This window comes from Nocardia sp. NPDC049737 (genome assembly GCF_040674755.1).
Classification (GTDB): Bacteria; Actinomycetota; Actinomycetes; order Mycobacteriales; family Mycobacteriaceae; genus Nocardia.
In genome coordinates, this window is sequence record NZ_JBFANH010000004.1 from 1 (window position 1) to 115343 (window position 115343).

The window sequence follows — 115343 nt, forward strand, 5'->3', positions numbered from 1 at the left end:
CGGCGCCAACGCCGTCAAAGTATCCGGATCCAACAACCCGCCACCATGATCAGCGGCTGAATCATCCGTGGTCCGAGACGTATTCGGCGCCACCGTACCCGCAGGCGCAGGCGCCGCCTGCGCCGGAGCCGCCTGCGCAGCAGCCCCCTCAGCAGGCGCACTCGGCGCCGGAGCCGCCTGCGCCCCCGCAGCTCCCGGCGCACCCGCTGGCGGCACCACACCCTTACCCGAACCACCCTGTCCCGGCGCCACCGCGCCCTGTCCGGAACCATCCCCCGAAGACTGACCAGGCAGAGCAGGATTATTCTCGGAGTCCGAACCCTCCTGCGATGCTTGCGAATTCCCACCCGAACCCGCCCCCGGGCTCAAACCGCCCGCTCCCGGGCTCGCTCCCTGCCGAGGCTTGCGCGTCCACGGCGTCACCACCCCCGCTAGCGCACCTTCACCCGAATCCCCCTCCGCATCCAGATCATCGACAGCTGGCTCAACCCCCGCATCCCACACCAATGGACTCGTCATGAATCCCCCTTCAACACCCGCTTGACCCGAACGTCACCTCCGGTCGGCAGCACTTGTTCGACTACCTGCCCCGAATCCGGATCAACAGTGACAATCTGGGTAGAACCGACAGCAATGCCGACTCGGGTGGGGGCGTTGGACCGGTAATCCCAAAAGACCAGATCCCCCGGCGAGATGGCTTCGGTATCGACCCGCTGACCGCAAACACCTTGGGCGGCAATGGCACTCGGCAGCACGACAGAGGAGCGAGCGGTAGTCGTCGAACTCGATGGCCGCCCGCACGCAACCTGCGTCGACTCGGTGCGCGGCATGGTCGCACCCGATGACGAGCCAACCGTGCCGGTACCGGCGCCCGCCGCCGCGAGACATTGCCCCGTCATTGCCGCGTCCGATGCCGCATCGATGACGCTCTTGGTCAATGTCGCGGCATCTGCGGTGCCCGGCGAGCCATTGCGGCCGGGCTCGAGCGTCGCCGGGTTACGGACCACCGCCAGCGCGAACTGCCGCGCGCACTCCACAGCGAGCCCGGTATTGACCGTCTGCAACGGCGGCAGCTGCCAGGATGCGGATCGCATCGCGGACGCGCAGGAGCGCTGCCAGGTCGAGGCATCGGTGTCATCCGGCGCGATGGTCCACTCGGCATACGGGTTCGTGGTCGGCGCCTCGGATTCGGGAATGGTGTCGGCTGCCCGGCGCGAAGTGGTAGCGCTCGATGTCGTTGTCGTGACGGCCGGATCCGGACCGACGGCACTATCGCACTGGTAGTGCAGATCCGCAGCGGCCGATGTTGAGGTGTTCCCCGCCAGCGTCATAAGCATCCCCCCGACGCCGCACAGCCCGACTACAGGAATGAGCAGCACCCACACCCAAGTCGGGATCATCGCGAGGATCATCAGGCGCCCCATCATCGAATACCCTCTCTGTGCAGGCCGAGCGACTTCACCTTCGCGCGGGCGTATATCTAGTTCCCCAGCAGCCTGTCGACTTGTCCCAATGTCTGTACCCAGCGCGGATGGGCGTCATTTTGTCCGCGTGGTGTCACTGTATTGGACAAATCCGTGGTTCGACCCGAGCCCAAATGTTCTGATCGGACGGCGTCGTAGACCGTATCCCGGAGATTTCGGATTGCTTCCGGATCAGCTACATTACGAACGAGCGCTTCTGTGGCATTCTGCGCGTTCCTGGCATGCTCGTTCATAATCCATTGCTTCATACGCTCCGCCTCCCGCACACCGACATTAGCGCTCTGCAATCTACGGTCGTTGGCGGTCATGCCAGTCGTAGGCACAGTCCCGTTTATCACATTATTCAACGCCCTCATCTTCGCTGCCGCTTCATCCGGATTATCACGAATGTCACCAAAAATACCTCGACTGTGGTCACCAGCATATTCTCGGACGAAATCCACCTGCGGATGACCCAATGGGTTGTCTTCGTCCAGGGCGACACCGCCCGCCCTGACCCTGCGGAATTCCCGGGCCGCCTGCTGCAGAGTACCGAAATTGGCCGCGACCTCGTCGGCACTGCCATCGCCTCTGATCAGCAGGCGTGCTGAATTCTGGGTATGCCGCAAAGCAGCAGCCAAGAACGCAAGGTCGCGGTCCTGGAGCGGTTCGTTACCAGCGGCTTGGGCGATAGTTGCCCGCGAGCGCGACGCAAGCCGCGCCCTTTTCTCGTCTCTCGCACCGGCGCCGATCATGGCTCCGAATGAATCGGCCGCAGTGCCGCCGACATCGAGAACGCCTTGCACGGCTGCGGCATTGCCCAAGACCGAGTCCAGACCGCCATATTCGACAGCTTCCAGTCCGGCGTTGGACGCAAAGAGTTCCCGGTTCATATACGACTGCGCATACCAGCCGTACCGCCCACCGAACCGATCGTCCCCGACCCACACGCCTCCCTGCGCCTCCGTCATTGCCCTCTTCAGCCTGGATTGCGGATGGAACGATCCGGGCAGCCCCATCATCATCCATTCCGTCAGTGGTGAGTTGGCAATCGTGCTCGCACCACCCATCAGCGCCATCATCCCCATACCACCCATCTTGTGGCGCGCGCCGATCTGTCCCATACCGAGCGCATACCCACCACCGCCTCCAGAACCCGCACCCGCGCGCGTCCCTCCATTCTGGACCGCGATCGCGAAGCGGTTGGCAATCCATTCATTGCCGCGGTCGAGGTTACCGGTGAAGCGCTTGGCCTGAAGGAATGCGACGATCATTATCACCGCGGTGAAGAACAAGACCGCGATTTCCCGACCTTTCGCCTGTTTCAGCATCTCGTTCTCGATCAAAGCTATGACAGCGACAAAAGCAATTTCCGCAGCCATCCGGAAGAAAGAAAAGAAGCCATGGACGACACTGCGGATCGTGAATGTCTGCGTAGGACCGTACACATAGCCACCGGCGGCGAAGCCGAAAAGGCCCATGAATGCCCAATAGATCGCGTCGAGCCCGGACCACACAATCCTGATGGACATATACCCGAAGAAGGGTACGATCCCCAGCAACATCAATATCAGCACCAACAGACCGGCACCGATCTGACCCATGCTGGGATTGTCTGCGGCAGTGGCCGCGACGGAATCGCCACAGGCCTTCAAACCCTTCTTGACCTGGCTATCATTGCCGGCCGATATGCCGGATGACCACGCAGAGGCACACGCCGGCCGCTCGTCGACAACGTGGCCGAAATTCCACACCTGTAGCGGATGCCGCACAAAATTGTCGACCATACTCTGCTGCATGGTCTGTGCGAGCGCCGCGGGATTCGGGCTGCTGTCACCATTCACGCCGGCCGCCACCGAAAGGCCGACATCGCGGCCCTGAGCCAGCATGCCGTGCGAGGACAATATCTCGGCGAGCGGATCCCTGAGGAACAGCGCACTCACGATTGCCATCACCAGCATGGTCGCAATCTGAAACGATGCCTTGGCAAAAAATCCGCGTGCCACGAAATAAGCGACGAAGAACGCGCCCAGCGTAACGAAGAAGAAGAACACCGCCGCCGTCGCGATCTGAGCGGTGACACCTTCGGCAGCCCCGGTCAAGGGTGCGCGGAGCCAATCGAGCCAACCCAGGCGGACCGCCGAGTCGTACCCCCAGATCGGCAGAACCACAGCAATAAGGAAGAATTCGCACATAAGGCCGAGGATCGCCGCCATCACGGTCGTGATCGGATGGAATAGGCTTCCGTCGCTTGTGATGTAGGTATACCGCGACACCGGGACCCCATATGAATCCCGCATATTCGTGAAACCGAGCGCACCGTTACCGCTGGACTGCACGGTCTCGGTGTCGGTTTGCGCGCCGGCAACCGCGCTGAGCGCAGCCGGCAATACAAATAGCATGAAGAATGCGACGAGCCCCCAGAAGATCCAACGTCGACGCCGGGTCGCGGTGATCCACAGCCAACATCGGTGCCCGAGCACCCTCGGCTGCCATTTTTCCGGATCCCAGAACTCCAGTTCGCGTCGCAGATCGGAGCCGTGCCACGCGCGCGACCAAGTGGGCACGGTGGACGGGAGTCTCATGCGATTTCCTGACGCTGTGGCAATGCCGATCGAGTGGCGCCCTTCCCCGAGGGCGTACTGCTGATCGCCTCGGCGCGATCGGCGCGTGCGGGACCGAGCACCTTGCCACGTCCGATCCGGTTCAGCGCGTCCCGCATAAACATCTCGCCGCGCCGTTCCTCCGGCACCTGCCGGCCTTGGCCGACCGGCGGCGAGGTCTCTTCGCGCAGGATCTGCAGCAGGAACGACGCCTCTTCCAGATCGACGCCGAGCCATTCCAGGCTGTTGCGGGCCAACGTTTCATCACGCTGCCGGAAGACGAACCGGTTGGGAATCAGATTGTGCGCCGCGCCCTGGAAGTCCGTCGCGGGATCGTGGGACGCCAATCCGATTGCGGCCAAATGCTTTCGACCGTCCCGGCTGAAATCGGAGGTCACCGCGGAACCGACCTGGGTCTGCGTGAAATGGTGTGCCTCGTCGCCGACCAGCAGTCCGAATCTGCCGTTGTCGGTGAGGAACGCTTCCCTGGCGGCAACGCCGACCAGTTCGTAAAGCGCGGTGCCCAGGCGCTTTGTCAGCGGCAACCGGTTGTACAAGTGCGGAGTGGTGAGTTCCTCCGCTGTCGGCAATGCCAGATTGTGGCTGCGGACCACCGTAGCCGCGGCATCGAGCCGCAGCGGCCGCAGCTTCGGATCGAACAGCACCGGAACCCGGTCGACCACGGTCCCGAGCCGCGCCGCCAAATCGGCGTAGTCCTCACCCAACCCGGGTGTGTCCCGCAGCCGCCGCACGACCTGCAGGAAGTCCAGCAGACTGCGGATGCTGTGCTCGGCAATTCCCCTCGGTGACAGCAGATTGCTGGCGGCGGCGCCCGCACCCGATGTCGGCGACAGATCCAGCAGCGGCAGGATCGAATCCAGCGCCCGTTCCCCCGCGATCCGTGGATCGAAGAGGCGCAGCGGATCCAAGGACACCGTCGGATTGGCCAGATCGATGACGACCGCATTATCGATCGAGGAAGCGAAATGCTCCCATTCACCGACCTGACTGCGATCGATGGCCAGGAATTGGCCGCCCATATCGTGGACCAGCACGGCCATGAGCTTCAAGAAATAGGATTTACCCGATCCGAGCTCACCGGTGACCGCGAACGATGCGGACAGGTCGTGCAGCGCCGCTTCCATGATCCCGAAATGGATCGGCTCGAAATTTCCGGACAACAGGTTGACCCCGATCACCGGACCGCTGTCATCGCCGATCTGGCTGGTGGTGAAGGGAACGAAGCCCGCCCACATATCGGAGGGCACAATATGCGCGAAATCGTCGTACGCCCGCCGCGCCGGACTGCCGGGAATGAGCATCGACCACAGATCAACCTGCGCGCCGACCGGCGCGGTCATCTCCACATTGAAGCGCCGGTACCGACGTTTGAGCGTGTTCACCGCATCGGTCGTCGCATCGCGTGACGCTCCACCTATAGCGATCACGGTCGTAAAGGACACCTCGGATTCACCGCCGTTGACCTCGAAATGCTGGTTGTACTCGCCCAACATCTGCGCCTTCGACATCAAGGTGTTCTGTGCGAAGGAAACCTCCTGATCCCGCTGGTCCATCTGCTCACCGAGGCGTCGAAGGCTCAGCTCATTATTCTTGAGCACCTGCTCGGCGGGCTTCGTCGATATCCGCATGCCCCAGTCGACCGTGACGTCCTGCATGCCCTCGAGCACGCTGAGGAATTCACTGCCGCCGGGAAAGGACATGCCCGCGTACGGGAATGACCGCGGGGTCAGCACCGCCTGGTAGGAGGGTTGGAAAACCAGATCCGGCTGTACCACCTTGATCACCGGCACGAAGGAGGGGCGAATGCGTCGATTGCTGTCGGCCTGTGCTCCCTCGTCCAGGGCGGCCGAGCGGAAGACGGCCGATGTCGCGTCGTCCAACACACCGGCGCGGGTCGGCGCAACTGGATCGCCGACCGCGCCGCGGCTCAGATAGTGCTCCCACAGCCATTGGAACAGGGCGGCAGGCACCGGAACCGGGTCGAAATCGCCACCGATGCGCGAGAGGATCTCGTTGGCCTTCTCGTCATAGGCGTCCAGGTCGGCTCGAGACAGGGCGGCGGCGTCGATGGTCGTGGTGGTGCCACGCCACATTCGCGACAATGCCGAAATACCCGAATTGCTGGCCCCGACCGGGATCGACAGCAAATATATCCGGGTCTGCGGCAGGATCGCGCGGACCCGCTCGAACGAGGCCACCACCTCGGTGGCGTAATCCTCGCACTCGTCCAGATCCACGCCCTCGACCATTTTGCTCAGCACGTCGAGGGTATTGAGACGAGCCTGGATACCCAGCAGCAGTGAACCATTCGGCAGATTATTGATCAGTGAATGATGGGCCGCCTTGACATCGAACTTGTCACTGGCCTTGCGCAACCCGTAGCCCAGCGGGTTGATGAAATAGTTGGCAGTCACCAGACCGCCGTGCGTGAATTGCAGATGCCCGCGAATAGCGGCGGTCGGCTGCAGGTCTCGTTCGAACGCCATCAGTTCCGCCCTCCGGGTAACGCGCCATTGCCCTTGTCTTCCACCTTTGGCAATGTCTTGCTCCATCTTTCGAGAATGTTGAGCGGACGCTCGCTAGCCATTACGGCTACCGCCGGGCGGTCATCGTCCGCGGCGACCTTACGATCAGGCAGCAGAATCACGATGCTCTCCTCGACGAACAGCGTGTGTCGCCCGGACTCCTCGCCGACCGGCATGCCCGAGGCGGAAACCGGCCTGCGGATGACGATCAATCGGCCGATCCACAGGATCCGCGATGTCAACCGCACACCCGTATACGGCACCAAACCCAGTGCGAAAACAGTGACGACGGAGATGACCGCACCCACCACGAAGGTGATGGCGGGATTCGTGGGCAGCGACATGGCCAGCACCGCCGTGATGACGATGAGCACGCCGCCGCCGATCATCTGCGGCAAGGTGTACGGCCCGAACGGGAGCTTCTGCCCGTTCTGCGCCTTGCCGATCAGGGTGGGAACCCGTTTGATCGGCGTGAACACCTTGACGACTTGGGTCACTAGCGGTACGTCCCGCCGATGGGCTGGTCTTGGACGATCCGGCTATTGGAGTCGACGCGCGCGTAGTTGAGCAGGGTGGGCAGCGTCCAGAACAGGATCCCCGCCATCAATGCCGAGAGGGTGACGCCGATGAGCTTGCCCGGTGACAGCTTCGACTTCACCCCTTCGGAAATGAGCAGAACCATGCCGCAACCGGCGATGACGATCATCCCCGCCCAACGGATGAAGATCAGCCCGTTGTACAGGATGATGCTCATTTGACTACCCATGATGATGCCTTTCTGTTCAGTTCTGTGTTGCCGGTGGAATCGACACTGCGGAACTGGGTGCTGTGGTCGCCGTGCTGGTTGGGGCGCCGCCGGACCCTTCGTTGGCGGCGACTACCGTCATGGGTTCGCGCAGTTCGGGCATCGAATCCAGGTACTCGACCTGCCACTGCCCTGCGGTCTGGATCATCGTCAGTGGGTAGGCAAGGGTCGGCGCGGCGCCGCTGCCGGTCTTCGGGTTGATCGTGACCAGCACGCGGGCGTTCGTACCGCCGACACCGCAGCCGCCGTCATCGGATGCCACCGTTGTGGTCTCCACGGAGGTGAACGGTGCTGGCCGCAGTGCGGCTATCCCGGAGTTCGGTATGGTGTAGCGCGCGATATCACCCGAGCCGGTGAGATACGTCGACAGGAATCCGGAGGCCACCTGCGCCAGTGGCGATTCCGCGCCACACGGATTCTGATATCCCAGCACCAGATCGATGCCGCGCCCCGGCGATTCGACCGCCGCGGGCACCGCCAGCGCGCGGCGCCTGCCGTCCGCCGCCACCGATACCGAGACTCGGTAGTACTCGCGATTGCCGCTGGCTCCGCCAGCTGCCTTGGCCACCCGGACCGACACCGTGACCGACCAGACGTCGAATGCCTCGGTGCTCAGATTGCGTGAGGTGAACACGACGATCGGATCGGACACCTGTCGCCCGGTCGCGGGCAGATTGATCTGCTGTCCGCCGCCGACGTACTCACCGAGGCGCTCCTGCTGTCCGGATGAGGCGCTGAGGTAGGTGACCACGAACTCCTCGGCGAAGGACTCCGCCAACTGGGCATGGCCGATGATCGAGGTCGACATGGAATCCGGCGACTTGGCGACCGGCTTATCGGCGAACCAGCCGAGGATGGTGCGCCCACCGCCGAGCACCGCGAGCACGGCGATGACGGCAACAATGGCATTGTCGCGGCGGCGGCGTGCGGCCATCCGGCGAAGTAATTCCTCGCCCGAATCTGCCTGCCTGCCAGCCGTTGTCCGCACTCTCGAAATGGTAGAGAGCCGAACCGCTCCCAATTGCCCGCCTGTTCCCGTGGCTGGGAATAAGGACAATCAGTAGGCAGGGCTGCGTTTCATGCGATCGACCAGCCAATGACGCAGCTGATCGTCGTAACCGACCGGCGTGCTCGGCTCGACCGGCCGGTGCGGTTCCAGGACGGGCACGTCATCGGCGACCCTGACCAACTGCGCGATGGCCAACGGCCGAGTCGAATATCCGGGGTACGGATACAGCAGCAATGACGTCGGCGTATAACCGCCGCCGTAGTTGAGGGCACGCATCGTGACTCCGGCGGTTTCCCCCGCCCGCAGTCGGTCACCGAGCTCGATCAACCGGATCCGATCGTCCGGATGAAATACGTCGACCGGCTGGAACAGATAATCCCAGCGCACCCATGGCGCGGGATCGGTGAGCCAATGCGAAATGCTGGTGTACTCGAGTTGCACAACCGCCAAGTGGGTGCCCGCGCGACGGTGCGCCTCACGCAGCCCAACTCGTTCCAGCGTGGCCCACGAGGCGGGCTGATCGTCGGAGGAGATGTCCTCGATCAGCCACCATGCCCCTCGGGTCCGCTCGTCGTCACGGGCCCGGATCGTGATGCGCCAACGCCCGGCTCGGCCGGAACTGTGCGGCACCGTGACATCGAACTGCAGCTTGTCCCCCGGCTTGGGGTCGTAGAGCAGATCGAGCATCTCGGCATGCCGATCGAACGCCGACATCCGGTAAAAGAGCTCCGCGATCGACATCCTCGGCACGTATTCCTCTGGCGCACTGCCGGAGAGTCGAGTAACGCCGATAGGCTGCTGAATGGTCTGCGAATTCAGATCCCAGATCATACCCACTGCCGCACGCAATTCCGGCGCCTGCGCAGCCGATGGCCCGAGCCAGAGCCGGATCGCGTGCACATCGCCCGCCGGCCCGAATACCGGCCGGATCTTCAGCTCGTGCACACCCGAACGAGTCGGGATCCGCAGATCCACATCTTCGGCCTGATCACGCGCCGCCTGCATGGCCGCGGCCAACCGCGCGGTCGTCAGACTGTCATATACCGCAGGCATTTTCGCGAGCAGCCGCTGGAGAACTCGCGGCCACCCCGCGAAGTCACGCGGTGCTTCCCCCACCGACGCCACCGACATCATGTCCGGTGTCAACGTTTCGATGGTCACCCATGGGATTACTGCGTCGCTCCGCATCTCGCTTGCCCGTACCAGCCGTTCCTCCGGATTCATGACTCAGATGAGCCACGATCGTGACACGTTCAATGTACCGTTGTTCAGCGGTCCAATCAACACGTCAGGAACAAGTTCACCTGTTCGAAGTCTTGTGATTCATACCGGATGGAGCAAACCGAATGCTGGTTTCTTAACCTAGTCCTAAGACAAGATGAACGGCGGCACAGGCAATCTCCCGCCGCAACCGCGCGTCACCGCACCTGCTGAACCCTCGGCGACCTGCGTCGATTCCGATGCATGACAATGCTCGGACAGGAAGGAAACCAGACGCCGCGGAAACCGGTGACGGCACGCGAACAAACGCACCGCCACGGGCCGACACCATCAGCCGTGCCCATAGCTGACGGTTTTCCAGCCGACCTCAGGAACGGCCGATTACTCGCTCGGGGCCGAGGCTGCCTCCGCCGCCATCAGAGCGAGCAGACCGGCACCCGCCAGGATGCCGACGTTCTCCAACTCCGACGGAATCACGCGCAGCGCGGTCAGAAAACCGAGTCGGGCGTGCGTCGCCACGGCCGCGGTGAGCGGCTTCCACAGCGCCGGACCGGATCTCGCCACGCTGCCGCCGAGCACGACCAGATCGATATCCAGTAACGGCGCTACCGAGGCGATCGACCGACCGAGCGCCGTTCCGGCGCGATTCAGCGCGGCAACCGCGATCTCGTCACCAGCTCGCGCGGCTTCGGCCAGGTCGTCGACAGAGCTTCCGTTCCATCCGTTGCCACGTGCCCACCGCAGTATCGACGCGCCACTCGCGACCGCCTCCAGGCAACCACGCCCACCGCATTCACAGAGGTCGTCGAAACCCGGGACCAGGACATGGCCGAAATGCCCGGCATTTCCGGTACGCCCGACCACGACGAAGCCACCGACCATGAGTCCAGCGCTGATCCGAGACGAGACCGATACCGAAAGCGAGTCCATGACCTGGCTGGCCGCTCCGAAGTTCCGCTCGGCCAAGCCGAGACACACGCCATCGAGAGCGAGTTGCACCAGGGCAGTCGGAAAGGTCTTCTGCACGGCCTCCGTCAGTGCGAAACCGGTTCGCCACTCTGGGATGTCGGCCGGTGCCACGACCCCGGCCGCCATGTCGACCGGCCCTGACGAGGCGATGCCGACGGCGGTGACCTCTTGATTCTGCGCCACCTCCAGCAACAGATCCCGGCAGGTGGGCCATGCCGCACCGGAAGGTATCGGAGCCCTCCGGACATCCTCGGCCTCGGCATCGTCGGCCACGCGGGTCACCGCGAAGCCCTCAGGACCGATCTCCAGAGCCAACACCGTCATAGGTCACCCACCGCCACAAGAGTTTTCACGTACCGTCCGCCGCCCACAGTTCTACAGGCCGCTCGAACCGGCAGATCGCAGCCGGTGCCCGAGCACGATACGCCGTCGTGGGGTCGCAGGCACAAGATCAGCGCATACCGGGCGGGTGCTGTTGCGAATAATGCGCAGTGGCCGCTTGTGATCGATCGGGGCGGTGCGGTGCCGATCGAGGTTCTCCACCACCCGGCCCGCGCTGTCGTATGCCACGCCGGCCCAGATCATCGCTCGTGGGCCGTCACCTCGCGCGGTGAGCGTCTGCGCAAGCTGCCCACACTTGGCGAATAAGGGGCAGTGTTGGCAAGTCTGGATGGCAGCTCGCCAGGATTCCGGGGTGCCGACATCGAGGTCCCAATCGTCTGGACCATCCGCGCAGGGCGGGCGGTGCGCGGCCTTGGCCGCAGTGGGGATCGCCGAAATCTGTGTCGCCGTTTGCGATCCGATCGCTGGGCGACGCGCCTGAATGATGCTCATAGCCGTCTCCGAGACTGCCGAGGGCACACGCCACGCAAGACGTGTCCCATTGTCGGGCGGGCATCAGGGCTGCTCAACAGTCCCCGGAAACCGGCAGTGAACTGCCGTATGACGCACGTTAACTTACGATCCGTTACCCGGCAACCATTTCCGCCGCTATGTAACGGCACATTGACCAAGTAGTGATCTCGACGTATCGTTGATTAACGGCACGTTCATCCACGGGCCGCGTTCTACGGGGTAAGTTGTGGTTTCCTGTGAGGTATGGCTGTGCAGTCGGAATACACGATCGATGAATTGGCCCGGGTAGCCGACACCACGGTGCGCAGCGTGCGCGTCTACCACGAGCGTGGTCTCCTGCCCTCCCCCGAGGTGCGGGGTCGGATCGGTTACTACCGCTCCGACCATTTGGAGCGCCTGCAGACCATCAGTCGACTGCTCAGCCGCGGCATGAAGCTGAACGGGATCCGAGAACTGCTCGAGGCCTGGGACCGTGGGGACGGCCTGGCCGATGTCCTCGGTGTCGCACCCGACCAGTCGACCGCCGAGCCGCCTACCACCCCCCAGAACGCGGGCCGCGCCGCTCGGGAAGAACACTCGGCCGAACTGCCGGAATATGTGAAGCAAGCTCTCGCCTCGAGTGACGATCCACTGGAGGCCTACCGCCTGACCAATCCACGCTGCTGCGATCTGGCCTCCCGGCTCGTCGATGTCGGCCTCCCGGCATCGGCCGCCTTCGAATTGGTCGAGCGGCTGCGCGCCGACTGCGATCGGATCGCCGATCGCTATGCCACCGAGCTGTTCTACAGCCTGGCCGGGCGCGGTTACGAACAATCCGAGCGCACCCCCAAGGACCGCACGAAACTCGAGACCGATCTGGCCATCGCGCGGCTGATCGTGACTCGTGCAACATCGGAGCTGATCGATCAGGCCTTCGCCAGGCACTCCGAAATCCCGCCTACCGCATAAAATTTCATCCTGTCCGGAGCGCGGAAATATTTCGCGCCGCGAACTCGTATCGAGTTTCGGCGGATGATCAGATTTCAGCCATGCACTACATGAATTCATGTGTCGTCGGTAACAGTCGTCGAATTCTATACGTATCACATACGAATCATCGTGAGCCCAAAGGGTTTTCGATGTTCGACCAGCCATTATATTCGTATGCGTGTTCGGGCGATCGGATAATCTCATTGGCACGCGACTCGGGTCGGGCAGGATAGACCGTCCAAATACGTTGTCGGACTCGGAGTTCTGGGATACAGCGCGGTGGCGGCCGCGCGCAGTCATCCGTCGGTGCGGGCACTGGATCGGCGCGACTCGACTGCGCCGAATAACCGCTCGGCTACTGCTCGGCACATTTGTGCTGTTCGTTGTTCCGATGTCGATCGGCGCGGTGGCCACGGCGCAGACGGGCACCGCTACCGCCGGGTCATCGACAATCGATGCGGTCGGTTGGATGAATGTCCGGGATTCGCACGGAGTTCCGCTGGCCAATTATGTCTTCGCCACGAATCACGGCAGTATTCTGCACCCCGGGAATGCGGCATTGTCGACCGCACTCGATCTGGAATTCGCGGGGTTCATGGCCACCGAGGTCACCGGCATATGGGTGATCGACTACGCGGTGAGCTTCCGCTGGCTCGACCTTGTCGCCGAGCCATTGAGCCGCGTCGCCGACACCCTGGCCGGACAAGTCGGGACGCCCCTCATCTTTGTGTTCGCGGTAACCATCGGCGGGATACCGGTGGCCTGGTTCGTTGTGCGCGGGTACTTCTCCAAGGCCACCCTGCAGGTGATGACGATGATCGGGGTCGCGATGTTCAGCGTCCCCTATCTGGCGCATCCGCTGGCCGATGTGTTGTCCTCGGACGGGCTGCTCGCCCAGGGACGTGACGTCGGTGTGGCGGTAGCCGCGGGCCTCAACGGCGAATCGAATCCGAGCCCGAATGCGATCGTCGACTCGATAGAGAGCACACTCGCCGACAACTTCGTGCGTTATCCACTACAGGTGTGGAACTTCGGCCACGTGGTGGACGATTCGCCGGCCTGCCGCGCCGCCTGGTCGGAAGGTGTGCTGGCCGGTAGCGATGACAAGGTCACCAGCGGCATGAAACGTTGCGGCGACGCCGCAGCGTACACCAAGGCCCAGAATCCCAATGCGGGCCAGATCTGCACCGGCCTGCTGTTACTGATCTTCGCCGCGGTCCTGCTCATGTTCGGCGTGTACTTGTCCGGCAAGATCGTGGTGGCCGCGGCGGAGTCGATCTATCACGCCTTTATGGCGATATTCGGCTTCGCCGCAGGCGGATACGTCTACGGACCGAGCCAGACCTTCCTGGTGCGCAATCTCGTCGATGCCTTCGTGTCGTCCGGGAAAATGGTCGCGTTCACGGTCTATCTCGGCGTCTACGCCTTGGTGCTCGGCGATGTGTTCAAACAGGCGCAGGGCCACGGCATCGCGGTCATCTTCATCGGCGGATCGTTCATGATCGTCGGAATCGTATTGCTGCGCCGGATGAGCCACAGCCTCGCCGCCGGAACCGGGCGGATCGCCAACCAGATCGGTGGAGTGCTCGCGAGCGGACATGCCAGCCAGCCCGGTGGCGGCGGAGGCTCCATGGCGGGAGCGGGCGGCAGTATGTCCGGAACACAGCGGCTCGTTACCGGACTCGCGGCACTCAACACGATGAACGCCTCGCCGGTTACCGAATACCTGATGGGCCGCAGGCGATCCCCGTTGAGTTCCCGCTCCGGAATGCGACAGCAAGCGGAGCTGGCGAATATGCGGATGGCGGTCGAGGCGGATCGGTTCGGCTGGATTCGGAATTACTATCGCACGCGCGAGCAGATCATCGACTCTGCCAGGTCCGCCGCGGCGACGTATGGTCACACGCCGATGGGCGCCGCTGTCGCGATCGATCGAGTGATCGACCGCGGCGCAAGCCTGGGCGATGCCGAGGCAGCGATGTTCAGTGCTGGATTCACCGATAAGGAAATGCGAACCAACGCGATCAAGGCCTACAACTACCGGACGAGTTGGGGCCCGAATATGTGGGACGGCGACAAACATGTCGGGCAGGCCATCGCCTCGCTCGGTGTGCTCAAATTGGGCGAGACTCCGGCCAATGTCGCACTGTTCAAGCGGACCGCGCATCGACTGGCGGAACGTCGCTTCGCCGACCCCCATCTGCAGTTCAGCAGCTTCACCGCGCCCGAACAGCAGTTCCTGCGCGACTACTTCGACAACCCGACCGAACCGGTCATCCACGCCATTCGAGATGCCGTGTCGGGCACCGGGAATTCGTTGCCCAACTTGACCGGCACCGTTTCCCGGGAGCGGGCCGCGCTTATGAATAGATTCATCAATGTGCACCTGAGTCGACAATACTTGGCAGCCGCCGAATCCGAAAACTTCGCGGCGGCAGCGGGAATCCTACAGAAGATGGCACTACCCGAGTACTGGACCGGCAGCAGCACTCTGACCCCATCGAAGGCGATACCGACCTTCTAGGTCCGCGCAACGAAAAAGCCGTAGCGGCAGTTCTGCGGGCGGCTGTGCCTGCAGTTGCGTCCTGTCCTGAAGGTCACCGATCTGCGCGACCTTATACCCGAATCCGTGGCTATATGGCGATGTGGCCAGGGGGAGTCGCGTCCTGCCCGAGTTCCACTCGACGTGTCTCGAGGTCAGGATGGCGAAGAAGCTTGTGTAGCAGTCCGACAGGCCCGCCGACGCAGATCCAGTCGTCGTCGAACAACCGCGACACCAGCCAGCGGCGGTCGGTCGGAAAAATTAGGTCGGGCAGGCTACGGCGTTGACGCCAGGTCAGCTTGCGCCAGGTGAGCGCCTGCTCCGGCCCCGCCTCGACCAGCACGTATTGCCAATCGGCATACAAGGTCACCCGAGGAGTTTCGGGGAAGACGATGTCGTCGGCGCCGTTATCGAGGTATCCCAACCACCAACGCTGGTTCGCCGACTCAGCGCGCAGGACCGATACCAGCGCTCGGTCCAGCGCTTCCCAGGCCACGTCGTCATCTTCCGGCACGACGATCGTGGCGTACCTGTCGAAAACCGGCGGGATCGCGGAGACGATGGTCAGGCCGACCGACGTACCGTCCGCAATCCATGAACTCTCCGCGTCGGTTCCGATTCGCCAGGGACTGCCGTCCGGTGTGGTGATATCCACCCACCAATCATCGCTGGCTCCCCCCAGAAGCGCCAACGAATTCGAGTGGGTCGGTCAGGCGCGTGCAGGCTCCAGGGAGCGGCTTTGTTGGAAGTAACTTCGCGACTCGGAACCCAATTCGCGACCTCTCAGCGGCAGGGTTCGCGCGCGGCACGGAAAGGTGCGCGGAACAAAGACTCGGCGCGCAGACCAGGAGTACACGGCGGAAACGACGTGCTGTTTCAGCCGATCTCGAACAGCTGCGCCGCCATGCGGCGGCTGGGCTTTCCGTTCGGCAATTGAGGTAGTCGACTCACGATGCGGAGCTGGCCCGGAATCTGGTGTTCGGCCAAGTGGGAGTGGCAGTGGCGCATGATGTCGCGTTTGGTGGTCTGTGAACCCTCACGCAAATGGACGACGGCCGCGACGTCGTCGCCGAGATGCGGATTCGGCACCCGGGTCGCGAGCGATGAGACGACGTCCGGATGTTCGTCCAGCGCGGCCTCCACGTCGACCGGTGCCACCGCATGATCGCCGCGGTGCGCGATCTCGCTGAGCCGCCCCAGGATTCGCAGGCGGCCGTCGTTTTCCCGGCGCGCCACGTCGCGGGTGCGTAGCCAGCCGTCCGCGGTGAACGCCGCCGCGGTGGCCGCGGGATTGCCGACATATCTGCTGAACAGTGCGGTGCCGCGGACCTCCAGTTCGCGGCCGCCCGCGATTTCGTCACCGGCCAAGCGGAATTCGACACCGGTCGGGGTGCCGACCGTGCCGGGCACCCGCTCCCACGACGGCGGATCGGCCGCCGCCTGGTGGCTGGTTTCGGCGAGTTCCAGTGCCTCCACCACCGGGCAGTCGAGCAGCCGTTCCGCGCGCTCGGCCGCGAGACGGGATAGCGGGGCCGAGGCGGTGCGCAGGAAACGCATGCCGCGCGCCCGCTTTCGCGATGCCACCAGTCCCGCGGTAATACCGGCGAGCTGCATCGGCATCACGGTGAGCCAGGTGGGTGCCGCGGCATCCAGCAACCGGTGCGTTTGTCGCGCCTCGCCCGCGGCGGGTAGCACCATGGTGCATCGGCTGCGCAGTGTCGCCATCAGGTTGGCGAACAGGCCATGGCTCTGCGCCCAGGGCAGCAGTGCGATGGTGCGGTCGTCCGGAGTGAGTGCGAAATGATCTGCGACAGCGGCGATTCCGGCCGCGATATTGGCCTCCGACAGTGCCACCGCCTTCGGCGCTCCGGTGGAGCCGGAGGTGAACAGGATCAGTCGGTCATCCTCGTGCACGGCGGGTGCGGGCACCGTCGGCACCCAGCCGCCGCGGCGCGCGGGCTGGGTAGGGATCCAATCGAGCTGCGCGGGCGGCTCGAAGGGGTTGCGCCACAATAGCGTCGGCGACTCGGTGGCAGCGAGGGTCGGCGCGACCACCACTCGGGGCCCGGCCAGTGTAAAAATCTGCTGTTTCTCCCGCGCACTCAGCCGCAAATCCACGGGCGCGAATACCGCACCGATATTCCATACGGCCGACATTACGGCCGCGAAAGCAGGCGAATTCGGTAGTTCGGCGACCACCACGTCGCCCGCACCGACGCCATTCTTCTTCAAACACCATGCGACGGTCTCGGCCCACGCCTCGAGCTGACCGAATGACAAGAGCGGATCCGCATCGGCGGAAACAAGAATCGGCCGATCGGAGGCATCCATCAATTGTCCTTCCGATGGCGCAAGGTGGTATCCCACTCCCGTTGCGGAATTCTGGATTCCGCAACCGGGAGTGGGGTCACGAACGGCACCCATCGCAGGTCGCAGCAGCTATCCCCGGCACCTCCCGGCAAGGGGGAACAAGAGGTGAGCAATGGAACCCGAAGGGCCGCGCGACCAACGCCTTTCCGCATCGTGACGTCTCCAGCACCACATCGAGGTCCAATTCTTAGCGATGCCAGGTGCGCAACAGTACCGGCACGAGACGGCCGCTTGCACAATCCCCGTTCCCAATTTTGGGAACGCGACTTACGCTGCACTGTCGAGCTCAACCGGAGGGTCCATGTCTGATGAGTACGAGCCCGTTGGCCGCAAAAGGAATGCGGCCGCAACGCGACTCGCGATATTGGCGGCGGCGCAACAACTGTTCGCCGAACGCGGCTACGAGCGCGCCACGGTGCGTGAGATCGCGGCACGGGCCGGGGTGAATCAGGCGCTGCTGTTCCGGTACTTCGGCAATAAGGACGAACTGTTCCGCGCGTCGATTGCGGATCGGGGTCGGCGCGTGCTCGAAGAGGGACCTGCCGAGGCATTGCTCGGCCGCTTACTCGCACGTGCGCTCGAGCCGACCGACTCTGCGGCACAGGCACATTGGCTACAGGCCGCACTGCGCTCCAGCGGACATGACGAGGGTGCGGCCGCGGTGCGGCGAGAACTGGGCGACGAGTACGTGGGCGCACTTTCCGCACTCACCGATGGACCCGATGCCGAGTTGCGCGCCGATCTCCTGCTCGCCTGGTTGCTCGGCATCGGTTTGGTTCGCTCGGTGCACCGCCGAGATCCGTTGGCCAGCGCGGATCCAGCGGCGGTTGCCGAGCATGTGCTGCGCGCCGCGCAAGTGCTGCTGGAGCGGGTGGATGTGAATTTTCCACCGTCATAACGGGATTCACCCGTTGACGGGCCACCGCGTCGATCCCTACCATCGGTTGTAAGCACTCGCTTACATCAACCATCCGCCATCGCGGAAGGGAGTTCAGATGAGGGCAGCATCGCGCAGCGATTCCATGAGGGGTGGCAGCCGGGCGACGGGTGAGACCGTCGACCACGAGGTGCGCAGCTTCCCCTTCAGTACCCCTATACGCCTGGATATGGATCCGCTCTTCGCGCGGCTGCGCCAGGAAGAGCCGATCAGCCGCATACGACTCCCCTACGGCGGTGAGGGCTGGCTGGTCACCCGCTATGAGGACGTCAAACAGGTACTCGCCGACCCGAGATTCAGTCGGGCGGCCGCGGTCGAGCGCGAGGATATTCCGCGCACCACACCGGAACCCGCGCGCCGCGATTCGCTGCTGAGCATGGATCCACCGGAGCACACACGGCTACGCAAGCTCGTGGTCAAGGCGTTCACCGGCCGCCGAGTGCAGGCATTGCGCCCGCGCGCCCAGCAGATCGTGGACGAGCGGCTCGACGACATCGAGCGATTCGGCCCACCCGCGGATCTGGTGCAGCTGCTCGCGTTGCCGCTGCCGGTCACCGTGATCTGCGAAATGCTCGGTGTCCCACCGCAAGACCAGCACCGATTCCGAGATTTCTCCGATACGGTGCTATCCACCACCGCACACACCCGCGAACAGATCAGCGCCGCACGCGCGGGCCTGGAGGCATACCTCACCGAACTGGTGGCGCAGCGTCGCGAAGAGCCGACCGACGACCTGCTCGGCGCATTGGTCACCGCGCGCGACGAGGAGGACCAGCTCAGCGAGGCGGAGTTGGTCAACCTGGGTATCGGCTTGCTCATCGCTGGCCACGAGACCACGGCAAATCAGATCGCCAACTTCACCTATGTACTGCTGACCGAGCCCGAACACTGGAAATTGCTCTGCGGCAGACCGGAACTCGTCCCGAACGCGGTGGAAGAACTACTGCGTTACGTCCAATTGGGTTCGGGCGGTTCGTTTCCCAGAATCGCCACCGAGGACCTCGAGCTGGGTGGGGTCGATATCCGGTCCGGTGAGTCGGTATTCGTCAATACCCAAGCCGCCAACCGGGACGAGACGGTTTTCGACGACCCCGAAGACCTCGACCTGACCCGAGAACGCAACCCGCACGTGGCCTTCGGACACGGCGCGCACCACTGCCTCGGCGCGCAACTGGCCAGGGTGGAGCTGCAAATCGCGCTCGGATCACTGCTGCGACGGTTCCCGACCCTGCACCTCGCCGTACCGGTGGACGAGGTGCCGTGGAAGTCCGGCCTTCTGGTGCGCGGACCGAAGGCCCTGCCGGTGGCCTGGTAGGCACGTTCGTCTCCGACCAGGTCTTGTCTCGAAGTGGTAGGGCACCCAATCGGTGCGCGGGAACATCCCGAGGCGACAGCTGCCCGGGCTGCGAGTCGTTACTGCGACTGTCCGAGGGCGGCCGCGACTTCGTGGCACGACTCCCGCAGGAGGTCGCAGTAATCGTCCAGGTCGGGGACGATCGCCGGATCGCATGCCACGGATACGGTGAAGCTGTCGCCGGCGCCGACGAACGAATGTGCCAAACCGATTTCCGGATACACCGGCGGCAGCATGCCGGCGAAGCGAAATGGCTTGCCCGACAACGACCATGCGGCGGTCGGCTCGCACCTGATACTGGTCAGGATCGTGTGCGCGTGCGCAGGCGCGTCCGGATCGGCGGGCCCGAAAGTTCCGAATCGCGCCCGGTAGGTGCGGCTCGGCAGCAGGTCGATGAGTGCGAGACGGTTGAGTTCCCTGCGGCTCGACGCCGAGTGGCGGCGCGCCCGGAGCGTGGCGTCGATCGCCCGCGCACGAGCGGCGAGGTCGGGTTCCGCCGCTGCCAGGGCGACAGCATCGGCACCGACACGATTGACCCCCATTACCGGCGCGTCGGGAACCGCGACGGTCACCAATACCGCGAGATCGTCGGGACAGCTGCCATCCCGTTTTTCGAGATAGCGCTGCAATGCGTGCGATATCGCCGTCAAGCCGACCGACGTCACCGTAACCCCCTGCGCACGAACGAGGCTCAGCTCCAACGGGATCGTCCGCATGGCGCGTCCCGGCCCGATCCGGCGGTTGAGCCGGGTGGAGGAAACCGGTGGAACGTTCGGTCCGCTGTCGTCGTTTTCGCGGGCGATCCGGCGCATCTCACGTCGGACGCGGACATTGAAACGCAGCGCCTGCAACGGCCAGCGCAGCGCACCCGCCACGGCGGCGAGCGCGGGGCGCGGGCGCTGGGTGGCGGGACCTTGCCCCTCGATCCGCAACGGCACCGTGGCGAACAACGCCTCCGACAGCGATGTCATGGCCGGACCCGCCATCAGCGCATGACTGACATGCATCAGCACAACGGTGCCCACGCCACTCAGCGTCGCGAGACCGGTGACGTTCGGAAATACGTGGAGCTGCCAGGCCATGACCCGAGCGTCCAGCGGTTGCTCGAGAATGCGCCCGATCTCGTCCTGGCACTGTGCCCAATTCAGTTGTGCCGCAGCATGAGTGACGATGTGGGTGTCGACCGGACTGTCGTCGACCACCCAGAACGGGTGCCCGAGCCCGCCGGGCACCTCCTCGATCCGACGGCGCAGCGGTTCGAGCAGTTCGGCTCGTTCGCCGAAGTGGTCGGCGATATCGGCAGCGGTCAGCGGCGCTTCGCCGTTGTCGAATATCCACCACATCGGCCAGTCGGTGACCCGGCCGGAGCGGGCCAAGTAGTAATAGGCGGCGTCATTGGCCACCAGTTGTGCTTCGTACATCATGCTGCTCTCGTCGATCCGATTGCTGCACTATGCCATCGGTCAGTGGCCATCACGTCTGCCGGAATCGAAATCGGGTGTCGGCGCTCACGACCCAAGTCCCGGGTCTCCGGCCGATTCCCCGGTACCCGGCCGATTCCCCGAGGTCCCTCGCCGCCTCTCCGGGGTCCCTCGCCGCCTCTCCGGGGTCCCTGGCCGGACTCCCCGGGTCCCCGGACCCATTCGCCGGGTTCCTGGCCGCGTCCCCGGGGCTCCGGCCGCGTCCCCGGGCTCCGGCCGCCTCCCGAGTGTCCCGTCCGCATTCATTCGGCAGCGGACCCGGCGCTTCTCAGCTACGCGACACTTTCGGCAGCAGGGAACGCCAACCCCGCCCGCCTCCCCCCGATGCCGGGGTGCTCACCGCGGACAGTGCGGCGAATTCATCGTCGGTAAGTGTGATGGTGGCCGCAGCGGTGTTCTCCTCGAGATGCGCCACGCTGGAGGTGCCGGGAATGGGCAGGATGACCGGCGAGCGGCGCAGCAGCCACGCGAGCGCGAGCTGGGACGGGCTGGCATCCTCGCGCACAAGGGAATCCAGCGGACCACCCGGACGCGCGAGATCGCCGGTCGCCATGGGGAACCACGGGATGAAGGCGATGTTGTTCGCCTCGGCGTATTCGAGCACGTCCTCCGCACTGCGGTTGGTGAGGTTGTACTGGTTCTGGACCGAGGCGATATCGGCGATCTTGCGCGCCTTGTCGAGCTGAGCGACGGTCACCTCGGACAGGCCGATATGCCGGATCTTGCCCTCTTGCTGCAGCGACGCCAGCTCACCGAGCTGATCGGCGAGCGGCACCTGCGGGTCGATCCGGTGCAGCTGGAAGAGATCGATGCGGTCGACACCGAGATGACGCAGGCTCAATTCCAACTGCTGGCGCAGATATTCGGGGCGACCGATCGGCACCCACTCGCCGGGACGGGGCCGGGCCAGCCCGGCTTTGGTGGCGATGACCAGCTCGTCCGGGTACGGGTGCAGCGCCCGGCGGATGAGAGTTTCGCTGACGAACGGACCGTAGGAATCCGCGGTATCGATGAGGGTGATACCGAGCTCGACGGCACGACGCAGCACACGCACGGCCTCGTCCGGGTCCTTCGGGTCGCCCCACACACCGTCACCGGTCAGCTGCATCGCGCCGTAGCCCAGGCGCGCGACCGGTAGGTCACCACCGAGGGCGAAGGCGCCCGAGGCGGCGGCGGGACGGGACTGGGCTTCGGCGGTCATACTTTCCTCTCTACAGCTGAACGTCGCTCGGGGCGGGGAAGAAACCCGCATCGATGAAGGACCTGACATAGGCGTCCAGGGCCTCGGCATCGATGGGCGGGCAGTGAATACCGTACTGCGCCAACTCGAGTCGGGTATTGGTGTCCTCGACCGTGGCCGCGGCCCCGCCGTAGTTGCCGCTGACCAAGGCGGCACGCACCAGCGAATCGTCGCCGGTCGCGTCGCGCGCCGCCGCTTCCTCGGCCAGCTTGGTCGCGATCTCCTCGATCGATGCGATCTCGATCGGAATCCCGTTCCTGCGCAGGGATTCGAAGATATCGCCGATCGCCACCGGCAGGGTGTTCACCAGGTGATAGGCCGCGCCGACCGGCGGCTGATCCGCCAGCGCGACGATGGCGCCCACCACATAGTTCACCGGCACCAGCGACATGGTGGCGTCGCCGACATCCGGGGCGAGTCCGAGAATGGCGGCCGCCCGGATCATGTTCCAGAACGAGTCGTCGACGCTGTTCACCCCGAGCCGCGGATCACCGGACACAGTGCCGGGACGGTAGATGCTCACCGGAACACCGCGCTCGCCGGCCTGGCGGATCAGTTGTTCGGCCACCCATTTACTTGCCACATAACCGTTTCCGGATACCTCGCCCACAGGCACTCGAGCATCCTCACGGGCGACGAAATCCGGTGCGGGCGCATTCGGAATCACGGCGTTGACCGTGGAGACGAAGTGCACCGGTTTGATCCGACCGGTGGTCGCCAGCCGCAGCACCTCACGGGTGCCCGACACATTGGCGGCACGCAACCGCGCGTACGGCTCGATGTGATTGACGCGAGCTCCATTGTGGTAGATCGTGTCGATCTGCTCCGCGAGCCGGGCCCAGTCGGACTGGTCGAGTCCGAGTCCGGGTGCGGCCAGATCGCCTGCGACAGCGACGATCCGACCCTGATAGGCATCATCCCAGATCCGGTACAGCTGCATGGCGCCGCGAATTCGCTTGTAGGCGCGCTCGCTATCGTCGCCGCGCACCAGGCACCAGACCGTTGCCGCGGTACTGGACAGCAGTTCCCGGAGCAGATGCACGCCGACGAATCCGGTTGCGCCGGTGAGCAGTACGTCGCGCGGGGCCTCGACCCGAGCCGGTGCGAGACCCGCAGCGTCGATCTCCGGTTCGAGCACCGCGTCGGTGGTGATCGTCGCGGTGTCAGTGCCCGGGAGCACGGCCGCGGTCTCGTCCGGATTGTCGAGTCGAGTGGCCAAGCCGCGCACGGTAGGCGTGGTGAACAACGCCGCCATCGGCACGTCGATGCCGAGGCGGGTGGCCAGGGCCCGCTGCAAGGTGAAGGCGAGCAGCGAGGTACCGCCGAGATCGAAGAAATCGTCCTCGGCTCCGGCCCGAGCAATGCCGAGTACTTCGGCGAAAACCTCGGCTACGGCGCGCTCGGTGTCGGTCGCCGGTGCCACGAACTCGCGGGCGCGCAGGACCGGCCGCGGCAGCGCGGCCCGATCCAGTTTGCCGCTGCTGTTCACCGGGAAGGATTCGAGCACCATGATGGCCGAGGGCACCATATAGCCCGGAAGCACGTGCGCCAGCGATTCGCGCAGGACATCGGCATCGAGCTCGGTTACGGGCACCGCATAGGCGACCAGCTGATCGCCGGTCTCCGACTTCGCCACCACGACGACGGCCTGGGCGACGGACGGATCCGCCAGCAGCGCGGCCTCGATCTCCCCCAGTTCGACCCGATGGCCACGGATCTTCGCCTGGAAGTCCGTGCGCCCCAGATATTCCAGTACTCCGTCGGCACGGCGGCGCACCAGATCACCGGTCCGGTACATCCGGGCGCCGGTCGGGCCGTATGGGTCGGCGACGAACCGATCCGAGGTCAGGTCGGCACGGCCGAGGTAGCCACGCGCCAATTGGCTTCCCGCCAAATACAATTCGCCGACGACACCGGCGGGTACGAGATGCAGCCGGGAATCCAGGACGTAGGTGCGGGTATTCCACAGCGATACACCGATCGGCACCGTCAACCGGTCGTCGATCGACGCGGGCCGATATGTCACCGATACCGCCGCCTCGGTGGGGCCGTACAGGTTGTGCAGTCCGGCATCCGATAGCGCGGCGAAATCGGCGACAGTATTGGGCGGCAAGGCCTCACCGATGACGAAAACCGCACGCAGCGAGGCCAATTGCTCCACCACAGCAGCCGCCAGGAAGACCTGCAGTACCGATGGAACGAAATCGGTGACCGTCACCCGGTGGGTGGCGATCAGCTCGGCGATATAGCCCGGATCGCGCTGTCCGTGCGGTGCGGCGAGCACCAGCTGAGCGCCGACCCACAGCGGAGCGAAGTAGCCCCACAGCGATACGTCGAAGGTCGTCGCCGTCTTCTGCAGATAGACATCCTCGGGACCGAACCCGTACTCCGCCACCATCCATTCGATCTGGTTGGTGATCGCGCCGTGCGAGACCATGACGCCCTTGGGCCGACCGGTCGAGCCGGAGGTGAACAGCACATAAGCCGGATGCTCGGCGTGCAGCGGCGCACGCAGCTCGCCGAAATCGACCGGCTCACCGGAGTATTCCGACAACTCTAGAGTGTCGATATCGATGACGGGAACTCCCGTGACGGGTACCGAATTGCCGTCGGTCGTCAGCACGCAGATCGGCTCGGCCGTCGCCACCATGTACCCGATCCGGTCGGCCGGATGATCGAGATCGAGCGGCAGATACGCGCCGCCCGCGGTCAGCACCGCATACATCGCGACAACCAGCTGCGGTGAACGCGGTATCCCCAGCGCCACAACGGATTCGGGACCGACACCCTGTGCGATCAGGTGCCTGGCGAGGCGGTTGACACGCTGGTCGAATTCCCGATAGGTCCATGCGGTCTCGTCGTGCACGACGGCCACCGCATCCGGTGTGCTCGCCGCGGCACGGCGATAGCCGGTGAGCAGGTAATCCGCCGATACCGGATGCGCCGTGTCGGCCGCATCCGAGAGCAGCGCGGCGCGTTCGGTCGCCTCGGTCAGATCGACCTCGCCGACCACCACGCCGGGATCACCGGCGATGGCGGTGAGCAGGCGCGCGAACCGGTCCACGAAACCCTGCACGGTGGCGGGGTCGAACATATCGGCGGCGTAGGTGACCATGCCGCCGATACCCAGCGGCGTGCCCGCCTCGTCGTAGGCGTCACCGATATACCAGTGCAGATCGAACTGCGATACCTCGACGCCGACATCCAGGCTCGCGACCGTCAGCCCCGGCAGTTCCAGTGCGACGCGGTCCAGGTTCTGGAACGACAGCCCCACCTGGTACAGCGGATGCCGCGAGGGCGAGCGCACCGGGTTAAGCACAGTAACCAAGCGCTCGAATGGCACATCCGAGTTCGCGAACGCCTGCAGATCGGTCTCCCGCTGCCGTGCGAGCAGTTCGGTGAATCCCGCGCCGCCGTCGTATCGGGTTCGGAATACCAGGGTATTGATGAACATGCCGATGAGGTCGTCGAGCACGGCATCGCCACGCCCGGCCATCGGCGTACCGATGGCGATATCGTTCGTCCCGGACAACCGCGCCAGCAGCACAGCGAGTGCGGTATGCACGACCATGAACACTGTGGCGCCCTGCGCGCGCGCCAATTCGGCCAACGCGCTGTGGGTTTCGGCGTCGATCCGCACCGACACCTGACCACCGGCATAGGAGCGCACCAGCGGTCGCGGCCGATCCGAGGGCAGGTCGAGCTGGTCGGGCAATCCGGCCAGTTCCTGCTGCCAATACCCGATCTGCTTGGCCGCCAAAGACTCCGGATCGTCCTCGGCACCGAGCAGTTCGCGCTGCCAGATGCTGTAGTCGGCGTACTGCACCGGCAGCGGGGCCCAATTCGGCGCCTGTCCGGCGCTGCGCGCCACATACGCGGTCATCAGATCGCGGGCCAGCGGGCCGATCGACGAACCGTCGCCCGCGATGTGGTGCACGACCATCGCCAGCACATATTCGCGCCCGTTCGCGCCGTCGCCGAGGTCGAACAGGCTGACCCGGACCGGCACCTCGACGGTGAGATCGAAGGCGGTTCTGGCCAACGTGGCCACCGCATCCACGATTTCGGCCGGGTCGATGCGCTGCACCAGCATCGGCGGAATCGCCTGCGCCGGGGGCAAGATCACCTGCACCGGGCCCGCATCGATCGGCGGATATACCGTGCGCAGAATCTCGTGACGAGTCACCAGATCCCCGATCGCCGCCCGCAGCGCCTGCGTATCGACGGCACCGCTCAGGCGCACCGCCATCGGCACGTTGTAGGCCAACGAGGAGGTATCCAGGCGGTTGAGGAACCACATGGCCTGCTGCGCCGCCGACAGCGGAATCCGCTCCGGCCGCGGACCGGCGATCAGCTCCGGACGGTCGCTTCCGGCCTCGTTCTCACTCAGCCGGGCCGCGAGCGCGGAAACTGTCGACGCCTCGAACAGCAGGCGTACCGGCACCCTGGTATCGGATGCGGCGCCCAGCCGCGCCGCCAGCCGGGTGGCGATCAGCGAATTGCCGCCCAATTCGAAGAAATCGTCGTCGGCGCCGACCGGTGTCGCGGGCGCGAGCAATTCGGTGAATACGCTCGCGACCAGCTCTTCCCAACGGCCGGACGGCGCACGGTATGCCCTGGTGTGCAGCACCGGCGCGGGCAGGGCGGCCCGGTCGAGTTTGCCGACCGGGGTCAGCGGAATCTCGTCGAGCACCATGACGGTGGTCGGCACCATATGCGCGGGCAGGCTGTTCGCGGCGAATGCGGTCAGCTCGTCGGCATCGGCCGCCGCACCGGCGGCGGCATGCACATAGGAAACGAGAATTGTTGCACCGCTGGCGATTTCGTGTCCGATGGTGACCGCGAAGTCGACTGTTTCGTGCGCCGCGAGCACGGCGTCGATTTCGCCGAGTTCGATGCGGAAGCCGCGGACCTTGACCTGGAAGTCGTTGCGGCCCAGATATTCCAGCGCACCGTCGACCGTTCGGCGGACCAAATCGCCGGTCCGGTACAGCCTGGCGCCGTCACGATCGAACGGATTGGCCACGAACCGGGCGGCGGTCAGCGCGGGGCGCTCATGGTAGCCGCGGGCCACCTGCGCACCGGTGATGTAGAGCTCCCCGACGGCGCGATCCGGCACCGGCGAGAGCCGCTCGTCCAGTACGTACTCGGTGATGGCGCGGATCGGTCCGCCGATGGTGACGGTCTCCCCCGGCACCAGCGGCGCGCTGATATTGGTCATGATCGTGGTCTCGGTCGGCCCGTACCCGTTGTAGAACTCACGGGTACGCCGCCCGGCGATCGGAATCGTCCAGCGCCGCACCAGCTCCGGTGGGCAGGCTTCGCCACCGGCGATGACGACGCGGAGCTTGTCCAGGCCCGCCGGGTCCACGGACGCCAGCGCGGCGGGCGTGATGAACGCATGCGTCACCCGCTCCCTGCGCAGCAGGGCAGCCAGCTCGTCGCCGCCGTAGACCGTCGGCGCGGCCACCACCATGGTCGCGGCGCCACCGATGGCCAACAGCAGTTCCAGCACCGACGCGTCGAACGACGGCGATGCGAAATGCAGTGTGCGCGAACTGCTCGTCACCCGGTAACGCTCGCGCTGTTCCTCGCAGAAACTCGACAAACCGGCCTGCGTGACGACCACACCCTTGGGCTTACCGGTCGAGCCGGAGGTGTAGATGACATAGGCCGGATGTGCGGCGCGCAACGGCCGCAACCGATCCGCATCGGTCACCGGATCGGCACCGTAGTCGTCGAGCCGCCGATCGATATCGTCGGCATCGATGGTCAGCCACTGCACCTCATCGGGCAGGTCGGCGGCGATATCGGTGACCGTAAGTCCCAGCACCGCACGCGAATCCGCGATCATGTGCCGGACCCGCTCGGCGGGATAGTTGGGATCCACCGGAACGAATCCGGCACCGGTCTTTGCGATCGCCCACACCGCGAGCACGGACTCCGGCGAGCGCGGAATGCCGATCGCGACCAGATCCTCCGGGCCGATGCCACGGTCGATCAGCAGTCGAGCCAGCCTGCTCGAACGCTCGTCGAGGTCGACGTACTCCCATTCCGCCAGCTGTTCGGCGGCATCGGCGAAGATCACCGCGACGCCGTCCGGATTGGTGTCAACGGCATCGGCCAACAGCTGCGGCAGCAGCTCGAGCTGTGCGGCGGGGCCCGGTTCGGTGGTCCGCGCGGGGGCGGCCAGTGCCCGGTCCCGTTCGGCCTCGTCGAGGATGTCGATGGCACCGACGATTACCTGCGTATCGGCGGCGACCGCGGCGAGGATCCGCTCGAATCGGCGGCCCAGGCCCTGGATGGTGGCTTCCTCGAAAAGGTCTGTCGCGTAGGCGAAGCCGATGACCAGCTCGCCCGGCGTGCCATCATCGTGCCGGCGCGCTTCGACGATCACCTGCAGGTCGAATTTCGCGACTATCTCACCGGTATCGACGGCCGAGACGGTCAGGTCGGGCAATTCCAGTGTCGGCTGCTCGATGTTCTGGAACGACAGCATCACCTGGAACAGCGGGTTAGCCGAGACGGCCCGGGCGGGCAGTACCTCCTCGACCACCCGCTCGAACGGGATCTCCGCATTGGCGAAGGCGGACAGATCAGTCTCGCGGACCTGCTCGACGAACGCCGCGAACGGGGCATCGCGATCGACATCGGTTCGCAGGGTCAGCGTATTGACGAACATGCCGACCAAGTCGTCCAGTTCGGCCGAACCGCGACCCGCGATCGGCGTGCCGATCGCGATATCCGAGCCGCCGGACAGCCGCGCGAGCAGCGCGGCCAGCGCGGCATGTACGACCATGAACAGCGACGAATTGTGCTGGCGCGCAAGGTCGGCCAGGCTGGCGTGCACGTCTGCGGGCACGGCGAATTCGGTCGCCGCACCGTGCATCGATGCCTGCGCCGGACGTGGACGGTCCAGCGGCAGCCGCGCGGTTTCACTCACACCCGCCAGCTGTCGCCGCCAATACACCAATTGCTGTGCGGCAATGGAATTCTCGTCGTCCTCGGTGCCGATGACCTCGCGCTGCCAGAGCGCGAAATCGGCGTACTGCACCGGCAGCGGAGCCCAACCCGGGGCGATCCCCGCGGTGCGCGCCAGGTAGGCGGTCGCCAGATCCCGTGCCAGCGGTGCCAGCGAGACGCCGTCCGCGGAAATGTGATGCGTGACGAGGACGAGTAGATGCTCGTCGCGGGCGGGGTCCGAGAACAGCCGGATGCGCACGGGCGGATGTTCGGTGACATCGAATCCGGCGGACAACAGTGCCGCGACCCGCTCCGGATCGGCGGTCGTTTCGACCTCCAGCCCGTTGGGCAGCGTTTCGGCCACCGACAGGATGTCCTGGCGCGGCGTCGCGTCCGGACCGTCGACCGGGAACCGCGTGCGCAGCGCCTCGTGCCGCTCCAGGACATCGGCGACGGCCGCGCGCAGTGCGGGTACGTCCAGATTGCCCGTGAGCCGGATGGCGAAGGGCAGGTTGTAGGAGGGAGACTCGGTATCGACCTGGTTGAGCACCCACATCCGATGCTGTGCCAGCGACAGCGGGATGCGCTCCGGGCGCACGGCCGGGGTCAACGGCGGCCGATCCGCGTTCTCGGAATCCGGCACGATGCGCCCAGCCAGGTCGGCGACCACCGGTGCGTCGAACAGCGTGCGCACCGGCACCCGCGCGCCCAACGCCGCACTCAGCCGGGCCACGACCTGGGTGGCGACCAGTGAGTTGCCGCCCAGGACGAAGAAGTCGTCGTCGGCGCCCACCCGGTCCACACCGAGCACCTCGGCGAACACACCGGCGACGATCTCCTCGAGCGGGGTCGACGGCGCACGGAATTCCCGGCCGGCCAGGGTCGGCCGTGGCAGCGCCTTGCGGTCCAGCTTGCCGCTGGTGTTGAGCGGGAACTCGGCCAGCTCCACGATCGTGGCCGGAACCATGTATTGGGGCAGCGTGCCCGCCAGCGCGGCACGCAGCGGCTCCACCTCGAGGTGTGCGCCGGGCGCCGGGACCGCGTAGGCCACCAGCTGGTCGCCGAGTTCGGTGGGCACCACCAGGACGGCCGCCTGGCTCACCGACGGCTGCGCCAGCAGCGCCGCCTCGATATCGCCGAGTTCGATGCGCTGTCCGCGCAGTTTTACCTGGAAGTCGGTGCGGCCCAGGTACTTCAGGACACTCGGCGCGCTCCAGGCCACCAGGTCCCCGGTCCGGTACATCCGCTCGCCCGTTCCGAACGGGTTGGCCACGAACCGATCCGCGGTCAGATCCGCGCGTCCGAGATAGCTGCGGGCCAGCTGATCACCGGCGAGGTAGAGCTCACCGGTGACCCCGGCGGGCACCGGCCGCAGGCGCGAATCCAGCACATACAGGCGGCTGTTCCAGACCGGCGATCCGATCGGCAGGCCGCCCTGGTCGTCGACGGTCGCGAGCCAGGTGGTGACGGCGACCGCGGTCTCGGTCGGTCCGTACACGTTGAGCACCGACGCCTCGCAGACCGCGCGCACCGCGGCCACGGTCTCCGCGGGCAGCAGCTCGCCGCCGACGATGATGTGCCGCAGCGTGGGGATCGCACCGGCGGGCGTATGGGCGGCGAACACCGCGAGCATCGACGGCACGAAGTCGGTGACGGTAACCTGCTGCGCCGCAATGGTTTCGGCGATATACGTGGCGTCGCGATGGCCGTCGGGTGTGGCCATCAGCAGCTTGGCGCCGAGCCGCAGCGGAATGAAGTAGCCCCACATCGAGGCGTCGAAGGTGAAGGCGGCCTTCTGCAGGTACACATCGTCGGCATGCAGCGGATATCGGGACTGCATCCAGGCCAGATGGTTGCCGATCGCCCGGTGCGAGACCGCGACGCCCTTGGGCCGTCCGGTGGAGCCGGAGGTGAACAGCACATACGCCAGGCTCTCCGGGCGCACCGGCCGCAGCAGCTCCCCGGCCGCCAGCGGGGTACTGGCGAATCCGTCCAAATCCGCGGTGTCGATGTGCAGCAACGGAATTCCATCCGGCACCGGCACGGCGTCCGCGGTCGTGGTGAGCACGCACACCGGCCGCGCCGCCGTCAGCACGTGCTCGACGCGCTCGGCCGGATGATCCGGGTCCACGGGCACGTACGCACCACCCGCGGTGAGGACCGCGTACATGCCGATGACCAGATCCAGCGAGCGCCGGACCGCGAGGCCGACCAGCGATTCCGCGCCGACACCCTGCGAGATCAGCAGGCGGGCAAGGCGATTCACCTTCTCGTCGAGTTCCCCGTAGGTGAGCTCGGCGCCCTCATAGGCCACCGCGACTCGATCCGGATGCGCTTGAACCGCTCGGCGGTAGCCGTCCAGCAGCAGCTCCGGTTCGACCGGATGCCGGGTGTCGTTCCAGTCCAGCAGGACGCGATCCCGCTCGGCCTCGGACAACATGATGTCGATATTGCCGACCCGTACCGCGGGATCGCCGAGCAGTGCCTCCAATACCCGGGTCAGCCGGGCGGCAAGGGATTCCACCTCATCGGCACGGAACTGTTCGCCCTGATACTTGTACGTCAGCTCGAGCGTCGCGGTCGCGGTCACCAGTAGCGTCAACGGATAGTGCGTATCGTCGCTGGTGCCGACGCCGGTCACCGACATGCCGTCGATGGAACTGGCGGCAGTGATGGCGTCCCGGTCGATCGGGTAGGACTCGAAGACCAGCAGGGTGTCGAATTGTGCTCCGGCACCGGCGATCCGCTGAATATCGGCCAGACCCAGGTAGTGGTGGTCGAGCAGCGCGGCCTGCTCGCGCTGCAGCGACTGCAAGAACTCGCCGATCGCCAGCCCGCCGTCGATCCGCACGCGCACCGGCAGCGTATTGATGAACAAGCCCACCATCGACTCGACGCCGGGCAGCTCGGCCGGACGGCCGGACACCGTGGTGCCGAACACCACATCGCCGCGACCGGTGAGCCGTCCGAGCAGGATGCCGAGGGCCGCCTGCACCAGGGTGTTCACGGTGACGCCGAGTTCAGCGGCCCGCTCGGTGATCCGGCGGGTGCGGTCGGCGTCGATCTCGGTGACCACCCTGCCGATACCTCGGCCTTCGGCCGCGCGCGGTTGGGACGCAAGCTGGGTCGGCTCGTCCACACCGGACAGCGCCTGCGCCCATGCCCGCTCCGAATCCGCCTGATCACGGCCCGCCAGCCAGCTCAAGAAGGTGCGGTAGGAAGGCACCCGCGGCAGCGCGGACCGATCGCCCCGAGTCGCGTAGAGCACCAGTACATCTCGCATCAGCAACGGCATCGACCAGCCGTCGAGCAGGATGTGGTGGGAGGTGACCACCAGGTGCCACTGCTGTTGTTCGGTGCGGTACAAGGCAAACCGAATCAGCGGCGCCACCGACATGTCGAAGCGGGATTCGCGATCCAGCGCGACCTGCCGTTTCAATTCCGCCAACCGCTCGGACTCGGGCAGCTGCGTCAGATCCACCGAACGCCATGGCATTTCGACCCGGTCCAGGACCACCTGCACGGCGTGGCCGCCGGCACCGGCGACGAACGCGGTCCGCAAGTTCGGGTAGCGGTCCAGAATGGCCTGAGCCGCTGCCCGCAGTCGCTCGACCTCCACGTCGCCACTCAAGTCCACGACAGTTTGGGTGGTGTAGACATCGACGCTCGACTCGGTGAGCAGGGCGTGGAACAGCAGCCCGGACTGCAATGGCGCGAGCGGCCACACATCCGACAGTGCCGGGTAATTCCGTTCCCACACTTCGATATCCGACTGGCCGACCGTGACCAACGGCAGATCCGAGGGCGTCAGGCCACCGGCATCCGGATGCCGCGCGTGCTCGGCCAGCGCGTGCAACGCCGCGACCCACAGGTCGGCGAACTCCTGTGCCTTTTCCCGGGGCAACAGCCCGCGCGGGAAGGCGAACGACGCACCCAGCTGCGGTCCGTCCGCGCCGTCGGTGACAATCGCGTTGATGTCGATCACGCCGTTCGCGGGCATATCCGGATCCATCTCGGCATCCAGCTGCCCCAGATCCCCGACCGGCACCCACCCCAAGGCGCCGAGCTGCGCCGGGATCTCTCCCGTCGACACTCGACCCAAGTAGTTGAAGCTGATCTGGGGTGCACCGCCCAGTTCGGCGGCGGTCTCCGGGTTCAGATAGCGCAGCAGGCCGTAGCCCAGGCCCTTGTCCGGGACCGCGAGCAGCTGCTCCTTCACCGATTTCACGATGTCGCCCAAGGCTTTTCCGCCCGCGAACGCCTCGGCGATATCGGCGCCCGCGAGATCGAGCCGAACCGGGAAGGCGCTGGTGAACCAACCGACCGTCCGCGACAGATCCGCACCGGGAACGAGCCCCTCTTCGCGGCCGTGGCCTTCCAGCTTGACCAGCGCGGTACCGCCGGCACCTTCGCCACGCCACTTGCTCACCGCCAGCGCCAGCGCCGTGAGCAGGCCGTCGTTGACACCACCGCGATACCGGCCCGGGATCGCGGTCAGCAGCGCATCGGTCACCTCGGCAGGCACCGTCACCTCGACGCGATCGACGGTGCCGAAGGTGTCCACCGCGGGATCGAATGCGCGCGCTCCGAACAGCGGGTCTTCGGTACCCGAAACCTGTTGCCAGAACGGCAGTTCCGCGACCCGCACCGGATCCTGCGCCGCGTCGCGCAGGGCGTGCGCCCAGCGCCGCATCGAGGTTCCGTTGGCGGGCAGCGTCACCGGCTGCCCCGCCGCCAGCTGCGACCAGGCCATCGCCAGATCCGGAATCAGAATCCGCCAGGACACTCCGTCGACCACGATGTGGTGCGCGACAACCAGCAAGACATCACGACGGCGACCGCCCTGCGGGAAAGCGAACCAGACGAACTGCACCATCACCGCATTCGCCGGATCGAGTCGGCCAAGCGCCGCGTCGTACTCGACGCTCGCGCGCCGCGACAACTCCGCATCGTCGATATCGGCGGGCACCTCGACCCGATGCACCAGCGCGTCGACGTCGACCGCGCCGGTCTCCAGGACCTCGAAGGTCCGGACGTTGTCCGAGGTGGCTTCACGCAACCGAGCGCGCAGCATGTCGTGGTGGTCGAAGACCGCGCCGATGGTCGCGACCAGGGTCTCCCGGTCGATACCGTCGGGCAGCCGCAGCGCCATCGTCTGCGAGAACCGCTGATAGGACGAGTCGCTGGGCAGCATCGCCGCCATGATCGGCAGCAACGGCAGTTCGCCCACCCCGCCACCGGGCAGTTCTGCCAGCCGCTGCTGCTCCACCGCATCGGCCGAGGCGGCGATCTCGGCCAAGGCCGCGACCGTGCGATGTTCGAAAACCTCCGCGGCGGTGAAGACGACACCGCGCGCCTTGGCCCGCGAGACCAGCTGGATCGACAGGATCGAATCGCCACCCAATGCGAAGAACGAGTCGTCGCGACCGATGCGCTCGACCCCGAGCAATTCGGCGAATACCTGGGCGATGATCTCCTCGACCGGCGTCTCCGCCGCGCGGAACTCACGGGGCGCGAAGACCGGCTCGGGCAGTGCCGCGCGGTCGAGCTTGCCAACCGGTGTCAGCGGGATCTCGTCCAGCACCACGAAGGCGGCCGGAATCATATATGCGGGCAGCGACTCGCCGAGGAATTCGCCGAGCCCCTCGGTGTCCACGTCGGCCCCCGCCGTCGGTAGCACATAGGCAACCAGCGCGGTCGCCCCCGACGGCAGCGTCTTGCCGAGGGTTGCCGCGAAGTCGATATCCGGGTGACCGGTGAGCGCGTTGTCGATCTCGCCGAGTTCGATGCGGAAGCCGCGAATCTTCACCTGGAAGTCGGAGCGACCCAGGTACTCGATGACGCCGCCCTCTTCGGTGCGCCGCACCAGATCTCCGGTGCGGTACAGCCGCGCGCCCGGCGTGCCGATATCGGCACCGAAGGGGCTGGCCACGAAGCGCTCCGCGGACAGGCCAGGCCGCCCGAGATATCCCTGTGCCAAAGCGGGACCCGACAGATACAGTTCGCCGATCACCCCGGCGGGCACCGGGCGCAATCGTGCATCCAGGACGAACGCACCGATGCCCGCGATGGCCGAGCCGATCGTGATGGGCTCGCCCGGCGCCAGCGGTGGGGTACTGGTGGCGAGAATCGTCGCCTCGGTGGGCCCGTAGCCGTTGTGGAACGCACGTTCGCCCGCCCAGCGGCCGACCAGCTCCGGCCCGAACTTGTCACCGGCCACCACGACGACCCGCAGCTCGTGCAGACCGTCCGGATCCACCGATTCCAGGGCGGCCGGGGTGATGAGCATGTGGGTGACGCGCTCGCGTCGCAGCAGATCCGAGAGTTCGGTCCCACCGAATACCGATGGCGGCGCGATCACCAATGTCGCACCGGAGGAAAACGCCAGTAGGAGCTCGAGCACCGAAACGTCGAAGTTGGGCGAGCAGACGTGCAGGACCCGCGACTCCCCGGTCACCGCATACTGTTCGCGCTGCGCGGCAACCAGGCCGGCCAGGCCGCCGTGCGAGACCACGACTCCCTTGGGCCGTCCGGTCGAGCCCGAGGTGTAGATAACGTAGGCGGGGTGGCGCTCGTCGAGCCGACGGACCCGGTCGGCGTAGGAGATCGGATGGGCCGGGCGTTCGGCGATGCGCCCGGCGTGTACCGGGTCGTCGAGTTCGATCCAGTCCACAGTCGCGCCGAGCACCGGCCGATATGCCGTAGTGGTAAGCCCTAGGACGGCACCGGAATCGGAGAGGATGTGCGCGATCCGGTCCGACGGGTATCCGGGATCCACGGGCACGTACGCGGCGCCGGTCTTCGCGATCGCCCACACCGCCAGCACGGATTCGATGCTGCGCGCGATACCGATCGCCACCACATCGCCCGCGCCAACGCCGTGTTCGATGAGTTCGCGCGCCAAGCGCGAGGACAACTCGTCGAGTTCGCGATAGGTCAGCTGTTTATCATCGGACGGATCGCCCGAAGGGTTGAACCGGATGGCGACGGCGTCGGCGGCGGACTCCACAGCGGCGGCGAGCAAATTCCCGAACAGCAGACCGACTCGGCGACGACTACCGCGTGCGGAACGACGATCCCTTGCCATTTCCGGTATTACACCTCTCACCTATTGCGCGCCTAAAGACCGCACCCGCATAATGGAACGCACATACTTCACTAACGAACCGCTCTACTGCCGCGAGTCAAGCGTTCGAGTTTACAAGAGCGAACTCGTCCCATATCCCCATGCGCGGGAATCTGTTACGACATTCGCCCGAGAAGCGCGATCGACTTCACAACACGGCCTTCAACAGCCTAGGTGACGGTCGGCCACCACGTTTCCGCACCAGATCGCAACCCCCGAATCAGTAGACGATCGCTATCACAGCAATAGCCCCGACCACCTGCGATCGGGTCAGCCAGGACTAGTGGACGTGATTTCCGCGACATTTTCGCGAAAGCAGACTCGACGGCGACAGTAGACGTGACTTCGATCACAGCGGTCAGCCGAAGTGGTAGAGCTCGAAGCCGACCGCGCGCGCGGCCGAAAATCCGGACTTCGGGGCGGTCGCCATGTCGATGACCGCGCGCACCTGGTCCGCGACCGGCTCGGGACTGAGCGCCTCGAGGTAGCGGCGGTGCTCGGCCAATGACGCGGCGGCTTGTTCGATGGTGTCGGTGACGTCGACGGCGTGCGTGGCGCTCGGTCCAACCACCGCAGCCAGCCGGGGCGACCACGGAGTTTCGGTGAGATCCGGAAATATCCACTCGTTGCCCGCATCGGATACGGCATCGAGGGCGGCGCGGCCGACCGCGCGATGGTCGGCGCTATTGGCGTAGCCGGGAGCCCAGGTATCGCCGAAATTGAACAGCACGACGAATTCCGGACGATGACGGCGGATCGCGGCGGCCAGGTCGCGGCGCAGCGCCAGGGTTTCCTCGACGCGGCCGTCCGGATAGCCGAGGAATTCCACCTCGTGCACCCCCACCACCTTGGCGGCGGCGATCTCCTCGGACTCGCGCAGCGGTCCGGCCTCGCTGGGGGCCATACCCGCGATGCCGGCTTCGCCAGAGGTGACCAGGACATAGCGAATGTCCTTGCCCTGTCCCGTCCAGCGCGCCACCGCGGCGGCCGCGCCGTATTCGATATCGTCCGGATGCGCCACGATGACGAGACCGCGCTGCCAATCCTCGGGAACCTGCTCCACAGGGGTCATTCAAGCAGATGTTCGAACGTGGGTAGGCCGCGCGCCGTCCGCGGCGGACGGCGCACGGCCTACCTCTCGAAACCGCGGCGCCCGAGTCCCGGCGGGCCCGCGGGCCGACGCTACAGCTTGCTCACGGTGGAGTTGTCCGAGCCCGCGACCGCCTTGTACAGCAGGTACAGCCCGAAGACGACCGCGCTGATCACCAGAATCGGAAACAGCCCCTTGATCAACGCACCGATGATGGCGAGCGCGATCCAGACGACCGCTACGACACCGATGATTTTCCACAACATGCCAGCCTCCAGAAGGTCTCGGGCGAACCGCCATCCGACGATCCGACACCTCGATACTGGCAGCGGGGCGCTGATAAATCACCAGCTCAGCACCGATATCCGGGTGAAGATCAGGGTTCACCCTGAGCTCTGCTCAGTATCCTGACAGCCCGTCCGATTTCCGAATTCGCCAAGTGCGACAACGGAAAACGTCGAAGTTGTCGGCTCCGCGCACCTGCGCCACTATTGGCTGACCGCTCGCATGTATTTCGAACCTTAAGGGACCAGTTATGACCAGGTACGCACACTATGTCGGCAGTCTTCCAGCGGACCTGATGACGGGCGATCAAGCTGTCCTGCAATGGTTTGCCGATCGCACGGCAGGCTCGCCGGTTACCGCTTTGCCATGCGATCTCGACCCCGACTGGATCATCGACTACCTGCGGACACGAAAGCAGCATTCCGATGTCTTCGAGATCGTCGAGGAAGGCGGGTTCGCCGACTACAGCGACTTCCCCAGCTACGGCCTCCAGTCTGGCCGCAAGCTGGAAACACAGCATGTTTCGATGGACCGGGTCGAGCGCATTGATGCGGTAGTGGCGGCCTTCGAGTCATTGCAGCGCGAACGACCGGAATTAGCCGAGACAAGAGTTCAGATAAGCCTGCCGAATCCACTCGATCTCGCAATGTTTACATTCGCGGGCGCAGCCGTATCCGGTGGGCTGCCGGTCGGAAAGGCATTGCGGCACTTCGATCTCACGGTCGCCGCGTTGCGGCAGCTGCCCGTGTTCGCCGAAGCGATGGTGCAGGAGGTATCGGAGGTAGTCGCTCGTCACGGCGACCGGATCAGCTGGCAGCTGGAGTCCCCGCTCGCACTGTTGAGCATGGTCAAAGCGACGCAACTGGGTTCGCGGTGGGCGCTGGCCCCGCTGGTGGCGCGTCAGCTCGCCGGCGTCCTCGGACGGCTGCACGAGATCGGTGCGGAAACCACCGTGCACCTGTGCTACGGCGACTATCAGCACAAGAGCCTGCTGGCCCCACGCAGTCTGGCTCCCGCGGTCAGTCTGCTCAATCGCACTGCGCGACTGCTGGATCGGCAAGGAGCGCCACTGCCCCCAGTGCATATTCCGTGCGCGTACGGCGCCGAGCCCGCACCGCTGGATCCCCGCTTCTACGCTCCCCTGCGATCACTCGCCACCGACTGGCGCGTGATCGCAGGTGTGGTTTCCACGGATTCGGTCGAGAACAGCGACAGCGCGCGTGCGCTTTTCGAGGCGGCGTTGGGGCGCGATGCTTTCGGCGTTGCCACCGCGTGCGGACTCGGGCGATGCACTCCCGAGGTCGCCCGGCACGCCGCCGAGGCCACCGTCGAGGTCGCGCGGGCCGGAGCATAACCGCCCGATCGAACGTCGCGATCAGCCGACGCGGGTGCGCACTTGACAGTTCGCACCCACGTTGCTGGCCCCTTCATCCGGCAAATGGCTTCCACCACAGCGGAATCCGCGCATTGATCGCTGCGCAAGGATCGCCAACCGCAGAAATCAACTTTGCGAACGCCTCGCGCGGACCTGGTTTGGGCTTTACTCTGAATTTGCCGAAAGAGCGGGGTGATGCCAAACGACACCGAACAGCCTCGCCTGTCATACCCAGGTGACTCCCTCCGATCGCGGCGCACGATCTCGACGAAAAGTGCTGCGCTGACATGCATTCGCGGACACCGCGCCGCCGCATCCGACACCCGCCCAGTTGTGCTTTGTAAGGGCGGGCCGGCGAGAAGGTCCGATTCGCGGTATTGGCTACCCTTCAGACACCGTTTACCACCGATTGCCTGAGACCTCCAAATCGACTCCGGCGGTTGATGATTCGACTGTTGCGGCTACAATCTGACGAGGGCGTCGCCACGGATGGCTAACTGACGGCGACGCCCGGTCCGGGTTGATCCACCACCGTGGGACCGGAGTTGGTTCGGTTGCTGATGTGGGCGCACAGTCCACGTCGGCGTCCGCTGTTCCAAGGAGTGTGAAATGGCGAACGATCCGCATGTCCTCGTTGTCGGTGGCGGCCCAGCGGGGTCGACAACCGCAGCTCTGCTGGCTCGAGCAGGAATCCGTGTGACGCTTCTGGAACGAGATACGTTCCCGCGGTATCACATCGGTGAGTCGATGCTCGCATCATGCCTTTCGACACTGCGTCTTTCCGGCGCGTTCGACAAGGTCGCGGCGCATGGCTTCCAGATCAAGCGGGGCGGCTATTTCCAGTGGCAGAACGATAACTGGCTGTTGGACTGGTCCCAGCTCGTCGATGCCGAAGCCTGGTCCTACCAGGTCGAGCGAGACGCATTCGACGATATTCTGCTGCGCAACGCGGCCGAACAAGGCGCGCAGGTGATCGAGAACGCCAATGTCGAGAACGTGATTTTCGACGGTGACCGCCCGGTAGCCGTGGAATGGACCGGCCCCGGTGACAGCGGCACTCGGACCACGGAATTCGATTTTCTCGTCGACGCGTCTGGACGATACGGCCTGCTGGCCAAGCGGCGCTTCAACATGCGTCGGCAGCACCCTGCCTTCCGCAATGTCGCGGTCTGGTCGTATTGGGAAGGCGCGCACCTGCACCCGGACAGCCCGGAAGGCGCGATCAATGTCGTGTCCACCCCCGAGGGCGGCTGGTTCTGGCATATCCCCCTGTCCAACGGCCGATTCAGCGTCGGCTACGTGGTTTCCGCGCGCAAGGCGGGCGAGCGACTACGCGAGCAAGGTCGAGACGCCTACTACCTCAACACGATTCGCGACAGCAAGGCGATGAGCGCATTGCTCGAAGGCGCGCAGCAGGTCGCCGAGGTCAAGGCCGAGCAGGACTACTCCTATGTGTCGGATCGGTTCAGCGGTCCGGGCTATGCCCTCGTCGGCGACTCGGCGGCCTTCCTCGATCCGCTGCTGTCCACCGGCGTGCATCTGGCGACCTACGGCGGACTCGTCGCCGCGGCCGCGATCGCGACCACCCTGCGTGGCGAAATGAGCGAAACCGACGCGATGGCCTTCTACGAGCACACTGCCCGACGGGCCTACTCACGGTTCCTCGTGTTGGTCTCGCGTATGTACGAACAGTACATCGGTTCCGACGAATACTTCTCGCACGCAGACAAGCTCACCGAGACACACGAAGGCGACACCCCCGAGGTGTCGTTCACCCGGATCATGGCCGGACTCACCGATGTGGACGAATCCTCGGGAGAGCAACAGCTCACCCCGACCGACACCATCGCCGCCGAACTCACCGAGACCGAAAAGCTGCACGCGGACTCGGCGAACCTCGAATACATGGGCCATCTGGACATGTCGGTCGTCTGGGACCACTGGCGTGACCCGCTGGCGGACACGGTGCTCAACGATGTGCGGATCACCACCGAGCCGGTACTCGGCCTGACCACGCGGCCCCGCGACGCCGCCGAGGTCGAGGCCGTCGCGCGGCCGGTGCTCCCCCCGAAGGCGGCCGACGTCCCCGTACTCTAGTTCCGGCCTTCGTGAAAACCACAGCGCGAAGCCGGTCACTATGACGATCACGCGCTCCGACCCCGAACCACCGGGCGATTCCTCGGTCGGTGGTTCGGGCCCCCGGACAGCCATGCAACAGATCGCGCGCTTCGGCCATCCGATCACCCGGCGGCTGCTGGCCACCGACGGCTTCACCCAGCCCAGACTCGAGGCCATCCTCGGCACGGATCTCCAGGTGCGGGTGCTGCGCCAGGACGAACTCGTGGCCGAGCAGCTACCCGCCACCGTCTCCGAGGCATTGCGGTTGGCCGGTCCCGACCGCGTCATCGTCCGTCGCTCGTGTCTGATCAATGCCGACATGGTGACCGCATCGGTAAACTATGTTGTCGCCGTGAGTGGGCCGGCGACCGCGGCCGGCACGGACGATCTGCACGTGCCTATCGGACGCGGCTTGGTTTCTCGGGGTCTATCCCAGCGGCGACTAGTGCTGCGGGCGGGCGTCACGAGATGGCCCGATGGTCGCCTCTGCGCGTTCAAGGCGTACGTCATCATGCTCGGAGAGCATCAGCCGCTGTGCTATATCCGTGAGATATTCAATCCCAGCTTTGTGCCACCGGAGCATGCCGCCGTCTCGGATGAAGATCTGAGTTGGGCCGATGAGCCGGATTACTCCCGATCACAACCGGCCCACCCCTCGACAGTGCGCCGGGGTGGCTGCGATGCCGAGTCACCGCGCACCGACGGACAGTGTTCGCGCCCCCTGCCCGTGCTGGTCCATCCGCGCGAATCCGACTCGCTCACCACCGATTTGGCCGCCGCAGCGCGCGGGCAGGCATTCGTAGTACATCTCAGCGCCCGCACTTCCGCAGCCCTCGATGCCGCGACGCTGCCCGCCCGCCGTGCGCTGGCAATCTGTGCTGCCGCCGTGCTGAAGCACGGACTCGATTTACCGATCGTGACCATCGGCCAATTGCATACGAACAGCGAACCATGCAGAACACCAACCGATTTCGAGACCTCGGCGGGCGATCAGGAATACCACAGGGCCGCGGCACAGCTGGAATATTGGCGCGTCGCTAACCCGCCCATCGCACTCTGCACACAGATGCTGCGCGGCGCTGCGGACCGCTACCAGGCGTCAGTGGTGCGCGATCTGCTGATCGAGGTAGCCGCGATGCTCCCGATCGCGGCAAGCGCGCCCACAGCCTCCCGTGAACTGTACAGTTCCATCGCGCCCCTGCATATCTCGCGCACCGTCCGGGCCTGCGAGTCGGATGCGACTCGACCTCAGCTGACCCGGCACGAGTGGGACCGTTCGACCCAACTGCTGTGGATCGGCGACCGAAACCACGAATTCACCTCCCAGCACCTGTCTTTCGCCGCCCGGGTCCGCAACCCGCTGGCGGTAACCCTCGGACCGACCGCGACGCCGGACGATGTCGAATTCCTGTGCCGATATCTCAATCCTATGCGTCGGCCCGGTCGGCTCACGCTCATTCCGGCGTTGTCCGGCACCCGTACCGCCGACGCACTGCCCGCATTGTTCGAGGCGGCCACCCGGTGCGGTACCCCGGTGAGCTGGATGTGCGATCCGATGCATGCCGACGATCCCGCCGCCGCGATCCACACCTACGTCAGCGCCTGCCGGACCACGGGCACCGCACCGGCCGGCCTGCACCTGGACTGCGAACCCCGAAGCCGCCTCGGCACCGGACTCGATACCGGACGGGCATTGCACTGTGTCATCACCACACTGAGCGCGATGTGGGCAAGCTGATCGGCGCACGCCCGTCGAATCGCGAGGAGAAGTAAGTGCAAAGTAGTCAAATCGTTGTGGTCCTAATGGATCTCGCCCTCATCATGGCAGCCGCTCGGATCTTGGGGTGGCTGGCCGAACGTGTCGGCCAGCCCGCGGTGATCGGCGAGATCACCGCCGGAATACTCGCGGGCCCGACCGTGTTGGGGCCGCATCTTTCGGACATGCTGTTCCCGCACGAGGTCCGCTCGTATCTGACCCTGCTCGCCAATGTGGGCGTCGCCGTATTCATGTTCGTCGCCGGGTTGGAACTCGACCGCGGCGTATTCTCGGGCAGCCGACGCTCGATTCCGGCGGTATCGGTCGCCGCCTACGCCGTGCCGTTCGTCTTGGGCTGCGGCATCGCCGCGACCGCGCTCGCCCGCCACCGAACCGGTGACCTACCGAGCTTCACGCTGTTCATCGGCTGTGCCCTCGCGGTGACCGCATTTCCGGTGCTGGCCCGGATCCTGCACGATCGTGGGCTGACGCGCACCGGAATCGGTCAGCTCAGCCTCGCCTGTGCGGCGCTGGTCGACATCTTCGCCTGGACGGCGCTGGCCGTCGTGCTGGCCGTCGCGCACCCTGGAACGGGCAGCCAGTGGCGACTGGCGCTGCTGGTGCCGGTGGTGGTGGTGACGTGGTGGGTCGTGCGCCCGGCATTGGCGCGGATCGCCGTGGCGGGCACCGAGCAGACGATGATCGTGATCGGTGTCGGCGGCGCGCTGTTGCTCGGCGCGATAACCGAATGGATCGGACTGCATTTGATATTCGGTGCGTTCGCCTTCGGTGTGGTGTTCCCACGCGCGCGACGCGAAGCGGTCGAATCCGGCGCCCGGATTCTGAGCTTGGTGCTGCTGCCCGGATTCTTCGTCGTGGCCGGACTCGCGGTCGATCTCGGGGCGATCGACCGTGCCGCCGTCGGCGAGTTGGTAGTGATCATGGTGGTGGCCGTCACAGGGAAGCTCGGCAGTGTTTATCTAGCCGGGCGACTGACCGGTCTGACATCGCGATCAGCAGCGGCGTTGGCGGCGTTGCTGAACACCCGCGGCCTGACCGAACTCGTCATACTCAACGTGGGGCTCAGTACGGGACTCATTGGCCCACAGCTATATTCGATACTGGTAGTAATGGCTTTGGTGACAACGGCGATGACAGCGCCGCTACTGCGGCTGATCGGTGTCCACGAAACGCCACGGGGCGATTCAGCCACCCCGATCAACCGCTTACCCGTCGGCGGCCCGATCGAATAGTCGTCGACGACACGCTCTAACCAACCGGCTGGCAACCAGGTTCCCCGGGCGTCGTGGCCTGCCCGTTGCTATGTTGCTAGCGTGGGCGAGTCGCCAGGTTCCGGAAAGGTCCTAGGAAGGGTGTGTCGTTTCGAATACTCGACGACGCACCGCTGACCTCGGTCGAGGAATCTGCCCGCGCTCATTGATTCAGTCTTTGTCGAATTCTGTTCCACCGTTTGGAGTAACGTCTTTGACCACACCGCATACCCCCATGTCCGATCCGCATACCGGCACGACCGGAGTTTGCCCCGTGCAGCACGGCTCATCGAGCACTACCGGTGAGCGGATTCCGCTGTATACACCGGAGTTCGTCGCCGATCCGCACCACGCCTATGAAGAGATGCGGCGTAAGTACGGCACGCTGGTTCCGATCGAGTTGGCCCCCGGAGTGCCGGCCACCCTCGTGATCGGCTACGCGACCGCCGTGCGAATCCTCAACGACCCCACCCACTTCCCCGCCGATCCCCGCGTCTGGCAGAAGACCGTCCCCGAGGACTGCCCGGTGCGGCCGATGATGGCCTGGCTCCCGGCCGCACGTAACAACGACGGACCTACCCACGCCCGCTATCGCGATGCCTCGGTCGCGAGCATCGACGGAATCGATGTGCACGGACTGCCTTCGACCATCGAGCAGATCGCCATCCCGCTGATCAACACCTTCTGCAAGGCCGGAAACGCCAATCTGGTTACCCAGTACGCATTTCCGCTTGTCCTCGGTGTCCTGAACCAAATCGTCGGCTGCCCACCCGATATCGGGCAGCGCGTCGCGAGCGGCATGGCGGCGCGCTTCGACACCGTCCGCAGCGCCCAGGGCATGGCGATGCTCAAAGAGGCACTACTGGAGCTGATCCAGCTCAAACGCGACCATCCCGGCGACGACGTCACCTCACGGCTGGCACACCACCCGGCCGCCATGGACGACATAGAAATCTTCGCCCAGCTGATGAGCTTCTACGGCGCCGGATTCGAAGCACAGCGCAACCTGATCACGAACGCCCTGCTGCTGATGATCACCGACGACCGGTTCAAGTGCGCGGATGTCCTCGGACGAAACCTGTCGACGATCACCGCGATCGACGAAGTTCTGTTCAACGACCCGCCCATGGCGAACTTCTGCACAACCTATCCGCGCCAGCCGATCATGGTCGACGATATCTGGCTGCCCGCGGACCAACCGGTCGTCATCAGCCTCACCGGCTGCAATAACGACCCGGAGATCCGCGGCGACGCAGACGCCGACGGAAGACGTCTCGGCAATCGCTCACACCTGGCGTGGAGCGCCGGGCCGCACGCCTGCCCGGCCAAAGGTGTTGCGTACCTGACGGTTCAGTACGCCATCGATCAGCTCTTCGACGCACTGCCCGATATCCAGCTCGGGGTGCACCCGGATCAGCTGATCTGGCGGCCCGGTCCGTTCCACCGTGCGATGGCGGCATTCCCGGTCGTTTTCACACCGTCCGCGCCGATGAAACTCATGTAGGTCTCGGCGTCCGCTGGCGGGCCGAGATCGTCGACGGTGCGGCGATCTCGGCCCTCGGCTCGGCAGGGGTTCTCAGAGAGGCGGGAACTCCGGGAACGGAGCGGACTTCGGAAAGACGACCGGCAGCGCGGTCAACGCGCGGTGGAACGGCCCGGTGCGCCAGCCGAGTTCGGCAGCCGGACCGGCCAACTCGATTTCGGGCAGGGCATCGAGCAGTTGATCTATCGCGTCCTGGGCGATCAGGTAGGCGGCATCCTGTGCCGGGCACATATGTGGTCCGGCGCTGAAGGCCAGATGCGAACGATTGCCATCGCGCTCGACCCCGTCGACCGCATTGACGGAGGGATCGCTGTTGCACGCGGCCATGCTGATGACGACCGGCTGGTGGGCGGGCAACCACACACCATTGAGCAGAATCGGTTGCCGGGGATAGGAAATGCAGTAGTTCGCCAACGGCGGGTCGGTGAACAGCACTTCGTCCAGCGCATCGCGGGTCGACAGACTACCGCTGTGCATGCCCGCGGCGAATCGATCGTCGGTCAACATCAGTCGCAACGCGTTGCCGATGAGGTGGACCAGCGGTTCGACCCCGATCGCGTAATGCGTCACCAACTGCTGGATCACCTCCTCATCGGTCAAACCGCTCGGGTGACGCATCAATCGAGTCGTGATGTCGTCACCCGGCTCCTCCCGCTTGCGATCGACGTGCACCCGTAGCGCCTCGTGCAGCATTCGGTCGCCCGCACCGACCTCGGCTCCGGCATCGAACATGGCATCCACCGCCGCCGCGACCCGCGCGCCGATATCCGAGTCGACGCCCAGCATGGTGTTCACCGCGGTGAACACAAGAGGAAAAACGTAGCGTTGCAACACATCAGCGTGTCCGTCGGCACAGAACTCGTTGATCAGCGGGATCGCGATCTGTTCGATCACAGCGTGCATGCCGAGCAGATCGACGTCATTGATCGCCGCGCTGGCGGACTCGCGATAGCGCTTATGTTCCTGCCCGTCGGTGCGCAGGGCGTTCTCCCGCCGCCTCATCATGCCGAGTACCGGGCAGTCCGCTGGGATGTTCCGCTCCCACGTCCGGGGATCCGCCGGGAAGTGGTCCGGATCGGTCAGGATGCGGATCGCGGTGTAGTAGCCGGTCACCAGCGTGGCCGGTACGCCCGGGGCGAGATCCACCGGCACCAGCGAACCGAACTTCTCGCGCATCTCCCCGTAGACCCGGTGCGGGTCGGCGGCGAATTCGGGGGTGTACATCACGATGCGCGGACCGGCCCCGAAGCCCGGTGAGCCGCCGACCGAGGAGCGTGATTCCGGTGGGTGATGCGTGTGCGTTGTCACAGATGAACTCCGACCTTTTGAAAACTAAAGAACCTTGACAATCGAGCGGACCCAGCACTGACCTCAGTTACGTCACAGCGGCGAGCTTCGGCAGGTAGATGAACAACGGGTTACGAACAAACTGCTCGCACGACTTCAGTCGCGCCGATCTGCCCCATGTGGGCAGCACGTGTGGTGCGGATCACGAGTTCCATGCCGGTGCCCATGATCCAAATCCGTTGCCCCAGACCAGTTCTTGAGTGTCCGCCGTTATGATAGCCACCGCTCATGAGACGCGCAGCCCCAACAGCCGTTCGTGCAAGCATTCGCCCGGGTTCAGCGGATCAGGGCTGCGCCCGCGGGAGTCATTCGGCTCGCCGGTTGCGACCTACAGCAACCTTGCGGACCACGGTCAGGACCGTGACAACCATGACCGTCACCAGCTCCAGCAGGTTCCAGGCGATCGGATTCTCCGGGGCGGATTCGGCCGCCGCAGGCGCTGGTCGGTGCGGGGTGGTGCGGATCGGCGTTTCCGGCGCGAGCGCGGGTGCGGGCGGGGGGAATTCAGGTGGGGCAACCAGCGCTGCCGGTGCGGGTATCGCGGGCGCAGGCGGCGGTGGGCCGAGTTGTAGGGGGATGCCGGGCGGAGCCGGCTCTGGTACCGGGAGCAGGAGCAGACAGGTCAGCAGCGCGCTTCCGGTCATCGCGCTGCCGACCACGACACTGCCGAGCCCGGATCCGCTCGAACCGACGGAACCGGTGCCGATCAAACCGGAGCCGGTTACGCCACTGCCGGTTACGCCACTGCCGGTCATCAGACCGAGCAGTATTGTCGCGCTTCCGATTACGGCACTGCCGGTGCAGGCGGATTGGACGCTGCCCGGGTCGAGGCCGAGCGACTCACCCGCTCCGGCCGTCGCATCCGCGCGCCCGCCGGCGGGTGGGTCATCGGCGCCGTTGTCGATGCCGCCTGTGCCGGTCGCCGCGCTGCCCTGCCTCGTATTACCCGACATCGCTGTCCCCGGAGTCGCGCTGCCGGTGACGAAGCCCCTGGGTTCGAGATCCAAGACGCCGCCGTAGGAGCTGCTCCCGGAATCCGCAGCCGCACTCCCGGTCCCGGTCGCGTCGACGGCAGCGCTTCCGGTGGCGATATCACCGATGGCCGGCCACTCGGGCCCGGTAGAATCCGCCGCCGCGGGCCCACCCATGAACAACGGAACCGCTGTTGCCACGGCCAACCCCACTGTGGCCCTTCGTCTTTGCACAACAAACGTCATGTTGCCGATACCCCGTCCGTCGCAGCTCCGCAAGTCTCGAGCGGTCTGTCAGGTGATGTGGTCGTAGCGGGACATGGCGAATTCGAAGGCGTCCTTCGGGACACTGTTTCCGCCGGAGAACGGCCGGTCGAGGTTGTAGATCGCCAGCACCGCCGTGCCGACGACGATGCCGAGCAGCGCGGTCATCAGCAGACTGCGCTTGGTGACCTCCACACCCGACAGCACCGCGTTACACAGCAGCAGGACCGTCCCGAACCACAAAGCCGCGTAAAGGAATACGGGCATCTGGTAACTCGCGTCCATGGCCCGGTCCTGGCGCGCCTCGGCAGCCGCGTCGAGGCTGGCCATGGCACTCGTGCGCAGATCCGCGACGTCCGGATCCGTCGAATTGATCGAGGCGACGGCATCGCGCAGACTGTCGAAGGTGTCCTGCGTGGGCTGACTCAGCCGCCGGTCCGCCTGCATGACCGGCCATTCCCGGGTGAGGACCTGATCGGTGTAATCCCGTACCAGACCTTGGATCCGGCGATGCTCCTGATCCGGCATGGAATGCGCGGTCCAATACGTATCCACCAGCGCCTTCGCCTCGGCAATGGTGTGATTGTGCGCGTTGTCGTACTCCTGCCAACAGATCACCACCACGAAGGCGACCACCGCCAGAAAGAGCGTGTTGATCAATTCCAGTACGAGGGACCCGGCCGCTTCCTCCTCGGTCGACACCCACGAATCCGGCCGCAGCCGATCTCCGATCACGAAGATGGCCACCGCGATGATCGCCGCAAGGACGGGCACGATGAATATCAACAGCATATGGCGACGCACCTCCCGAAACACACCGACCAGATCCGCACCGCTGATGCTCGTCCAGGGCGAGCATCAGCGGCGTCGATCAACTGTTATTCGGTGCAGAGACCCGGATGGATGGTGTGTCCCAACACATTCCGCGTTCGCGGGACGGAATGTCGGTGGAGGTGCTGCCACTCAGGGCATATCGATAATCTCGACCCAGTTCGGATCACGACCGAGGTCGAGATGTGTACCCGGGGTAAGCGTGCCGGTGGCCGGGTCGATCGTGTAGCGGGTGATCGCATTGGACTTCTCGCCCGCGGCTATCAGATAGCGGCCGCGCGGATCAATAGCGAACCCGCGGGGCTGTGCCTCGGTCGGCGTTGATCCGATCGGCGTCAATGCGCCGGTGGCATCGGCCACCCGAAAACCCTTGATCGTGCTGGAGGTTCGCTCGGCGACATAGAGATAGCGGCCGTCGGGCGTGATGTGCAGATCCGAGGTAGCGGGTGCGCCGCCAGCGAAATCGGGCGGCAGTACCGAATCCGAGTGCTGCAGGGTGAGCGTGCCGTGGTCGGGATCGAAGCGGTAGGTGTTGACCGTTCCGTCCAGTTCGTTGGTGGCGTAGACGTAGCGGCCGTTCGGATGAAAGAGCAAGTGCCGTGGACCCGCGCCCGGTTTCGTTGCGATCGATGCCGGTTCGTTCGGTGTCAGTCGTCCGATGCTCTCGTCGAAGCGGTACTGCAGGATGACATCACCGCCGAGTACGGCCGCGAACACATACCGGTTGGACGGATCAGCGACGATCGAATGGGCATGCGGCGGTGTCGCGATCACCTGGAGCGGCTCCGCCGAAATCCGGCCCGATGGATCTATCGCATTCACGGAGATCTTGTCCCCGGCATAGGAGGCGCCGAACAGGTAGCGTCCGGTCCGGTCCGTCGAGAGGTAGGCCATATTGTCCGGGAGTGCGACGATCGGTGTCGGCTGCAATTTCCCTGTCGCCGAATCTATTCCGAATGCCGCCACCGAATACGGTGCCGATCGCAGTGATGCGTACAGAATGCGGTGGTCGCGGCTGGTCGTCAGTGGCATTACCTTGCCCGGCACCGCAACCGTGTCCACCGAGGTGATCGCACCGGTAGCATTGTCGAGCCGGAGCACCGAAATCTCGGCGCTGTCGGCATTCGATACGTAGACGATCGTCGTGGGATCGGCCGCGGCGGGACGGTCCGCGGCGCATCCGGCGAGGGCTGCCGCCAGCAGGATTCCGGCGCTACCGAATGCGCTGCGATATCTGATGGTCATGGGGCACTTCCGATTTCGGTTCAGGCGTCGAATTCGATACGTCGGATGGTGCCCATCCCGATGAGGGCGACTACGGCGAGCAACCCGTGTGCCGATACGAACCACAGCGCGGTATTGAACGAGCCGGTCGAAGAAACCAGATAGCCGATGACGATCGGGGTGACAATGCCCGCGATATTGCCGAAGGCATTCATGGTGGAGCTCACGAAGCTGACCGCCTGCGTCGGTGCGATATCGGTGGTGATCGCCCAGCCGAGGGAACCGATGCCCTTGCCGAAGAATGCCACGGTCAGGATCGCCACGATCACCGTGGTGCTATCGCTGAAGTTGGACAGCGCGATAAGAGTGGCGAGCAACATGCCCGCGGCCGCCGGGATTTTGCGCGCCGCCGTCAGCGATCGTCCGCGACGCAATAGGGCGTCGGACACGATGCCGCCCACCAGACCGCCGATGAAGGCCGCCAATGCAGGCAGTGCGGCGACGAATCCGACGTGCACCAGCGACAGGCCGCGGCCTTTGTTCAGATAGATCGGGAACCAGGTGATGAAGAAGTAGGTCAGTGCGTTGACCGCGTACTGGAAGACATAGACGCCCCACAGCGGCCGGGTGGAGAAGACGCGCACGAGCATGCGCCGATCGAGTCGCTTGCGCTGAGTCGCGTTCTCGCCCTTGGTCGTATCGAGGTCGACCAGTGCGCCACCGGCGACGATCGTATCGAGTTCGGCCGGGGTGACGCGGCGGTGCGCGCGCGGCGGATACAGCCAGCGCCACCAGAGCACCGCCAAACTGAAGCCGAGCACGCCGAGCAATACGAATACCCAGCGCCAGCCGAATTGATTTGTGACCCAGGCCATTATTGGGGCGAACATCACGGTCGCGAAATACTGCGCCGAATTGAAAACCGCTGTCGCCCGGCCACGTTCGGCGGTCGGGAACCACATGGTCGACACCCGCGCATTGCCCGGAAATGCCGGGGATTCGAATACGCCGAGCAGCAATCGCAACCCGAATACGAGCGACAATGCGACCAGCACCGGGGTGGTGATCAGACCGACCAGGCTGGTGGCCGCGGTGACCAGCGTCCACAATGCCAGGCTCGCCGCATAGACCCGTCGTGCACCGAATCTGTCGAGCAGCATCCCGCCGGGTAATTGCGCGACGACATAGGCCCAGCTGAATGCCGAGAAGATGTAGCCGAGCTGGATGGTGGAAAATCCGAGATCCGCCCGTACTGCGCTGCCGGTGATCGATAGGCTGCTGCGATCGGCGTAATTGACGGCGGTGATGATGAACAACAGCCCGAGCACCAGATAGCGCGTGGGAATGCGACGACCCGGCCGCTGTTCGGTGGGCGCCACCACGGCGCGGGCGCCGCCATCGGCGGGCATACTCTCACGTTTCAACATCACTGTCCTCCTGTGACCGGCCGGTGTGCGCCGGATCACCCTGCAATGGGTGTGAAAGGAGGCTAAAGGGCCGAAGCGATACCCGTCGAACACCAATTCGGTATTGAGCGATACCCAAACGAGAGGGTGCTGGTCTTACACCGCACAGCCTGATCTGATGCCATTCGAGTATCGGTCGATTTCCAAACAGTGTTGGACCGGCATCGTGCGCCGGACCTAATCTCCAGAGAAATCAGAAGTTTCCGTTGCCAGGAGGATATCCGTGTCGCAGCTATCCGCCGAGGAATTGGGACCCGCGCTAGGGCGCGGATTGCTCTCGTTCCCGGTCACCCATTTCGACGCCGAACTCGACTTCGACGAGCGGGCCTATCGGGATCACATCGGCTGGCTGTCCCGATACGAGGTCGCGGGCCTGTTCGCGGCGGGCGGCACGGGCGAAGGCTTTGCGCTGACCAGCGCGGAGATCGATCGCGTGGTGCGCGCCGCGGTTGCCGAGACCGCCGGACGGGTGCCGGTGATCGCGCCCGCGACAGCGGGCACCAGGATGGCGGTGGAACAGGCACGCGCGGCCGAGGCGGCTGGCGCGGATGGAATCCTACTGATGCCTCCTTATCTTGTGGAAGCCTCGCCGGACGGCTTGGTCGAACATGTGGCCCAAGTGTGTGCGGCGACCTCGCTCGGGGTGATCTTCTACAGCCGCGCCAATGCCGCCTGCGATGACGTGACGGTCGCCCGGATGGCCGAGCGCAGCCCGAACCTCATCGGTTTCAAAGACGGCGTCGGCAATATCGAGTCGATGACGCGGATCTACGCCAGAATGGGCGACCGACTGACCTACATCGGCGGCCTGCCCACCGCGGAAACCTTCGCGCTCCCCTACACCGAAATGGGTGTGACCACCTATTCCTCGGCGATCTTCAATTTCGCCCCCGAGTTCGCCCTCGATTTCTATCGGGCGGTCCGCGCCCGTGATCGCGCCACCGTCTACACGCACCTGCGCGATTTCGTCATCCCGTACCTCGACATCCGCGACCGTCGACCCGGCTACGCGGTATCGATCATCAAGGCCGGTCTCACCGCGGGCGGCAGACCCTCCAGCCGGGTTCGCCCGCCGCTCACCGACCTCACCGAGGCCGAACTCACCGAGCTCACCACCCTCGTGAAGACGATCGCCTGACCCCAGAAGGACCCCACTATGGACTCACCCATCCTCGACCGGATCACCAGCGTCAAGATCTCCTCGGTGACCGTGCCCCTGCCCACCGGGATCAGCGATGCGAAGGTGCTGACCGGTCGACAGAAACCCATGACCGAAGTCGCCGTGCTCTTCGCCGAGATCACCACCGAAGCCGGACTCGAAGGCATCGGCATCAGCTACTCCAAACGTGCGGGCGGGCCGGGACAGTTCGCACATGCCCGCGAGATCGCGCCCGTGCTGCTCGGTGAGGACCCCAGCGATATCGCCAAGATCTGGGACAAGCTCATGTGGGCGGGTGCGTCGGTCGGTCGCAGCGGGCTGTCGGTGCAGGCGATCGCCGCCTTCGATGTCGCGCTGTGGGATCTGAAGGCCAAGCGTGCCGGGTTGCCGCTGGCGAAACTGCTGGGCGCCCACCGTGATTCGGTGCGCTGCTACAACACCTCCGGCGGGTTCCTGCACGCACCGATCGAAGAGGTCCTCGACCGTGCCACGGAATCGTTGGAACACGGTATCGGCGGCATCAAAATCAAGGTCGGGCATCCCGACCACGCAGTGGATCTCACGCGCCTCACCGCGGTGCGCGAGAAGCTCGGCGACCGGGTGCCGTTGATGGTCGACGCCAACCAGCAGTGGGACCGCCCGACCGCCCGCCGCATGTGCCGAGCATTCGAACCTTTCGGGTTGGTGTGGATCGAAGAACCCCTCGACGCCTACGACTTCGACGGCCACGCCCAACTCAGCGCCACCTTCGACACCGCGATCGCCACCGGCGAAATGCTCACCAGCGTCGCCGAACACAGCCAACTCATCACTGCCCGCGGCGCGGATATCGTGCAACCGGACGCACCGCGCGTCGGCGGCATCACCCAGTTCCTGAAGGTAATGGCCCTCGCCGACAGCCAAAACCTGCAACTGGCACCACATTTCGCGATGGAAATCCACATCCACCTCGCCGCCGCCTACCCCCGCGAGCCCTGGGTCGAACACTTCGAATGGTTCGACTCCCTCTTCAACGAACGCCTGGAAATCGCCGACGGCCGCATGCACCTGTCATCCCGCCCCGGCCTCGGCATCACCATCAGCGACCAAGCCCGCGCCTGGACAACCGCCGAACACACCATCCACTCCTGACCGCCCCGGGGCTGGTCAGATGATCACCATGCGCTGTGGCGGCATTCGCCGCGAGACCACTGCACCAGCGCATGGTGATCGCCCGTCCATTCGCCTGTTACGTCAGTTCCAGTTGTCGATCTTGACGTCGTGCGGATCGGGCGCGCCTTTTCCGGTCTCCACCAATGACTTCAGGCTCAGCAGGAAGACCGCCCACTTGGTGCTGCAGTGGTGCATGAATTCCACCGGCTCCTTCCAGCCTTCGTGCTTGAAAAGCACGACTGCGTAGTCGTCAACCTGCTCGAGGTTCCAATCCACGTGGGTGCCGACCCACTCTTCGGGGCCCTCTACGGCCTCCCAGCGCACGCGCTTGGCAGGGTCGAGCTCGAGGACCTCCATATCGAATCCGCCGGCGTCGAAACGGAATTGGAGCACGCCGCCGATGTCATTGCCTTTGCCCTTGGTGTTGGTCGCCCACCAACCGGCGAGCCCCTCGACGGTGGTCAGGGCCGTATAGACCTCGGCCGTCGACGCTTTGATCGCGACGCGGTGCAGGATATCCACCATTTTCGAATCCTCTTTCCAGTGTTGGATGTTCACTTCTGCTGATCTTTTGTGCGCTGAATCGCCTCGGCGATTCGCTTGATACGCCGGAGCCTGGCGTCCCAAGCCGCCCCGACCGTGGACAACTGCGCTACCGCGCGGGCAAGTTGCGCCTCGTCCACCCGATACCTCCGTTCCCGCCCCGCGGGCGTGGCGTGCACCAGACCGACGCGGTCGAGCACGCCCAGATGTTTCGCGATGGCCTGCCGTGTCACCGGCAGTTGCTCACTGAGGCTGGTGGCCGTGCCATCACCGGCCGCCAAAAGCAGGTCGAGCATCCGCCGCCGGGTCGGATCCCCGACCGCGGACCACAGATCGTCGTCGACGGGCGTAGTCACGGGGTCGACACCAGCCGCGCGATGTACTCGCCGAGTTGCGGAATGAACCTGTCCCAACCGGAGGCGTGGTCCTGATATGTCTCCTCCAACTTCGCAGCCTCCCAACCCATCTCGCGAAACCCGGTCTCGGTGAGCCGAATCCTGGTGCCCGCGCCCGCCGGGGTGAGCTCGAAGGTGACCAGCAGCGAGTCGGCGAGGTCGGTCGAGCCCTCCGGATAGCACCAGCGGAACGAGAACAGCCGCGGCCGCTCGACGGTCACCACGGTGATCGGAGCGACATGTTCCCGGTCGCCGAAGACCAGCTCACCGGACGCGCCGGGAGTCACCTGGAAATCGGCCGCGTCGGACCACCATTCCGAGATGTGTTCGGGACTGCTGACCACCTCGAAGACCACCTCGGGCGAGGCGTCGACGTGGATCTCGCGTTCGATGCTGCCGAACTCCATATGCTTTCTCCATTCGCAACGTTTGGTTGCACAGAACGCTAGCCCACCATCCGCAATCACGCAACCATCGGTTGCATGTTGGTCGATCAGGTCTGGGACGGCAGAAACCCTCGCACTACAATCACCCGTGGTCAGCAGAGGTTTCGGCGGTTACTCATACTTTCACCCGCGTTTGGCCTCCGGTCGGCAGTGCCCACGAAGAGGGTGCGCGGCGAGCAGGGTGGCGAGCATCCGATGCTGGGCACCGCCCGCAGATGCTGCGGATATTCGTCGAGTATCGCCAAGTCGGCGGCGAAGTGCAGCCGCAGCCGGGCCATGTAGTCGGCCCCCGTCGTTAGTGATCATCTGCGCTGCGGCGGAAGTACCATCACTCGCCCTCACCTCGGCAACTGTCGCAGGAGACAACTCTCGCCCCCGCCCAGCATCTACGGCAGTACACCGTCCCTCGGCCAGCAACTGCGGCAGTAGCACTATCCCCCGCCCCCGCGACTACGGCAGAGGCGGTATCGTCCCGCTCCGAGCTCGCTCGCTAGATCCCCTGCGGGGGAAGGGAAGTCGGGATGTGCTGATCCGCAACCTCGGTGAGGGCCTGTGCCCACCCGTCGAGGCGATCGGCGGCATCGCGCAGGTCGGCGACGATGGTGTCGAAGTTGTGCCGTAGCAAGGCAGTTTCGGGAACCGCGAGAATACGCCCCGCAGCGGCGACCACCTGTTCGTATTCGGCGACGCCACTATCGAGGCGGCCGAGCGCGAATTGCATATTCTCGGTGAGGCCAACGGCGGCAACAGATTTCGAGTGCCCCATGGCTCCGAGTGCCTGTTCCATCGCGGAGATATCGGCGGCCAGCGCGTGTAGCGCGGCCGCGCCGGAACCCGCGGTTTCGATCATGTCGGCGAGTTCGTCCTCGGGCAGTCGGTTCGAGCGGGCGATCTGCGTGCCGAGGCCGTGTAGCGCCTTTTCTGCCCGGACCAAGCGAGAAATCGGCCCGCGCGCGCAGGACCACGGCGGTGGCTGCTTGCGCGGTACGAAGGCTGCCCGCGGCAGCGGGGCGCTGCGCAATTGGAGATAGCGGCGGGCGCTCAGCGCGGTGCCGGTGACCAACGCCACCGCTCCGCCGCCGACCACCACTACCGCCCATACCGGTGCCGAAATCACCATCAGCCCAACGGTTCCCGCAGTAGTGAGACCTCCGACCGTGCCGAGTTGGAAGCTGCGGCGGCGAGCCCGGCGGCGCTTACGCAATTCCCGCTCGCGCGGATCCGCCCAGCGCCGCACCGCCACCAGCGCATGTTCGCCCACCTCGCGCAGACTGTCGGGCAGACTCCCCGGCTGTGGCGCGAGCACCGCCTGTGCGCGCACCAGCGCAGCACCGCGACGACGACCGCCCTTACCTTGTTCGCGAGGTCCCTGCGGGCTCATCGTTCTCCTCCAGGGCAGGCGTTCCGCGCGACCCGCGGTGGCCGGACAGGCAGGGCCCGAGCATGACCGACGGCCGACCCGCCAGGTACCCGTGCCATGTCTTCCACCGAACAAGTCCTCGCCGAACTGTATTTATTTCGAACTACGCGCCTACTGCTGCGCGGTCTGACCCTTGTTCATCTGCGGCTGCGGCTGCGCCGGATTCGCCTGCGCCGCACCCGGATTGATAGCGGTGGCACCGCCGGCGGGCAGCGCATCGCCACGCATCGAGGCGCGGATCTGCTCCAGCTTGCTGTGTCCGGCCATCTGGACGCTGGCCTGCTGCACCTCGAGCATCCGGCCCTGCACCGAATTGCCGGCCAGTTCGGCGGCACCCAGCGCATTCGCGTAGCGGCGCTCGATCTTCTCGCGCACGGCATCCAAACTCGGCGTGGTACCAGGCGCGGACAGCGTCGAATCCATCCGCTGCAGCGATGCCGAGACCTGCTCCTGCATCTTGGCCTGCTCCAGCTGGCTGAGCAGCTTCGTGCGCTCGGCGACCTTCTGCTGCAACAGCATCGCGTTCTGCTCGACCGCCTTCTTGGCCTGCGCGGCCGCCTGCAGCGACTGGTCGTGCAGCACCTTGAGGTCCTCGACAGCCTGTTCGGCGGTGACCAACTGCGCGGCGAATGCCTCGGCGGCGTTGGTGTACTGGATCGCCTTCTCGGTATCGCCGGCCGCAGCGGCCTGATCAGCCAGCATGACAGCCTGGCGCGTATTGGCATTGAGCTTCTCGACATCGTCGAGCTGACGGTTCAGCTTCATCTCCAGCTGACGCTGGTTGCCGATGACCGATGCGGCCTGCTGCGAGAGGGCCTGGTGCTGACGCTGAGCTTCCTCGATAGCCTGCTGAATCTGGACCTTCGGATCCGCATGCTCTTCGATCTTCGAATCGAAGAGGGCCATCAGGTATTTCCAGGCCTTGACGAACGGATTAGCCATCGATTGATCCCGCCTCCATAAGATGCGCCGCGCTTTACCGCGACTCTAGTGCGCGACCGTCACGCACCCGATATGTGCCTATCCTCCACCATGTGGCACCCGGGCCGGGCGAACCCGGCCCATCCGACGCCTAGTACAGAATCTATCCGCTTTCGGCACAGGTTCGCAGCGTCGGCCGCGGGCGCCACCTCTCGTCTATTGATCAGTTGCTTTTCACCAGGACCAGCATGTCCGCCTTGGGCGCCGGAATGACGATCCGGGTCTCCTCGGCGATCTGCGGCCGGGGTTCAGCCACCGACATCGTGGCGGTCGCGGGCTCCGGCGCGGCCTCGGCGGGCTCGGCCGCTGCGGTCCGCTCCGCCTCTGGGGCGTCGACGGTCTGGGCGGGCGCCTCGGCAGGCAGGCCGTCGGCACCGGCCATGATCGTGCTCACATCCCAGAGCACCCGCGACAGCGGCACATCCAGGGCCGCGCAGATGGCGGCGAGTAGTTCGCTGGAGGCCTCCTTGCGACCCCGCTCGACCTCCGACAGATATCCCAGGCTCACGCGCGCCGAGGTGGAGACCTCACGCAGGGTCCGGCTCTGGGCGAGACGAGCACGCCGCAGACTGTCCCCGATCGCCTCTCGCAGCAGCGTCATGTCGTTCTCCTTAGCTCCCAGTAACCGGGTCCGCGGGCGCCTACCAGCGCTGCGCACGCCGTCCTTTCTGGCACAACGTCGAGCAGGGACCGGTTGGTTCCCACAGTGGCAAACCAGATGCCGAAGCACCCAGCTAGCTGACCCTTTCGAGCGACCTGCAAGCAGTCGCTAACGGCCGCCTCCCACGATACGACGCAACTCCCGCACCGCGCTGTGCGTAGCGCCGATTCGGATCGCCCACCGGCCCCCGTCCAGTTTCAACCGCATGACCTCGGTATGCCCAGGCCCGGCCACACCCAGGAAGACTGTGCCGACGGCATGCCCACCCTGGGATTCAGGTCCGGCGACGCCGGTCAATCCGACACCCCAGTCCGCATCACAGCGCAGCCGCGCACCGACGGCCAACTCTTCGGCGGTGCTCGCGGCCACCGGACCTTCGGTCGCGAGCACTTCGTCACTGACACCGGCGAGGCTGTGTTTAAGTTCCGTCGCATAGACGATCAGCCCGCCGCGCAGCACCGCACTCGCACCCGGCACCCCTGCAATGGTCGCCGCGAGCAGCCCCGCGGTCAGCGATTCCGCGGTTGCCACGGTCTGCCCGGCGGCACCGAGCTCGCGCACCAATTCGACGACCGGCGCTCCGGCTGTCAGCGGATCGGTCATGCGCCGCGCGCCCGGCCCGAACCTCCCGCGAGCCACAGCCGCGCCGCCTGCCCCACATAGTCGAGGCCGGTAATGACCGTCAGCGCGACAGCCACATACATCAGCGCCATACCAGCGGTGGCGAATCCGCCATGCAGCGGCAACAGCAGAACCGCGATCGCGACGGACTGCACCAGCGTCTTCAACTTGCCGCCGCGTCCGGCCGGAATCACCCCGCGCCGCACCACCACCAGCCGCAGCAGCGTGATCCCGATCTCACGACCGCAGATGACCAGGGTGATCCACCAGGCCAGATCGCCCAGCATGGAAAGTCCGATCACCGCCGAACCGATCAGCGCCTTATCCGCGATCGGATCGGCGAGTTTGCCGAAATCGGTGACCAGACCATATTTGCGTGCCAATTGCCCATCGAAGCGATCGGTGATCGCGGCGATGCCGAACAAAGCGGCGGCAGCGATCCGCCAGCCAGTCTGGTGGCCGCCGCCCACGAACAGCGCGAGCACGAACAGCGGAACCAACGCGATGCGCAGCATGGTCAGCACATTCGCGATATTCATCAGCGGTACGACCGGATCCGCCTGGGCGTGCGCGAATCCGGCACGGGGCGCGGGTTCGACCCAGCGTCGATCTATCTCTTCGGGCTGCACGCTCACGCCTCCGCCTCGCTGGCGCTCGGCTCCGGCGCGTGCGTGCACGGCTGCGACATGGTTCGCTCGCTACGCTCCCGCACGGCCCCCGCCCCACTGGCGCTCAGCTCCCGCGCGCAGGCCACAAAACCCACCGCCACGAGGCTCGGACGCATGCCGACGCGATGCGGTGAGCGGAGCGGGTGGATGTGCGGCACACGTTCAGAGTATCGGTAACCGGGCCGACTACTGTGCACCCCATGACCTCTCGGGGACCACTTGGTGGTTCGACTAGCGACGCGCATCCGGGCGCGGCACCTGCCGCGAACAAATCTGTCCCTGTCGTGCGACGCGCCCGAACCTCCGATGTGCCCCAGATCAAGGCCCTCGTCGATGAATACGCCGGTCGGATTCTGCTGGAGAAGAACCTGGTCACGCTCTACGAGGCGGTGCAGGAATTCTGGGTGGCCGAACTCGACGGCCGGGTGGTCGGCTGCGGTGCGCTGCATGTGCTGTGGGCCGACCTCGGCGAGGTGCGCACGGTCGCGGTGCATCCCGATGTCAAGGGGCACGGTGTCGGGCGGCTCATCGTGGAGCGGCTGGTCACAGTGGCCAGGGAACTCGAACTGGGACGGCTGTTCGTACTCACTTTCGAGGTGGACTTCTTCGGCAGGCACGGGTTCGTGGAAATCGACGGGACACCGGTGACCGCCGAGGTGTACGCGGAGATGTGCCGGACCTTCGATCCCGGCGTCGCCGAATTCCTCGACCTCAGCTATGTGAAACCGAACACCCTCGGCAATACTCGAATGCTGCTGAACCTCTGACCAGAACGGATCGATCGTGCCCATCTTCGCCGTGCATTACACCTATTCCGACGCCACCGTCGAGGCGCGCGACACCTTCCGCCCGGAACATCGGGCCTGGCTCAACGGTCTGATCGATGCGGGTTCGCTGCTGACCAGCGGTCCCTACCCGGACGGATCCGGCGCCCTGCTGCTGTTCCAGGTGGCGGACGAGGCGAGCATCGAGGATCTGCTGCCACAGGATCCGTTCGCCCGCGAAAACCTCATCGACGACGTGCGCGCGGTCGAGTGGCTGCCCGTGATGGGCACATTCGCTTCCTGACCGATCGGGCTGACCGCCGCGTGTCCCCGCTCAACCCTCGGCGGTCAGCAAACTTACGGCGACACGCCGCGCCAGGTGCGGGCGAATCCGAGCCCGCCGACGCAGACTCCCCCGTATGCGCATATCCGTCGCGATTTTCGCGTCGATGTCGGTCGCAGGCCTCGCACTCACTACCTGCTCGACGGCCACCGATTTCGACAAAACGGCAAACTTGGCTGCCGGGGATCGTCCCTTGCTACGACCAGGTGTGGTCGACGAGTCGATATACCGCGCCGCCGATGGCTACTACTTTCGAACAGCGGACGGCGGCATCGCCTGCGGCTTCCTCGATGAGCCGTTCGGACAGCCGAAACGACCGGTTGGTTGCCAGGGCACGACCCAACCCACCCCACCGACAATGCAAGCCTGCTGGGGCAGCGACCCGAGCGCGGCCGCCCTCGCGGTCGGCGAGAGCGCCGGATATCTCTGTGTGAACCGGGGCTTCTTCGTCGGAACCACATCCGGCGCGGATGCCGACGGGCCGGTGCTGCCGGTCGGGTCGAGCCTGAGCATGTACGGCTTCACCTGCCGGGCCCAGCCCGTCGGGGTGACCTGCCGCAATGACGCGACCGGCCGCGGCTTCGAGATCGCGCCCGAATACAACCGAGTGTTCTAATCGCCGATCCGGCTCTCGACCGACCGGGCCGCACCACGGGTTTTGATCAGGCTCGCCACGGTCGCGATGAGCAGAATCCCGATGATCACGCTCAGCGAGACGGGCGTGGAAATATCCGGTACCTCGACGTGCCGACCACCGTTGACGAAAGACAGGGTGTTCTCGTGCAATGCGTGCAGCACCAGTTTGACGCCGATGAACGCGAGAATCGCCGAAAGGCCATAGGACAGGTAGACCAGGCGATCCAGCAGGCCGCCGATGAGGAAGTACAGCTGCCGTAAACCCATGAGCGCGAAGGCGTTCGCGGTGAACACGATGTAGGGCTGCTCGGTCAGACCGTAGATGGCGGGGATGGAGTCCAGCGCGAACAGCAGATCCGCGAAGCCGATTGCCAATAGCGCCAACAGTAATGGGGTGACTGCGCGCCGACCGCCGATCCGGGTCAGCAGTTTGTCGCCGTCGTATTCATCGGTGGTCGGAAGCACTCGTTTGGCCAGCGCTACGATCCGGCTGTCGCGCTTCTCCTCCTGCTCTACCTCGTGTCCGCTCTCGCGCAATAGTTTCACGGCCGTATAAACCAGGAACAGACCGAACAGATAGAACACCCAACTGAACGCACTGATCGCGGCCGCGCCGACGGCAATGAACACCCCGCGCATGACCAGCGCCAGCACAATGCCGATCAGCAGGACCTTCTGCTGGTAGATCCGCGGCACCGCGAAGCTCGACATGATGATGACGAAGATGAACAGGTTGTCCACCGACAGGGCCTTCTCGGTGACGAAGCCCGCGTAGTACTCGCCCGCGAAGGTCGCGTCCCACTTCCAGGCGACGAAACCACCGAATACCAGGGCCAAGCCGATGTAGATCGTCGACCAGATGCCGGATTCCTTGAAACTCGGATCGTGTGGTGTGCGGACGTGGGCGAAGAAGTCGAAGACGAACAGACCCAGGATCATCGCGATCGTCAGGGTCCACTCGAGTGCGGTTACGTGCATGCGGGCTCCGGGGCGGCTGGGCGTCTCATGACAGCAATCATGCCCGATTTGTCCGATCTGTCGAGCTAGCGGGGGAGTTGCTAACCATAATTTCACATGCGGGTCCGCCGACCGTCGTGTCACCCTCACGAGCATGACCGACGACTACCTCATCCTGAACAAGGCGAAATGGGACGAGCGCGCGCCGGCGCATGCCGCATCGCGTGACTACGCTGTGTCACGGTTCGTCGCCGATCCGGAGTTCCTCAGGATGCTGTGGGCCATGGACGAAACCCGCACCGACCGACCGACTGTCGGCTATCCCTACTTCGAAATGCCCGAGCCCTCCGTGTTTTCGTCTGGAACGACTTATGTCGAGACCGATACGGAATTCACACAGATCGTGACGCACGAGTGGAACCACGGACTCGGCGACGTGGTGACCGCACTTCTCGATCACGGCATGACGATCACCGGACTGGTGGAGCACCGCAGCGTTCCCTGGGAGGCATTGCCCGGACAGATGACGCGCGAGGCGAATGGCGAGTGGCGACTCAGCGAGCATCCGAACGCCTTCCGCTGACTTACACGCTGCAGGCACGCCGACAACTCGCCGGTAGGGAATAAATGGGTTCCTCATCGCGGCTTCCGGTGTTAGCGTTATCCGCATCGCTGGCGACTGCTTGCAGGTCGCTCGAAAGAACCAGTAATCGATCGGTTATCGGAACCACGAAAGGCAAAGGCAATGACCAGCACCCAGGACCAGGGACTACGCTCCCTCGCCGGTGCCTGGCAATTGCGTTCCGGCACCCGACGGCCGATGTCGCAGCTGTGCCTGACCTGGCCGTTGATGTCGCAGCCGCGACAGGCGAGTATCCGGAGCCGCCCCTGAGGTCTCGATTCGAGAAGGCCTGAACAGGGGCCGCTCCAGGCGGAATACTCGCCACGGAGCGGTCCTTTTTCTTGTCCAGCGGATGTAGCTCAACTGGAAGAGCAACGACCTCCAAAGTCGTGGGCTGGGGTTCGAATCCCTCCATCCGTGCTCATAACTTCATAGTGAATGCACAGCAGTAGGTATTTCGTAATGCGAGATTTGAATAACCCTGCTGCATACCGGTTTCGAGCCCGTGTAGCTCAATGAGAGAGCCGACCCTTTCGAGCGACCCGCAAGCAGTCGCCAGCGGTGTCCTCCCACGGCGCAGGTCGGTGGTTCGATCCCACCCACGGGTACCAAAACCATTCCCTCGTAGCCCAATTGGCAGAGGCACCGGACTTAGAATCCGGTTGATGCGAGTTCGAATCTCGCCGAGGGAACCAGTCCGCGCGGTTTGCGTGGATCAGCGCTCGTAGCTCAACGGACGGAGCACCTTTTTACGAAGCAGGCGGATGAAGGTTCGAATCCTTCCGAGCGCGCCGATGGAGTGTGGTGTAAACGGCAGCATGATGGGCTCTGAACCCGTCGATTCAGGTTCGAATCCTGGCACTCCAGCTTAGCCTCGATCCATGGACTCGGGTTTCGGGCTGGTCTGCGCGCCGGAGGCGCGCAGACCAGCCGGTTTCGGGTATGAGGTAGCCGCTGGTCTGCCCAGCATTTCCACGTGGATCTCGGCTCGGGCCGGTTCTGGCCGGGTGGTCAGGTGGTGACGGGTTGTGGCGGTGTGTAGCCGATCGTGTTGTGCCACAACATGAGCCATGGCTCGACCCAGGGCCAGTGGGTGGGCAGATGCAGGATCGGCCGACGTTGCGGGCGGGCCAGTCGGGCGGGGATGTTGACGATTTTGCGGCGCAAGGTAGCTGCGCGGGCGCGGCGGTGGTTGCCGCCGGCGAGGGTTCCGGCAGCGCGCAGCAGGTTATGGGCGATCCCAGCGCAGATCACCCAGGCGGAGTTGGCACCGAATTTCCCGGACGGCATATGGGCCAGGGGACCGTCGATGAGGTCGGCGAAAACGGTCTCGATGACGGCGTGTTTGCGGTGGGTGATGTCGGCATCGGCAACCGGCTCTTGCGAGTTGGTCAGGAAGGGGTGGTGACGCCAGGCAGGGAACAACGCATCAGGGTATCGGGCGTCTTTCACCCGCCGCACGATCAGCCGGGCGGTGACGCGGTCTTTGGTGGAAACGAAAGCGGTGTAAGAGGTTTCGGCGACCTCGGCGTCGGAGATCCACTCGCCTGTGTCGGGATCGCGGACCGCACCGGGATAGCGCACCGGGGTCCACGCGTCATCGGGAATCGAGGCGATCGCTTTCTTCACGGCCGCGTTCTTGGTCAGCACCAGCGAGAACAGTGCCCCGGCCCGCAGCGCTGCGCGCACGACCCTGCGGTTGCCATAGGCCGAATCCCCGCGCACCACGATGGTGCCGGTGGCCCCGGCGGCGCGGGCGGCGCTGATCGCTTCTGTGACCATCGACCCGGCTCCTTTGCCGGAGCCGGTTTTCCCGGCGCGTAACCGCATCCCGGCAACAACCGGGGCGGCGAGGTCGGTGCTGATTGTGGCCGCCAGGGGTGAAAGCCCTTTGCGGAGAACCTGTTTCCCGGCGATCTTGGTATGCCCGTAGGACGCGCCTTGCTTCTGCTTGCCATAGACCGGGCGCAGCAGCGAATCGATATCGACGAAACACCGTGTCTCCGCGCCGGGCAGCAGATCGGTACGGGCGGCCAGCGCGGACAGGTGCTCGCGCATCACCGACTCCAACTGCTTGGCATGACCAAAGCTGAACTCGCGCAACAGAGTTCCCACCGTCGAGGGCGCATACACACCACCGAACAGGTGCCCCATCCCGCCGCTGCGCAGCAGGTCAATGTCATCGATGCTGTCCGCACCCGCGCACATCCCGGCGATCAGCGTGGCCAGTTTCGGGGCCGGGTTGGCCGACCCGGAAGTGATCCGCGGCGAAGCTATGGCGACCTTGTCAGCCAACATGCTGGTCAGGCCCGTTTGCTCGGCCAACGTCATCACCGGGACCAGCCCAGCCACCGAGACGAGATTGTGGTCATCGAACACTGCCGAGCCCTCGGCGAACGTGTGAAACAATCGCACTGAAAGTGTCTTTCCGATCTTGCAACGATTGATGCGTGAGAACACCAATCATCGCAGCTCGGAAGGCACTTTCCCTATTCCGGGGACGGCCCACCACTGATTACGTCCACGGATCGAGGCTTAGTTCTCGGCGCTCGCGCTCAGAACGATGGAGTGTGGTGTAACGCAGCATGACGGACTTTGACTCCGCCGGTTCAGGTTCGAATCCTGGCACTCCAGCGCACACCGACCGAGGCTCATGCAGGTTCGCCCCGGGGCTCTCATAAGGCCCTGCCGCGTGGTTCGACTCCACGATGAGCTACCAAGTCACACTCGTATGGCCCCATTCTCGCGAAGCCGACCCGCGTTCGCGGGTGGTTTGCCGTACCCGTGCCTGATCGGTGTAAAGATACCCTTCGGACCAGATATAGCGGGTGCCACCCCAGCGCGCCGCGGCGGCCACATCCGGAAAGAATCCGCACCCTTCGGAATTCGCGCTCGTATTGCACAACACCGGTACGCCGCTGATGGCCTCGTACGCCGAAAGGATCCGGGCGGTCGGGCTCTTTGCCGCGGCATCGATCGTCTGCACCCGCGCGGTACCGTCCAACTGCACGGCTCGAATGCGGTCGGCCCACTCCGGACGGATGCGGTGTTCGAAGGTCAGGTACGGATCGTTGCCGCCGGGCCCGAACACCTCCGCAGCCCGTTGCGCCAGGCACACTGCCGCCACTGACCGGTCGGCGGCTCGGCGCTTGATGCCGTTGAGCCGGTCCCGCATTGCCGAATCCGTTGCGGGAGCGAGAATGCTGCGGTTGCCGAGGGCGCGCGGTCCGAGCTCCGCGCGACCCGAAAGCACCACTACCGGCTCACCTTTCCGGTGCAGTAGGTCCGCCACTCCCCGCTCGTCACAGGGCTGTCTGCGCCAGTTGTCCGGCACCCCGCATACCCTGACTCGTGGACCGGAGTACACACCCCACCGCAGTGCCGTACTTCGCCCCTTCCGAAACATCTCGCAGCACGCGGCACCGATGGCCGCGCCCGAGTCGTCGGGAAACGGCGGAATCCAGACCTCCTCGAAAATCCCGCGCAGCTGCGAGTTCCACTTGATATCGAGGGCGCTTTCCCCGGTCACCACGAGCCTCGATGGCAATGAAGGATCCTGGCGCACAAGCGAACTCAACGACAACCGCTGCGTCTGCTCCTGGCATGTGGCGACCGAACGGACCCTTCGTGCCGCCGCCACGACATGGTAGAGCCGCGCGCGAGCTCCACCGTCGCCGACCAAGACGAGCGCATCCTCCCCGCGTGCCGCGAACGGACTCGTGCAATAGCCACCCATGATGTGCTGGTCCACGTGGTGATAGCTGACGTACTCTTCCGCGGCGGAACCGAATCCGTGACCGCGAAAGCGGTGCCGTGCCAGCGGTATGGTGCATCCGGGCCGATCCTGATACGGCGCGATCGCGAGTTCGACGGGACGGCCGCCGACCAATGTCGCAATGCGTGCGGTCTCGGTCGAATCCATCTCCGGCGCAGAACCATCCACCACGAATCGGTCGATATCGGTGGGCGCCAATCCCTCCGACCGCAATATATCGGCGACCTGGTCGAGATCGCCGAGCGTGCGGTGGCGCCTGCTGTTATCCAGCTTCTCCAGCTCGATGCCGAACACCAGCCGGTCGTCCTCGATAACCGCGACCCCACCATCGTGCGACACTCTGATTCCGCAGATCACCACGCGGCACCACTGTACCGACACCACAGCCACCCACCGGCGGTGAGAATATTTGCCGCCGAAGCGTTTTCACTCCTCTGGGTGGTCCGGGTCCGCGTCGCCGCCGCCGCGGATCGTCCACAGCAGCCCGTCGAGTTCATCGGGCTTGATGAGCACATCGCGCGCCTTCGATCCCTCGCTGGGACCGACGACACCGCGGGTTTCCATCAGATCCATCAGGCGGCCGGCCTTGGCGAAGCCGACGCGCAGCTTGCGCTGGAGCATGGAGGTCGAGCCGAATTGTGAAGTGACGACCAGTTCCACGGCCTGCAGGAAGACATCCAGATCGTCGCCGATATCGGGGTCGACATCCTTCTTCTCACCCGCTTTGGCAGCGGTGACGCCCTCCTGGTATTCCGGTTCGGCCTGGTTCTTGGCGAAGTCGACGACCGCGTGGATCTCCTCATCGGAGATGAACGCACCCTGCAGTCGGGTCGGCTTGTTCGCGCCCATCGGCAGGAACAGTCCGTCACCCATACCGATCAGCTTCTCCGCGCCCGGCTGATCCAGAATGACCCGCGAATCGGTCAATGACGAAGTGGCGAAGGCCAATCGGGACGGAACATTGGTCTTGATCAGGCCGGTAACCACATCCACGGAGGGACGCTGCGTCGCGAGCACCAGGTGAATGCCCGCGGCGCGAGCCTTCTGGGTGATGCGCACGATCGCGTCCTCGACATCGCGCGGCGCGGTCATCATGAGATCGGCGAGCTCGTCGACAATGGCGAGAATGTACGGATACGGCCGGTAGACCCGTTCGCTGCCCAGCGGCGCGGTGATCGCACCCGACTTGACCTTCTTGTTGAAGTCGTCGATGTGGCGCACCTTATTGGCCTGCATGTCCTGGTAGCGCTGCTCCATCTCCTCCACCAGCCAAGCCAGCGCGGCCGCGGCCTTCTTCGGCTGGGTGATGATGGGGGTGATGAGGTGCGGAATGCCCTCGTATGGAGTGAGTTCCACCATCTTCGGGTCGATGAGGATCATCCGGACCTCGTCCGGAGTCGAACGCGCAAGCAGCGATACCAGCATCGAGTTCACGAAGCTCGACTTACCGGAACCGGTCGAACCCGCGACCAGCAGATGCGGCATTTTCGCCAGATTCGCCGAGACGAAATCGCCCTCGATATTCTTGCCGAGACCGATCACCAACGGGTGGTGGTCATTTCGAGTCGAGGGCGCCTTGAGCACATCGGCCAGGCGCACCAATTCGCGATCGGCGTTGGGCACCTCGATACCGACGGCGGACTTACCCGGAATCGGGGCAAGCAGCCGAACATTCTCGGTGGCGACGGCATAGGCGATATTGCGGGCCAGCGCGGTGATCTTCTCGACCTTCACACCCGGACCGAGTTCCACCTCATAGCGGGTGACCGTCGGGCCGCGCACGAATCCGGTAACCGCCGCGTCGATCTTGAACTGCACCAGCACCTCGGTGATCGCCTCGATCATCGATTCATTGGCGGCACTGCGCTTCTTGGGCGGTTCGCCGTCGGTCAGCAGCGTCAGCGGCGGGAGGGTGTAATCACCCTCGATCTCGCGGTCGGTAATGAACTCCAGCTGCTTAGGCGGCGGTGGGGTCTGGTCCTCGACCTTGATCGGGGGGCGTTTCTTCGGCTTGGGCTTCTCCTCGGGTGCTGCCTCGGTCGCAATCGGTTTAGCATCGCGTAGGGGTGGTTCGCCGATGAGCTCGGTGACCGCATCGGAACCGCCGAATTCGTCGGGCGGGTAGTTCTCCTCGGGGGTGCGACCACGTCGCTTCGACTTGGTACTGCGATGCAGTGGGAATCCGTCGGCATCGTAATTGGTCGGATCGAAATCGGATTCGCCATCGTAGTCACCGTATTCGTCACCACCGCTGCCGGTGCCGAAGTATTCGCGCAACCGCTGCGGCACCTCGCGTACGGTGGTTCCGGTTACCAGCAGCACACCGAAAACGATGGCCAGCAACAGAATCGGCACCGAAAGCCAGCCGGTGAGCCCGTCGGTGAGCGGCCCGCCGACCACGAAACCGACGAAACCCGCTGCGCGCGAACGCCCGTGTGCATCTGTCGGCGACCCGGCCGCGACATGCCACAGACCCAGGGCCGGCAAGCCGATCAGCAATCCGCCGAGTACCAGCCGCGGCCGGATCTCCGGACGTGCCTCGGTCCGCATCAGGACAATCGCGATTCCGGTTGCCACGAACGGTAGTCCGGCCGAAGCCGATCCGGAGACCGCGCGAATCGCCTCCTCCACCCAATGCCCGATCGGACCACCCGCCGAGAGCCATACGGCGGCAGCGATCACCGCGCTGAGGGCGATGAGGGCCAGTGCGATGCCGTCGCGGCGATGGCCGTGTTCGATTTCGCCCGCCCGACTCACGGCCCTGGTGGTGGCGCCGAGACCGCGCGCGAGCATATTCCAGCCGCTGCTGATCCCACGACTGATCACCGCGAGCGGTGCGGTATTCGACTTGCGACGGACCGGGCGGCGCACCGGTGTGGTGCGGCCGCGCGGTGCGGGCGAGCGGCGCTGAGCGGTGGTGCGAGCCTGGCCCGAACGAGACGCCGCCGTGGTCCTCCCCCGGGCCGATCCCGCCCGCGCACGAGTGGTCGTGGAGCTGCGGGACTTACCTGCCATGGACCCAGGCTAGCCGCAAACGCCCCATCCAGACCATCAACCACACAGGTAACTGTCCCGCCTCCCCGAACCTTTTGCCGGTCGTGAGTACCTCGGCACTCTCGTACCGGACCGCATGTGAAGTGCTAGGCGGCTTTTGGACGTGCCCGACGAGTTACCCATGTCCGCACGAGATCAGTCGTCGCGAATCAGCCATCCTGTTTGGCGTGTCGACCGAGCAACCGCACCCACGAACAGGGTTACACTGACCGATCCAGCTCCAGGACAGCGCGCACATCGGCGGAATCACCTTCGGTTTCGATCCGGACCTCATCTCGACCGAAGGCGTGCAGCAGCAGTTCGGAGGGCTTGCCGGTCAGCGTCACCTGCGCCGTTCCGGACTTCGTATGCACCACGGCCCGCCTGCCCTCTGGGGTGGCCAGTTCGACGGTGACCTGTGCTTTGCGGTAGGCCATCCGCCCCATGCGCCGCAGCCCCGACCACAGCTTGTCCTCATCCGCGGCGGGCAGATCACGCGGCTCCCAGCCGGGTGCGCCGCGACGCACATCCTCGTGATGGACGAACATTTCGGTCAGATTGACGACGGCATCGAGCGGTTTGAGCGGAGACCACCACGGCGGGCCGGAGCGCACATCCGCCAGCAGTTCCGTAAAGGGTCGCCGCGCCGCCTTGGCCTGCACCGACTCCAGATATCCGGCGAACGGTTTCAGCATGATGCCGGGGGACGCGTCCGGGCGGCGTTCCCGAACTACCAAGTGCGCGGCCAGATCTCGCACCGTCCAGGCGCCGCACAGCGTGGGCGCGTCCGGCCCCGCCGCGGACATCGTGTCCACCAGTGCCCGACGTTCCCGTTGCGCCATGCTCATCTGCCGAACATATCGGATGCGATGTCGGCGCGGCAGTCCCCAATCCGATAGGTGCACCAGGGGGCCGGGAGGGCGGCGCGCCGACCTCGACCACTCCGCCGAATCCGACCGAGCCGACCGCCGAAGAGCTCAAATCCGCCGAGCTGGACTCGGCGGCATGCCAGCAGGAGTGCCGTGCCACGCGAAAACCGCCGGATAGCAACAGCTTCCGGCGGCTTCGGGTAGGTGTCAGACGCCGATGACCGTCGGCACGATCATCGGACGGCGGCGGTAGGTCTCGGCCACCCAGCGGCCGACCACCCGCCGCACACTCTGTGCGATGCGGTGGGTTTCGGTAACGCCCTCACCGGCCAGCCGCAGCAGTTCGATCTCGACGAGTTCGGCGGCATCAACTAGTGCGGTCGGATCGTCGGAGAATCCGCGCCCACTCACCTCGGGCGTGCTCACCGCTTTACCCGTGGTCGAGTCGACCGCGAGGGTGATCGAGATGAACCCACCCTCACCGAGAACCAGGCGATCCGAGAGCGTCGATTCACCGACATCGCCGACCGAAAGTCCGTCGACGTAGACGTGTCCGACCGGCACGCGCCCGACGATCGAGGCGATCCCGTCGACCAGGTCCACCACGACGCCGTCCTCGGCGAGCACCACCCGTTCCTCGGCCACACCGGTCGCCACGGCCAGCGCGGCATTGGCGCGCAGATGCCGCCATTCGCCGTGCACCGGCATGGCGTTGGTGGGCCGCACCGCGTTGTACAGGTAGAGCAATTCACCAGCGGACGCGTGCCCGGAAACGTGCACCTTCGCGTTCTGCTGGGTGATGACCGTGGCGCCGAGTCGCGACAGACCGTTGACCACCGCGAATACCGAATTCTCGTTGCCCGGGATCAGCGAGGAGGCCAGCACCACCAGATCGTCGGCGCGAATATTGATCTGGCGGTGTTCACCGCGCGCCATCCGCGACAGCGCCGAAAGTGGTTCGCCCTGCGAGCCGGTCGAGATGAGGACCAGCCGATCGCCCGGCAGGGTGGCAGCGACATCGAGATCGACGACCACACCGTCGGGCACTGTCAGATAGCCCAATTCCTGCGCGATCTCCATATTGCGCACCATCGAGCGACCGACGAAACACACTCGGCGCCCGTACTTCTGCGCGACATCGACAACCTGCTGAATGCGATGCACATGGCTGGCGAACGACGCGACGATCACCCGATGCCTGGCCTTGCCGATCACCGTATCCAGTACGCCGCCGATTTCACGTTCCGGCGTGACGAAACCCGGCACCTCGGCATTGGTGGAGTCCACCAGGAACAGATCGACGCCCTCGTCACCGAGGCGGGAGAATCCGGCCAGGTCGGTGAGGCGACCGTCCAGGGGCAGCTGATCGAGTTTGATGTCGCCGGTGTGCAGCACGACGCCGGCGGGCGTGCGGATGGCAACGGCAACGGCGTCGGGAATCGAGTGGTTGACCGCGAAGTACTCGCAGCCGAACGGGCCGTGCGTGGTGTGCTGGCCCTCGATCACCTCGACGAGCTTGGGACGCTGCCGGTGCTCGCGGCATTTCGCGGCCACCAGGGCGAGAGTGAATTTCGAACCGATGACCGGGATATCGGCGCGCAGGCGCAGCAGGAACGGCACCGCGCCGATGTGATCCTCGTGGCCGTGGGTGAGCACGATGGCTTCGACATCGTCCATCCGGTCCTCGATGGGCCGGAAATCGGGCAGGATCAGGTCGACGCCGGGCTGCTGATCCTCCGGGAACAGCACGCCGCAGTCGACGATGAGCAGTTTGCCGCCGTATTCGAAAACGGTCATATTGCGACCGATTTCGCCGATGCCACCGAGGGCGAAGACGCGCAGACCGTTCTTGGGCAGCTTCGGCGGGGTACCCAGGCGGTCGGCTGCTGCCCGCTCGACGGGGGCTGGCGCAGGTTGCTCACCGCGTCCGCGTCCGCGCGGCTGACGGCCGCGCGCGGGTCTGCGGGGCTGCTCCGCCGGGGCCTTCGGCGCGGCCTCTTTCGCGGCGCTCTGCTGCGGCGCGGTCCGTCTGGGCGCGGTGTCGGACTGCGATAGGTCGCCGACATCGGATTGCGCTGCCTGCTCGGACCGTTCGATGCTGGCGGGTGGACGCTGCGCGGGGGGTTCGGGTGCGCCCGCGGGACGGCTCGCGGTCCGGCGGGGGCGGCGGCCTGCGGCTTCAGTCATGACTGCACCTCACTACTGGTCGGTTCGATCATGTCTGACAATGTGGTGATTCTGATTCGCTCACTCCTCATGAAAGCACCCCTGCCAGCCGGAGGTCGGCGGCGAGGACATCGAGTTGTTCATTGGTCGGCATCAATTGCGGCAGGCGCGGTTCACCGGCATCCACACCGAGCAGACGCAGCCCGCCCTTGCTCATCGCGACGCCGCCCAGTCGCGACATCGCGGCATTCAACGGCAGCAGGCCCGCATTGATCTCGCGGGCGCGCACCACGTCACCGGCGGTATAGGCGTCGAGCAGGGCACGCAGCCGCTCGGGCACGAGATGTCCGATGACACTGATGAATCCGGTCGCGCCGACCGACAGCCACGGCAGGTTCAGCGCATCGTCACCGGAGTAGAAATCCAGATCGGTATTCGCGATGAGATCCGCACCCGCGTTCAGATCGCCCTTGGCATCCTTGACCGCGACGATGCGCGGATGTTCGGCAAGTCTGCGAATGGTGTCGCTGGCAATGGGAACCACCGAGCGCGGCGGAATGTCGTAGAGGGTCACCGGCAGGTCGGTGGCGTCCGCGACGGCGGTGAAATGCGCGATCAGGCCATCCTGGGTGGGCCGGGAGTAGTACGGCGTCACCACGAGCAGGCCGTGCGCGCCCGCACGCTGGGCATTGCGGGCGAGTTCGATCGAATGCGCGGTGTCATAGGTGCCCGCGCCCGCGATCACGGTGGCACGTGCGCCGACGGCATCGACAACGGCGCGCAGCAGATCCGCCTTCTCCGATTCAGTGGTGGTCGGCGATTCCCCGGTGGTACCGGAAATCGCCAGCAAATCGACGCCGCGGTCGACCAGGCGGGCGGCGAGCGCGACCCCGGCGTCGACATTGAGCTTGCCGTCGGCACCGAAGGGGGTCACCATCGCGACACCTACCGTGCCGGACGCACGCAGCTGTGTTGGATTTGCGGTGCTCGCCGGCCCTACGTGGTTACGCATGCTGCCGCCTCCAGGCCTGAGGCTCACACCGCGGTGTAGGCGTCGATTCACCGTTCGTCATGGTCAGAAAGGCTACCCGCTCCCGGGAACAGCCTCGACACCCTCATCGCCGAACGGGCTGCCACGGCCAGTGATTCACCTCCCAGTATCCGGCCATGATGTCAAATCCGTCCTTGAATGACGCCATGAATGGCGTCACACTGATGTCATGGATTTGAATAAATACACCGCCCGGCTACGCGAGGACCTGATCGCAGCCGCCGCACTCGGTGACGAAAAGACCCAGGCCACCGCCGCCGCTCTGGCGGCCGCAACCGAGAGTTCGGCGCGATTGGCGCTGCTCGCGGCGTTATCGGACCTCGCCGCGGAGGTCAGCACAGAGCTCGGCGACCGAACAGTTCACGTCTCGGTGAATGGCACCGACGCCACCGTGGACGTCCGCAAGAATCCGGCGACGGAAAGCGAGCATCCGACGATCGAGGAGATGACCGGCGATATCAGCCGAGTCACGCTCCGGATGGTCGAGCAATTGAAGGCCAAGGCGGAGGAAGCCGCCGCCGCCAGCGGAGTCTCGTTGAACTCCTGGCTCTCGAATGCCGTCAGCGGCGCAGTGCGCGATCAGATGCGCGGGTACGGAGGCCCCAAGCGCGACGTTTGAAGGGACGCGACCCGGCGCCGCGACGAGCACACATCCGGAAGGTTGCGAGAAGTTCACAGTAGCGGCGCGAGATCGCCGCGGTCGCCGATGACTACCTCGTCCAATTCGAGCCAGTCCGCCATCTCGCGGAGGGCACCCGTCAGTGCCGCAGCGGTTTCCGGTGTACGGTGCCCCGGCTCGGCGAACGCACCGGGCACCAGCAGCCGTCCGGACGCGCGTTCGGCGCGCAGGTCGACGCGTCCCACGAGTTCTCCGTCCAGGAGGAACGGGAATACGTAGTACCCGTGCACCCGTTTGGGTTCCGGCGTGTAGATCTCGATCCGGTAGTGGAAGTCGAAGATCCGCTCGGTGCGTGTTCGGAAGAAGATGAGCGGATCGAACGGGCAGAGCAAGGCCGCACCCTCGATCCGGCGCGGGGTCGAGGCACCGGCGCGCAGGTAGGCGGGTTTACCCCAGCCCGACACCTCGACCGGTTCCAGTTCCCCGGCATCGACCAACTCCGCGATGGCCGGTTCGGTTTGGGAGCGGTGCAGGCGGTAGTAGTCGCGTAGGTCGGTCTCGGTCGCGACGCCGAGGGCGGTGCCCGCGCGCCGCACCAATTCCCGCACCGCCTCGGTCTCGGATACGTTGCGCGCCAAGATCTCCGGCGGGATCACTCGCTCGGCCAGGTCGTAATGACGGGTGAACCCGACTCGCTTGTCGACCGACAGCGCACCCGCCGCGAAGAGCGCCTCGCAGACCATCTTGGTATCGCTGAGATTCCACCACGACCCCTTCGGGCGCGGCTTGTCCAGCTCGAGGTGGCGTTCCACCTCACCGGCGGTAGCGGCGCCGACCTCGGTGATGACGTCGAGAATGTCCTTGCCGAGGGTAGGGTTGCGTTCGATCGCCCGGCGCATGCCGTTCCAGCGCCCGTGTTCGTATTTCCGCATCCGCCAGCGCATGAGCGGCCAGTCCTCGACCGGGATCAGCGCGGCCTCGTGCGCCCAGTATTCGACCAGTCGCCGCGGGCGTCGCACACCGTTGCTCCAGACGGCTTCGTCCAGCACGGTCCGGTCGTAACCGCCGATCCGGCTGAAGACCGGCGCGTAGTGCGCGCGCACCACCGCCGATACCGAATCCAGCTGCAGTAATTGGGTTCTGCCGAGCACGTCCAGGATCGTCCGCCGGGTCGGCGCGGCCGGTTTGCGCCGCCCGAAACCCTGCGCGGCCAGCGCCGTCCGACGCGCCGCGACCGCACTCATCGTCCGCATGATCACGACAATGCCATGGGGGTACGACAGATTCGGAGAGTCATCTGCCTGCCGGAGCGGGCGTGCACTTTGCTGACTTGCGCGCCACGGCCCGACAGGTTACGTCGAGACCGAGACCTCGCCCGCGGTGTCGATCTCGGTCCGCCGATCCCGGTCGGGTGCGTTCGCGAGAACTGTCGCCAGCACCCGTCGGCCCATCGGCAGTACCCGCACGGTCACCGAACCGGCATTGGCCGCATCCAATTCCCTGGTCGCCGATTCGATCACCTGCTGGCGCACCCATTTCGGCACACCGGCGAATCCGCCGTCGTCGAGTAGCACCACCTCGACCCCGCGCGAGCGCGCACCGCGGGCGGCGCTGCTCAACCCGTCGGTCACCAATTGTGGTGCGCGCAGACCGTCCCGGAGTTCGGCCTCCAGCAGCCTGCACTCTTCGCGTTCGCCCGCGGTGAGTTCAGCACCTTCGGCAATGCGTTCCAGAATCGGCCGGGCCACCTTGTCGAGCCGGGCCAGTTGCCGATCCCGCTCGCCGTTCTGCGCGGCCATGGTCGCCTCGGCGGCCGCGCGCATGGTCGCCTCCTCGCGCAGCAGCCGCAGCGAGCGCTGCATCGGCCGCATGACCGCCGCACCGATGGAGACCCCCGCCACCGTGGCGATCGGCACGACGGATCCGACCACCACCCGCAGACCGTTCGTCGCACCGACCACCGCGATCACCGCCGCGATGCCCGCGACACCGCACCACGCCACTCCCAATCGCCCGCGCACCACCAGTACCGCGAGTACATAGGACGACGCGAATGCGGTCCAGACCTGCTTGGACAGGCCGTGGTCGATACTCACGGTGGTCATCGCCGCCGCGATCGGCCCGGCCGCGGCAACCGCGATGGCAGCGGGCAGCGGCAGCGGATCGACCGGAATCACCAGGACCACCACTCCGGCACCGGCTACCAACACCAGCGCGGTCGCGGCCAGAAGCAGCGGGGACTCGGCGAAGTTGCGCACCATGTACAGCAGGATCGTGGCCTCGAAGATGACCAGGAAGAGCCAGGCCGAACGGTCCCGCAGCCCGAGCAGATCGCGCAGGCCGAATTCGTTCTCGATCTCAGCCATCGCCACCCCAGACCAGGGTCACCGTGGTCCCCTCTCCCGGTTGGGATTCCACGAAGCCGGCGCCACCGGCCAGCTGACGCATCCGGCCGAGGATACTGACCGAGACGCCGAGCCGATCGGCGGGCACCCGGTCCAGATCGAATCCCGCGCCGTCATCGCGGAATACGACACGGATACCACCCGCACTGATCGTCACTGTGACGGTGCGCTGGACGGTACGGCCCGCAACGGTGGCGTGGCGCAGACTATTTCGCGCCGCCTCGGCCAGGGCGGCGGCGATGGTGCCCGCCGCATGCACGGGCAGGCGCAGGTCATCGAGTCCGGCCCAGCGGCGCGCGGTGAATCGGATGCCCGGATTCACCGCGTAGATCGCCGAGCGCAGGAAGCCGATCGCCGATTGCGCGTCCAGTCGGTCGGGTTCGGTATTGGTGCCGCGACATTCGTCGAGTTGTTCCAGCGTGCGTTCGGCCTGACTGCGCAGCACCGGCGATTCGGCACCAGCGCGCGAAGCGTCGAGCAGGGTCGACAGCACCGCGTCATGGATCAATGCGGCGAAGCGGGCGCGCTCACGATCCCGGGCCGCGGCACCGGCCACGGCGGCTGCGCGCCGGCTCGCGATCACCGATTCCCGGTCCACCCGCGCGGCCGCCGCGAGCGCGAAGATGCAGCACCACAGGAATAGTGCGCACAGGCCCGCGGCCCTGGCGAAATCGCCGATGAGGGACCAGATCGTCGTGCTGGGCACCGCATACCGGTTCCCCACTGCCGCAGTTGCCGCGGCGACCACGAGATAGCCGGTGGCCAGCGCCGGACGCCAGGCCAATACGGCCGCCAGCACGCCGAGCGCAAGCACCCGATACATCCACACCGAAGTGGTATCCGTCAATGGCACGGCATAGATGAACGGAATGGTCGCAAGCGCCGCAAGATAACTCACCGCGGCCGCCCCGGCCACCACGCGAATCGCCCTGCGGCCCATGGTGAACGAGACGACCACGAGCACCGGGAACCAGCCGAGCGCCACGCCGACCACCAGGCTCGCCCACGGACCGGAGACGAATTTGGCTTGGTCGACAATATCGGGTAGCTCGACGATCGCGACGATCACACCGGCGATGCCGACGGCCAGACCCATGCGGCGCAGGATGCGATCCGAGGCCGCTTCGACAATCTTCTCCCTGGACACCGCGGTCCGCCCACGGCGCCATCGGCTCGCCCGAAACAGGTCGACGGAGCTCGCAGTGGTTGTAGAGGTGTCCAGCGCGCTGGACGCGGTCATACCTGCGCCTCGCTGGCGCTCGGCTTCGTTATGCCCGCGATTGCGGCTGTGGTCATTGTCGCTCGCTCATGCGCGCGGATGCCGCTCGGGAACCGGTAGCCACCCGTCCTCTACCGCCCGCTTGTAGAGGTCGGTTTTGGTGGGAGCCGGACGACCCACATCGGCGTACTTCTGCCGGATGCGCCCCAGATAGTCGTTGACGGTCTGTTCGGACAGTCCCGTCAATCGCGCGACACGGGAGGCCTTCTCCCCGGAGGCGTAGAGGGTTAGCACCTCTTCCTGCCGCGGGCTCAGACCGACGTCGGACAGTTGCGGATCGCCGTCGATGGCAGCGGCCCAGTCGGTGGTCACCACCTGCTCACCCGATGCCGCGCGGCGCACCGCCGCGACCACCGTCGGCACATCCTCGGATTTGCGCACCACGCCGAGCACCCCGGCCTTCGCTGCCGCGCGTACCAGGAACGCGTTATCCGCGCCGGTGAATACGAGGACCTCGACGCCGCGGTTGCGCAGCGCGCGCACATTGTCTTCGGGCGAGGATCCGTCGGCCAGTCGCAAATCGAGAACGACCAGATCCAGCGGTGCGCTATTCGCCGCCGCCGCAAGCAATTCCGGCACGGTCCCCGCGGTCAGCACCAGATCCAGATCAGGTTCCGGCGCCAGCATCGCGGCAAGCCCGATCGCCACCGATTCGTGGTCTTCGACCAGCCCGATCCGACGCGGTGCTGTTTCGCCCCCTTCGGCCCACATCACCTCGACACTCCGTTCCCGAGCAAACTCGTCCACATCCCCTCCGCTACAACGTCACCTCGTAGTATGCCCGGATCCGCCGTATACCAGTCAGACACCAAAATTCGGGGGACGGCGCACTATCCCATGAGCTGCGCCGCGACAGTCGCGCCGAGTTCCCAGCACTGCTGGATCTCCGCTTTACCTGGCGCTCCCATCACGATGACCGGCGCGGCAACCTGCTCCCAGCCGAGTCCGGTGGTCACGCTTCGCACACCACGCTCGGCCCCCTCGGTGCCCTCATTGCCGTGCAGATAGAAGCCGAACGGCCGACCGCGCGTCGAGTCGAGGCACGGGTAATAGAACGTGTCGAACGCGTGCTTGAGCGCACCGGACATATAGCCGAGATTCGCCGGGCTACCGAGCAGATAACCATCAGCTGATAGCACATCGCTCGCGGTAACCGCCAGAGCCGCCCTCCGCTCGACCTGCACACCTTCGATCTCCGGATCCGTCGCCCCCGAGACAACCGCCTCGAACATGGCCTGCATATGCGGTGACGGAGTGTGATGAATGATCAGCAGCCGAGGCACATCGAGCAGCGTACTGCCGCCCACGAACTCGAGCGGATCTAAGGGGCCCCGGCTATTGACTAGCGACAAAATAGGAGGAAAATAAAGGTTTACACCAGAAAACCGGAAAGTACCGAAGATGTCGACGGAGACGTCCAAAGACATCGGAGGGATTTCAAGGATCTGGCCAGGCCCCCGGCAAGCCAGTCGAATATCGGAGTTGTCAGCGACGACTGAGACTCATGGATTCGATGGAGACTACCGGGGACTGTTCTGTATTGGGGGTCTTTTGCTCCGGCTGTTCTCGGAGGGGCTGTTCCCCGAGGACAGTATCGGGTGCCCGCAGTGAGGGCGAGGGGGTTAGGGGTTTGGGTCTAGTTTTTCCAGGGCTACTGCGCGGCGCATGGTTTCGCGAGCTCGGGTGCGGTCGCCGGCGTAGTCGTAGGCGCGGGCTAGGCGGTAGGAGACGCGCCAGTTGTCTGGATCCGCCTCCCATTCCTGTTTGACCTTGTTGAAGAGTTCGTCTGCGGCGGCGCGTTCGACGCGGCCGGAGGGACGGCGGGGGAGGTTCGAGGTGTCGAGTTCCAGGCCCTCGTTGTGGATGCGGCGGGCAAGGTGTTGGTGGGCCAGCGCGGCACGGAGGGTGGCTACGACGATCCAGACGCCGAGCAGCGGCAGGATCAGGACGCCGATGCCGATGACGACGGCGGCGAGGTCACCGGAACCTATGAGGCTGAGTGCGATGCGGCCGAGCAGCAGGAAGTAGAAGCCGAGCACCACGACCAGGGCCGCGATGAATGCGACGACCTTGCGGACGTCGCTGCCGGGTGCCTCGGTGTCCGAGCCCTGGTCTTCGGGCTGGACCGGTTCCTTTGTCACAGATCCAGGAACGGGTCGAGCCCGACGGTCAGGCCGGGGCGGTTCGCGATCTCGCGGACGCCGAGTAGTACACCGGGGGCGAAGGAGGAGCGGTCGATGGAATCGTGCCGAATGGTGAGGGTTTCACCCTGGGTGCCGAAGAGCACCTCCTGATGTGCGACGAGTCCGGCCAGGCGCACCGAATGCACCCGCACGCCGTCGACATCGGCGCCGCGGGCGCCCTCGAGTTCCTGGGTGGTGGCATCGGGGCTGCGGCCGACTCCGGCCTTGTCCCGCGCGGCGGCGATCAGCCCCGCGGTGCGATATGCGGTGCCCGAGGGCGCATCGACCTTGTTCGGATGATGCAGCTCGATGACCTCGACAGAATCGAAAAACCGCGCCGCCTGCTCGGCGAATCGCATGGACAGCACCGCGCCGATCGCGAAGTTCGGAGCAATCAGCACGCCGGTCTCCGGCCGGCCGGCCAACCAACCGCGCACCTCGTCCAGGCGGGCCTCATCGAATCCGGTGGTCCCGACGACAGCGTGAATTCCGCGCTCCACCAGGAACTTCAGATTCCCCATCACCACATCGGGATTGGTGAAGTCGACGACCACCTGGGTGCCCGACTCGGTGAACGACTCGAGCGAATCGTCCTTGTCGACGGTCGCGACCAACTCCAGATCGTCGGCCGCCCGCACCGCCGCACAGATCGCCTGACCGACTTTCCCCCGCGCACCGAGCACTCCGACCCGAATGGTCACCGCACCTCCTAATTCCACCAACGACTCCGCCAGCCTATCGACCCCGCTCCCCTCCCGGTCCGCTGACCTCTGGTGATCGGCGACACGCAGCTCACCCGCCGGCCATGTTCTCGGCCATCTTCTCCAGCAGGCGAACGGTCGCTACGTACTGGTCGTCGGTGATTCCGTCGAGCATGGCGCGACGGCGCTTGCCGATCAGGGCGTAGGCCTGGTGGTGGGAGATGCGGCCCGGCTCGGTGAGGGCGAGGGTCCCCGAATCGTCGGTGATGTCGCCGCGATCCACCAGTTGCGCGAGTTGGACGCCCCACTCCGAAGGGTCGTTCCAGAACGGGGCGAGGCCGTCGCGCACATCGGTGGCCGAGCGGGGGCCTTCGGCGAGTGAGTTGAGGATCTGCCAGTGGCGGCGAGTCAGACCGGACGCGGCCAGATCGTCCGCGAAGCGGGCGTCGATCCGGCGGTCGAGTTCCTTGAGCCAGTAGCCGATCGGACGCTGTGCTGCCATCATTCCTCCAAAGCATGTAAAATTACAACTACATGTAATATGACATGAAAGTAGGCCGGATGGAAGAGCACGATTCGGTCACCGCGGCCGTCGAGACAGCGATGGTGCGGATTCGGCGGCGGCAGACCCGCGGGGCACTGGGCAAGGATTCGCCGGTGCCGATCGCGGTGTTCCGAGTGCTGGACGCGGTGGCCGGTGCGAATACGGACACCGTCGGGACCCTGGGCCCGGCCTTGGGCGTCGATCAGCCACGCGCGAGTCGCCTTGTCGCCCAGGCAGTTTCATCCGGCCACCTGGAGCGGGTGGCGGATCAGCAGGACGGCAGGCGAGCCGTCCTGCGACTGACCCCCGCCGGACGCGCCGTCGTCACCGCAGCGCGCGACGGCCGCCGCAGCGCGATGGCGGCCGCCATGGCGGACTGGACCGACCGTGAGCGCACCGAATTCGCCCGCCTGCTCGGACGATTCGTCGACGCCCTCGACGAACGCCCTGGAACGGGTACCTGAGAGCGGCCGCCGCGGATGACCAGACCGGCGGCGCGCGGTAGGCGGCCCGCGATGACAGATCCCCTCACACATGGGTCGTCCGAGGCTGGCGAGGGAACGCTCGGCGACGGTGTCCTGAGCGAGCCAGACCTGCCCGGTCCCACCGCTGCCGACTTCCGCGATGTCCTGCGACCGCGCCGGAGCAGCGTCACGCGAGCACACGCGACAACCGCGCAGGCCGGAGAACCGCCGCGCTAATCGAACACAATGACCTGCCGCAGCGCATGCCCGGCAGCGAGTTCGTCCATGGCGCGGTTGACTTCGTCCAATCCGACGTGCGAGGAAACCAGCTTCTCGACAGGCAACCGACCCTCGCGCCACATGCGAACGTACTCCGGGATATCGCGGGAGGGCACCGCCGAACCGAGGTAGCTGCCGATGATAGTGCGGCCTTGCGCGACCAACGCGAGGGGCGAAATGCTCGCGCGGGCATCGGGGGCAGGTAGTCCGACGGTGACGGTCGTACCGCCGGAACCTGTTGCGGCAACAGCGGTTTCGAAGGCGCGGACATTGCCCGCGGCCTCGACCACGACATCCGCCTGGATGCCCTGGTCCGCGAGTTCGGTCGGTGTATACGCGGCGCTCGCGCCGAGTTCCTTTGCGAGAGCAAGCTTTTCCGGCACGGTATCGACGGCGATCACCTCATGCGCACCGAGCGACACCGCGACGAGCACCGCCGCCATGCCGACGCCGCCGAGCCCAACCACCATGATCCGATCTGCCACACCGGGTTTCGCGGAGTTGAGCAGCGCACCACCACCGGTGAGCACCGCGCAGCCCAGTACCGCCGCAACCTCCGGCGGCACATCGGCATCGACCGGAACCACCGATCGGCGATCGACGACGGCGTATGTCGCGAAGGCGGACACGCCGAGGTGATGGTGCACCTCCGCGCCCTCACGGTGTAGCCGCCGCCCACCGTTCAATAGCTCACCCGCATTATTGGAAACACTGCCCGGCCCACACGGCGTGCGGCCGTCACTGGCACAGCCCGCACACTCCCCACAGCGCGGCAGAAAGGTCATCACCACGCGCTGTCCCACCGCGAGATCACTGCCACCGGGACCGATCGCTTCGACGATGCCCGCGGCCTCGTGGCCGAGCAGCATCGGCACCGGTCGCACCCGGTTTCCGTCCACCACCGACAGGTCGGAATGACACAGCCCGGCGGCCTCGATCCGCACCAGCAGCTCACCCGGACCCGGCTCCCCCAGATCCAGCTCACAGACGGTGATCGGCGCCGACTCGGCGAACGGCGTGGGCGCTGCGATCCGCTCCAGGACCGCCCCTCGAATCTTCATTCCACGACGCTACCGCGCAGCGTCACAGACAGAGAAGCGGGTCACAGCCGGACACGCGGTCGAGGAAACATGGTGCCGATCACTCAGGGTGGCACGGTGGGTAGTGATTCGCTAACCTCGACGCCCGTGACGGTGCTCCCGTAGGCCGCCTTGTACCGAGCCCGGGGTCGGGACCGTCACGACACAAGGAGAAATCCCCTGTCAGTACAGTTCAATCACACCATTGTCGGATGTCGCGACAATCGGGTGTCCGCCGAATTCTGGTCGGACATCCTGGGTTTGGAACTAGGAAAAGAGTGGGGCCCGTTCATCCCACTTCCCACGGGTAATGGAGTCACCTTCGACTTCGCGAACGTGCCGGAACACATCTCCGAAATCCAGCCCCAGCATTACGCATTCCTGATCTCCGAGGCCGAGTTCGATGCGGCTTACGCCAAGATCCAGCGCTACAAACTGGAGCACTGGGCCGACCCGCGCCAACAGGGCGTCAACGAGATCAACCACAATGATGGCGGTCGCGGCGTCTACTTCGTCGACCCCAACGGCCACTTCTTGGAGCTGATCACCGTACCGTACGGCGGTTGGCCGACGTAGTGCACACCGTCGGGGCAGCCGCCAACCGCAGCTGCCCCGACGGTTGGTTCGTGAACCCCACTGGCCTGTTCGCGCGGGTCGGCTGAGCGTCACACCGCGGCGGTCGGCGGCCAGGGATTGGGTTTGACGCTGCTCGGTTTGCGGGTCGGCGCGTCATCCCAATCGAAGTGGTTGCCCACCCAGGCCTTCGGGCGATCGAAGTGGATTTCCTGGGCGGCGAAACGGGTGCCGATAAAGGAGATGTCGCCGAAGAAGTCGCCTTCGGTGAAATCGACTATGCGCCCGCCGAGCACTGTCCGCAGGAACCTGACGCCACCGTGGAACTCGGCCCGCGCGAAGTCCGTTTCGCGGGTGCCTCTGTTTCGTAGTCGATTCGACGCACCTACTCTGGCCTCGTCGAAGGCCGTGAGCGTGGCGTAGAACTGCGCGCCTCTGAATGTGACACGGGCACTCACGAATTCGGCGCGATCGAAGGCGATGTGGTCACCATCGAAGGCGGCACGCTCGAACGAGGTCAGCTCCGCCCGGAACTTCGCGTCCTGGAACGAGGTTCGCGCGCCAAGGAAGCGGGCGCCGCTGCAGTTGGTGCGCGGGCCTTGGAAGCAAGCGCTCTCGAACGACACCGAACCTTCGAATGTGACATCGGCGAAGGTGGTGCCGTTACCTGCCTGTTCGCGCTTTTCGATGCGGCTGGTATCGAACTTCGCGTGGTCGAACAGCGCAGGGCCGTCCCGGAACGTCGCACCGCGGAAGGTGACATGGTGGCCGTCGAAACGCACGCGTTCGAACGTCGTCGGCCCGATGAAGGTCGCCCCGGCGAACGACGTATGCCGCCCCGAGAACACCGCGTCCCGGAAATCGACTCTCTCCAGCACCGCGCCGTTGAAGGTCAGGTTGCACGCCGACCACAGGATGTCCGCAGACGGTCTCAGGTGTTGGGCGATCACGCGGACGATGGCGCGACGCACCTCCCGATCGTTCTGCCGGAACTGGTAGACCCGCTCGACCTTGATCCCGGCTTCGTCCGCCGATTCGGCCCGCGAGACAAGATGATTCGCGCCATCGACCGGTTCGTACGGCAGCTGCAGATATCCGCACAGCACATCTATGCACTGCTGTCTTCGACTCCGCGCGGAAAACTCATCGGCCACCCCCGCCATCGCATAAACCCCGGCGATCCGCACCGCCACATCCGCATCCCCCAACTGCCGCGCCGCCGCTCCGAACAACTCCGCGAACCGCCCCCGCTCCAGATCCCGCTGCCGCCGGTATGCCACCACCAATGCGACCGCGCCACCAACACCAGCCGCCACCGATAGCGCGATCTTGGTGAGATCCAACTGATTCGGGGTCTCGGACTTCGCACCCAGCAGCCACCACAACAACCACCAGGTCAGCCCGGCAATCACCAATCCACCGACAACCGCACCCAACACCGCGAGCAACAGTGCCGCGCGGTGTAGTCGGTCGCCCAACCGCCCCCATCGCATCACCGCATGGTAGCCGGGTCGTCGCTCACCGACTACCCGGCCAGATCAGCTACTCTGCGCCCCTTACCTTTTCGAATGCATTCTTGGTGCGCGGCTGGCTGACCGATCCGGCGGTCACGGCAGATCGGTCACGCGCGGCCTGGGATCAGCTGTTGGTCGAACCGGCCAGACGAGTAGCGCCGAATCGGCTACCCCTGCGCTCCTTGCGTTTTCGCTTCCTGATTCCGACGCAACCCCAACCCCGCCGCGACCAGGCACGCGAACGCGACCGCACCGACGAACCACGGGAACACCTCGCTCAGCCCCCATTCGGTGGCCGCCCATCCGGCGAGAATGGTCGGCAACGCCATGGCCGAATAAGCGAGCAGGTAGTACGCCGACATGGTCTCGCCGCGCTTGTGTTGCGGCACAACCTCGGACAGATGCCGCAGCGAACCACCGAACCCGAGTCCGAAGGTCGCGCCGAGCAACACTCCGGCCAGCAGCACCACGACCCAGTTGCCGGTGTGCAATGCGGGCACCGTGAGCACCAGTGCCACCGCCATGCCGGTGTCGCCGCCGATTGCCGCGCGCCGCGCCGGAATTCCGGTCGCGAACAGCTGAGCCGTGGCACCGGCGATGGCGGTCGACGCGACGACCGCCCCACCGAAGACCAGATTGTGGATGCCGGTCTCCGCCGAGGCGAGCGACGGATACAGCGACAGCAGCACACCGAGCACCGACCAAGCCGCCATCACGCCCAGCGCCGAGAACCAGAAGTCACCGCGAATCTCCTGCGGCACAGCCGGCTTCGCGATCGTGATGCGCCCGGCGATGCGAGCGGTATGCGGTTCCCGCAACGCGATGACACCGACGCCGATGAGCAGGCACACCACCGTGATGACGACGTACGGCATGCGCAGCGGATGCGGTGCGTACTGCGCCAGCAATGCCGAACCCAGAATCGCCACGGCCATACCGACATTGAAGGCGACGCCGCTGAGCTGACCGGACCGCGCACCGTGCTTCGGCCGCAGATCCAGCAGCGCGGCGGCACCGGCCACGACCGTCGAGCCGACCGCCAATCCGTGCAGCGCCCGCGCCACCAGCAACATCGCGACATTGTCGGCCAACAGGAACACCACAAGCCCGATGATCATGGTGACGATCGCGCCGAGCAGCACCGGCTTGCGACCGACCACATCGGAGATTCGCCCCGAGACCAGCACCGCGGCCAACGCCGCCAATGCGTACACCGCGAAGACGAAGGTCGTCGTCAGCGGCGTGAAATGCCATTCCTTCTGGTACATGCCATACAGCGGCGCGGGTACACCGGACACGCCGAGCGCCACCCCGCTCGCCGCCAATATCAGCGCGTATGCCCAACGCTGTGAGGTCTGCTGGTCGGCCGCCACCGTCATTGTCGCTGTCATCGGAACCCCGATCAGGTAAGTTTGATGATGATCGAACTTCAATAGACGATACAGCCGGTACGATAGCCATCAAACCACTGTGAGGTAGATCATGACCGAAACCAAGGAATCGGCCACCGAGACGGCGCCGGTCGCCTCGTTACCCGCCGTGCTCGGCGCATTGCAGGATCCGGTACGGCTGGAAATGGTGCGACGGCTGAGCAATGCGGGCACCGCCGTGCGCTGCGGTGCGCTCTACGAGGTGATCAACAAGTCGACCGCCACCCACCACTTCAAGATTCTGCGCGAAGCCGGTGTCATCGAGCGATTGATTATCGACGGGCAGACCTGCCAGCGCCTGCGCTCCGAGGATCTCGACCATGCCCTGCCCGGCCTGCTGCCCTCGATCGTCGAGGCGGCGAACCGCGCCCACAGCGACTGAGCTAACCCGTGGGTGTAGGCAGCACCGGCGGCGTGAAATGGAACGTCGGAATGGGCGGCGGTGTGAAGTGGAAGGTCGGCGCGGGCGGCGGTGATTTCGGGGCGGTCGGCACCGAAGTCCGCTCATCGCTGTGGAAAATCTGCGTCGCGGTCTGCTGCAAACCCCACCCGATCGCGAGTGCCGTCAATACCGCGACCAACAACACGCCCCCGACGTACGCGTCGAACATCCGCCACCGGTACTCCAGCGCCTGCACCAGCAGAATCTCGAGCAGCAACGTCACAACCACAATGCCGACGATCGCGACGAATACCCCGAACGCCGCGGGCTGACGAGCCCAATGCCGCAGCGCGGCAAGCATTCCCACGAGTAGCAGCCCGCCACCGATCACGATGATCACGCTCAGCAGCGCGAACTCCTCCCCGGCACCGCGATCCGACTCGCCGTCGCGCCGCACGACCCACGCGCCGAACAGCAGCAGATGCGCCAGCGCGGCACCCACGACCCCCACCAGCACAACGACGTACCCGCCACGCACCTCCTCGGCCGACCAATCCGATCGCAATACCAGCGCACCGATATCCGTGACGAAACTCGACAGCAGCCCGATCACCAACGCCAGCAACGCTTCCGGACGACGCAGCAGCCGCTTGCGCATATATTCTCGCGGCAATTGGCGACCCAGCTTCCGGAACACGCCGAACCACGCACCGAGCACACCCACGAAAAGCACGGGTGTCAGGACACGCATGCCACCGGTAGGAATCCACATCGATAGGGAAACCACGGCCGCCGCGAAGAACCACACCCAAGCGGCCAGTCTTATCAGCGCTCGCCACATGATTTCGGCGAGCAGCCGACGTGCGCCCGCATTGCCCGGATTCGACCCGAGCAGCCCACGCAGCGTCGCGACGGCCTTATCCCTGGTCGCGATGTTCTCGAAGTCCAGCCGCGCCCGGGTCTGCAGCAGTTCGGCATGTACCGGATCCTCGGCGAGACCGGCCTCGACGTGGCGGCGCGCCGCATCCGAATCATGCAGTCGCCGATAAGTTTCCGCCGCATGGGCGTGTGTACCCGCATGCGCGGGGGCGAGTTGCGTTGCCCGTTCGAGAGCGTCGCGGGCTTCGGCTCGCGGTTTATCGGAGGTCGCCGCATTGGCGGTGACCCGAGCCAGCACCAGCAGGGCGGCAACATTGTCCGGCGCCAACCGGGTCGCCATGCGGGCGTGCCGTTGCGCTTCCTCACGCATGGTGTAGGCATCATAGGCCAGGGCCGCGGTCAGATACGCGTCGAAGCGCGCTGGATCGGCGGCGATAGCCGCGGTCGCATAGCGCAGCGCCTCGTCGGTCTGATCGAGCCGATAGGCGATGTCGGCCATGCGTTCCAGCAGCATCGGGTCGTCGGGTTGGACCACCAAGGCCGCACCGATGATCCGGCGCGCTTCGTCCAGCCGTCCGAGGTCGGCCGCCACCTGGGCGCGACCGAGCGCCGATCCCGTCATGGCCACCCCCGATCGGATCGGTGGCCGACGCGAATCGCACCGGCCACCAATGCCTACCTCAGCCTTCGACCAATCGCCGCACCGCGGCAGGCAAGTCCCGGGCGCGCCGATACGGTCCGGCCACCGCGGCCGCGAATGGCCGCGCGAGCAGAGTGCGGGCGATCGCGGAAACCTCGTCGGTGGTCACCGCATCGATGCGGGCCAGCGTCTCCGAGACGCTGCGGTGGTTGCCGTAACTCAGTTCGCTGCGACCGATCCGGTTCATCCGCGAGGCCGAATCCTCCAGGCCGAGCACCAGACCACCACGCAACGACCCCTTGGCGCGCGCGCATTCCGCGTCGGTAATGCCGTTGGCCGCAATCTCTTCCAGCACCCCGCGCGCCAGTGTCGCCACCTTGCTCAGATTTTCCGGCTGACAGCCGATGTACACCGAGAACGCGCCGGTATCGGCGAAGGTATCCACGCTGGAGTACACCGAGTAGGCCAGCCCGCGTTCCTCCCGAATGCGTTGGAACAGCCGCGAACTCAGGCCACCGCCGACCACGGTGTTGAGCACCGACAGCGGCCAGCGCCGCTCCCCCTCGTGCCGCCCGAACGCCCGCACGCCGAAGGCCAGATGTGCCTGCTCGCTGTCGCGATGGCTCCAGTGCAGCGCCGGTACGCTGTGCGGCCGAAAGCGGCCCTCGCGGCGGGGGGCCGGCTCGGCGATCGGGTCGAGCCGGGGCGCGAATGCGCGATGCACCAATTCCACGGTGTGTTCGTGCTCCACATTGCCCGCGACCGCGACGACCATCCGATCCGGCCGATAGCGACGCAGATGGAAGCCGCGCAGCTGGGCGGCATTCATCGCCTCGATGGTTTCGATGGAGCCGATCACCGGACGCCCGATCGGATGATCCCCGAAGAGCGCGGATAGAAATGCGTCGCCGACCAGATCCTCCGGATCGTCGTCGCGCATGGCGATCTCCTCGAGCACCACCTGCCGCTCGACGTCCACATCCTCGGCCCGGCACAGGCCGTTGAGTACGACATCAGAGACCATATCGACGGCCAGCGGCAGATCCTCGTCCAAGACGTGGGCGTAGTAGCAGGTCTGCTCCTTCGCCGTGAACGCGTTGAGCTCACCGCCGACCGCGTCCATCGCCTGCGCGATATCCAATGCAGAACGCGTCGGAGTCGCCTTGAACAGTAGGTGTTCCAGGAAATGCGCGGCACCAGCGACGGTCGGTCCCTCGTCGCGCGAGCCGACCCCAACCCAGACCCCGATCGATGCCGAACGCACGCCGGGCACATGTTCGGTGACCACGCGCAGCCCGCCGGGTAATACGGTGCGCCGTACTCCCGCATCGGTGCCCCGCATCTGGTCCATCCGCAGCTCCAGAGACGAACCCCCCTGCTCGCCGCGGAGCAGAGGGGTTGCCGTCTTCTTCTTCGTCACAGAGACAAGTACTACTCGGTCTCCGCCTGGCCCGCATCAACGGTTTCCGCCGACTCGGACTCGTCGGCGTTCTCGTCGACCGGCACCAGCGAGATCTTGCCGCGGTTGTCGATATCGGCGATCTCCACGCGCAGCTTGTCGCCGACGTTCACCACGTCCTCGACCTTGGCCACGCGCTTGCCGTTGCCCAGCTTGGAGATGTGCACCAGACCGTCGCGGCCGGGCAGCAGCGAGACGAACGCGCCGAAGGCGGTGGTCTTGACGACCGTGCCCAGGAAGCGCTCGCCGACCTTCGGCAGCTGCGGGTTGGCGATGGCGTTGATCTGGTCGATCGCCGCCTGCGCCGCCGGGCCGTTGGTCGCACCGACGTAGACCGTGCCGTCGTCCTCGATGGAGATATTGGCGCCGGTCTCCTCGGTGATCTGGTTGATCACCTTGCCCTTCGGGCCGATGACCTCACCGATCTTGTCTACCGGGATCTTGATCGCGGTGACGCGCGGTGCGTAGGGGCTCATCTCGTCCGGTGTGGCGATGGCCTCGGCCATGACCTCCAGGATGGCGGTGCGGGCGTCGTGTGCCTGGCTCAGCGCACCGGCCAGCACCTGTGAGGGGATGCCGTCCAGCTTGGTGTCGAGCTGCAGTGCGGTGACGAAGTCCGGGGTACCCGCGACCTTGAAGTCCATGTCGCCGAAGGCATCCTCGGCGCCGAGGATGTCGGTCAGCGCGACGTAGCGGACCTCGTCTTCGCCCTTGTCGTTCTTGATGGTGTCCGACACCAGGCCCATGGCGATACCAGCGACCGGCGCCTTCAGCGGCACACCGGCGTTCAGCAGCGACAGGGTCGAGGCGCACACCGAGCCCATCGAGGTGGAACCGTTGGAGCTCAACGCTTCCGAGACCTGACGGATGGCGTAGGGGAACTCTTCCTGGCTCGGGAGAACCGGCATGAGGGCCCGCTCTGCCAGGGCGCCGTGGCCGATCTCGCGACGCTTCGGCGAACCGACGCGACCGGTCTCACCGGTGGAGAACGGCGGGAAGTTGTAGTGGTGCATGTAGCGCTTGGAGGTCTCCGGGCCGAGCGAGTCGACCTGCTGGGCCATCTTCACCATGTCGAGGGTGGTGACACCCATGATCTGGGTCTCGCCACGCTCGAACAGCGCCGAACCGTGCGCGCGTGGGATCACGGCGACCTCGGCGGACAGGGCACGGATATCGGCCAGACCACGACCGTCGATGCGGAAGCCGTCGGACAGGATGCGCTGGCGCACCAGCTTCTTGGTGACCGAGCGGAATGCCGCGCCCAGTTCCTTCTCGCGACCGGTGAAGTCGTCGGCCAGCCGGTCCAGCACGGCGAGCTTGATCTCGTCGATCTTCGCCTCGCGCTCCTGCTTGTCGGCAATGCTCAGCGCCTCGCCCAGCTCACGCTTGGCGGTGCCTTCGACGGCCTCGTAGACATCGGCCTCGTACGGCGGGAAGAGCGGGAACTCCTCGGTCGGCTTGGCTGCCAGCGAGGCCAGATCCTGCTGCGCCTTGCACAGCCGGGCGATGAACGGCTTGGCGGCCTCGAGGCCCTGCGCCACTACGGCCTCGGTCGGCGCCTGCGCACCGTCGGCGACCAGCGCGATGACCTTATCGGTGGCCTCGGCCTCGACCATCATGATGGCCACGTCACCGGATTCCACGACCCGGCCCGCGACGACCATGTCGAAGACCGCGCCCTCGAGCTGCTCGACGGTCGGGAATGCGACCCACTGGCCGTCGATCAGCGCGACGCGCACGCCGCCGACCGGACCGGAGAAGGGCAGGCCCGAGATCTGGGTGGACGCGGATGCGGCGTTGATGGCCACGACGTCGTACAGATCGTTCGGGTCCAGGCTCAGCACGGTGACCACGACCTGGATCTCGTTGCGCAGGCCGTCGACGAAGGACGGACGCAGCGGACGGTCGATCAGGCGGCAGGTCAGGATCGCATCGGTGGAGGGGCGGCCCTCCCGGCGGAAGAACGAACCCGGGATGCGGCCCGCGGCGTACATGCGCTCTTCGACATCGACCGTCAGCGGGAAGAAGTCGAACTGATCCTTGGGGTGCTTGCCCGCGGTGGTCGCGGACAGCAGCATGGTCTCGTCGTCCAGGTAGGCGACGACCGAACCGGCGGCCTGGCGGGCCAGACGGCCGGTCTCGAAGCGGACGGTGCGGGTTCCGTAGGTGCCGTTATCGATCAGCGCGACGGATTCGAACACACCGGGTTCGACCTCGATGGCCGATGATGTAGCTGTTTCGGACATTTTTCTGCTCTCAACCTCTCGTCTTCGCTGGATCGAGCGCCAGGAAGGCGCGATCCAGCTGTCGTCAGCCGTCCCGGATCAGGACGCGCGGCAACCCTCCTGGCTGCGACGCGCGCACCCGGCCGGATCCCCTTGGAAACGGCGACGCGGAGGCGGTCATCGATCGAAGCCCGCCGGCGACTGCTCGCCTGCCGGGAGGCCACTACCGAAGACCGACGCCACGCAGGCGGGTGCATACGGCTGTGCAATGTTGTCGTGCAAACAGGGTGTGAATAACCCCTCATACACATATAGCCAACGGGGAGATTGTACTTCTCCCCGTTGGCCGGTCTGTCGACTACCCGAGGTAGCCGGTGTGTCGAAGGATCAGCGACGCAGACCCAGGCGCTCGATCAGCGAACGGTAGCGGTGGATGTCCTTGTCGGCGAGGTACTTCGACAGGCGCTTGCGACGACCGATCAGCGCCATCAGGCCGTGGCGGGTGTGGTGGTCGTGCTTGTGCTTCTTCAGGTGCTCGGTGATGTCGGCGATCCGCTTGGACAGCAGCGCGATCTGCGCCTCCGGGGAACCGGTGTCCTTCTCGTGCACGCCGTACTCGGCCAGAATGGCCGACTTCTGCTCGGTGGTCAGCGCCATGGGGCATCCACTCCTATATCTCAGTTCCGCGCTCGAGGATTCCGGTTACCCGGTGGGCGCCACCGCGGACCGCAGCAAACCCGAGGAGCCACCTTACCCGACACCCCCGCGCCGAACCGAATCCGGTCAGGAGTCGGCGGCGGTGAGGACCTTGCGGGAGTTCTCGACGTCGCGGGCCATCGCCTCGAGGAGTTCGTCGATGGAATCGAATTTGCGCATACCGCGCAGATGCTCGACGAAATCCACCGCGACGTGCTGGCCATACAGATCGGCCTCACTGTCGAGTACGTAGGCCTCGACGGTGCGGGCGCGCCCGGAGAAGGTCGGGTTGGTGCCGATAGAGATCGCGGCCATCGCGCGCTCCCCCGGTGTCACGGTGCCGATGGTAGGGCCGGGACCGAGCACGGTGAACCAGCCCGCGTATACGCCGTCGGCCGGAATGGCGGCATACATGGGCGGCGCGATATTCGCGGTCGGGAAGCCGAGCTCGCGGCCGCGGCCGTCGCCGTGCACGACCACACCCTCCACCCGGTGCGGACGACCGAGCGCCTCGGCGGCCGCGGCCATATCACCCGCGTCGACGCAGGCGCGGATGTAGGTGGAGGAGAAGGTGACCGCATGCTCGACGAGCAGTCTCACGCCGTCGACCTCGAAGCCGAAGCGCCCACCCAGCTCGCGCATGGTCTCGATGGTGCCCGCGGCCTTCTTACCGAAGGTGAAGTTGTCACCGACCACGACCTCGGTCACATGTAGCCGCTCGACCAGCAGATCGTGTACGTAACTCGCCGGGGTCAGCTTCATGAATTCTTGGGTGAAGGGCATGACGCAGAACACGTCGACGCCCAGTTCCTCGGCCAATTCCGCACGCCGGGTCAGCGTGGTCAACTGCGCCGGATGCGAGCCCGGGCGCACCACTTCCATCGGGTGCGGATCGAAGGTCATCAACACTGCCGGAACTCCCCGTGCGGCAGCGGACTTCACGGCCCTGCTGATCAGCTGCGCATGGCCGCGATGCACACCGTCGAATACGCCGATCGTGAGTACGCACCGCCCCCAGTCCGCGGGTACGTCATCGAGGCTTCGCCATCTCTGCACAGTCCGCAGCCTACGCAAAATGCGGGGGGAACAGTATTCGGAGGTGTCCATCCGCCCTCCGGGCCAGAGGCCTGTGTGTACATGGGGTGAATTGCTGGTTCAGGCGGGTGACGACAGCAACGGTGTGATCGCGCTCGAACTCGTCGAAACACCAGCCGCCCGCATCGGGTTCGCACGGTGAGGCCGACCGAGCACCGACGGCCCCGAGAGCGGCCCGGACCAGCCGAAACCGAGGGATCCGCAAGCAGGATCGAGGCTGTCGGACAACGGCACCGAGTGTTCAAGTGTCTAAATGTGTGAATCGGGAGTCCTATGCATAAGCTCGAAGATGTGCCCGGTAAACGAGACATCGCAACCCGACGCGAGCTGGCCGACACCGCAGCGCAGCCGACCGAGACCCCAGGCCCCCACGGCAGCACCGCGACGATTGCGCCGGAGCTCACCTCGGTCGCCCAGGACTATTTGAAAGTGATCTGGACCGCTCAGGAATGGTCACAGGAAAAGGTCTCGACGAAACTGCTCGCCGAACGGATCGGCGTCTCGGCTTCCACTGTCTCCGAGGCGGTACGTAAGCTCGCCGATCAAGGCCTTGTCGAACACGCTCGGTACGGCTCCATCACCCTCACCGAACACGGACGCCGCGCGGCGGTCGCCATGGTGCGCCGGCATCGGCTGATCGAGACGTTCCTCGTCAACGAACTCGGCTACGGCTGGGATGAGGTGCACGATGAGGCCGAGGTGCTCGAGCACGCGGTTTCGGAGTTGCTGATGGCGCGCATCGACGCGAAACTCGGCTATCCGGACCGGGATCCGCACGGCGATCCCATTCCCTCGGTCGACGGCGCGGTGCCGACGCCACCCGCCCGCCAGCTCAGCGATTTCCGCGCGGGCGAATCCGGCCATGTCGCACGGATTTCCGATGCCGATCCGGATATGTTGCGCTACTTCGATTCGGTCGGCATCGCCCTCGATACACCGATCGTCGTGGTGGAACGCCGAGACTTCGCGGGCACCATCGCGATTCGCATCGGGGACCGCACCATCGATCTCGGCCGCCCCGCCGCCGAAGCCATCTGGCTCAGCGACTGACTCGCGTGCCGGTGGTGACTAGTTGTCACCACCGCACGCCGCCGCGGCCACCGCGTCCGCGGCAAGAACAAACGCCGATATCCCCCTATCGCGCCGTTGGGCTCGGAGTTACCACAGGTCAAGCCCCATAGAAATGTCGCCGAGTCGAATCGGTCAGCGCGACAGGAAATTCAGCAGCGCACGGAATCGGATGGCGACAGGTCTCCGCCGCCGCAAGCAGTGATTCGGCGGGCTCGTCGATCAGCCCAGCGCCGACATGGCGGATCAGGGATTCGAGTTGCCCACTTCCCTTCGTCGCACTGTCTACCGCGCCCCGTGTACGGATCGCCTGCCAGTTGACACATAGCCACCGACTACCTCACATAGGGCACACCCTGTGCGAGGTAGTCATCCGATATGCGACATGGGTCAGCCAGCGGCGGGCACGCGGTCAGCGGTGAAGGCGGTGCGCTTTTCCTGGGCGGCGGCTAGCCAGAAGAAGATCGGAGGGAGGGCGAATTCTATTGCGGTTAGGACGATTTGGAACCAGTGCGGCCAGCCGTAGACGGCGACCGAGATCAAGCGGGCGATGCCGCTCAGTAGGAAGATTCCGGCGAGCCAGCGCACCGCGAGTGCGGAGATCGGATTTTGGCGGGCTGCCCAGATCCAGGCGAGGCCGTAGCCGAGGAAGATGCCGCCGAAGAAGCGAGTCTGACTGTCGGCGGTGACGCCGGAGGATCCCATATCGGGGATGCCGTCGATTCCGGCGGCCATGTGGAATATGCCGATACCAACGATGACAACGCCCATCGCCATGGACAGCCATTTGAGTGCCACGGTCATGAATTCCTCCCTTCACTAGTAGACGTATGTCTACTAAGATCGACCCTACGACTCTTAGTAGACAAACGTCAACTAGGCTTGCAGAGGTGACCCGCCGCCGCCTCGCCCCCGACGAACGCCGTCGACTGCTGCTGGAAGCGGGCGCGAAACTGTTCGCCGAACGCGCCTACGATGCGGTGCTGATGGAGGATGTCGCGGCTGCGGCCGGTGTTTCGCGCGCCCTGCTCTACCGCCACTTCCCGACCAAACGCGATCTCTTCGCGGGCGTCTACCAGCTGGCCGCGGATCGCCTGCTGGTCGCGACGAAACTCGATACCGAAACCCCGCTGCCCGAACAGCTGGCGGCCGGACTCGACGAGCACTTCGACTATTTCGAGGCCAATGCCAATACGGTGGTGGCCGCCAACCGCCTGCTCGCGGGCGATCCGACGATCCAGGCGATCATCTCGGGCGAACTCGGCGAACTCCGGGTGCGTCTGCTCGACAGCATGGGCGTCGAAGGCCAACTCCGCGAGCTCACCTCATCGGTGCTGATGAGCTGGCTGACTTTTGTCCGGGTGCTATCGGTCGACTGGCTGGAAAACCGCACCTGCACCCGCGTCGAACTCCGCGATATCTGCGTCGGCGCGCTGCTCGGCGCGCTGGAGCCGCTTGGCGCGGTTAGAGATTCGACGGACGCACGACCATGACCGAGGCCGCGCGATTACCGCTCTCCTGCAATAGCGCGATGGCGCGCCCGAACGGGTCGATGGCGGCGTAGACGCCGGATATGCCGACCGGCTCGAGCCAGCGACCGTTGCGCAGGTCATCGGCCTGTTTGTCATCGATATCGCGGTGTGGGAACGCGGTTCGGATGGCGTCGTCGATATCCAGACTCAGCGGTGCTTCCTCGGATTCGGCCAATTCGTCGAGGGTTCTGGCGTGCTCGAGGGTAAACGGGCCGACCCTGGTGCGCCGCAACGCGGTCAGATGGCCACCGACGCCGAGTGCGGCGCCCAGATCGCGCGCAAGGGCACGAATGTAGGTGCCGGACGAACATTCGACGACCACGTCCAGATCGACGAACGCCGAAATATCCCGGCGGGCAAGGATATCGAAGCGCGAGACGGTCACCGGGCGAGCGGCCAGCTGCACCTCTTCACCGGCCCGATGCCGGGCATAGGCGCGTTCGCCATTCACCTTGATGGCACTGACCGTGGCAGGCACCTGCTCGATATCGCCGGTCAATTTCGCGGTGTGCGAGGCGATTTCGGCGTCGGCAAGATGGGTGGCCGATGCGGTCGAGAGCACTTCACCCTCGGCATCGTCGGTGGTGGTGGCCTGGCCGAGCCGGATGGTCGCGGTATAGGCCTTGGTGGTCAGGGTGAGCAGGCCGAGCAATTTGGTGGCGCGTTCGACACCGAGCACCAGTACGCCGGTGGCCATCGGATCGAGTGTGCCGGCATGTCCGATCTTCTTGGTGCGCAATAGTTTTCGACATTTCGCGACGACGTCGTGGCTGGTCCAGCCGCCGTCCTTGTCGACGATCAGCAGACCACCGAGTGCGTCGATCCGCGCGTCGGCCATCAGTCGTGCACGATCGCGGTCAAGATGAGTCCGTCGCCGATCATCCAGCGGCCGTCGAAGGAAATCAGCGGCGCGCCACCGTCGGTGACCTGTCCGGGTACCAGGATCTGGCTGTGGAAGGTGCCCGAACCCGCGCCGTCGGAGCTTTCGTCGATGGTGAAGGTGATGTGGGCGTCCTCGAAGCCGAGCCAGCGCGCGGTCAGTGGCCACCACGCCTTGTAGGTGGCTTCCTTCGCACAGAACAGCAGACGGTCCAGGTGCAGGCCGGAACGGTCGACCCGCGCCAACCAGTCCCGCTCGGGGGGCAGGCTCACCGAATCCAGCACGCCCTCGGGCAGGGTGCCGTGCGGTTCGGCGTCGATACCGATCGAGCGGAACCGCAGTTTGTGGCCCAAGGCCGCCGCCCGGTAGCCGTCACAGTGCGTCAGGCTGCCGACGATGCCACGCGGCCACACCGGCGCACCCCGCTCACCCTTGCCGATCGCGACCGGCGCCTCACCCAGTTCCGCCAACGCCAGCCGGGCGCAGTGCCGAGCACCGATGAAGTCCCGGCGGCGCTTGTCCACCGACTTCTCGATGAGGTGCGCCTCGGCCGGATGCGGTCGCAGATCCTCCGGATACTCCAAGAGTTCTGCCGAAGCCACGCCGGCGGGAAGAATTTTCTCGATCAGCTCGTCCGCCTCCCCGCACCTTCGGGCCAGACTCGTGTGCCACGCGAGCAGCGTCGGCGTCCGGCGGTCAGGGGGCAAGTGAATTTGCCCGTACCCGACGAGTTACCCATGTACACACCAAATCAGTAGTTGCCCCGCGAATCAAATTGCCGCCGCTATGCCGGACAGGGTCAAACGCCGCGACGACGCTCGGCTTTGGCGCGCATCTCAGCGGCTGCGGCCTCCATCTCGGGAGTGACCTCGAAGTGGCCGCCCCACTTGTTCAGCGAGCCCGGCGGGTAATCCGGAGTCGGGAGGATTTGACGCAGCAACTGGTCCGGCAGTCCGCGGCGCTGCCATTCGCGGGGGTAGCCGAGCGACACCTCTTCGAAGCGCACGCCGTCGTAGTAGGAGGTGCGCGGGATGTGCAGGTGGCCGTAGACCGAGCAGACCACGTTATAGCTGGTGTGCCAGTCGGCGGTCAGATCGGTGCCGCACCAGAGCGCGAATTCCGGGTACCACAGCACCTCGGTGGGCTGGCGGACCAGCGGGAAGTGATTGATCATCACGATCGGCGTTTCGGGTGGCAGCGCGTCGAGCTTCCGTTTGGTGACTTGGACGCGGGCGTGACACCAGGCATCCCGGGTCAGGTAAGGATCCGGTGACAGCAGGAATTCGTCGGTGGCCACCACATTTCGTTCCCGGGCCAGGGCGAGCCCCTCGGCCTTCGTTTTGGTGCCCTTGGGCAGGAACGAATAGTCGTAGAGCAGGAACATCGGAACCAGCGTCACCTGACCGCCGTACTGCTCCGACCCCGCGCCGGTCCACACTGGGAACGGATCCTCCGGTGTGATGACATCGAGGTCTCGGCAGATCGACACCAGGTAGTCGTAGCGCGCGACACCGTGCATCTGCACCGGATCCTTCGCCGTGGTCCACAATTCGTGGTTGCCCGGCACCCAGATCACCTTGGCGAAGCGGCCGCGCAACAGCTCCAGCGCCCAGCGAATATCGTCGGACTTCTCCCCGACGTCCCCGGCCACGATGAGCCAGTCCTCGGGCGAATCCGCCCGAATCTGCTCGACGACCGGACGATTCCCCTGGTGCCCGACATGGATGTCGCTCACCGCCATCAACTTGGGTATCACCACACCTACATTGGCATATCCGTTCGCGTTGCCGCCGTTCGGCTCGATGATCATGGCGCTAACGGCCGCGTTCGTACGGCCGGTCCGGAGCCTCGATCCGCTGGTAGTCGGTGACGGCGAGGGTGGGCGTGTGATCCGGATCCCGCTGGGCGCTACCGGTTTCGACGACACCCCGGACCTCTAGCCAGGCATCGTCCTCGACCACCTCCGGCATGCCCGACAGGTGCACCAGTACATACCGCGCGTCAGCGACACAGCAGGTGATGACCACCCGCGCGAGATCCGCATCGGGCGCATCCGGATGCTGCTGCTCGAGATCTTCGGGCCGAATAATGAACCCACTGATCGTGACCTCACGACCGTCCAGCGAGTGACTGGAGTCCTGAAGCGCCCGATCCACCAGATCCACGATCGGCAAGCGCGGCGCGGGCTCGGCAGGCAGCGGCGGAAAAGCCCACAGTTCCGGCTGCTCAGCGGCGACGTCGCGCGGCACGACTTGAACGGGCGAACTGGTTACCGCCGCGCCCGCGCCCAGCGCGGGTGGTGCGATGAGCAAGAGCGCGGCGACCGGCGCGAGCAACAGCCATTGCGCGCGGTCGGACCCGTGACCGTGGTCGCCATGCCCGAACGGTTCCTGGTGGCCCCGTGCGTTGGTGTGGCCCTGGGCGTTGGTGGGGCCCTGGGCGTTGGTGGGGCTCAGTGCGTTGGTGTGGCTCTGGGCATCGTCACTGCCGAATGCACCCTCGAGCATGTCACCACGGCCGAACGTGTGCTCGCGGCCGGCCACGGCACTGCGGCCGTCCATGTCGGCGGGGCCATCCACACTGCCCTGGCTGAGCATGCTCACGTGGTCCGGCGCAGCGCCGCTGTGACCGAATGTGCCCTCGTGACCGACCACGTCACTACGGACGCACCCGCTGGCATGGCCCAGTGCATCGTCACCGCCGAGCATGTCGTTGAGCCGGCGTGTGTCGATGTGCCTGAGCACCGCACTGTGGCCGTGCATGTCGGTGTGGTCGTCGGATGCGGTGCCGCGGCGGATATCCCGAATGCGAATCCGGAATCACACCAATCGACGGCGCGGACCGCACGCGGCATTATCGAGGTCCCGACGGTCCGGCAGCAGATTCACTGCGTCTCGGTATCCACGGCACGCGGACCGACCTCGGCTATCCGAGCCAGCGGATCCGCGCAGTCGGTGCGAAAACCGCGGCGACCGTGAGCTTTCCGTTCGGTTCGCGGCGACAGGATGCGATGGCGACGTGACACGGTCGCGGGATATCGGATGGGATCCGGACGCCGCCGTCGATTTCGTACCGCATATTGGTGACCTTCCAGGAGCGGGCCTGGGGGTCGTCCGGGGTGGTCGGCGGTTGGTCGGGCCGCACGACGGCCATGACTTCGGTGACGCCGGTGGGCCAAGTGAAGACCAGTAGCCCCGCTTGATCGGCCAGTCCGGTCACGGCCGGGATGCCACTCGGCGACGGATCGACCTGCGATTGTTCTTGTCTGCCTTGCGGTTTCGCGACCGGGCCGGTATCGGATCGGGTGATCTCGGAGTACCTGCCCGCGACGGCAGCGGCCACCGCGTACACCGGGTGCCCCACGGTGGGTGCACCACCGTCCTCGAGTTCGGTCGCCTGTGTGCGGCCGAGCACACGCCAGGATCCGTCCGGCTGCAATCTGGTCACCCGATATGCGACGTTATCCGTCGATGTCGGCGACCACGCCACGAGCACCGACCCATTCGCCAATCGGGTGGCCTCGACCCGCTGCGGAGCCTCGATCGGCGACTCCGCGAGCGCAGCGAGCACACCGCCGTGATCGGTGCATACCTCGACCGCGGCGAGCAGTCCGCGCATTCTGGCATCGGCCGGTCCGGCTTGTGCCTCGGCGAAGAGCCGGTCCGCTTCGGCGATCGCGTCCCGGGCTTCGGACAGCAACTGGTCGATACTGGGCACCTGGTTCAGCGGCAACAGATCGGACGCGGTGCGACGCACCTGTTCCAGATGCGGCAGCGCCTCGAAATACCGCTTTGCCGCACGCGCGGCCGTCGCCTCGCGCCAGTGGGCCTGCGCCTGGTTCAGTACCCGCTCGACCTCATCGGATACCGAACGAATCGGCGTGAGCCCTTCCCCATCGGGGCCGACCAGCCGGTGCGCCTCCTCGACATGCCGCGCGGCTTCGTGTGGCCGTCCCCCGCGCAGCGCCGCCCGAGCAGCCTTGAGCGGTGCTTCCCAGTTTCTGGGCGCAGGTGGTTGCGATATGTGTTGCGGCACCGCTATAGGCGGCGAATTTGCCACTCGTGCACCGAGTTCCGCGGTAATCTCGGTGAGCAACCGGGTGGCGTCGGACCGATCGAGACCCAACCGCATCGCCTCGTCGAGCAGGTATTGGAAGTCGTCGCCGACGAGTTGGTCCTCGACCAGCACCGCCGCTCTGACCTTCGGTCGCAATTCCTTGGCGACATCCTCGGCCACTGACCGCAGATATTCCCGCAGCGTCGCCTCGTCCGATTCGAGTACATCCTGGATGTGAATCAGCAACTCGTCCAACACAACTCGGACACGTCCGGGTGGCAGCTCGCGGGACCGCGCGCGCAAAGCCTCGGCGCGCAATCGAATCTCCTGGGTCTGACCGGCTTTCGCCGGATCCACCCGCAGCAACGCGAAAAGCGTCGGCGTCGGATCACCGTCGATGAGCCGTTCCCATTCGCTGAGCAACTGCCGAATCTGTTGTCTGCGTTGGTCGGTGAGAACTCCGACGGGCGTGGGAGCATCCTCGATGACCCGATGCCTGCGCAATCGAGTCGCGACCTCGCCGGCACTGAGCCCACCCATCGCGCCGATCTCCTCCAGCCCGGGCACCTTCCGGGCCGGAACCCCACCGTGCCGCTGTACCAATCGCGAGATCGCCGCATCGAGCATCTCGTAGCGGTCCGCATCCCGCCGCTCGCGCATCTCCCGGATCCGCCCCGCTTCCACGCGACGCACCGCCGAATCCAGCAGCACCCGAGACAGCTTGGGATGCTCATCGACCAGCAGACCCACGAGCACCCGGTATTTCGGATGATCACGCTGGCGCTGCCAGAAACCCCAGACCTCCTCGACCCGCGCGGCGATCTCGGCATCGCTCAGCGACTCCGCCTCGTCCAGCGGAATGTCGTAGAGCTCGAACGGATCCGATTCCTCGAGCCCGCCGCGGCGCTCGACATCAGCGAGTACCCGCTTGCGATAGTCGTTCGGGTTGAACGCCTCCATGGTCCCGGCTCAGCTGTCGCGGCGGCGGGTGCGCTGGACCTGATCGAGTTCGCGCGCCACATCCGCTTGCGACAGGGTCGCGCCGGTCTGAGCGGTCAGGACCAATGGAATATCGGCGTCGATGTGGTGGCAGGTGACGCGCAGGACGCCGTCGAAGCCCATCTCGAAGGTAACCCGCACCTCGCTGCCCTCGGGATAGCCTGCGGGGATGCCGCGAATGCGGCCTTCCACCAGCACCTTCGTATCCTCGGGTCGCGCCGATGCCGCCTGGCCCTGCTGTTCCACGATGGTCAGCGCGATCTCGTCCTGATCCGCGCGCACGGTACCGAAGGAACGACGCACCTTCACCGGCAGAGTCGAATTGCGATGCACCAACCAGGTCGCCGCCAGCCCGGACTTGTAGTCGAGCGCGAGCACACCGAAACCGCGCGCGACAACGGTATCGACCTGGATTTCGAGCATCCGACGTACCAGCCCGACCGGCTGTCCGAAGGAAGCGGCGACGCGGGCGATCGCTTGGTCCAGATCGGCTGGGGCGGCGTCCTCGATATGCGCGCCATCGCGCAGTCGGCCGCGCGTGGTGAGGTCGGCGAGGACGAGACGTTCCATCTCCAGCTTTTCGCCGTAGAGCGCCGCGCCGCGCGCCACCGAGAGGTCGGGATCGCGCAGTTCGCCGGCGAGGCCGAGCTCCTTGCGCAATTCGCGCTCCACCATCGGCATGCGCGAGGAGCCGCCGACGAGCAGCAGGCGGTCGACGGATGCGACGCCGCGCTTGCTCGCCGCAGCCAGGCAGTCGCGGGTCAGGTCGATGGTGCGGCGCATGAGTGAGGCGGTCATCGCGTCGACTTCGTCGCGTGTCAGCGGGATCACCGCGCGGGCGCCGTCGTGGGCGATCACCACGTCGGTGCGCTCGGCATCGGTCAGCTCGCGCTTGGCACGTTCGGCGGCCAGCACCACCATCTGCGAACCCGCCGAATCGTCCAGCGGGTCTTCGGCATCCGGATTCGCCTCACAGAACTTCTGCGAAAGATACAGCGCGATGCGTTCATCCCAGTCAGCGCCGCCGAGTTGGTGATCACCCTCGACCGCGAGCACCGAAATGCGGCGGTCGGCGAGTTCGATGACGGTGGCGTCGAAGGTGCCGCCGCCCAGGTCGTAGACGAGAACGGTCTCGCGCAGGCCCGGCTCGCCGACGTCCACACTGCCGTCGAGTCTGCCGAACCCATAGGAGAGCGCCGCAGCAATCGGCTCGGAGAGCACACCGGCGACATCGAAGCCCGCATACGTGCCCGCCTGGATGGTCGCGCGCCGCTCCTCATCACCGAAGTAGGCGGGTACGGTGATGACCGCGCGTTTCACCGGCTCCGCACCGCTGAATTCGGCATCCGCGGCAAGGCTTTTCAGGATCAGCGCCGAAACCGCGGGCGCGGACCAAGTTTGTCCGTGCGCGGCGAAACGCCAATCCTTATCGCCCATCCGCCGTTTCACCAGTGCGCACACATGCTCCGGATCGAGGCGGGCCTGCCGCCGAGCACCCTCGCCCACCAGATGATCGAACGCCGACGCGAACAAGACTACCGACGGCACCGTCGCCTCGCCGTTCAAACCGATCATGACTTCGGGCCGACCATCGGCGTCTATCCGCGCGATCGCCGAATTCGTCGTACCAAGGTCGATGCCGTAGACCCCCATGAGACGCGATGGTAGCAGCCAGCTCCGACACCAGCCCAGTTACCGACAGCGGATCCCGATGCCGCCCAAAACAATCGATGCTCCCCCGCGAACTCGCGTTAAAGTGCGAGCATGACCGACCCCGTCGCGCCGCACCCCGAGGACCCGACCACCCTCGCCGCGCGGCAGGTCGAGACCCCGATCGCGCCGCAGACCGATTACCCGGCGAACTCCCACCCGCCACAGCTCGAACACACCGACCCGCTCGCCCAACTAACGGAACGTATCGAAGACCTCACCCGAGTCATCGCCCGCCAAGCCACCACTATCGATCGCCTGGCCGACGAGGCCAAGGCACGCGACCGCCGGGATCGCGCTGGCGCCGACCTCCCGCTCGTCGTGGAACTCTTCGCTCTCCATACCGACACCACCGCGTGCGCCACGACCGCCGAATCCCCGCGCGAGCGTGCAGCATTCGAAGCCATCGCCACCCGCATCGAACGGCTCATCGTCGGCCGCGGCGGCACACTGGTCACCCCACAGCGTGGCGACGCCTTCGACTCACTCACCATGGAAGCGGCGGACGTTGCGAAGATCGACGATCCAGCCCTGGATCGCACGGTGGCATCCGTCGTCCAAACCGGCCTGACTGTCTCCGGACGCTCGGTCCGCCCGGCAGGCGTGGTCGTTCACCGACACCGCTGACCACGTGCCGCACCACCGCACCCAGATTCACCCGGTGGGAGTGGTCGTCCGCAGGCACCGCTAAGGGTTGGCCGCCCGTCGAGCATGATGCGTGGTTCTTCACCGACCCCACTGACGACCTGCCGTCCGCCGAGCGCGGAGTTCGCCCCGAAAACCTGCGCGGCATGCGAAACCGTGCACGAGCTAAGCCTTGACGCGCGGGATTTCCGTGCCGACTCGGGCCCAGCGGCCGGATTCCGCGCGCCAGACTACGGCGATAAGGCGTAGGAGCATGAAGGCTACGAGGCCGGTCCAGATGCCTGCTATGCCCCAGTCGAAGACGAGGGAGAGCCAGATGGCGGGGAGGAAGCCGAGGAGCGCGGCGCCGAGCGTGGTATTGCGGAGGTAGGCGGCGTCGCCCGCACCGAGGAGGACGCCGTCGAGGGCGAAGACAATGCCTGCGATCGGGATGATGGCGACGAAGAACCACCAGGCAACGTGGGTGCGGTCGAGGACGGCCGGATCGTCGGTGAAGAGTTCGGGGATGACGGTGGCGCCTGCCGCGAAGGCCGCCGCCAGCACCAGCGCGAATCCGCCCGACCAGCGGGTGATGCGGCGCGCCAGACCGCGCGCACCGGTGGCGTCGCCCGCGCCGAGTGCCGCACCGACCAGCGTTTGGGCGGCGATGGCCAGCGAGTCCAGAGTCAGCGCGAGGAAATTCCAGAGCTGCAGGACCAGCTGGTGTGCGGCCACCGATGCCGCACCGAATCGGGAGGCGACGGCCGCGGCCGAGACGAAGCTGGCTTGGAAGGCGAGGCTGCGGGCGATCAGATCGCGACCGAGTACCAGTTGCGCCCGCATCACCGACCAGTGCGGAGTCAGCGGAACACGTGCGCGCACCAGCGCGGTCAGGAACAGCCCGGCCGTCACGAACTGGCCCACCGCGTTGGCGACCGCCGAACCGGCCAACTCCAGCCGCGGCGCACCCAGTAACCCGTGCACCAGCGTCGGGCACAACACTCCCGAAACCAGCAGTCCCGCGACAACGAACAGTAGCGGCCGACGTGTCTCCTGCACCCCGCGCAACCACCCGTTACCCGCCATGGCGATCAGAATCAGCGGCACCCCGAACAACGCGATCCGCACCCAGCCCAACGCCTCCCCCGCGATATCCCCACCACCCGCGATCACATTGGTCAGCGGAACCGCAATCGCCTGCCCCACAACAAGAACCAGCGTCCCGACGATCACGGCGACCCAGGTCGCCTGCACACCTTCCCCGATCGCACCGCGCTCATCCCCCGCTCCGTGCCGCCGCGCCGCCCGCGCCGTCGTCCCATACGACAGGAACGTCAGCTGGGAACTGACCTGCGCCAGAATCAATCCGCCGACCGCGAGCCCGGCCAATGCCAATGCCCCGAGCCGACCCACCACAGCCAGGTCGAACAGCAGATAGATGGGCTCGGCCACCAGCACACCCAAGGTCGGTAAGGCGAGTCCGAGAATCCTTCGCGGCCCCACCGCGCCGATCTGATCCGACGCGACCTCGCTGACCTCCGAACTCACCCGAGTTCAGCCAACAGAGCCGCGACGACCGATTCGGACGTGCCGTTGGTCGTGTACCCGGCCGCGAACCGATGCCCACCACCGCCCAAAGACGTTGCGACAGTAGCCACATCCACACCATCCTGCGCGCCCGGCGCGCTGTCGCGCGACCGCAGCGAAACCGTCCACCGATCCGGAATCGTGCGAGACTCCTTGAACACCGCGGCGACCCCGGCCTCGGAGGTGGTGCGGACGATATCGACCACACTCTCCACCTCTTCCGAGCGCACACCATCGACATCCTCGCGCCGCACAATGGCATACACCAGTCCGGTCCCACCCCCGGCCTGCGGCTCCAACCGAGCCGAGCCGAGCACCCGCGACAACATCGGCAACCAGCCGAACGGATGCGTATCCATCAGCGAACGGGTGATTTCGGCACCGTCGATGCCGGTGGCCAACAGCCGTTCGGCCAGGTGATGGGTGCCGGGCCGCACCCAGCGGAAGGATCCGGTATCGGTAACCAAACCGGCGTAAAGGCAATGTGCCACTTCGGCATCGATCGGCTCCTGCCAGGTATCGAGCAGCCGCGCGATCAGACTCGTCGTCGATTCCGCGCTCGCATCGATCACATTGATCGTCCCGAACCGGGTGTTGGAGCGGTGATGGTCGAACACCAAAGTCGTTGCGGCCCCGGCCAATCGATCGGCAAGCGCACCAAGCCGACCGGCACTGCCACAGTCCACGGAAACCAGCAGATCCACCTCGGCGGGTACATCCGCGGGCGGCACCAGATAATGCACACCGGGCAGCGTCCGCATCGTGGCGGGCAGTTCGGCGGGTTCGGCGAACGACACCCATACCGGGATACCGCGCCGATGCAACACCAATGCCAGGGCGAGCCCACTGCCGATAGTGTCGGCATCGGGCTGCACATGACACAGGATGGTGACCGAACGGGCCGCGCTCAATGCCGCAACGGCCGGTCCGAAATCGACCGGATCGACAGCGACCCCCCTACCCGGGTCGACGGGCATCGTCGTCATGGTCTACCGCACGTCACTCGTCGGATTCGCGTTCGACCTTGTACGGGTCGGCTTCGCCGGCGTGGGTAGCGGTCGCCGCCACCTTGGCGACCGCGTCGTCGGCGGCCCGCGCCCTGGCCAGTAGCTCTTCCATATCCCGTGCCGCATCGGGCACCTTGTCCAGCACGAACGCCAACGTCGGGGTGAATTTCACGCCGGTGCCTGCGCCCACCTTCGAGCGCAGCACACCCTTCGCCTTCTCCAGACCGGCGGCCGCGGCCGCGTAATCCGGTTCCACGTCGAGGGTTTCGCCCATCACCGTGTAGTACACCGTCGCCTCGCGTAGATCGCCGGTGACCTTCGCATCGGTAACGGTCACGAAATTCAGACGCGGATCCTTCACCTCGTACTCGATCGCGGTCGCCACGATCGCGGAAATCCGCTTGGCGAGTCGGCGTGCCCTGGCTTGATCCACCATGGCTGAACCCTCCTCACTACTGCTGTGTTCATTTTGCGGGCGGGACCGGGGCCCTGCGTGGTTACGCAAGCTACCGCCTCCGAGCCCGTCGTTCCCGCCGCGGATCAGTCTTCGGGTCCGAAGATCCTGCGGCGCACTGCCAGCAACTCTAACTCCGGACGAGCCGCGACGTGACGCTCACATCTGTCGAGTACCTCGGTCAGGTGATCCATACCGGAACTGACCATGGCAACTCCGAGCAATGAGCGACGGTGGCGGTCTTGTTCCCCACCCTCGGCGGCACTCACGCCGAAGCGCTGCAATTCGGCCAGCACGGGCCGAATCACCGAACGCTTCTGCTTCAGCGAGTGCACATCTCCGAGCAGGACGTCGAACTCCAGTGCACCCAGGTACACCCAAGCCTCCTGTTTCGGTGCCTACGAAAAGACTGTCTCGGTGGTCCGGCCCGGTGTTGCTGGGCCGGACCACCGACGCACAATCTCAGTCGCGCGGCTTCTCGCGCAGCTCGTAGGCCTCGATCACGTCGCCTTCCTTGATATCGTTGTAGGTCAACGTCATACCGCATTCGAAGCCCTCGCGGACCTCGGTGACGTCGTCCTTCTCCCGCTTCAAGGTGGAGATCGTGACCGTCTCCGCGACCACCACGTTGTCGCGGAGCAGGCGCGCCTTGGCGTTGCGCTTGACCGAACCCGAGGTGACCATGCAGCCAGCGATATTGCCGATCTTCGACGAACGGAAGATCGCGCGGATCTCCGCCCGGCCCAGCTCGACCTCTTCGTAGATCGGCTTGAGCATGCCCTTGAGGGCCTTCTCGATCTCGTCGATGGCCTGGTAGATCACCGAGTAGTACCGGATGTCCACACCTTCGCGGTTGGCCAGCTCGGTCGCCTTGCCCTCGGCCCGAACGTTGAACCCGATGATGATCGCGTTCGACGCCGACGCCAGGTTGACGTTGGTCTCGGTGACACCACCGACACCGCGGTCGATGACCCGCAGGCGCACCTCGTCGTCGATCTCGATACCGAGCAGCGCCTCCTCGAGGGCCTCGACGGTACCGGAGTTGTCGCCCTTGAGGATCAGGTTGAGCTCCGAAGTCTCCTTCAGCGCGGCATCCAGATCTTCCAGGCTGATCCGCTTGCGAGTGCGTGCGGCCAGTGCGTTGCGTTTGCGCGCATTGCGCCGGTCGGCGATCTGGCGAGCGATCCGGTCCTCATCGACGACGAGCAGGTTGTCACCCGCGCCGGGTACCGACGTGAAGCCGATGACCTGAACGGGCCGCGACGGCAGCGCCGCGGCGACATCGTCGCCGTGCTCGTCGACCATGCGGCGGACACGACCGTAGGCATCGCCGGCGACGATCGAGTCGCCGACCCGCAGCGTGCCGCGCTGGATCAGCACGGTCGCCACCGGACCACGGCCGCGGTCGAGGTGCGCCTCGATGGCAACACCCTGCGCGTCCATATCCGGGTTGGCCCGCAGGTCCAGCGCCGCGTCCGCAGTCAGCAGCACGGCCTCGAGCAGCTGCTCGATATTGGTGCCCTGCTTGGCGGAGATGTCGACGAACATGGTGTCGCCACCGTATTCCTCGGCAACAAGGTTGTATTCGGTCAGCTGCTGCCGGATCTTGTCCGGGTTCGCGCCTTCCTTGTCAATCTTGTTGACCGCGACCACGATCGGCACATCGGCCGCCTGCGCGTGGTTGATCGCCTCCACCGTCTGCGGCATGACGCCGTCGTCGGCGGCGACCACCAGGATCGCGATATCGGTGGCCTTCGCACCACGGGCACGCATGGCGGTGAACGCCTCGTGACCCGGGGTGTCGATGAAGGTGATGAGCCGGTCGTTATCGCCCAGATGGGTGAGCACCTGGTAGGCGCCGATGTGCTGGGTAATGCCACCGGCCTCGCCCTCACGGACGTTGGCCTTACGGATCGTGTCGAGCAGTCGGGTCTTACCGTGGTCGACGTGACCCATGACGGTCACCACCGGCGGACGCTGCTCGAGATCCTCTTCGCCGCCCTCGTCCTCACCGTAGGTCAGGTCGAACGATTCCAGCAGCTCGCGGTCCTCGTCCTCGGGGCTGACCACATGCACGACGTAGTTCATCTCGCTGCCGAGCAGCTCGAGGGTCTCGTCGTTCACCGATTGGGTCGCGGTGACCATCTCACCGAGGTTGAACAGGGCTTGCACCAAGGCAGCCGGGTTCGCATCGATCTTCTCCGCGAAGTCCGACAGGGAGGCGCCGCGGGCGAGTCGGATGATCTCGCCGTTGCCGCGCGGCAGCCGCACGCCGCCGATGGCGGGCGCTTGCATGCTTTCGTATTCTGCGCGCTTTGCCCGCTTCGACTTACGGCCACGACGCGGGGCGCCACCGGGACGTCCGAACGCACCGGCCGCACCGCCGCGGCCACCGGGACCACCGGGACGGCCACCGCCGCCACCGGGACGACCACGGAAACCACCGGCCGCGGGAGCACCGGCACCGGCACCGGGCGCACCCGTGCCGCCGCCACCCTGGCCGCCGCGGTAGCCACCGCCACCGCCGCCACCGGGACGACCGCCACCACCGGGGGCACCGCCGGGACGACCCGGACGGCCCGCACCGGCACCGCCGCCCGGACCCGGACGGGCCGAACGCGCGGGCATGGCACCGGGGTTCGGGCGCGGCGGCATCGAGCCGGGGCTCGGCCGCGGCCCACCGGGACGCGGACCGCCCTGGCCCGGAGACGGACGCCGCTCGCCCTGAGTGCCACCCGGGCGGGGGCCGCCCTGGGCCGGACCCGGACGCGGACCCTGGCCGGGACCCGGGCGGGGTCCACCCTGGCTGGGGGCCGGACGCGGCGCGGGACGCTCACGATCGGGTGCGGAAGAGAAGGGGTTATTGCCGACGCGCGGTGTCTTCGGACCCGGCTTCGGACCGCCGGGGCGTGGGCCGCCCTGCGTCGGTGCGCCGGACCGCTGCTGCTGACCGGGACGTGCGCCACCCGGAGTCGGACGCGGTCCACCCTGAGTCGGAGCGCCCGGCGCCGGGGCGGCCTTGGCGGCCGGAGCCGCCGGGGTCTCCTGGACCGGGGCGGTGTCCCGTGGGGCGGGCTTGGCCGCCGGACCGGGACGCGCGGCCGGGGCGGGCCGGGCCGCATCGGACGGACGGGCAGCCGGAGCCGCTGTATCGCGAGCTGCCGGAGCGACCGTCTCACGGGCGGCCGGAGCAGCCGTCGGGGTTGCCGCCTGCGCGGTCTGCGCGGGCTGCGGGGTCTGCGGGGTACGTGGACCAGGACGCGGACCGCCGCCTGCGGCGGGTTTCGCGGCCGGAGTGCTCGACGGTGCGGAACCCGGGCGCGCCCCGGACTTCGCTGCGCCGTTCGCCGGGGCGGACTTGCCTGCCACCGACTCGCGCAGTCGACGTGCGACGGGTGCTTCCACCGTCGAGGACGCCGACTTCACGAACTCGCCCTGCTCCTTGAGCGTTGCGAGTAGTTCTTTGCTCGTGACACCGAGTTCTTTAGCCAACTCGTGCACGCGGGCCTTGCCTGCCACTGCTCTCCTCACTGAGAGGTCGAGCAGTGCCTCCGCCTAGGTAAGGCGGGCCCGCACGACCTCGGGTTATCTCCGATGGACGTTCATCGTTGGTGCTTCACGGTGTGCTCATGAGTGCTCGTGCCTGTTCTCGAGGTACTTCTCCAGGGCTGAGATATCCAGTTGTCCGGACACTCGTAGTGCTCTGCCGAATGCTCGGCGTCGTTCTGCAGTGCGCAAACAAACCGAAACGGGGTGCAGCCAGGCACCCCGTCCGGGAAGTCTGCGCCACGGATCGGGAACTATCGCAACAACCTCGGAACCGTCACCGGTCTCACAGTCCTGCGCCACGATCCGTAACAGATCGACGGCCAACTCGTGCTTCCGACACCCGATACACGTCCGCACCGGAGCCGCTCGGCGTCGGTGCGCCGGGACTTGCTCGGTTGTGCGTTCGAACAAAGGAACCGAAGGCTCGCGTTGAACCTGAGACCACTCTACCGCTGTCCCGCTCGGAACACCGAACCCCGCCCCCGTCGAAGTTACGAACCTGTCATCCGATGGGCTCGATTCGCGGGAATCGGTCAACTCCGATGTGCCTCCGTCCGCACACTGCCACTGCCCGCATCCGGGGTGGCATCGCTGCGGATATCGATCCGCCAACCGGTCAGGCGGGCCGCTAACCTGGCGTTCTGCCCTTCCTTACCGATCGCGAGCGAGAGCTGGAAGTCGGGGACGACCACGCGAGCGGCGCGGGCTTCGGGATCCACGATCGTGACCGATACAACTTTCGAGGGCGAGAGTGCATTCCCGACGAAGGTCGCCGGATCATCCGCGAAATCGATGATGTCGATCTTCTCCCCCGCCAGTTCGCTCATCACATTGCGCACGCGCTGACCCATCGGGCCGATGCACGCGCCCTTGGCATTGACACCGGGCACGGTGGTGCGCACCGCGATCTTGGAGCGGTGTCCGGCCTCGCGGGCGACCGCGACGATCTCCACCGAACCATCGGCGATCTCGGGCACCTCGAGTGCGAACAGTCGGCGCACCAGATTCGGATGGGTGCGCGAGAGAGTGATCTGCGGGCCCCGCGCGCCACGGGAGACACCGACGACGTAACACTTGATCCGGTCGCCGTGCTCATAACTCTCGCCGGGCACCTGCTCGGCGGACGGGATCAACCCCTCGGTGCCGTGCAGTTCGCTGCCGATGCGCACCACGACGGTGCCGCGGGCATTGGCGCGGGCATCGCGCTGCACCACACCGCCGACGATGTCGCCCTCATGGGTGGAGAATTCGCCGAAGGACTTCTCGTTCTCGGCATCACGCAGCCGCTGCAGCACCACCTGGCGCGCGGTGGTCGCCGCGATCCGGCCGAAACCCTCTGGGGTGTCGTCCCATTCGGAGATGACATTGCCGTCGGCGTCGAGTTCGCGCGCCATCACCCGGACTACGCCGGTCTTCTGGTTGATATCGATGCGCGCGTTGGGCTGGTGGCCCTCGGTGTGGCGGTAGGCCGTGAGCAGGGCCGACTCGATCGCGGAGATCACGGTCTCGATCGAGATCCCTTTATCGGCGACAATCGCGCGCAGGGCTTCGATTTCGATGTTCATTCCACGATCCCTTCGGTCGGCGAATCGGACGCTTCTAATGATTCGGTTGGTACATCGGTTGTTCCTCGGACATCGACGGTGGGGTCCACCGCTTCCTCTTGGCCCGGCCGCGGACGGCCGGGCGCGACTCCGCCCGCGAGTTCCAGTTCCCGCGCGCCGGGTGGGTTGAATTCCACCTGCACGACAGCCTCTGCGATATCGGTCAGCGGAATCGTCACCCGGTGCGGCTTGTTCTTCCCGCCGAGCACCAGCGCCACCGTGTCTTCGGTGAGCACACCGACCCTGGCCTCGAACTTGTCCGATGACTTCGGATCCGGCGATGGCGCGCCGGTCCGTAGTTTGATCCGCACCTTGCGCCCCTGGGCGCGACGCCAGTGGCGATCGGCGGTGAGCGGGCGGTCGATGCCGGGGGTGGTCACTTCCAGCAGATAGGGCGTCTCGCCGAAATCGCCCGCGTTGTCGAGGGCTTCGGAGAGTTCGGTGCTCAGGTCGGCAATGGTGTCGAGATCGGAAGCGGCATCGCTGTCGACGATCACCTTCACCCGAACCTGGGCATCCACATGCTTGCCCGCCGTCGAGATCTCGACACCCTCGAGGTCGAATCCTCGGCGCTCGACGAGTCCAGCAACGAGCTGGCTCACCCTTTCCTCGGTCGGCATGGGCATGTGGGGCGGCTCCTGGTTCAGTTGTCAGACGGCGGGAAATTTCTCTACCGGAGATCTAGCGTAACGCGCCTCGAGAGTGTAAAGGACCAGCGGCCTCGAGCAAGTTTCCTGGCCACGCGCCCGCGACGCGGCGCGGCGGGCGTCGCGCCGACCGCACGGCAGACGCTCGGTCGGCCGTGCCACGCGAATCTGGCACGATGGTGCCGTGCCAATCCGCCTCCCCGCCCCGCCGCGCGCCGGGTGCACTTCCGGCATCCCCATCGACCGGCATCAATCCCAGCACGGCAGCGCCGGCGGCGGTCGCACCGGCATCCTCGACCGCCGCACCGCACTGCGGCTGGCCGGCGGCACCACCGTGGGTGTGCTAGCCGTCGGCGCGGTGGCCGGATGTACAGATAAGACGGTGTATCAGCCCGATCCGCTTGCCGCACAAGAGATCCTGGCCCGCGCCGATGCCGCGGCCGCGACGGCGGCGATCGCGGTGACGCCGCAGCGACATGCCGAATTGACCGTGATCGCGGACCAACGCACCGCACACGCGGATGCGCTGCGCGCCGAAATCAACCGTGTGATCGGCGTTTACGGTGACGGCACCACTCCGACCCACCGCACCCGCGAAGTCACCCCGCCCGCTTCCGGCACTTCCCCCGCGGCATCGGGCGCATCCGTATCGCCCAGCACGCCGCCGAGCATCGACGAGTTGCGCACGCGGCTGGCTAAGTCGCAGCAGTCCGCGGGTGATCTTGCTCGCACCCAATCCGGTTATCGCGCGGGGCTATTGGCCTCGATCAGCGCATCGTGCGCGGCGCAGGCGGGGGTGTTGCTGGCATGATTCGTGCCACCTCGACCCAACCTGTACGCCATGCGATGCGCACGGCTCAACACACCCAGACAGGGGTGCGCGCATGACCGAAGCCGAACGCCAAGCCCTGCTCGACGCGTTGC

General features: G+C 65.7%; 91 protein-coding genes, 6 tRNA genes and 1 pseudogene (1 of these 98 running past the window's edge). 31 read left to right on the forward strand and 67 right to left on the reverse strand.

What is annotated here, in order from left to right:
* The 9 genes and pseudogenes from AB0J47_RS06825 to AB0J47_RS06865 all read right to left on the reverse strand — a co-directional run.
* Positions 1–519: pseudogene (locus AB0J47_RS06825) on the reverse strand (hypothetical protein); the annotation flags it as partial.
* Positions 516–1427, reverse strand: coding sequence for a hypothetical protein (locus AB0J47_RS06830; RefSeq protein WP_364341395.1), 912 nt, complete (start codon positions 1425–1427; stop codon positions 516–518). The pseudogene AB0J47_RS06825 and the gene AB0J47_RS06830, both read right to left, overlap by 4 nt.
* 53 nt (positions 1428–1480) lie before the next feature.
* Positions 1481–4048 carry a hypothetical protein gene (locus AB0J47_RS06835; protein ID WP_364341397.1) on the reverse strand — a complete coding sequence of 856 codons (2568 nt, stop codon included), beginning with the start codon at positions 4046–4048 and terminating at the stop codon, positions 1481–1483.
* Positions 4045–6573, reverse strand: coding sequence for an ATP-binding protein (locus tag AB0J47_RS06840; protein ID WP_364341399.1), 2529 nt, complete (start codon positions 6571–6573; stop codon positions 4045–4047). The genes AB0J47_RS06835 and AB0J47_RS06840 overlap by 4 nt, the downstream gene beginning before the upstream one ends.
* A complete protein-coding gene (locus tag AB0J47_RS06845) occupies positions 6573–7109 on the reverse strand; it encodes a hypothetical protein (RefSeq protein ID WP_364341401.1) in 537 nt (178 codons plus the stop codon). Before AB0J47_RS06845 ends, AB0J47_RS06840 begins: the two co-directional genes overlap by 1 nt.
* A complete protein-coding gene (locus AB0J47_RS06850) occupies positions 7109–7366 on the reverse strand; it encodes a hypothetical protein (protein WP_364341403.1) in 258 nt (85 codons plus the stop codon). The genes AB0J47_RS06845 and AB0J47_RS06850 overlap by 1 nt, the downstream gene beginning before the upstream one ends.
* A gap of 28 nt (positions 7367–7394) precedes the next feature.
* On the reverse strand, positions 7395–8405 hold the full coding sequence (locus AB0J47_RS06855) for a conjugal transfer protein (protein ID WP_364341405.1): 1011 nt from the start codon (positions 8403–8405) through the stop codon (positions 7395–7397).
* Between the two features lie 69 nt (positions 8406–8474).
* On the reverse strand, positions 8475–9587 hold the full coding sequence (locus tag AB0J47_RS06860) for a GAF domain-containing protein (protein WP_364341407.1): 1113 nt from the start codon (positions 9585–9587) through the stop codon (positions 8475–8477).
* Positions 9588–10028: 441 nt separating this feature from the next.
* On the reverse strand, positions 10029–10940 hold the full coding sequence (locus tag AB0J47_RS06865) for an ROK family protein (protein ID WP_364341409.1): 912 nt from the start codon (positions 10938–10940) through the stop codon (positions 10029–10031).
* 774 nt (positions 10941–11714) lie between these two features.
* On the opposite strand from AB0J47_RS06865, the gene AB0J47_RS06870 reads away from it, so the two are divergent.
* Both AB0J47_RS06870 and AB0J47_RS06875 read left to right on the forward strand, forming a co-directional pair.
* On the forward strand, positions 11715–12419 hold the full coding sequence (locus tag AB0J47_RS06870; protein WP_364341411.1) for a MerR family transcriptional regulator: 705 nt from the start codon (positions 11715–11717) through the stop codon (positions 12417–12419).
* Between the two features lie 412 nt (positions 12420–12831).
* Positions 12832–14964 carry a hypothetical protein gene (locus AB0J47_RS06875; RefSeq protein WP_364341413.1) on the forward strand — a complete coding sequence of 711 codons (2133 nt, stop codon included), beginning with the start codon at positions 12832–12834 and terminating at the stop codon, positions 14962–14964.
* A 109-nt stretch (positions 14965–15073) separates the two neighbouring features.
* Here the strand turns inward: AB0J47_RS06875 and AB0J47_RS06880 are convergent, their stop codons facing one another.
* Positions 15074–15637: a hypothetical protein gene (locus AB0J47_RS06880; RefSeq protein WP_364341415.1), complete on the reverse strand. Its 564-nt coding sequence runs from the start codon at positions 15635–15637 to the stop codon at positions 15074–15076.
* Between the two features lie 221 nt (positions 15638–15858).
* Positions 15859–17313, reverse strand: coding sequence for an AMP-binding protein (locus tag AB0J47_RS06885; protein WP_364341417.1), 1455 nt, complete (start codon positions 17311–17313; stop codon positions 15859–15861).
* A gap of 340 nt (positions 17314–17653) precedes the next feature.
* On the opposite strand from AB0J47_RS06885, the gene AB0J47_RS06890 reads away from it, so the two are divergent.
* Positions 17654–18250 carry a TetR family transcriptional regulator gene (locus AB0J47_RS06890; protein WP_364341419.1) on the forward strand — a complete coding sequence of 199 codons (597 nt, stop codon included), beginning with the start codon at positions 17654–17656 and terminating at the stop codon, positions 18248–18250.
* A 97-nt stretch (positions 18251–18347) separates the two neighbouring features.
* Positions 18348–19604, forward strand: coding sequence for a cytochrome P450 (locus AB0J47_RS06895; RefSeq protein ID WP_364341421.1), 1257 nt, complete (start codon positions 18348–18350; stop codon positions 19602–19604).
* A 98-nt stretch (positions 19605–19702) separates the two neighbouring features.
* Here the strand turns inward: AB0J47_RS06895 and AB0J47_RS06900 are convergent, their stop codons facing one another.
* From AB0J47_RS06900 to AB0J47_RS06920, 5 genes are all read right to left on the reverse strand, one after another.
* Positions 19703–21067 carry a wax ester/triacylglycerol synthase domain-containing protein gene (locus AB0J47_RS06900; RefSeq protein WP_364341423.1) on the reverse strand — a complete coding sequence of 455 codons (1365 nt, stop codon included), beginning with the start codon at positions 21065–21067 and terminating at the stop codon, positions 19703–19705.
* Between the two features lie 325 nt (positions 21068–21392).
* Positions 21393–22325, reverse strand: a complete 933-nt coding sequence (locus AB0J47_RS06905) for an aldo/keto reductase (RefSeq protein WP_364341425.1) — start codon at positions 22323–22325, stop codon at positions 21393–21395.
* A 10-nt stretch (positions 22326–22335) separates the two neighbouring features.
* Positions 22336–36414, reverse strand: coding sequence for an amino acid adenylation domain-containing protein (locus AB0J47_RS06910; RefSeq protein WP_364341427.1), 14079 nt, complete (start codon positions 36412–36414; stop codon positions 22336–22338).
* A gap of 397 nt (positions 36415–36811) precedes the next feature.
* Positions 36812–37516: a PIG-L deacetylase family protein gene (locus AB0J47_RS06915; RefSeq protein WP_364341998.1), complete on the reverse strand. Its 705-nt coding sequence runs from the start codon at positions 37514–37516 to the stop codon at positions 36812–36814.
* A gap of 119 nt (positions 37517–37635) precedes the next feature.
* Positions 37636–37809 (reverse strand): hypothetical protein, encoded by a 174-nt coding sequence (locus AB0J47_RS06920; protein ID WP_169811369.1) that lies wholly within the window; start codon positions 37807–37809, stop codon positions 37636–37638.
* 269 nt (positions 37810–38078) lie between these two features.
* Here AB0J47_RS06920 and AB0J47_RS06925 point away from each other — a divergent pair, with 269 nt between their 5' ends.
* From AB0J47_RS06925 to AB0J47_RS06945, 5 genes are all read left to right on the forward strand, one after another.
* The gene (locus tag AB0J47_RS06925; protein WP_364341430.1) at positions 38079–39182 is read left to right on the forward strand and encodes a hypothetical protein; all 1104 of its coding nucleotides are present in this window, start codon (positions 38079–38081) and stop codon (positions 39180–39182) included.
* 630 nt (positions 39183–39812) lie between these two features.
* Positions 39813–41300 carry an NAD(P)/FAD-dependent oxidoreductase gene (locus AB0J47_RS06930; RefSeq protein WP_364341432.1) on the forward strand — a complete coding sequence of 496 codons (1488 nt, stop codon included), beginning with the start codon at positions 39813–39815 and terminating at the stop codon, positions 41298–41300.
* 40 nt (positions 41301–41340) lie between these two features.
* The gene (locus tag AB0J47_RS06935; RefSeq protein ID WP_364341434.1) at positions 41341–43059 is read left to right on the forward strand and encodes a 3-deoxy-7-phosphoheptulonate synthase; all 1719 of its coding nucleotides are present in this window, start codon (positions 41341–41343) and stop codon (positions 43057–43059) included.
* Positions 43060–43094: 35 nt separating this feature from the next.
* Positions 43095–44330 carry a cation:proton antiporter gene (locus AB0J47_RS06940; RefSeq protein WP_364341436.1) on the forward strand — a complete coding sequence of 412 codons (1236 nt, stop codon included), beginning with the start codon at positions 43095–43097 and terminating at the stop codon, positions 44328–44330.
* A gap of 253 nt (positions 44331–44583) precedes the next feature.
* Positions 44584–45852 carry a cytochrome P450 gene (locus AB0J47_RS06945; protein WP_364342000.1) on the forward strand — a complete coding sequence of 423 codons (1269 nt, stop codon included), beginning with the start codon at positions 44584–44586 and terminating at the stop codon, positions 45850–45852.
* Between the two features lie 72 nt (positions 45853–45924).
* On the opposite strand, the gene AB0J47_RS06950 is transcribed toward AB0J47_RS06945, so the two are convergent.
* The 5 genes from AB0J47_RS06950 to AB0J47_RS06970 form a co-directional block, all read right to left on the reverse strand.
* On the reverse strand, positions 45925–47115 hold the full coding sequence (locus tag AB0J47_RS06950; protein WP_364342002.1) for a cytochrome P450: 1191 nt from the start codon (positions 47113–47115) through the stop codon (positions 45925–45927).
* A 428-nt stretch (positions 47116–47543) separates the two neighbouring features.
* The gene (locus AB0J47_RS06955) at positions 47544–48410 is read right to left on the reverse strand and encodes a hypothetical protein (protein WP_364341438.1); all 867 of its coding nucleotides are present in this window, start codon (positions 48408–48410) and stop codon (positions 47544–47546) included.
* A gap of 93 nt (positions 48411–48503) precedes the next feature.
* Complete coding sequence (locus AB0J47_RS06960) at positions 48504–49265, reverse strand: DUF4239 domain-containing protein (RefSeq protein ID WP_364341440.1); 762 nt, start codon at positions 49263–49265, stop codon at positions 48504–48506.
* 171 nt (positions 49266–49436) lie between these two features.
* A complete protein-coding gene (locus tag AB0J47_RS06965) occupies positions 49437–50549 on the reverse strand; it encodes a beta-propeller fold lactonase family protein (protein WP_364341442.1) in 1113 nt (370 codons plus the stop codon).
* Positions 50550–50569: 20 nt separating this feature from the next.
* Positions 50570–51955, reverse strand: a complete 1386-nt coding sequence (locus tag AB0J47_RS06970) for an MFS transporter (RefSeq protein WP_364341444.1) — start codon at positions 51953–51955, stop codon at positions 50570–50572.
* A gap of 262 nt (positions 51956–52217) precedes the next feature.
* Between AB0J47_RS06970 and kdgD the strand changes: the two genes are divergently transcribed.
* Together kdgD and AB0J47_RS06980 are read left to right on the forward strand one after the other, a co-directional pair.
* Positions 52218–53132, forward strand: coding sequence for a 5-dehydro-4-deoxyglucarate dehydratase (kdgD, locus tag AB0J47_RS06975; protein ID WP_364341446.1), 915 nt, complete (start codon positions 52218–52220; stop codon positions 53130–53132).
* 18 nt (positions 53133–53150) lie between these two features.
* Positions 53151–54284, forward strand: coding sequence for a mandelate racemase/muconate lactonizing enzyme family protein (locus tag AB0J47_RS06980; RefSeq protein WP_364341448.1), 1134 nt, complete (start codon positions 53151–53153; stop codon positions 54282–54284).
* A 102-nt stretch (positions 54285–54386) separates the two neighbouring features.
* On the opposite strand, the gene AB0J47_RS06985 is transcribed toward AB0J47_RS06980, so the two are convergent.
* From AB0J47_RS06985 to pgsA, 8 genes are all read right to left on the reverse strand, one after another.
* Positions 54387–54830, reverse strand: coding sequence for an SRPBCC domain-containing protein (locus AB0J47_RS06985; RefSeq protein ID WP_364341450.1), 444 nt, complete (start codon positions 54828–54830; stop codon positions 54387–54389).
* Positions 54831–54859: 29 nt separating this feature from the next.
* On the reverse strand, positions 54860–55204 hold the full coding sequence (locus AB0J47_RS06990; protein ID WP_364341452.1) for a metalloregulator ArsR/SmtB family transcription factor: 345 nt from the start codon (positions 55202–55204) through the stop codon (positions 54860–54862).
* Positions 55201–55650: an SRPBCC family protein gene (locus AB0J47_RS06995; RefSeq protein ID WP_364341454.1), complete on the reverse strand. Its 450-nt coding sequence runs from the start codon at positions 55648–55650 to the stop codon at positions 55201–55203. Before AB0J47_RS06995 ends, AB0J47_RS06990 begins: the two co-directional genes overlap by 4 nt.
* Positions 55651–56179: 529 nt before the next feature.
* The gene (locus AB0J47_RS07000; RefSeq protein WP_364341456.1) at positions 56180–57070 is read right to left on the reverse strand and encodes a hypothetical protein; all 891 of its coding nucleotides are present in this window, start codon (positions 57068–57070) and stop codon (positions 56180–56182) included.
* A 150-nt stretch (positions 57071–57220) separates the two neighbouring features.
* Entirely contained in the window at positions 57221–58051 is an 831-nt protein-coding gene (gene pspA, locus AB0J47_RS07005) for a phage shock protein PspA (RefSeq protein WP_364341458.1), read from the reverse strand.
* Positions 58052–58253: 202 nt separating this feature from the next.
* Entirely contained in the window at positions 58254–58691 is a 438-nt protein-coding gene (locus tag AB0J47_RS07010; protein WP_364341460.1) for a helix-turn-helix transcriptional regulator, read from the reverse strand.
* 168 nt (positions 58692–58859) lie between these two features.
* Positions 58860–59354, reverse strand: a complete 495-nt coding sequence (locus AB0J47_RS07015; RefSeq protein ID WP_364341462.1) for a CinA family protein — start codon at positions 59352–59354, stop codon at positions 58860–58862.
* Positions 59351–60007, reverse strand: coding sequence for a CDP-diacylglycerol--glycerol-3-phosphate 3-phosphatidyltransferase (gene pgsA, locus AB0J47_RS07020; protein ID WP_364341465.1), 657 nt, complete (start codon positions 60005–60007; stop codon positions 59351–59353). Before pgsA ends, AB0J47_RS07015 begins: the two co-directional genes overlap by 4 nt.
* Positions 60008–60240: 233 nt before the next feature.
* Between pgsA and AB0J47_RS07025 the strand changes: the two genes are divergently transcribed.
* The 3 genes from AB0J47_RS07025 to AB0J47_RS07035 all read left to right on the forward strand — a co-directional run bounded on the left by AB0J47_RS07025 (position 60241) and on the right by AB0J47_RS07035 (position 61763).
* A complete protein-coding gene (locus AB0J47_RS07025) occupies positions 60241–60807 on the forward strand; it encodes an amino-acid N-acetyltransferase (RefSeq protein WP_364341467.1) in 567 nt (188 codons plus the stop codon).
* 16 nt (positions 60808–60823) lie between these two features.
* Positions 60824–61108: a YciI family protein gene (locus tag AB0J47_RS07030; protein WP_364341469.1), complete on the forward strand. Its 285-nt coding sequence runs from the start codon at positions 60824–60826 to the stop codon at positions 61106–61108.
* A 115-nt stretch (positions 61109–61223) separates the two neighbouring features.
* Positions 61224–61763: a hypothetical protein gene (locus AB0J47_RS07035; protein WP_364341471.1), complete on the forward strand. Its 540-nt coding sequence runs from the start codon at positions 61224–61226 to the stop codon at positions 61761–61763.
* Here AB0J47_RS07035 and AB0J47_RS07040 read toward each other — a convergent pair.
* Positions 61760–62761: a TerC family protein gene (locus tag AB0J47_RS07040; RefSeq protein ID WP_364341473.1), complete on the reverse strand. Its 1002-nt coding sequence runs from the start codon at positions 62759–62761 to the stop codon at positions 61760–61762. The two genes, AB0J47_RS07035 and AB0J47_RS07040, sit on opposite strands and share 4 nt — an antisense overlap.
* A 133-nt stretch (positions 62762–62894) precedes the next feature.
* Between AB0J47_RS07040 and AB0J47_RS07045 the strand changes: the two genes are divergently transcribed.
* The 7 genes from AB0J47_RS07045 to AB0J47_RS07075 all read left to right on the forward strand — a co-directional run bounded on the left by AB0J47_RS07045 (position 62895) and on the right by AB0J47_RS07075 (position 64229).
* The gene (locus AB0J47_RS07045; RefSeq protein WP_364341475.1) at positions 62895–63323 is read left to right on the forward strand and encodes a hypothetical protein; all 429 of its coding nucleotides are present in this window, start codon (positions 62895–62897) and stop codon (positions 63321–63323) included.
* 162 nt (positions 63324–63485) lie between these two features.
* Entirely contained in the window at positions 63486–63632 is a 147-nt protein-coding gene (locus AB0J47_RS07050; RefSeq protein WP_364341477.1) for a hypothetical protein, read from the forward strand.
* A 78-nt stretch (positions 63633–63710) separates the two neighbouring features.
* Positions 63711–63782: transfer RNA gene (locus AB0J47_RS07055), tRNA-Trp, on the forward strand.
* A gap of 81 nt (positions 63783–63863) precedes the next feature.
* Positions 63864–63973, forward strand: a tRNA-Gly gene (locus AB0J47_RS07060).
* 7 nt (positions 63974–63980) lie between these two features.
* Positions 63981–64057, forward strand: a tRNA-Leu gene (locus AB0J47_RS07065).
* A 23-nt stretch (positions 64058–64080) separates the two neighbouring features.
* Positions 64081–64153 (forward strand) — tRNA-Arg (locus AB0J47_RS07070).
* Positions 64154–64157: 4 nt separating this feature from the next.
* A tRNA-Gln gene (locus AB0J47_RS07075) sits at positions 64158–64229 on the forward strand.
* 144 nt (positions 64230–64373) lie between these two features.
* On the opposite strand, the gene AB0J47_RS07080 is transcribed toward AB0J47_RS07075, so the two are convergent.
* Positions 64374–65777, reverse strand: a complete 1404-nt coding sequence (locus AB0J47_RS07080) for an IS1380 family transposase (protein WP_364341479.1) — start codon at positions 65775–65777, stop codon at positions 64374–64376.
* 149 nt (positions 65778–65926) lie between these two features.
* On the opposite strand from AB0J47_RS07080, the gene AB0J47_RS07085 reads away from it, so the two are divergent.
* Positions 65927–65996, forward strand: a tRNA-Gln gene (locus tag AB0J47_RS07085).
* 79 nt (positions 65997–66075) lie between these two features.
* Here the strand turns inward: AB0J47_RS07085 and AB0J47_RS07090 are convergent.
* From AB0J47_RS07090 to dapA, 5 genes are all read right to left on the reverse strand, one after another.
* Positions 66076–67527 (reverse strand): carbamoyltransferase N-terminal domain-containing protein, encoded by a 1452-nt coding sequence (locus AB0J47_RS07090; protein WP_364341481.1) that lies wholly within the window; start codon positions 67525–67527, stop codon positions 66076–66078.
* Between the two features lie 36 nt (positions 67528–67563).
* Positions 67564–70152, reverse strand: a complete 2589-nt coding sequence (locus tag AB0J47_RS07095; protein WP_364341483.1) for a DNA translocase FtsK — start codon at positions 70150–70152, stop codon at positions 67564–67566.
* 239 nt (positions 70153–70391) lie between these two features.
* On the reverse strand, positions 70392–71018 hold the full coding sequence (locus AB0J47_RS07100; RefSeq protein WP_364341485.1) for a TIGR03085 family metal-binding protein: 627 nt from the start codon (positions 71016–71018) through the stop codon (positions 70392–70394).
* A gap of 228 nt (positions 71019–71246) precedes the next feature.
* On the reverse strand, positions 71247–73226 hold the full coding sequence (locus AB0J47_RS07105; protein ID WP_364341487.1) for an RNase J family beta-CASP ribonuclease: 1980 nt from the start codon (positions 73224–73226) through the stop codon (positions 71247–71249).
* Between the two features lie 67 nt (positions 73227–73293).
* Positions 73294–74217 carry a 4-hydroxy-tetrahydrodipicolinate synthase gene (gene dapA / locus AB0J47_RS07110; protein WP_364341489.1) on the reverse strand — a complete coding sequence of 308 codons (924 nt, stop codon included), beginning with the start codon at positions 74215–74217 and terminating at the stop codon, positions 73294–73296.
* Between the two features lie 208 nt (positions 74218–74425).
* Here dapA and AB0J47_RS07115 point away from each other — a divergent pair, with 208 nt between their 5' ends.
* On the forward strand, positions 74426–74875 hold the full coding sequence (locus AB0J47_RS07115; RefSeq protein WP_364341491.1) for a toxin-antitoxin system HicB family antitoxin: 450 nt from the start codon (positions 74426–74428) through the stop codon (positions 74873–74875).
* A 53-nt stretch (positions 74876–74928) separates the two neighbouring features.
* On the opposite strand, the gene AB0J47_RS07120 is transcribed toward AB0J47_RS07115, so the two are convergent.
* The 8 genes from AB0J47_RS07120 to AB0J47_RS07155 all read right to left on the reverse strand — a co-directional run bounded on the left by AB0J47_RS07120 (position 74929) and on the right by AB0J47_RS07155 (position 81945).
* Entirely contained in the window at positions 74929–76128 is a 1200-nt protein-coding gene (locus AB0J47_RS07120) for a crosslink repair DNA glycosylase YcaQ family protein (protein WP_364341493.1), read from the reverse strand.
* A gap of 99 nt (positions 76129–76227) precedes the next feature.
* Complete coding sequence (locus AB0J47_RS07125) at positions 76228–77241, reverse strand: hypothetical protein (RefSeq protein WP_364341495.1); 1014 nt, start codon at positions 77239–77241, stop codon at positions 76228–76230.
* Entirely contained in the window at positions 77234–78520 is a 1287-nt protein-coding gene (locus AB0J47_RS07130) for an ATP-binding protein (protein WP_364341497.1), read from the reverse strand. The genes AB0J47_RS07125 and AB0J47_RS07130 overlap by 8 nt, the downstream gene beginning before the upstream one ends.
* A 66-nt stretch (positions 78521–78586) precedes the next feature.
* Positions 78587–79270 carry a response regulator transcription factor gene (locus AB0J47_RS07135; protein ID WP_364342004.1) on the reverse strand — a complete coding sequence of 228 codons (684 nt, stop codon included), beginning with the start codon at positions 79268–79270 and terminating at the stop codon, positions 78587–78589.
* Positions 79271–79389: 119 nt separating this feature from the next.
* Positions 79390–79842, reverse strand: coding sequence for a flavodoxin family protein (locus AB0J47_RS07140; protein ID WP_364342006.1), 453 nt, complete (start codon positions 79840–79842; stop codon positions 79390–79392).
* Positions 79843–80181: 339 nt separating this feature from the next.
* Positions 80182–80616 carry a hypothetical protein gene (locus tag AB0J47_RS07145; RefSeq protein ID WP_364342008.1) on the reverse strand — a complete coding sequence of 145 codons (435 nt, stop codon included), beginning with the start codon at positions 80614–80616 and terminating at the stop codon, positions 80182–80184.
* Positions 80617–80696: 80 nt separating this feature from the next.
* The gene (dapB, locus tag AB0J47_RS07150) at positions 80697–81443 is read right to left on the reverse strand and encodes a 4-hydroxy-tetrahydrodipicolinate reductase (protein ID WP_364341499.1); all 747 of its coding nucleotides are present in this window, start codon (positions 81441–81443) and stop codon (positions 80697–80699) included.
* 91 nt (positions 81444–81534) lie between these two features.
* Positions 81535–81945, reverse strand: a complete 411-nt coding sequence (locus tag AB0J47_RS07155) for a hypothetical protein (protein ID WP_364341501.1) — start codon at positions 81943–81945, stop codon at positions 81535–81537.
* Positions 81946–82004: 59 nt separating this feature from the next.
* On the opposite strand from AB0J47_RS07155, the gene AB0J47_RS07160 reads away from it, so the two are divergent.
* Complete coding sequence (locus tag AB0J47_RS07160) at positions 82005–82451, forward strand: MarR family winged helix-turn-helix transcriptional regulator (RefSeq protein ID WP_364341503.1); 447 nt, start codon at positions 82005–82007, stop codon at positions 82449–82451.
* A gap of 233 nt (positions 82452–82684) precedes the next feature.
* Here the strand turns inward: AB0J47_RS07160 and AB0J47_RS07165 are convergent, their stop codons facing one another.
* The gene (locus tag AB0J47_RS07165; protein WP_364341505.1) at positions 82685–83791 is read right to left on the reverse strand and encodes a zinc-binding dehydrogenase; all 1107 of its coding nucleotides are present in this window, start codon (positions 83789–83791) and stop codon (positions 82685–82687) included.
* A gap of 198 nt (positions 83792–83989) precedes the next feature.
* Between AB0J47_RS07165 and AB0J47_RS07170 the strand changes: the two genes are divergently transcribed.
* Entirely contained in the window at positions 83990–84385 is a 396-nt protein-coding gene (locus AB0J47_RS07170) for a VOC family protein (protein WP_364342010.1), read from the forward strand.
* Positions 84386–84474: 89 nt separating this feature from the next.
* On the opposite strand, the gene AB0J47_RS07175 is transcribed toward AB0J47_RS07170, so the two are convergent.
* Together AB0J47_RS07175 and AB0J47_RS07180 are read right to left on the reverse strand one after the other, a co-directional pair.
* Positions 84475–85875, reverse strand: a complete 1401-nt coding sequence (locus AB0J47_RS07175) for a pentapeptide repeat-containing protein (RefSeq protein ID WP_364341507.1) — start codon at positions 85873–85875, stop codon at positions 84475–84477.
* 188 nt (positions 85876–86063) lie between these two features.
* On the reverse strand, positions 86064–87299 hold the full coding sequence (locus AB0J47_RS07180; RefSeq protein ID WP_364342012.1) for an MFS transporter: 1236 nt from the start codon (positions 87297–87299) through the stop codon (positions 86064–86066).
* 79 nt (positions 87300–87378) lie between these two features.
* On the opposite strand from AB0J47_RS07180, the gene AB0J47_RS07185 reads away from it, so the two are divergent.
* The gene (locus tag AB0J47_RS07185) at positions 87379–87708 is read left to right on the forward strand and encodes a helix-turn-helix domain-containing protein (protein WP_364341509.1); all 330 of its coding nucleotides are present in this window, start codon (positions 87379–87381) and stop codon (positions 87706–87708) included.
* A 1-nt stretch (position 87709) separates the two neighbouring features.
* On the opposite strand, the gene AB0J47_RS07190 is transcribed toward AB0J47_RS07185, so the two are convergent.
* From AB0J47_RS07190 to AB0J47_RS07210, 5 genes are all read right to left on the reverse strand, one after another.
* Positions 87710–89209 carry a hypothetical protein gene (locus AB0J47_RS07190; protein WP_364341511.1) on the reverse strand — a complete coding sequence of 500 codons (1500 nt, stop codon included), beginning with the start codon at positions 89207–89209 and terminating at the stop codon, positions 87710–87712.
* Positions 89210–89267: 58 nt separating this feature from the next.
* On the reverse strand, positions 89268–90578 hold the full coding sequence (locus AB0J47_RS07195) for a pitrilysin family protein (RefSeq protein WP_364341513.1): 1311 nt from the start codon (positions 90576–90578) through the stop codon (positions 89268–89270).
* A gap of 80 nt (positions 90579–90658) precedes the next feature.
* Positions 90659–92932, reverse strand: coding sequence for a polyribonucleotide nucleotidyltransferase (locus AB0J47_RS07200; protein ID WP_364341515.1), 2274 nt, complete (start codon positions 92930–92932; stop codon positions 90659–90661).
* Between the two features lie 366 nt (positions 92933–93298).
* A complete protein-coding gene (rpsO, locus tag AB0J47_RS07205) occupies positions 93299–93568 on the reverse strand; it encodes a 30S ribosomal protein S15 (RefSeq protein ID WP_327100954.1) in 270 nt (89 codons plus the stop codon).
* A gap of 126 nt (positions 93569–93694) precedes the next feature.
* Positions 93695–94663: a bifunctional riboflavin kinase/FAD synthetase gene (locus AB0J47_RS07210; RefSeq protein ID WP_364341518.1), complete on the reverse strand. Its 969-nt coding sequence runs from the start codon at positions 94661–94663 to the stop codon at positions 93695–93697.
* A 312-nt stretch (positions 94664–94975) separates the two neighbouring features.
* Here AB0J47_RS07210 and AB0J47_RS07215 point away from each other — a divergent pair, with 312 nt between their 5' ends.
* The gene (locus AB0J47_RS07215; RefSeq protein ID WP_364341520.1) at positions 94976–95752 is read left to right on the forward strand and encodes a metal-dependent transcriptional regulator; all 777 of its coding nucleotides are present in this window, start codon (positions 94976–94978) and stop codon (positions 95750–95752) included.
* A gap of 408 nt (positions 95753–96160) precedes the next feature.
* On the opposite strand, the gene AB0J47_RS07220 is transcribed toward AB0J47_RS07215, so the two are convergent.
* Positions 96161–96574 carry a DUF4345 domain-containing protein gene (locus AB0J47_RS07220; protein WP_364341522.1) on the reverse strand — a complete coding sequence of 138 codons (414 nt, stop codon included), beginning with the start codon at positions 96572–96574 and terminating at the stop codon, positions 96161–96163.
* Between the two features lie 86 nt (positions 96575–96660).
* On the opposite strand from AB0J47_RS07220, the gene AB0J47_RS07225 reads away from it, so the two are divergent.
* The gene (locus tag AB0J47_RS07225) at positions 96661–97263 is read left to right on the forward strand and encodes a helix-turn-helix domain-containing protein (protein WP_364341524.1); all 603 of its coding nucleotides are present in this window, start codon (positions 96661–96663) and stop codon (positions 97261–97263) included.
* On the opposite strand, the gene truB is transcribed toward AB0J47_RS07225, so the two are convergent.
* From truB to AB0J47_RS07255, 6 genes are all read right to left on the reverse strand, one after another.
* Positions 97235–98140 (reverse strand): tRNA pseudouridine(55) synthase TruB, encoded by a 906-nt coding sequence (truB, locus tag AB0J47_RS07230; protein ID WP_364341526.1) that lies wholly within the window; start codon positions 98138–98140, stop codon positions 97235–97237. The genes AB0J47_RS07225 and truB overlap by 29 nt on opposite strands.
* Positions 98140–98811, reverse strand: a complete 672-nt coding sequence (npt, locus tag AB0J47_RS07235; RefSeq protein ID WP_364342014.1) for a 4'-phosphopantetheinyl transferase Npt — start codon at positions 98809–98811, stop codon at positions 98140–98142. The genes truB and npt overlap by 1 nt, the downstream gene beginning before the upstream one ends.
* A gap of 170 nt (positions 98812–98981) precedes the next feature.
* On the reverse strand, positions 98982–99938 hold the full coding sequence (locus tag AB0J47_RS07240; protein ID WP_364342016.1) for a metallophosphoesterase: 957 nt from the start codon (positions 99936–99938) through the stop codon (positions 98982–98984).
* A 58-nt stretch (positions 99939–99996) separates the two neighbouring features.
* Positions 99997–100944 carry a TIGR03943 family protein gene (locus AB0J47_RS07245; RefSeq protein WP_364341528.1) on the reverse strand — a complete coding sequence of 316 codons (948 nt, stop codon included), beginning with the start codon at positions 100942–100944 and terminating at the stop codon, positions 99997–99999.
* Positions 100945–101107: 163 nt separating this feature from the next.
* A complete protein-coding gene (locus AB0J47_RS07250; protein ID WP_364341530.1) occupies positions 101108–103198 on the reverse strand; it encodes an Ig-like domain repeat protein in 2091 nt (696 codons plus the stop codon).
* Positions 103199–103207: 9 nt separating this feature from the next.
* The gene (locus tag AB0J47_RS07255) at positions 103208–104890 is read right to left on the reverse strand and encodes an Hsp70 family protein (RefSeq protein WP_364341532.1); all 1683 of its coding nucleotides are present in this window, start codon (positions 104888–104890) and stop codon (positions 103208–103210) included.
* A gap of 111 nt (positions 104891–105001) precedes the next feature.
* Here AB0J47_RS07255 and grpE point away from each other — a divergent pair, with 111 nt between their 5' ends.
* Positions 105002–105574, forward strand: coding sequence for a nucleotide exchange factor GrpE (gene grpE / locus AB0J47_RS07260; protein WP_364341534.1), 573 nt, complete (start codon positions 105002–105004; stop codon positions 105572–105574).
* Positions 105575–105757: 183 nt separating this feature from the next.
* On the opposite strand, the gene AB0J47_RS07265 is transcribed toward grpE, so the two are convergent.
* The 8 genes from AB0J47_RS07265 to rimP form a co-directional block, all read right to left on the reverse strand.
* Positions 105758–107083, reverse strand: a complete 1326-nt coding sequence (locus tag AB0J47_RS07265; protein ID WP_364342018.1) for an MATE family efflux transporter — start codon at positions 107081–107083, stop codon at positions 105758–105760.
* 32 nt (positions 107084–107115) lie between these two features.
* Complete coding sequence (locus AB0J47_RS07270) at positions 107116–108135, reverse strand: bifunctional oligoribonuclease/PAP phosphatase NrnA (protein WP_364341536.1); 1020 nt, start codon at positions 108133–108135, stop codon at positions 107116–107118.
* A 22-nt stretch (positions 108136–108157) separates the two neighbouring features.
* Positions 108158–108601, reverse strand: a complete 444-nt coding sequence (gene rbfA / locus AB0J47_RS07275; protein ID WP_364341538.1) for a 30S ribosome-binding factor RbfA — start codon at positions 108599–108601, stop codon at positions 108158–108160.
* 104 nt (positions 108602–108705) lie between these two features.
* Complete coding sequence (locus tag AB0J47_RS07280; RefSeq protein ID WP_364341540.1) at positions 108706–108996, reverse strand: DUF503 domain-containing protein; 291 nt, start codon at positions 108994–108996, stop codon at positions 108706–108708.
* A gap of 85 nt (positions 108997–109081) precedes the next feature.
* Entirely contained in the window at positions 109082–112138 is a 3057-nt protein-coding gene (gene infB / locus AB0J47_RS07285) for a translation initiation factor IF-2 (RefSeq protein ID WP_364341542.1), read from the reverse strand.
* 108 nt (positions 112139–112246) lie between these two features.
* The gene (locus AB0J47_RS07290; RefSeq protein ID WP_364341544.1) at positions 112247–112525 is read right to left on the reverse strand and encodes a YlxR family protein; all 279 of its coding nucleotides are present in this window, start codon (positions 112523–112525) and stop codon (positions 112247–112249) included.
* 176 nt (positions 112526–112701) lie between these two features.
* On the reverse strand, positions 112702–113733 hold the full coding sequence (gene nusA, locus AB0J47_RS07295) for a transcription termination factor NusA (RefSeq protein ID WP_364341546.1): 1032 nt from the start codon (positions 113731–113733) through the stop codon (positions 112702–112704).
* Complete coding sequence (rimP, locus tag AB0J47_RS07300; RefSeq protein ID WP_364341548.1) at positions 113730–114398, reverse strand: ribosome maturation factor RimP; 669 nt, start codon at positions 114396–114398, stop codon at positions 113730–113732. Before rimP ends, nusA begins: the two co-directional genes overlap by 4 nt.
* Before the next feature lie 205 nt (positions 114399–114603).
* On the opposite strand from rimP, the gene AB0J47_RS07305 reads away from it, so the two are divergent.
* Complete coding sequence (locus AB0J47_RS07305) at positions 114604–115230, forward strand: hypothetical protein (protein WP_364341550.1); 627 nt, start codon at positions 114604–114606, stop codon at positions 115228–115230.
* A 73-nt stretch (positions 115231–115303) separates the two neighbouring features.
* Positions 115304–115343 carry the 5' end (the start) of a ferritin-like domain-containing protein gene (locus tag AB0J47_RS07310; RefSeq protein ID WP_364341552.1) on the forward strand. The gene runs 395 nt beyond the window's last position, so the window shows 40 of its 435 coding nt (coding positions 1–40); it begins with the start codon at positions 115304–115306; its stop codon lies off the right edge, out of view.

What these genes read in the sequence shown, in the direction of transcription:
- AB0J47_RS06925 (WP_364341430.1), top strand. Translation starts at nt 38,079, where the DNA reads ATGACCAGGTACGCACACTATGTCGGCAGTCTTCCAGCGGACCTGATG.
- AB0J47_RS07215 (WP_364341520.1), top strand. Translation starts at nt 94,976, where the DNA reads ATGCATAAGCTCGAAGATGTGCCCGGTAAACGAGACATCGCAACCCGA.
- rpsO (WP_327100954.1), bottom strand. Translation starts at nt 93,568, where the DNA reads ATGGCGCTGACCACCGAGCAGAAGTCGGCCATTCTGGCCGAGTACGGC.
- AB0J47_RS07255 (WP_364341532.1), bottom strand. Translation starts at nt 104,890, where the DNA reads ATGGGGGTCTACGGCATCGACCTTGGTACGACGAATTCGGCGATCGCG.
- AB0J47_RS07100 (WP_364341485.1), bottom strand. Translation starts at nt 71,018, where the DNA reads ATGAGCATGGCGCAACGGGAACGTCGGGCACTGGTGGACACGATGTCC.
- AB0J47_RS06865 (WP_364341409.1), bottom strand. Translation starts at nt 10,940, where the DNA reads ATGACGGTGTTGGCTCTGGAGATCGGTCCTGAGGGCTTCGCGGTGACC.
- AB0J47_RS07190 (WP_364341511.1), bottom strand. Translation starts at nt 89,209, where the DNA reads ATGACGGGATCGGCGCTCGGTCGCGCCCAGGTGGCGGCCGACCTCGGA.
- AB0J47_RS07125 (WP_364341495.1), bottom strand. Translation starts at nt 77,241, where the DNA reads ATGGCTGAGATCGAGAACGAATTCGGCCTGCGCGATCTGCTCGGGCTG.
- AB0J47_RS06840 (WP_364341399.1), bottom strand. Translation starts at nt 6,573, where the DNA reads ATGGCGTTCGAACGAGACCTGCAGCCGACCGCCGCTATTCGCGGGCAT.
- AB0J47_RS07095 (WP_364341483.1), bottom strand. Translation starts at nt 70,152, where the DNA reads ATGGCAGGTAAGTCCCGCAGCTCCACGACCACTCGTGCGCGGGCGGGA.
- rbfA (WP_364341538.1), bottom strand. Translation starts at nt 108,601, where the DNA reads ATGGTGGATCAAGCCAGGGCACGCCGACTCGCCAAGCGGATTTCCGCG.
- grpE (WP_364341534.1), top strand. Translation starts at nt 105,002, where the DNA reads ATGACCGACCCCGTCGCGCCGCACCCCGAGGACCCGACCACCCTCGCC.
- AB0J47_RS07040 (WP_364341473.1), bottom strand. Translation starts at nt 62,761, where the DNA reads ATGCACGTAACCGCACTCGAGTGGACCCTGACGATCGCGATGATCCTG.
- AB0J47_RS07195 (WP_364341513.1), bottom strand. Translation starts at nt 90,578, where the DNA reads ATGGACCAGATGCGGGGCACCGATGCGGGAGTACGGCGCACCGTATTA.
- AB0J47_RS06950 (WP_364342002.1), bottom strand. Translation starts at nt 47,115, where the DNA reads ATGTACACCCCCGAATTCGCCGCCGACCCGCACCGGGTCTACGGGGAG.
- rimP (WP_364341548.1), bottom strand. Translation starts at nt 114,398, where the DNA reads ATGCCCATGCCGACCGAGGAAAGGGTGAGCCAGCTCGTTGCTGGACTC.
- AB0J47_RS06930 (WP_364341432.1), top strand. Translation starts at nt 39,813, where the DNA reads ATGGCGAACGATCCGCATGTCCTCGTTGTCGGTGGCGGCCCAGCGGGG.
- truB (WP_364341526.1), bottom strand. Translation starts at nt 98,140, where the DNA reads ATGGCCGACGCGCGGATCGACGCACTCGGTGGTCTGCTGATCGTCGAC.
- AB0J47_RS07200 (WP_364341515.1), bottom strand. Translation starts at nt 92,932, where the DNA reads ATGTCCGAAACAGCTACATCATCGGCCATCGAGGTCGAACCCGGTGTG.
- AB0J47_RS07045 (WP_364341475.1), top strand. Translation starts at nt 62,895, where the DNA reads ATGACCGACGACTACCTCATCCTGAACAAGGCGAAATGGGACGAGCGC.
- AB0J47_RS06965 (WP_364341442.1), bottom strand. Translation starts at nt 50,549, where the DNA reads ATGACCATCAGATATCGCAGCGCATTCGGTAGCGCCGGAATCCTGCTG.
- nusA (WP_364341546.1), bottom strand. Translation starts at nt 113,733, where the DNA reads ATGAACATCGAAATCGAAGCCCTGCGCGCGATTGTCGCCGATAAAGGG.
- AB0J47_RS07185 (WP_364341509.1), top strand. Translation starts at nt 87,379, where the DNA reads ATGACCGAAACCAAGGAATCGGCCACCGAGACGGCGCCGGTCGCCTCG.
- AB0J47_RS07250 (WP_364341530.1), bottom strand. Translation starts at nt 103,198, where the DNA reads ATGGAGGCGTTCAACCCGAACGACTATCGCAAGCGGGTACTCGCTGAT.
- AB0J47_RS07130 (WP_364341497.1), bottom strand. Translation starts at nt 78,520, where the DNA reads ATGACCGCGTCCAGCGCGCTGGACACCTCTACAACCACTGCGAGCTCC.
- AB0J47_RS07220 (WP_364341522.1), bottom strand. Translation starts at nt 96,574, where the DNA reads ATGACCGTGGCACTCAAATGGCTGTCCATGGCGATGGGCGTTGTCATC.
- AB0J47_RS06970 (WP_364341444.1), bottom strand. Translation starts at nt 51,955, where the DNA reads ATGTTGAAACGTGAGAGTATGCCCGCCGATGGCGGCGCCCGCGCCGTG.
- AB0J47_RS06900 (WP_364341423.1), bottom strand. Translation starts at nt 21,067, where the DNA reads ATGATGTACGAAGCACAACTGGTGGCCAATGACGCCGCCTATTACTAC.
- AB0J47_RS07160 (WP_364341503.1), top strand. Translation starts at nt 82,005, where the DNA reads ATGGAAGAGCACGATTCGGTCACCGCGGCCGTCGAGACAGCGATGGTG.
- AB0J47_RS07155 (WP_364341501.1), bottom strand. Translation starts at nt 81,945, where the DNA reads ATGGCAGCACAGCGTCCGATCGGCTACTGGCTCAAGGAACTCGACCGC.
- dapA (WP_364341489.1), bottom strand. Translation starts at nt 74,217, where the DNA reads ATGCGTAACCACGTAGGGCCGGCGAGCACCGCAAATCCAACACAGCTG.
- AB0J47_RS06980 (WP_364341448.1), top strand. Translation starts at nt 53,151, where the DNA reads ATGGACTCACCCATCCTCGACCGGATCACCAGCGTCAAGATCTCCTCG.
- AB0J47_RS06905 (WP_364341425.1), bottom strand. Translation starts at nt 22,325, where the DNA reads ATGACCGCCGAAGCCCAGTCCCGTCCCGCCGCCGCCTCGGGCGCCTTC.
- AB0J47_RS06895 (WP_364341421.1), top strand. Translation starts at nt 18,348, where the DNA reads ATGAGGGCAGCATCGCGCAGCGATTCCATGAGGGGTGGCAGCCGGGCG.
- AB0J47_RS07015 (WP_364341462.1), bottom strand. Translation starts at nt 59,354, where the DNA reads ATGACCGATCCGCTGACAGCCGGAGCGCCGGTCGTCGAATTGGTGCGC.
- AB0J47_RS06830 (WP_364341395.1), bottom strand. Translation starts at nt 1,427, where the DNA reads ATGATGGGGCGCCTGATGATCCTCGCGATGATCCCGACTTGGGTGTGG.
- AB0J47_RS06885 (WP_364341417.1), bottom strand. Translation starts at nt 17,313, where the DNA reads ATGGATGCCTCCGATCGGCCGATTCTTGTTTCCGCCGATGCGGATCCG.
- AB0J47_RS07035 (WP_364341471.1), top strand. Translation starts at nt 61,224, where the DNA reads ATGCGCATATCCGTCGCGATTTTCGCGTCGATGTCGGTCGCAGGCCTC.
- AB0J47_RS07000 (WP_364341456.1), bottom strand. Translation starts at nt 57,070, where the DNA reads ATGAGCCCGCAGGGACCTCGCGAACAAGGTAAGGGCGGTCGTCGTCGC.
- AB0J47_RS07245 (WP_364341528.1), bottom strand. Translation starts at nt 100,944, where the DNA reads ATGCACGGCCACAGTGCGGTGCTCAGGCACATCGACACACGCCGGCTC.
- AB0J47_RS07010 (WP_364341460.1), bottom strand. Translation starts at nt 58,691, where the DNA reads ATGACGCTGCTGCGAGAGGCGATCGGGGACAGTCTGCGGCGTGCTCGT.
- AB0J47_RS06850 (WP_364341403.1), bottom strand. Translation starts at nt 7,366, where the DNA reads ATGAGCATCATCCTGTACAACGGGCTGATCTTCATCCGTTGGGCGGGG.
- AB0J47_RS07050 (WP_364341477.1), top strand. Translation starts at nt 63,486, where the DNA reads ATGACCAGCACCCAGGACCAGGGACTACGCTCCCTCGCCGGTGCCTGG.
- AB0J47_RS07105 (WP_364341487.1), bottom strand. Translation starts at nt 73,226, where the DNA reads ATGACTGAAGCCGCAGGCCGCCGCCCCCGCCGGACCGCGAGCCGTCCC.
- AB0J47_RS07135 (WP_364342004.1), bottom strand. Translation starts at nt 79,270, where the DNA reads ATGTGGGCCGAAGGGGGCGAAACAGCACCGCGTCGGATCGGGCTGGTC.
- AB0J47_RS07175 (WP_364341507.1), bottom strand. Translation starts at nt 85,875, where the DNA reads ATGCGATGGGGGCGGTTGGGCGACCGACTACACCGCGCGGCACTGTTG.
- AB0J47_RS06985 (WP_364341450.1), bottom strand. Translation starts at nt 54,830, where the DNA reads ATGGTGGATATCCTGCACCGCGTCGCGATCAAAGCGTCGACGGCCGAG.
- AB0J47_RS07025 (WP_364341467.1), top strand. Translation starts at nt 60,241, where the DNA reads ATGACCTCTCGGGGACCACTTGGTGGTTCGACTAGCGACGCGCATCCG.
- AB0J47_RS06835 (WP_364341397.1), bottom strand. Translation starts at nt 4,048, where the DNA reads ATGAGACTCCCGTCCACCGTGCCCACTTGGTCGCGCGCGTGGCACGGC.
- AB0J47_RS07120 (WP_364341493.1), bottom strand. Translation starts at nt 76,128, where the DNA reads ATGCGGACGATGAGTGCGGTCGCGGCGCGTCGGACGGCGCTGGCCGCG.
- AB0J47_RS06920 (WP_169811369.1), bottom strand. Translation starts at nt 37,809, where the DNA reads ATGTTGTGGAAAATCATCGGTGTCGTAGCGGTCGTCTGGATCGCGCTC.
- AB0J47_RS06890 (WP_364341419.1), top strand. Translation starts at nt 17,654, where the DNA reads ATGTCTGATGAGTACGAGCCCGTTGGCCGCAAAAGGAATGCGGCCGCA.
- AB0J47_RS06945 (WP_364342000.1), top strand. Translation starts at nt 44,584, where the DNA reads ATGTCCGATCCGCATACCGGCACGACCGGAGTTTGCCCCGTGCAGCAC.
- AB0J47_RS06910 (WP_364341427.1), bottom strand. Translation starts at nt 36,414, where the DNA reads ATGGCAAGGGATCGTCGTTCCGCACGCGGTAGTCGTCGCCGAGTCGGT.
- AB0J47_RS07165 (WP_364341505.1), bottom strand. Translation starts at nt 83,791, where the DNA reads ATGAAGATTCGAGGGGCGGTCCTGGAGCGGATCGCAGCGCCCACGCCG.
- AB0J47_RS06935 (WP_364341434.1), top strand. Translation starts at nt 41,341, where the DNA reads ATGACGATCACGCGCTCCGACCCCGAACCACCGGGCGATTCCTCGGTC.
- AB0J47_RS06960 (WP_364341440.1), bottom strand. Translation starts at nt 49,265, where the DNA reads ATGCTGTTGATATTCATCGTGCCCGTCCTTGCGGCGATCATCGCGGTG.
- pspA (WP_364341458.1), bottom strand. Translation starts at nt 58,051, where the DNA reads ATGGCTAATCCGTTCGTCAAGGCCTGGAAATACCTGATGGCCCTCTTC.
- AB0J47_RS07270 (WP_364341536.1), bottom strand. Translation starts at nt 108,135, where the DNA reads ATGCCCGTCGACCCGGGTAGGGGGGTCGCTGTCGATCCGGTCGATTTC.
- AB0J47_RS06995 (WP_364341454.1), bottom strand. Translation starts at nt 55,650, where the DNA reads ATGGAGTTCGGCAGCATCGAACGCGAGATCCACGTCGACGCCTCGCCC.
- AB0J47_RS06870 (WP_364341411.1), top strand. Translation starts at nt 11,715, where the DNA reads ATGGCTGTGCAGTCGGAATACACGATCGATGAATTGGCCCGGGTAGCC.
- AB0J47_RS06875 (WP_364341413.1), top strand. Translation starts at nt 12,832, where the DNA reads ATGTCGATCGGCGCGGTGGCCACGGCGCAGACGGGCACCGCTACCGCC.
- AB0J47_RS07115 (WP_364341491.1), top strand. Translation starts at nt 74,426, where the DNA reads ATGGATTTGAATAAATACACCGCCCGGCTACGCGAGGACCTGATCGCA.